The organism is Streptomyces sp. NPDC044063, assembly GCF_056434285.1.
In genome coordinates this window covers 169602-284100 of record NZ_JBWKFM010000004.1, presented here as the reverse complement: position 1 = coordinate 284100, position 114499 = coordinate 169602, and the positions used below count along the sequence as shown (strand labels likewise).

Below are 114499 nucleotides of genomic sequence, written 5' to 3'. Positions count from 1 at the left end.
ACCCGCTGGGGAACCGACCCCTACGCGCTGGGCTCCTACTCCTTCCCCGCCGCCGGCACCCGGGGCGGGGACTGGGCGGCGCTCGCCGAGCCCGTCGGCGAGCGCCTCTACTTCGCGGGCGAGGCGACCGTCCGCGACCACAGCAGCACCGTCCACGGCGCCCTGATCTCCGGCCGGCTGGCGGCCCGCCGCATCCTCGCGGACGCCGCGCGTGGGGCGAAGATCACAGGTCAGGGCGGGTAGCGGCACGGGACCCGCTGAGTACGGTGTCCGGGTGCCGACTCAGCAGAACCTGTTCTCGTCCCTCGCCTCCTGGCGGCGCCGTGCCGTCTCCCGGGCCGTGCACCGCGGCACGCGCTGGGTCCGGGAGGCCGGAGCCGTGAGCGCCGAGCGCCCCGGCCCGTACCGCTTCCGCGCCCTGGGCACCGGCACCCGGCTGGCGTTCCCGCAGGGCACGATCTTCGGCGAGCAGTGGATCGAACTGGGTGATCACTGCATCATCGGGCAGGGTGTCACCCTCACCGCCGGCATGATGCCCGACCTCGACCTCGGGCAGGACACCGTCGTACGGCTGGGCAACGGTGTGGTCCTCGGCCGCGGCAGCCACGTCGTCGCCGAGGCGCCGCTGACCATCGGCGACGACTGCTTCTTCGGCCCCGGTGTGTACGTGACCACCACCAACCACAGCTACGACGACCCCCACGTGCCCATCGGCAAGCAGTGGCCCCGCCAGGCCCCCGTGGAGATCGGCCCCGGCAGCTGGATCGGCACCGCCGCGGTCGTCCTCCCGGGCGCCCGCCTGGGCCGCAACGTCGTCGTCGCGGCCGGCGCCGTGGTCCGCGGCGAGGTTCCCGACCACGCCGTGGTCGCCGGCGCCCCGGCCCGGATCGTCCGCACCTGGGACAGCGAGGCCGGCTGGCAGCCGCCCCTGCGCACCCCCGCTCCGGCCCCGGTCCCGGAGGGCCTGACGGCCGAGCAGCTCAAGGGCCTGGCCGACCTGGAGGCGGCGCTCGAACAGGAGTGACCTCCGCCGGTCCGCTCGGCTTCGCCGGACCGCTGCCCCTGCCGGTCCGCCGTCACCTCCCGCCCCCGCCGGTCACCCGAAGGACCGGATTTGCCGGTGGCACCTCCCGGGGCGGCCGTGCGCGGGCACGCCGAGGGACAGACTGCGACGGGACTGGATAAATCGGGATCGTTCGCACAGAAGGGCCTCCGGCATGCCCCCACGCGGAGACGACAGCGACAACGGCGGCGGCGCGGCCGCTCCACCCGTCGAGCCCGGTGAGCACCTGCGCCGCCTGCGGCAGGAGCGCGGGCTGTCGCTGGCCGACCTCTCCCAGAAGGTGCACTACACCAAGAGCTATCTCAGCCGGGTCGAGACCGGCAAGAAGCTCATGACCGCGGCGGTCGCCCGCAGCTGCGAGGAGGCCCTGGAGGCGGGCGACGAGCTGACCCGGCTGGTGGACCGGGCGGCGGCGGGCCGGCGCGGGACGCCACTGGAGGTGTGCCCGTACCGGGGCCTCGCCGCCTTCGGGGCCGACGACGCCGACTGGTTCTTCGGGCGCGAGCGGGCCACGGCGGCCCTGGTGCGGCTGCTCACCGAGCGGCTGGACGGCTCCGGGCCCGTCGCCGTGGTGGCCGCCTCGGGCACCGGCAAGTCGTCGCTGCTCCAGGCCGGCCTGGTGCCCGAGCTGCGCCGGGGCGTCCTGCCCGTACGCGGGTCGAGCCGCTGGCCCGTGGTCACCCTCCAGCCGGGCGAGCACCCGCTGGAGGAGCTCACCTCCAGCGTGGTGGCCGCCACCGGCGGCGACTCGGACCGGCTGCGGCGGGCGCTGGCGGACACGGGCCCGGCCGGCTTCGCCCGGGCCGTACGGGAGGCGCTCGACGCCGTCCGGGGCCCGGCTCGCGATCCCCTGCGGCTGGTGCTGGTCGCCGACCAGTTCGAGGAGGTGTTCACCCTCTGCCCGGACCCCGGCGAGCGGGCGGATTTCGTCCGCGCCGTGCACGCGCTGGCCACCGGCCCCGCCCCCGGCCCCGGCGGTCCGGCGTCGGCGGCGCTGGTGGTGCTCGGGCTGCGCGCCGACTTCTACGGTCGCTGCCTCGCCTTCCCCGAGCTGGCCGGGGCCCTGCGGGACGGCCAACTGCCCCTCGAACCCCTGCGGGCCGGGGAACTGCGCGACGCCGTGGTGCGGCCCGCCCTCGCCGTGGGCCTCGCGCCGGAGCCGGGGCTGGTGGAGATCGTCCTGCGCGACCTGGGCGCCGAGGGCGGCGGGGACGGGCGGGAGCGGGGGCATGAGCCGGGCGCCCTGCCCCTGCTGTCCCACGCGCTGCTGGCCACCTGGCAGCGGCGCCGGGACCGCACCCTGACGGTGGAGGGCTACCAGCAGGCCGGAGGCATCGCGGGCGCGGTCGCGGCGACGGCGGAACGGGTCTGGGCCCGGCTGCCCCCGGACCGTCAGGAGGCCGCCCGGTCCGCGCTGCTGCGGCTGGTACGGGTCGACGCGGACGGCCGGGCCGCGCGCCGCAGGGTCCCCCGCGAGCTGCTGGACCCCGGGGCCGTGGAGGAGTTCACCCGGGCGCGGCTGCTCACCGTCGACGCGGACCGGATCGCCCTGGCGCACGACACCGTGCCGCACGCGTGGCCCCGGCTGCGCGAGTGGATCGAGGACCACGCGGCCCTGCTGCACGACCGGCAGCGGCTCGGCGCCGCCGCCGAGCAGTGGGACGCGGAGGGGCGTGACCCCGCGCTGCTGCCGCGCGGCGAACGGCTCGCCGCCGCCCGCGAACTGGCCGCCCACCCCGTCACCACCCCCACCCGCGTCGAACAGGCCTACCTCGACGCCGCCGTCGCGCACGCCGCCGCCGAACGGGAGACCGAACGCCGCCGCACCCGGCGGCTGCAGCGGCTGCTGGCCTGCCTGGCCGTCCTGCTGGTGCTGACGCTGACCGGCGGCGCGGTGGCGGTGCACCAGGGCCTGCGCGCCATGGCCGAGCGCGCCGCGGCCCGCTCGGACGAACTGGCCTTCCGGGCCGCGTCCCTGAGCACCTCCCGGCCCGAGGTGTCGATGCTGCTGGCGACCGCCGCCTGGGGCCGGGCGCACACCCCGGCCGCCGCCAGCGCCGTGCTCAGCTCCCAGGCGCAGCCGTACGCGGGCCGCCTGACGGGGCACCACGGCGCCGTCCTGGCCGTGGCCTGGCAGCCGGGCGGGCGGCGTGCCGGCCGGCTCCTGTCGGCCGGCGCCGACGGGACCGTACGGGCCTGGGACCCGGTCGCCGGCCGGGCGGGCCGTGTCGTCGCGAGCGGTCGTCCCGCCGTGAACGCGCTGGCCGCGGCGCGCGAGGGCGGCCTGACCGCGTGGGGCGACGACACGGGCACGGTGACGGCGTGGGACGCCGGCACCGGCCGGCGGGTGCCGGTGGCGGCCGGCGCCGGGCACCGCGGGCCCGTACGGGCCGTGGCGCTGTCCGGCGACGGCCGGCTGCTGGTGACGGCTGGCCGGGACGGCACGGTCCGCCTCTCCCGCCCCGGCGACCGCGCCGCGGGCGCCACGGTCAGCTGGCCGGGGCTGGGGCCGCTGTCCGCCGTGGCCGTCACCGCCGACGGCACCCGGGCGGCCGCGGCCGGGCTGGACGGCCGGGTGTGGCTGTACGACGTGCGGACCCGGCACGGCAGGGTGATCGGCGACCGCGACCACGGGCAGATCCGGTCCCTGGCCTTCTCGCCCGACGGCCGCCGCCTGGCCACCGGCGAATGGCACGACGCCGTCGGCCTGTGGAACACCGCGACCGGGCAGCGGGAGGCGTCCCTCGACGGCGCCCAGGACTCCGTGTTCGCCGTCGCGTTCTCCCCGGACGGCACCCGGCTGGCCGCCGCCAGCCAGGACGACACCGCCGCCGTCTGGGACGTCGCCGGGCGCCGCCGCGTCGCCGTGCTGGCCAGCCACCTCGGCCCGGTGCACGGCGTCGCGTTCTCGCCCGACGGCCGGACGCTGGCCACGGCCGGGGAGGACGGCACCGTCCGGCTGTGGTCCCCGCAGACCTCGGTGAGCACCCCACCGCCCGGGACGGCCTGGCTGGACGCGGCCCTCAGCCCCGACCGGTCGCTGCTGGCGGCCGCCGGACGCGACGGCACGGTACGCCTGTGGCGCACGCGGGAGCCGGGGCACCGCGTGCTCCGTACGCTGCGGGTCGCGCCGAAGGCCGTACGGGCCGTGGCGTTCAGCCACGACGGCGCGCTGCTCGCGGCCGGCGACGAGCGGGGCGACGTCACGCTCTGGCGCACGGACGCCCTCCGGGGCGCGGACGACGGCGCGAGCCGGCCGGTGCGTGCCTGGCGGGCCCACGGCCGTGCCGTCACCTCCCTCGCCTTCCGGCCCGGCGACGCGGACACCCTCGCCACCGGCGGCGAGGACCACACCGCCAAGGTGTGGCGCACCACCGGCACCTCCGCGTCGGCGCCGCGCCCGGACCGCGTCCTGACCGGCCACGACGACGCCGTCTACCGGGTCCTCTTCCTCGACGGCGGCACGCTCGCCACCGGCAGCCTGGACAACACCGCCCGGATCTGGCGGGTGTCCGACGGCCGCGAGCTGCACCGGCTGACCGGCCACGCCGACACCGTCCTGGGCCTGGCCGTGAGCCCGTCCGGAGTCCTGGCCACCGCCAGCCGCGACTACACCGTCCGGCTCTGGGACCCGCGCGACGGGCGGAGCCTGCGCACGCTGGCCGGTCACACGGGGCCGGTCGCCTCGGTCGCCTTCAGCCCCACCGGCGACCGGCTGGTGACCGCCGGCCGGGACGGCACCGTACGCGTGTGGGACGCGCGCGAGGGGCGCCTGCTGCTCACCCTGACCGGGCACACCGACCGGGTGCGGGCCGCCGCCTTCCTGGCCGGGGACGGACCGGTGGTGTCCGCCTCGGAGGACGGGTCGGTGCGCTGGTGGAGCCTCGATGTCCCGGGCGTCCTGGCCGCCACCTGCCGGGCGGTCGGCCGGATCGACGGTCCGGCCTGGGGCCGGCTCCTGCCCGACGTGCCCTACGGACCCGGCTGCCCCTGACCGAAACCCGCAGCTCGGGAGGGGTTTCCCGGTACTCGGTGACTCTGGGCAACGGGTAACCCCTGTGCTCGTGCCCCCTCACCTACCGAAACTCGGGGTGTCGGACAAAGCGGCACGTACCGCCGCGGAGCCGTAGTCAGCCGCAGAGCCGTAGTCACCCGAAGGAGCCCGGACATGCAGCACAGCCCGTACATGGCCCCCGTCCCCCTCCCGCCCGCCGCCCCGTACCCGCCCGCGGCCCTGTCCCCGGAGGACCGCGACGAGGTCTACGCCTTCACCGTCACCATGGCCGCCTGTCTCGCCCTCGCCCTGGCCGGCCGCGCCTCCCCGGTCCCGCTCACCGACTACGCCGCGGCACTGACGGGCGTCTACGCCGCCTGGCACAACCGGCCGCGGAAGTGACGGCGGTGCGCGGGGCCGCCGTGCACGGCCCCGCGCCGGATGGCAGGCTGGATCCATGGCCCGGCCCAACGAGGAGGTCGAGGCGCTGCTGCGGGAGTACGCCGACCTGATCGCGATCACGGGCGGCGACGCCTTCAAGGCACGCGCCTACGAGAAGGCCGCCCGTGCCGTCGGCGGATATCCCGAGGACGTCTCCACGCTCGACGTGAAAAGCCTGCGCGACATTCCCAACGTGGGGAAGTCGATCGCGGAGAAGGTCGTGGAATTCCTGCGGACCGGCCACGTCTCGGACGTCGAGGACGTACGGGCGTCCGTACCGGCCGGGGTCCGGGAGCTCATCACCATTCCCACGCTCGGCCCGAAGAAGGCCATGACCCTCTACGAGGAACTGCGCGTCTCCTCCGTCGAGGAACTCCTCGACGCGATCCACGAGGAACGGCTGCGCGACCTCAAGGGATTCGGACAGAAGACCGAGGAGAACATCCTCCACGGCATCGCGCTCATGCAGAAGGCCGGCGGGCGCATCCTCCTCCACAGCGCCATGGACGTCGCCGAGCAGGTCGTCGCCGAGCTGTCCCGGGTGGAGGGCTGCGAGGGGTGCGCGTACGCCGGATCGCTGCGGCGCATGCGGGAGACCATCGGCGACATCGACATCCTGGTCGCCGCCGAGCGGTCGGCGGAGTTCATGGAGGCCATCAGCGGCCTGGCGTACACCGCCGAGGTCATCGCCCACGGCGAGAAGAAGACCTCGATCCGCACCACGAAAGGCCTTCAAGTGGACCTCCGGGTCCTGCCACCGGACTCCTGGGGCGCCGGCCTCCTGTATTTCACGGGCTCGAAGGCGCACAACATCCGGGTGCGCGAGATCGCCGTACGGCAGAAGCTCAAGCTGTCGGAGTACGGCCTCTTCCACGCCAAGAGCGGCAGGAAAGTGGTCTCCCGGACCGAGGAGGAGATCTACGCGAAGCTGGGCCTCCCGTGGATTCCGCCCACGCTGCGCGAGGACAGGGGCGAGATCGCCGCCGGGCTGCGCGACGAACTCCCCGACCTGGTCGAGGAGAGCGACATCCGGGGAGATCTGCACACCCATACGGACCTCACCGACGGGCTCGCCTCCCTGGAGGACATGGTCGCGGCGGCCGCGCGGCGCGGATACTCCTATTACGCGATCACCGACCACGCCCCGAATCTGTACATGCAGCGCATGACCGACGCCAAGATGCTCGCCCAGCGCGAGAAGGTGCGGGAACTGGACGGCAAACACGGCAGGATGCGGCTGCTGCACGGCACGGAGCTCAACATCGGGCCGGAGGGAGAAGTGGACTGGCCCGACGCATTCCTCGCCGGATTCGACCTGTGCGTGGCCTCGGTCCACTCCCACTTCAACCAGAGCCGCGAGGAGCTGACCCGGCGCCTCGTACGTGCCTGCGAGAACCCGCATGTGGCCGTCATCGGCCACCCGACGACCCGGATGCTCGGCAAACGCCCCGGCATCGACGCCGACTTCGACGCGGTCTTCGAGGCGTGCGCGCGCACGGGCACGGCACTGGAGATCAACGCCCACCCCGAACGCCTGGACCTGGGCGACGAGGACATCCTGCGCGCGAAACGGTACGGCGTGAAGTTCGCGGTGAACACGGACGCGCACGCCACGACGCACCTGCCGTACATGCGCTACGGCGTGGGCACGGCCCAGCGTGGCTGGCTGACGAAGGACGACGTCATCAACACGTGGCCGCTGCAGAAGCTGCGCCGCTTTCTGCGGCCAGGGGGCCGCTGAATCAGCGGTCCCCCTTCCTCGGCCTTACGACCCCGCCTTACAGCGCGCGAAGCCTCTCGGCCAGATCGGTGACGGGCTCGGCCCGGCGGGCCATGAGGTAGACGCGCGTGTGCGTGCGCTGAACATCGTGGACGAGTTCGAAGCCCTGGGTCGCGTTGTAGGTGACCAGCCCGGGGAAGTTGCAGCCGCGCCGAACCCAGGTCCTTCCCTCAGCGGCGGCTCGGTCCACGGCCCACAGGGCCATCATGGTTCCGGGCTTGCGGTGGCGGTACGCGGGGTCGGTGACGCTGGAGTAGAGGTAGTGCGCGGGCTCAGCCAGCTCTTCGTCCGTCCAGCCCCACGGCGGAGTCCGGTCCTGCACGGTGATGAACCCGATGATCCGGCCGGCATCGTCGTCGGCGAGAAGCCAGACATCGCCGTCGGGGTTCTCGGCCTGCCCGGCGAGGTCGGCGGCACTCTCCCGCCAGCTGGGCAGGCCCCGGTCCTCCAGCCAGGCCGAACGGGCGAGGATCATGGTTTCGACAGCGGGGATGTCGTCGGCCGTGGCCGGGCGCATGGCGAACATGTCTCTCCTGTTTCGTGGCGTCATGAGAGAAAGGCTTGGGCGGCGAAGTGCAGGTCCAGCACTTCGAGAAGCTGGGCGTCGCCATCTTCCCGGTACGGCCCCTCGGACAGCCGGCGAACGGCCTTACGCAGTCCGTCCGGGTCCACCACCTGTTCCTCGAAGAGGGGCGAGCCGTCGTGGAGCATGCGGGCGAAGAGGGGTCGGGCGTGGGTGGTGAGCGTGTGCTGGACGACCTCGGCGAAGGACTCGCGCTCACGGGACTCGGTGACATCCGGGCTCAGCCCGAGCGCGGCGAGTCGCCGACGCTGGAGTTGCTTGAGTTCGCGCCAGTGCATCGGCAGCCACTCGCCGAGCTGGACCATGCCGGGGTCGGCGAAGGGGTGGACGGGCCAGATACCGGCTCGCATCAGCACGGGCGCCGTGGTCTCCAGGGACAGCAGCGTCATGCTGTTGACGGCGGCGGGCGGGGCGATGTTGTCGTCCGCGTACTCCAGCGCGGCCCGCGCCCGAGGCCCGATCCACGGCAGTTCGTCGCTGATCTCGCCCATGGACTTGTGCGGGTACTCGTCCTGGGACAAGGCCACCATTTCGTCGCCGCCCAGACCCGTGACGACCACGCGTGCCCCGTGCTCGGCCAGGGTCTGGGTCAAGCGGGTGAAGGGACGGTGCAAGGGCTCCTCGTACGGGCTGACGCGCTCGCCCCGCACCCGGACGCACTCCGGGTTGAGCGGGGCGTGTTCCATCGCGTCGACCAGGTGGTCCGGCTCGGCGAAGGGGAGCGTTTTCAGGATCTCGGCGCGCCGCCGAATCTGGTGGGCGCGTCCGGGGCCTGCGATGAGGAGGGCGGCGGTCGAGAACCGGCCGGGGTGGCGCTCGGCGAGGCGGGTTCCGACGGTGCCGGAGTCGAAGCCCCCGGTGAGGTGCAGCACGGTGTCGGCCTCATCCAGCGGGCGCAAATCCAGGGCGTCGTCCATGGCGCCGACGAAGGCTGCGAGAACATCGGCGTCGGGGGTGAGTTCGCGGGGGCCGCTGTGCAGAACGGGTTCGGGATAGTGCAGGTGCAGGTGGCCTCCGTAGATGGCGGTCGTGCGCTCGGTGACGCGGTGGATGCCACGGAAGGCCGTCTCCGTGCTGTAGCGCGGCCGGTAGATGAGCAGGCGCGCGACCTCGCGGGGCGAGAGGGCGGCGGCGTGGTCGGCGAGGTCGGCCATGTCCCACGAGCCGTAGAGGCTCGCGGTGTCGCTCGCGACGTAGAGCGGTGCGATTCCTCCCGGGCCCGCCGTCACCCGGCACGGCAGGCCCGGGGTCGTCTCGATCAGAACGTAGTCGGTGGGCCACTGCTGGGCCATCTCGGCCGCCTTGTCGAAGTCGCCCGGGGTGACGTCGACGGGGTCGGGCTGGGCCGGCGGGCGGCCTGCGACCCGTTCACGCACGACGATGAGTGTGCGGGTGCCGTCGGTCACGGCGGCCTGTTCCACCAGCGGGTGGTCGAACGGGGCGATCTCGCTCGTACCGTCGGTCGTCGCGTACCGGCGTCCGTCCCACGTCCATGTCGTGCTTGCGTACGGGGTGAGGCGCAACTTGATCACGGGTGCTCTCCCTTCGAAGGCCCGAGGGGCGCGGCGAGCCGGCCCCTCGGGTGGTGGAGACGATCTGTGGATCAGGTGGCGGTGGTGTCGTACGTCTTCGCGCCGTCGGAGGAACCCGCAGTCTTCTTGTACTCGTGGGTCTCCGCCGGCGTCTGGACCCGGCGGTGTGCCTTGGTGGTGAACAGCCTCTCGAAACTTCGCGCGCGCCTGAGCGGCGGGGTGAACTCGTGCACGGTCTCACTCCTGGTGCTCTTCCAACGCGGGGTCCGTCCCCGTGTGGTGGTGCTCTTGCGGACCCGCCCCGGCGGAATGGACCTCAACCAATAGCCGGGGCGGGAGTCGAAGGGGCAGTTCCTCACGGATCGTGAGGGTGCCGGTGGTGGTGCTCGTGCGGCCGGTAGGCGGTTCAACGCGGCGGGCTGCGATACCGAGCGCGGCACCGGCGAGTGCCCGGTAGTCCGTGAAGGCTCGGACCCCGCAGCGGCAGCGCATGACGCCGCTTTCGGCGATGCGAGCCTGCGGTGGGTGGGTGCAACGCACTGCCCGGCAGGCTTGAGGCCCCGCGCCGGCCGGGCCTCCCGAGGGGGAGGGGAAGTTCTCGGGGTCTTCCGGCGAGCGCGGGGAGTCGGTGGTCACAGCGCTGCCACCGCCCGGGGGTAGGAAGGCTCTACAGCCCGGGGATACAGCGGCGCGGCCGTCAGGAAGGCGAACGGGGCGACGACCAGTGCGTACGCCTCCCCGTGGCGTAACTCGGCCATGGCCTGCTCGTGCGCCCGGACATCGCATTCCCACGTCCGCAGGATCTGGGTCGGGTCCGGCCTCGACACCGGGTAGCCGGCTCGGAGGAGCCCGAGGTGCTGCGGGTCTTCCGGGGCGGGGTCGAGCCGGCTGGCCGCGTGCAGGGCGTGCCACCGTAACCAGCGGACCGCCAGGCGGGGAGTCCTCGTAGGCTCTCCCGCCAGGGCGAGAAGCCGGGAGCCGTCCCGCGCCAAGCCGTGCAGTTCGCACCAGAACCGGTACGACGGGCGGTTCACCGTGTCACCTTCGAGGGCGGCTCGCGCTGCTCCACGTCGGCGTACGGGTTGTCGCGACAGGGCTCGGTCCGCCAGAACGTCTCGGCGTGCAACTTGAAGACCCGGCACTCGGGGCTGCGGCCGGTGTGGTTAAGCGTCCATTCCTGGGCCGGGCCGGCGTCGTTGTCCGTGGCCGCCGACTCAGCGCCGCAAGCCACGCATTCCATGGAATAGATGGCGTCAGGTACACCATCACCTGTCAGGAGTCGCAGTGCCCAGTTGGCGATGATCAGGTGCAGTCGAGGAGTCACCGGCGGCCGCCTCCGTCCCGGCTGGCCCGGTTCTTCTCCGCCAGCCGAGCACCGAGTTGTACAGACGTCGGGGCCGGCTCGATGTCGGACGGGGCTGCTTCCCATTCCTTCCCGCCACCGGGCGGGCGCAACTGGTAGCGCGGACCGCACCGGTCCATGACGAACCCCACCCTGTGGTCACGCTTGTCGCGTACGACGTCGTGCCGTTCGAAAGTCCTCTGCTGTGAGTCCTCGGGTCTCACCGGAACCCCTCGTGCTCGGCGGTTGGTGTGTGCGCTCCAGCGTCGGGGATTACGGCTGACATCTCGATGCCGCGGACTGGTCATCTGCATCGCCTTCGAGTGACCTCGCGGAGGCCACAGGTCACGGCGACGCCTTCTTGCCGCCATCTTCACGGCCGAGGTCCGTTTCCGGCTCGCCGGTGGTATCCCGGTGAGTAGGTGTGCTCACTCGACGATTGGAGAGCCCGGGGTGGACAGCGCTCCCGAGACCCTGTTGAGGCGCTTGGCGCGTGCACGCGGCATCGAGCCGTATGCCGCGTTCCGCCCGGAGTACGAACGCGCAGCTCGCGAGTTGAGCACTCAGGACAACGACCCCGAAATCCGCCAGGCCACGCTGAGCCAGCGGCAGTACTCCCGATGGCTGGCCGGGGACGTCAAGGAAGCCCCCTACCCCGTGGCCTGCCGCATCTTGCGGCACATGTTCCACCACTCGGCCGGTGACCTCCTCACCTTGGCACCGCCGACCGAGCTCCGCCCGCAGATCACTTGTGCTGTACCGGCACCGCCGACCATCACGGAAGACGAGCTACTCATGTCTGCACACGATGCCGCCTCCCACGCTGGCGACGCCGCTTCCCAAGCGCTTTCCCCCGCAACCCTTGACCTCCTCCACAACGAGGTCGTGACCCTCGCGCAGAAGTACCACCTGAAGCGTCCCGACGACGTTTTCCGGGCCGCACGTGCCGTCCGCGAGAAGGTCGAACGGCACATGCCGCTCACCCACCGACCCGACCAAGAAACCGACCTGTACGTCATTGCGGGGCAGGCATGTGCCCTGATGGCCTCAGCCGCTTTCGACCTCGGTTCCCAAGAAGCAGCGCGCACCTTGACCTACGCCGCACTCGGATACGCCCGGCCGATCGACCATCATCCCCTCATGGCCTGGAGCAGCGGCAATCTCGGGCTCCTGGCCTACTGGGGCAACCGACCGGCTGAAGCCGTCGGGCACGTCCGGGCCGCACAGGAGATAGCAACGTCGGGAACCTGCCAGGCCCGCCTGCACAGCATCGCCGCCCGCGCATACGCCTACCTCGGCGACGCACGGTCCGTCGAGCGCGAACTCCATGACGCCGAAGAAGCGGACCGGAGCCACCAGGACGAGCTCCACGACGGCGTCGGTGGAGAGTTCGCCTTCCCCCTGGAGCGAGCCGCCATGTCGGCCGGTACGTCGTGGGTCCTCCTGGGCAACGGCCATCAGGCCGTGCATGCCTCAACCAAGGCGATCACGATCCTGCAAGGGGTGCCGGCCGATCAACGCTCCACAAAGGTCGGTGCCGAAGCCGCTGCCGATCTGGCGCTCGCCCATCTGCTGAACCAGGACCTGGAGGCTGCCGCCTACACCCTGGAGGCGGTGTTCCGCCTCAACCCCGACCAGCGCGTAGACGGCCTCATGTTGCGCATGGCCGGGGTCCGCTCTCAGCTGCTGACGGCACCTTTCCGGCAGGCTCGAATCGCCTCGGAACTGGGCGAGCGCATCGAAGAGTTCAGTCTGAACTCCGCAAGGACATTGCTACCTCTGCCGGCCCCCCGAGCGCTCACCTAGATTCACCCGCGGGCGGCTCGCCATTCCGCCAGGAGCGCCGCTTCTTTTCCGGCATCGAGGCCCATGGCAGCCGCCCGTTCATGCTCGACGGCACTGTTTCCACCGGACAGCCATTCCCAGGTGTCCGTCACCGTCTCGATAAGAGAACGACACGCGAGACCCGCTTCCTGGGCACGCTTCCCCGATACCTGCCACGTCCCGGGATAGGTCCGCCACAACGGGATCTCCGTCCATTGCCTCGCCCCACGGGAGACGAGGAAGTCGGCGTCCACCCACTCCAATTCGACGTCGGATCGGCCAGTGACTTCGATGCAGGCGTTCAGGAATTCCCCCATGGTCGAGTGCCCGATGGGAGCGACGGCGTTGAAGACGGCGTTGCCGCCGGCCTGACCGAGCTGGTCACAGGTGAACTTCGCGAGGTCTCGCACGTCCACGGGCTGAAGGGGCTGCTCCGGCCGTCCGGGGGCAAGTACCACGCCACCTTGGGCAATGCGCCGCAACCACCACGGCAGCCGCCCGACGTACTCGTGCGGCCCGAGGATGACGCCGGGCCTCAGGATCGTCAGGGCGTCGGGGACGTTGGCCTTCGCGGCCTCCTCGCACTGTGCCTTGTCCTGGCCGTAGGGCACGTTGACGTCCGCCGGCATCCCTTCCGTCGGCTCGGCCTCTGCGAGGGTGGGCATGTCCTCGAACAGAGGCAGCAACGGCCATCCTGCGTACACCGAGACCGTCGACAGGTAGACGTACCGGCTCATGACCGGTCCTAGGATCCGCGTAGCGGCATCAACGGTGTCGGCCGCCATCCCCGACGTGTCCACCACCGCGTCCCACGGGCCACGCGATGCGAGCTTCTTCAGGTCGTCTTCACTGGTCCTGTCCCCCTTCAGCGCGACAACGCCTTCTGGATTGACGCCAGTGCGCCCCCGGTTGAAGACGGAAACCTGCCAGCCTCTCCGTAGACCCTCCTCCGCGATGCAGCGTCCGAGGAAATGCGATCCGCCCATGATCAGAACGTCCATGCCGAAGATCCTGCCCCCTGGCGAGGGCCTTGCGCCACCACCCGGCGCGTCGACTCCGGGGTGCGCCCCCTATGCCGCTGGGGGCGATGACGTGCCGAGCGGAGACCGCGCGAGAACGACCGGGTGGGCTGGTTGGTCGACCGCTTAGCGTGACAGCGCGGCCTCCGCCCCGGTCGCAGCCGGGCTGCTCAGCGGGCGGCGCCCGGGAGGTGCCGGATCCGGGCCCTTACGTCGTGGGGCGCAGCACCCGCAACAGGGTCTCGTCCCAGCCGTACCCCCGGAGGCGGCGGGTTATCCACGGCCGTCAGAGTCAGCGCCACGCCCGGCTGACCGGCACGTTGCGTCACCGCGTCGGCACGCCCCGCGTTTTTGCGTCAAGCACCTTTTACGCCAGGAAATCTGACGCTGAATCGGGCTGTGCGACGAAGGATCGGCCGCGTAGAACAAGATCGTCGACCGACATCGCACGACCCGTGCGCCCACCGTGCCCCACAAGGGAGAGTCCATGAAGCGCCTCGGTGCCGCCGTCACCACGGCAGCCGCCGCCCTCGTCCTCGCCGTGCCGTCCACCGCCCTCGCGGCCGGACCCGGCGCGCCGGCGTGGCCGGCTCCGTCCTGCGCCCGGGTGACGGGGGACGGCGGGGTCACCTTCACCACCGACGACGGGGCGAGCCTCGCGCCCACCACCGGCACCCTGAGGACGACCAGCTACACCCACGGACTGGTGGCGCTGGACACCCCGGGCACCCTGCTGGCCACGCGCGACGGCGAGTTGCAGCGCTCCACGGACGCCGGCTGCACCTGGACCCGGGTGGCCGCGCTCGGCAGCGGTTCGACCCGGCTGACGGCCGCCAAGGGCGGCCGGGCCTTCGCCTGGGAGATGAGCGGGCGCTTCCTGGCCCGCACCGACGGGCGGACCGTCACCCTGCTGACGTCGCCCACCGCGGACATCGTGGGCCTGGGCACCGACCGGGCGCGCCCGGACCACGTACGGATCGCCGGGCGCGACGGCCGGCTCTACGACTCGGCGGACGCCGGCGCCACCTGGCGCGCCGTCGGCACGGCCGCATTCGGCGGCGGGACGAGCGTGTACGCCGTGTCATTCGACCCGTCCGACCTCGACCACGCCGTCGCGGGCGGCATGGTGCGCGGCGGCGAGGTGACCACGGACGGCGGCGCCACCTGGAAGCCGTCCACCGGGCTGTCCACCGGCTCGGCGAACCTCTTCTCCGCCGTCGTCTCCCCCGCCGACTCCTCGGTCGTCCACGGCCTGGGCGTCGACCTGGTCGAGGCCGCGCCGGGCTCCGGCAAGGAGGGCCGCCACCTGTACCGCTCGACGGACGGTGGGCGGACGTTCGCCAAGGTCGTCGACGACACGGCGGAGACCAAGCTGACCAACAGCACCCTGCTGGCCGCGAGCCCCGTCGACCGGGACGTCCTGTACTTCGAGTACGGCACGTACTACGCGGGCTACGGAACGGACCTCTTCCGCCTGAACGCCGCCACGGGCAGGGTCACCAAGACCCACAACGCCCATGACGGCATCTCGGCCATCGCCTTCCACCCCGCGCGGCCGAACGTGATGTACCTGGGCCTGGAGGAGGTCCGGGTCGACTGACCCACGGCCGCGGCCCGTCAGGTGGCCGAGGATCAGCCGCGCGGCTGGACCTCGGCCATCGCCGACCAGTCGCTGCCCGGCACCTCGACGTTGATGATCTTCGGCGTCTCGGCGACGGCGTCGGGCATCCACGCCATGGCGTCCTTGAAGTGCTGGGAGTTCACGTGCGCCTCGCCCGCCGCGCCGTCCGCGAAGGCCTCCAGCAGCACGTACTCGTGCTCGTTGTCCACGCTCTTCGACCACTCGTAGAAGAGGTTGCCCGGCTCCTCGCGCGTGGCGCGGGTGAACTCGGCGACGTCCTCGAGCCACCGCTCGCTGCGCTCGGGGCGGATGGTGAATTTCACGGCGATGAAGATCATGCGGTGCTCCAGCGGTCGTCGTTCTGGCGTTCCCGGTGTTCCCGGTGTTCCGGGCGGAACCGCACCCATCGTGCCGTCCGGGCGCCGGGGCGGCGAACGGCGGCGCGCGCATTCCGGCCCTGCCGGAAAACCGGCCGGATCGGCCACCGCATCGACCGCCGGATCGGCCACCGCATCGACCGCCGGACCGACCGCCGGACCGGCGGCTCCCGCCCTCAGGTCGTGAGCACCGCCGCCTGGGCCCGCAGCGCGTCCAGGGCGAGCCGCAGCAGGGGGTGGCTCTCGCTGCCCCGGCGCACCGCCGTGAAGACCCTGCGGGTGGGGCCCGGGCCCCGGACCGGCAGGACGGCCGGGGTGAGGGCCGGGCGGATGCCGTGCAGCGCCGAGCGGGGCACGAGGGCGACGCCCGCGCCCACGGCCACCAGGGCACAGACGGCGGAGAAGTCGTCCGACAGGCACTCCACGCGGGGCTGGAAGCGTGCCTCCTCGCAGGCGCGTACGACGGCCTCGTGGACGGGGTTGCCGGGCCACGGGGTGATCCACAGGTCGTCGCGCAGCTCGGCGAGGTCGACCTCGGCCGCCCCCGCGAGCCGGTGACCGGGCGGGAGCACCGCGTCGAAGGGTTCCGCGTAGAGGGGGGTGCGCAGCAGCTGTCCGTCCATGGCGCCGAGCGAGTCACGGTGCTCGACGGCGACGGCGATGTCGACCTCGCCGTCCATGAGCAGCCGGGCGCTGGTGTGCCCCTCGGCGTCCTTGACGCGCACCCGTACCTGGGGCGCGCGCTCGCGCAGGGTGGCGACGGCGGGGGCGACGACCTCGGTGATGGAGGTGGCGAACGCCGCGACGGCCACCTCGCCGGCCAGTCCGGTCGAGCAGCGGGCGAGGTCGGCCTCGGCCCGTTCGAGCTGGGCGGCGATCTCCGTGGCGTGCCGGGCGAGGACGCTGCCGGCGGCGGTGAGCCGGACGGTGCGGCCGCGCCGCTCCAGCAGGGTGTGCCCGGTCTCGGTCTCCAGGGCCGCCAGCTGCTGGGAGACCGCGGAGGGCGAGAGGTAGAGGGCGTGGGCCGCGGCGGTGACGGTGCCGTGCTCGGCGAGGGCGCGCAGCACCCGCAGGCGGCGGGGGTCGATCATGTGTCCAGTGTCCCAGATCATGAAGCACGACTTCACAGGCAGCCTCGTAAAACGTTGATGGACTTCACAGTCCCCAGGCGTCACAGTGATCCCTCATGAGGGCATTGGTGAAGACGACCGCCGCACCCGGTCTCGAACTGACCGAGGTACCGACGCCGCGGGCAGGCGCCGGACAGGTGCTGATCAAGGTGCTGCGCACCGGCATCTGCGGTACCGACCTGCACATCGACGCGTGGGACGAGTGGGCGGCCCGCGTGGTCCGCGCCCCGCTCGTGCTCGGCCACGAGTTCGCCGGCGAGGTCGTGGAGACCGGCCCCGGCGTGACCGGCGTGAAGACCGGCGACATCGTCAGCGGCGAGGGCCACCTCGTCTGCGGCACCTGCCGCAACTGCATGGCCGGCCGCCGCCACCTGTGCATCCGCACCGTCGGCCTGGGCGTGAACACCGACGGCGCCTTCGCCGAGTACGTGGTGCTGCCGGAGTCGAACGTCTGGGTCCACCGCCACGAGATCGACATCGACGTCGCCGCGATCTTCGACCCGTTCGGCAACGCCGTGCACACGGCCCTCTCCTTCCCCGTCCTCAACGAGGATGTGCTGATCACCGGCGCCGGCCCCATCGGCATGATGGCCGCGGCCGTGGCCAACCACGCCGGAGCCCGCTCCACCGTCATCACCGACGTCAGCCCCTACCGGCTCGCGCTCGCCGAGAAGATGGGCGCCACCGTCGCCCTCGACGTCTCCGCCCGCCGCATCGCCGACGTCATGCCGGAGCTCAGCATGACCGAGGGCTTCGACGTCGGCATGGAGATGTCCGGCCGCGCCGACGCCCTCCAGGACATGATCGCCACCATGTCGCCGGGCGGCCGCATCGCCGCCCTCGGCCTGCCCGCCGGCGACGTGAGCATCGACATGGCCACCGTCGTCACCCGCATGCTCACCCTGCGCGGCATCTACGGCCGCGAGATGTTCGAGACCTGGTACGCGATGTCGGTCCTGCTGCGCAGCGGCCTCGACATCTCCCCGGTGATAACGCACCGCTTCGGTTTCGAGCAGCACGCGGAGGCGTTCGCCACCGCCCGCTCCGGCCAGTGCGGGAAGGTCGTCATCGACTGGACCCGGCCGACCCTCCCCTGACGCAGCCCCGACCACACGACGAGGAGTCCCCCGTGTACAGCATGCGCGAGCACCTGCGCACCGAGCTGCAGGGCATCCGCGACGCCGGCCTCTACAAGTCCGAGCGCGTGATCACCAGCCCGCAGTCCGCCGCCATCAGCGTCGCCGACGGCCGGGTCGTCAACTTCTGCTCCAACAACTACCTCGACCTCGCCGACCACCCCGACGTCATCGCCGCCGCCAAGCGCGCGCTCGACGAGTGGGGCTTCGGCATGGCCTCCGTGCGCTTCATCTGCGGCACCCAGTCGCCGCACAAGGAGCTGGAGCGGCGCATCTCGGAGTTCCTGGGCACCGAGGACACCATCCTCTACAGCTCCTGCTTCGACGCCAACGGCGGTGTCTTCGAGACGCTGCTCGGCGCCGAGGACGCGGTGATCTCCGACGAGCTCAACCACGCCAGCATCATCGACGGCATCCGCCTGTCGAAGGCGGCCCGCTTCCGCTACCGCAACCGTGACATGGCCGACCTGGAGCGCTGCCTCAAGGAGGCGTCCGGCGCCCGCCACAAGCTGATCGTCACCGACGGCGTGTTCTCCATGGACGGCTACATCGCGCCGCTGGACGAGATCTGCGACCTCGCCGAGCGCTACGGCGCCCTGGTCATGGTCGACGACTCGCACGCGGTCGGCTTCGTCGGTGAGGAGGGCCGGGGCACCCCGGAGCTGTTCGGCGTGACCGAGCGGGTCGACATCATCACCGGCACCCTCGGCAAGGCGCTCGGCGGCGCCAGCGGCGGCTACGTGGCCGCCCGCGCCGAGATCGTGGAGATCCTGCGGCAGCGCTCGCGCCCGTACCTCTTCTCGAACTCCCTGGCCCCCTCCATCGTCGGCGCCTCGCTGCGGGTCCTGGAGCTGCTGACCGAGTCCGGCGACCGCCGGGCCCGGCTGCGGGAGAACACCGCGCTGTTCCGCAAGGAGATGACCGCCGCGGGCTTCGACGTCCTGCCCGGCGAGCACGCGATCAGCCCGGTGATGGTCGGCGACGCCGCGCTGGCCGCCCGGATGGCCGCGGCGCTGCTGGAGAAGGGCATCTACGTGATCGCCTTCTCCTACCCCGTCGTGCCCAAGGACAAGGCCCGCATCCGCGTCCAGCTCTCCGCGGCCCACTCGCGCGAGGACGTGCTGCGCACGGTCGCGGCGTTCCGCGAGGTCCGCGACGAGCTCGCGGTCTGACGGAGATCCGGTACGAGGAAGGGCCCCCGCACGGTGTGTGCGGGGGCCCTTCCTCGTACACCCGGGTCACCAGGTGATGTTGTGCGCCATCCCGTTGAGGATCAGGACGATCAGTACGGCCAGCACGGTGATGGCCGCCTTCTGCCGGCCGGTGGCGGCGGACTGCCTCATGCCGTGGCCCCCTTCCCCGCGAGCGCGACCGCGACCGTTGCCGCGGGCGCCCCGCTGATCTTGTGGTCGCCGCCGCCGCCCTCGCCCCCGTCGGAGGCGAAGAGGGCGAACCCGCCGACGGCTAGGGCCACGAGCACCGCGAGGATCACGGTCAGTACGGTGAGGACCGTCTTGGCGGTCATGGTCATGCGGCCTCCCTCGTTCGAGGTCAGATGTTCTTCAGGTACCCGCCCCGGTAGCCGTACTCATTGGCCAGACCTCCTGGCGCTTGTCGATCTGTATGCCGAAGCCCTTGTAGATGATGCTGCCTTCCCAGTTGACCGAACCGTGGGCGTACGAGCCGTCCTGCCACGCCTTGGGCACACTCATGGAGATGGAGACGGCGGCGTTGAAGTTGGCTCTGACCGCGTCTCCGTGAAGTCAGTGGTGGGTGAGGACTCGGGTGCGGAGGAGCTTGAATGTAGCCCTTCCGTACATGGCCCTTTTGAGGGTTTTGATGCGGTTTACATGACCTTCGACGACGCCGGAACTCCACGGCAGGGTGAGGCCGGCGGTGACGGCGTCGAAGTCCTGGAGGAGGGAGTTGGCGAAGCCCCGCATCGGCTTGGGGGAATCCTGGACGGCCTGGTGGATCCACTCCATCAGGACGGTGCCGCGTCGGTTTCGGGTGATGTCCAGGAAAGCCCAGGTGAGGTCGCATGCCCGGGTGATGTCCGGGCATGCGAGCCGGACGCGGAGCAGTTGGGCCTCCTCCTCGTCGGTGAGGGTCTCGCGGAGCCGGGTGACCCAGGCGGCGATCGTGCTGGGGCTGGGCATGGGGGCGTGGACGGTTTCGGCCTCGCCGATGGAGAAGCGTGCGAGGTATCGCTCGACGGTCCTCACGTGGCCGCGGAAGCCGCGTTCGCAGAGTTCGCGGTGAAGCTGTGCGCCGACCGCCTTGCTGCCGAGCTGCAGCAGACGCAGATGGAGGTAGGGCTTGAACGGCGAGATGCCGGTGCTCGGCCGGCGGTTGGCTGCCGAGGCGAGCAGGTCCTCGAGCGGCGTCTTCTTGTACTTGTGCACCGTCCTGGGGTCCAGCTCCAGACGGCGGGCGACGGCGTTGACCGCCATGCCCTCGTCCAGGAGCCGGTGGATGTCCTCGTAGCGGTGGCGGGTCCGTTCGACCATCGCGGTCCGGGGCAGCTCCTGCAGTGGCTCGATCGTCGGCGGGGAGGGCCTTGCTTCGTTCTCCGCGTGTTTCCGCAGGCAGCTGCGGTGCTGGTGGCATGTCTTCTCCAGTGCGTTCGAGAGGTTCTGGAGCAGGTGCCATCGGTCGGCGACTTCCAGGGCGTGGGGTGCGGCCTTCCGGATGGCCTTGGTGTAGGCGCTGGCCCGGTCCCGGCAGATGATCTCGGCACCGGGGTGCTGGGCCAGCCAGTCGGCGAGAGTCTCCGCCGTGCGGTCAGGCAGTACGTCCACCACCCGGCTGGCTTCCACGTCGATGAGCACAGTTGCGTACCGGATCCGGCGCCGCAGAGCAAAGTCATCAACCCCGAGAACTCTCGGTGCCCGTGCGGGCACCGGCGGGGCCTGCAACAACCCCAGCAGCAGGGTCCGCCCGGCCTTCAGCTGCACCTTCCCGCACAGACGGGCGCCAGGGCGCCCGCCGAGCTCGACGGCCACCGCGTGCAACCGCTGCTTCAGCCCCACAGAGATCCGTCGGTGCCGCTCGGTGAAGCCGGCGACCTGCTCGGCGAAGGTCCGGCGCGGACAGGACTTCCGGTCGCAGAAGAACCTGCGGACCTTGAGCCGGACCACGACCTGCCGCGGCCCCAAGGGCCGTTCGGCAAGCCGACGGTGGTACGAGCTGTGCACTCGCCTCGCGCTGGCCCGGCAGTCCGGGCAACGGCCCGGCCGACCGACGGCCACCGCTTCCACCACGAGCCCTCCGGAGGACTCCACCACGCTCCCCACCCGCACACCGATCCCGGGGAACAGCACATCCTCGATCGTCTTGGTCGTCACGGAGCAGAACACCCCGGTGAAACGATCTTGCGTTCCCCATGCCGACCTGCGGATTCACGGAGACGCGGTCAGAGCCTTGAAGTTGCGCTTGGCGCCGTCGGCGAAGTTGACCCGCTGGATCCGGTTGCCGTCGGTGTAGTAGTTCACCCACACCTTCAGCTTGGTCACGGTGACGCCGAGGATCTTCTGGGACACCTCGTACCAGGACTCCCAGGTGCCACGGGAGAGCTTGCCGCCGGCCCGCAGGTCGTTCACGGCGCCGGGGGCGAAGGCGGCCTGGTGCTTGGTCTCCAGCACGATGTCGCCCTTGTACAGCGACGTCGAACGCTCGGCGGCGCCGGCCCGCGTCGTCTCCTGCAGCAACGCCCGCAGCACCTTCGGGTCGTCGAGGTAGCCGAGGTACTTCCGCTGCCGGTCGGGCGACAGCTTCTTGAACTCCTTCAGGGCCTGCCCCGCGCCCTCCTCCCGCGAGGAGGCGAGGTACTTCGCGTAGGCGGCGGGCGTGGCGGTCGGCGCGGTGCGCGCGGCGCCGGACGCGGCGCCGGTGGCCGCGGTGGCGGTGGTGACGGTGCCGCCCGCGAGGACGGCGGCGGTACCCAGGGTGGCGATGGCTCTGATGGCGCTGCGACGGTTCACGTCTTCCTCCCCGTCCCCCAACGAGTCACGATGCGCGGGCTGTTGGGGGTCCCCGGCCCGCGAGGTCGATCCTGCGGGCGCGCCGGGAGGTGGGACAAGTGATTTGAGAGAGTTCTGAGTAACACGCGACCCACCTCCGGTTCCTCTTTCCCCCGGCGCCCCAGGCGTCGAGCACCGTACGGGCGTTCCGCCGTGCCCGCGGCCCGCGGCGGGTCTCAGGTGCGCAGCAGCCGCTTCTGGAACAGCTCCAGCGGACCGGTGGGGAAGCGGCGCAGCCACAGCCGCGATCCCGCCATGAGCAGCAGGCAGACCGCCGCCCACAGTCCGACGACCCACCACGGGCCGGTGCCCTCCAGGCGGGCCGCCAGTCCCAGGCCGATGCCGTAACAGGCCAGCATGCACAGCAGGTTCTGGGCGACGTAGCAGGACAGGGCGGTCCGGCCGACCGAGGCGAGGCCCCGCGCGACCGGCCCCTGCCGGACCGGCCGGTCGGTCAGCAGGCCGATGACGCCGATGCAGCCGACGGCCACCAGGGGGGCGGCGACGTAGCGGCCGACGAGGAAGAAGTCGGGGCCGGCCAGGGAGGCGGCGAGGTTGAGCGGGAGCCCCAGGCCGAGGCCCCAGCGGAGCATACGGGCCCGCAGGCTCCGTCCGGTGGCGTCGGAGCCGAAGGCACCGGCGCGGTACAGCCGTACGCCGAGGAGGAAGAGGAAGACCAGCAGGCCGAAGGAGAGCACCGGTTCCATGCGCAGCACGCCGGCGTTCCGCAGGCGGAAGAGGACCTGGTCGAGGTAGCCGCCGTGGGCATAGAGGTCCACCACCGTCGCGCTGGGCCCGTCGGCGGAGGATCCGGACGAGCCGGAGGAGCCCGAGGAGCCGGACGAGGACGACGAGGCGAAGGTGGCCAGGGTGAGCAGGGACATGAGGGCGACGTGGAGGCCCGCCGCCGTCCACATCACCGCGTTCCGTACCCGGTCGCTCCGGTTGAGCAGCCGGGCCACGAGGAGCGCGGTGACCGCGTAGCCCATGAGGACGTCCCAGGCGAAGACGAGGGCGAAGTGGAACGTGCCCTCGGCGAGGAGGAAGAGCGCGCGGCGCCGGTAGCGACCGGGCCAGGGGCGGCCGTGCCGGGTGGCGGAGGCGTGCTGGATGGCCAGTCCCACGCCGAAGAGGAGGGTGAGCATGGCCAGGGACTTGCCGTCGGCGAGGAAGCGGAGGACGCCCTCGACGGCGTGGGGCAGGCTCGGTTCGGTGAACAGGCGGCGCAGCGAGGGACCCTCCGTGGAGCTGGAGGCGGAGAGTATGCCCCACTCGGCCCCGGGCCCGGCGAAGATCCAGACGTTGGTCATGAGCGTGCCGAGGATGGCCGTGCCGCGCAGCACGTCGAGGAGCGGCAGCCGCCCCGGCGGGCCGGCGGCGGTCCCCGGCCCGGCTCCGGGGACGGCTCCGGGCCCGGCTCCGGGGACAGTTCCGGCCGGGGTCCCGGACGGGCTTCCGGCCGGGGTGCCGGGGGTCGTCCGCGCGATGTCCGACATGGAATCCTCCGAAGCGATCGTTTGCGGTCGTTTCCCTTCATCCTCGGGCGCGCACAGTGCGACAGACCTCGTAAGCGGAGATGAAACGGGTCTACATCCTTCGATGTAGGAGCAGCGGAATTCGGCCATCCAGCGGCCGCCCTGACCTGCGCGAACCCCCCACATGTGCCCGGAGAAAATGCCAAACCCTCACCGGACACCGCCGTTTTCGAATACCTTCCGTCGCAGGCGACACGCCGGCGGTGATCGAGACACCCGTACGGAGTCGCGGCGTCGCCCTGCCGCCGCGCGCTACTGGAGAGGACCGTGTGACCGGTATCGACGGGTGCCTGACCGAGGCCATGACCATTCCCGGTGCCCGGGGCGTGAGCCTCGTGGACTGGACCAGCGGGCTCACCCTGGGGGCGGTGGGCGAGGGGCCGGAGGGCGACCACGAGACGGCGGCGGCGGACGCCGCCGAACTGGCGCGACTCGCCTTCGAGAACGGCGCGTTCACCCGGGCCGCCCGGCCCGGCCCGGTGGAGGACCTGGTCGTCACGGCCCGGGGCAGCTACCACCTGATGCGGTTCGTGGAGACGGCGTTCGACAGCAGCGTCTTCCTCTACGTATGGCTGGACCGCGCCGAGGCCAATCTCGCGGTGGCGCTGTTCCGGCTCAAGGACCTGACGGCCCGGCTGGTGCTGTCATGAGCGCCGTCACCCCGGCCGCCACCGGCGCGGACCCCGGGACCGCCGCACTCGCCCGGCTGGCCGCCGCCGGGGCGACGGGCGCGCTGCACGGCGGCACCGGCGCGCTCTACCTCGCCGACGGCGCCGTGGCGCACGCCGAGAGCCCCGTGGTCCCCGACGTCGGCCGGCGGCTGACGGCGGGCGGCCGGCTGACGGCCGAGGAGTGGGCGGAGGCCGTCGCGGACGGCGGCCCCGGATACCGGGCCGGCCGGCTGCTGGTCGAGCGCGGCCGGCTCACCCGCGGCGAGCTGGAGCTGTGCCATCTGAGCACCCTCTTCGACGCGGCGTACTTCGTGCTGCCCCCGCCGGAGGGACCCCAGCGCGCGCCGCACCGCTTCCTCGCGGAGGCCCGGCACTGGCTGGGCCCGGTCCGCCCGGTGCCCGTACCGCTGCTCCAGCGGGAGGTGCGCCGGCGCCGCGAGCTGCTGCGCCGGGCCTGGCCGTGGCCCGAGGTGGACACGGCGCCGGTGGTGCCGGTGCCCGGGGCCCTGCCGGCGGGCCGGGGCGCGGCCGGGCCGACGGGCGGCCGGCGCGCGGTCCTCCAGGCGGCCGACGGGGTCCGCACCCCGGTGCAGATCGCGGGCGCGCTGGGCCGCTCGGCCTTCGCCACGCTCCTCGACGTCCGGCGGCTGGCCGCCGCGGGCCTGGTCCGCACCCCGCCGCGGGACGCCCCGCGCGGCGGGCCCCCACCACGGGCCACCGTGGCGGCCTGCGCTCCGGAGATCTCGCTCCTGTACCGGATCCGCGACGCCCTGGAGGCCCTGTGACCCCGATCCGTCCCGCGACCGCACCGTGCCCCGGCCGGGTCCACCCGATCTCATGATGAGGCGCGCCTTGAGGCAGCTCACCGGAAGGAGACAGTCGATGACCGCCGCACCCGAGGTGCTCGCCGAGCTCCAGGGGTTACGTGTCCGGGTACCGCACCTGACGGGTGCGCTGGTGGCGAGCACGGACGGGCTGGTGATCGCGCATGTCGTGACCGACATGGAACCCGACGGCGTGGCCGCCCTCACCGCGGCCGCGCTGGGCGTGGGCGCCCGGCTGGCGGACGCGGTGGGGCACGGCGGCTTCCGCGAACTGATCGTCAGCGGCGAGCGCGGCTACGTCGCCACCTACGCGGCCGGCGGCTCGTGCGTGCTGACCCTGCTGGCCTCGGCCGATGCCAACGTGGGCCGGCTGAACCTGGAGGCGCGCCGGGCCGGGACGCGCATCGCCGCGCTGGCCGGGGCCGCCCTGGAGCGCCAGCGGCAACCGTGAGCCGGCGGGCCCCTCCCCTCCCCCTATCCCTTCCCCACCATCCGATCCACGACATCCACCCCAACCGACATCCATCCGATCCCGACACCCATCCACGAGGAAGCGACACACACTCATGGCGAACACCGAAACGGCCCTCAAGGACGCGATGAGCTCGATCGACGGAGCTCTCGGCGTGGCCCTCGTCGACTACGGCAGCGGCATGGCGCTCGGCACCCTGGGCGGGTCCCAGTCGCTCGACCTGAACGTCGCGGCCGCGGGCAACACCGACGTCGTACGGGCCAAGCTGCGGGCCATGGAGATGCTGAACATCCAGGACAGCATCGAGGACATCCTCATCACCCTCAGCGGCCAGTACCACCTGATCCGGCTGCTGACCGGGCGCGGCGGCCAGGGCCTCTTCCTCTACCTCGTCCTGGACGGCAAACGGGCCAACCTCGCGATGGCGCGCCACCAACTGCGGCGCATCGAGGGCGACCTGGAGGTCTGACGACGCCCGGTGGGCGGGGCCCGGTCCGGCCCCGCCCACCGGATTGATTTGTCGACAAACCGCTGTACTGACCGGCGTTCGGCTGACGTTCGGCTGACCCTGTGTCACCTGGTGCCCAGTCAGACTCCTCCGGATTGCGGGGTCACCTCGCCCGCCGCAGGGTGATCGTGAAGATCCCCCCGCTCGAAGGAGTAGGTCCCATGAGTACCTCCCGAAGATCCGGTCTCCTCGCCTCCGGGCTCGCCTGCGGCGCGCTCGTCCTGGGGCTGACCGGACCCGTCGTCGCGGCCGGCGCGGTCTCCCCCGCGCCCGGCCCGGCGAGCGCCCGCGTCGCCGAGCGCCCACCCACGGCCGCCGCGGTGCGCGAGGCCTCCGCCAAGGGCGTCAAGGCCATCGACGAGAACCTCATCACCCGGCAGGCGAACTCGACCGCGGCGGCCTGCCGGGCCGAGACGGCCCCCGACGCGCGGCGGCGGAGCTACTGCGCGACCGTCGGCGGCCACCTGGAGGACCTCGGCCGGGCCCGCGCCGGCCTGTCCCGGCAGGCCGGCGCCGAGCGGCCTGACCTCGACGCCGTCTCCACCTCGACGCTCGACGCGGTCGGGGCCATGGCCCGCCTCGCCAAGGACCGCGCGGACCACGACGACGACCACGGCCGGGAGCACGGCCGCGGCCACGGGCACGACTACGGTCACGGTCACGACTACGGTCACGACCACGAGCACGGTCACGACCACGAGCACGGCCACGGCCACGAGGGCGGCTGGCACGACCACGACGGCCGGGGCCACGAGCACCACGAGCACCACAACGGCGCCGGCGGACTGCTCGGTTCCGTGACAAACCTGCTCGGCGGACTCGTCAACACCGTCGGCAGCGTGGTCGGAGGCCTCGGCAACCTGGTGGGCGACCTGCTCGGATCGCTGCTGGGCTGACCGCGCGCCACGAGCGGCCGGGCGTTCGGCCGGCCGCCCCGCCCGCGTCGCGCGCCGGCCGCGGACGGCGGATCGTGGCCCCATGAGGCCGGCATGAGGTTCGCATGAGATCGGCACCCCTCGCTCCCGGCCCGGCGGCCGGCCGGGAGCGCGGCACGGTGGCCGGCCGGGGCGCGGGCGCGGCGGCGGCAGCCCTGCCCTGGCCGGCCGTCGTCGCCGTCGCGTTCACCCTCGCCCAGCTGGTCCTCGTCGTGCCCGGCGTCGGCCTCGGCTGGGACGAGACCGTGTACGTCAGCCAGGTCTCGCGGCAGGCCCCGGCCGCCTTCTTCAGCGCGCCCCGGGCCCGGGGCATCACTCTGCTCGTGGCCCCCGTCACCGTGCTGACCGGCTCGGTCACCGCCCTGCGGATCTGGCTCGCCGTGCTGTCGGGCCTGGGGCTCCTGCTCTCCCTGCGCGTCTGGCGCACGCTGTTCGGGCCGCCGGTGCTCGCGACCGCCGGCGCGCTCTTCGGCGGACTGTGGATCACCCTCTTCTACGGTCCCCTGGCCATGCCCAACCTCTGGGTGGCCTTCGGCGCCCTGACGGCCACGGGCTGCTTCCTGCGGGCCGTGCGCGACCCCGGCGACCGCCACGCCCCGGCCGGCCTGGCGGTCGCGGTCGCGTTCACCGCCCTCATGCGCCCGGCCGACGCGGTCGCCCTGGTCGTGGCGCTGACCGCGACGGCCGTGTGCGTACGGTCCTGGCGGCGGCCCGTCGTGTTCGCCGCCCTGGCCGCCGGCCTGGCGGCGGGCGGCTGCGGGTGGGCGATCGAGGCGTACGCGCGCTACGGCGGCCTCGCGGCCCGGCTGCACCGGGCGGCCGAGATCCAGGGCGGCATGGGCGCCCACCTCGCCCTGGACGACCACGTCCGCGCCCTGGAGGGCCGCTCCCTGTGCCGGCCCTGCGACGTGCCGTGGCGTCATCCCGTCACGGCCGCCTGGTGGTTCGCGCTGCCGGTCCTGGCGGCCGGCGGGCTGGTGGCGGCGGCCCGCGCCCGCCGGCTCGGCCTCGTGCTGGTGCCCGCGCTCGCCGGGCCGGTCACGGCGGTCCCGTACCAGCTGATCGACTACGCGGCGCCCCGGTTCCTGCTCCCCGCCTACGCGCTGCTGTCGCTGCCCGTGGCGGTGTGCCTGGCCGCGCTGGTCACGGCCCCGCGCCGGCCGTGGCCGCGCGCGGCGGTCGCGGCGGCGCTCGCGGGCGGGCTGCTCGCGCACTCCGCGATCCAGTACCGGGTCCTGGAGCGGGCCGTCGCCCGCAGCGGTGCCGCCCACGCCGCCCTCGACCGCGTCGCCGCCGCGCTGCGCCGGCAGGGGGTGCGGCCGCCGTGCGTCGTCACCGGGACCGAGGCGGTGCGCGTCGCCTTCCGGGCGGGCTGCTCGTCGCGGCAGACGAGCGGGCACGACGGCAGCATCACCGTGCCGGAGCTCGTCCGGACCGCCCGGAGCCGGCCGGTGGCGGTGCTGGTCGAGGACGGCCGGGCCGTGCCCGGATACGCCCGCGGCTGGCGGGCGGCGACGCTGCCGCCGCTGCCGGGCACGGGCGGCGGGCTGCGGGTCCTCCTCTCGCCGGCGCCCGGGGAAGCAGCCCACTGGCCGGCGCCCGGGGAAGCAGCCCACTGACTGCCCACCGCATCCCCGCCGGGTCCCCGCGGAGGGGCGGCCGGGCGGGGCGTGGGGGCGTACGGCACGGGCGGCCGAATGCACCGGGTACGCCTGTTCGCCCCGGAGTGCGCCTCCCGGCGGCGCGCCGTCGTGGTGTCCAGTAGAGGTGGTACCGGGGCGAAAGCGGAAATCCACCATCAAGTCAGAGAAAGCGAACAGTGGCATGGAGATCCCCCGGAAGGAACAGAGCCTCCCCCACGCCCGCCGCCGGCACGCCGTCCCCTGGTGGAAGCCGGCCCGGGCCGGCCGGGCCGATGTGCTCCTCGGCGACGCGGGCGACCTCTACCACCACCACTACGGCCTCGGCCCCTACGACCCGTCCGTGCTCGACGGCCCGCCCGGGACCCGCGACGACCGCGTCCTCGACGAACTCCACCGGCTGGAGACCGCCCAGGCCACGGCCCTGCTCGACCGGATCGGCGACGTCGGGCCCGAGGACCGGCTGCTGGACGTCGGCCCGGGGCGCGGCTGCACGGCCTTCCTGGCCCACGAGCGGTTCGGCTGCCGCGTCGACGGGGTGTCGCTCTCCGACCGCTGGGTCGACGTCGCCAACCACCGGGCACGGGAGCGGGGTTGCCGGTCCCAGGTGTGCTTCCACCACCGCAACATGCTGGACACCGGCTTCCCCGACGGCCGCTACCGGGCCGTGTGGACCAACGAGACCACCATGTACGTCGACCTCGCCGCGCTCTTCCGGGAGTTCACCCGTCTGCTGCCGCTCGGCGGGCGCTATGTGTGCGTCACCGGCTGCGCCAACGACGCCCTCGGCCGGCGCTCGCCGGCCGTGGCCCGTATCGACCGGCACTACCTCTGCGGCGTCCACGCGCGCGGCGACTACTTCCGGGCGCTGGCGGCCCACGGGCTCGCGCCCGTGGAGGTCGCCGACCTGACGGCCGCGGCGATGCCCTACTGGGAGCTGCGCGCCCGCTCGCCCCTGCGCACCGGGATCGAGGAGGCGTTCCTCGCCGCGTACGCCGAGGGCGGCCTCCAGTACCTGCTCATCGCCGCGGACCGGGTGTGAGGCGGCCCCCGCTCACCAGGGGCCGAAGGGGATCAGGTCGGGGCCGACGGCGTGCCAGTCGTCGCCGCCCTCCGCGACGCGGTGGAAGAGGTGGCCGCAGTACCAGACGACGAGGTCCTGGCCGTTGACGTCCTCCCCGCCGAGGTACGCGCCCAGGCCGTCGTCGCCGGCGGTGCCCTGCCGGCCGTAGCGGTCCTCGGTGCCGCGGTAGCGCAGCAGCCACAGATCGGAGGCGGAGAAGGCGTCGGCCGTACCGTCGCCCGCGCCCGGCAGGAGGTGGTAGCCGCGGCCGCTGTCCACGTCGAGCACGGCCCAGCTGCGCCGGGAGGGCGGGTTCTTCACCCGGTTGGTCTCGGTGCCGAACGGGTGCCAGCCGGCGCCCCAGCCCTCGTCGCCGGTGTACGTGTTGTACTCCAGCAGCAGATCGCGGCGGGAGCCGTCGATGTCGAAGTCGAGCCGCCAGTAGGAGTGGTGGCGGTGGTCGTAGGGGCACTGGATGCCGGCGCTGAAGAGCCGCGGCATCACCACGCCGTTCTCCCAGAAGACCCAGCGGTGCGTCAGCCGGTAGGCGCTGATGACGTGGTACGACTCCACACTCACCGCCCGCAGTCCGCCGCTGGTGTAGGAGTAGACGCACACGCGGCTGTTCGGACAGCGGCTGGTGGGGCGGGAGTTGTCGTAGTTGAGGGGGTCCTTGTACGGGCCGCACGGGCCGCTGTACTGCACCCGCAGCGACGGCAGACTGGCCTTGGCGAAGACCTGATGGCCCCGGTAGGCGGCGCCCAGGATGACGATGCCCTCCTCGTCGGGGGCGTCCGCGAGCCGCCAGTCGAAGGTCCACAGCGGCGCGTCGGCCGGCCAGGAGACCCGCCCGGACTCACTCATCGCGCTTCCCCTCTCCGCCCAGGACCCGCTCCTCGCCGAGGTCGACGACCATCCGCACCACGGGCATCCGGCTGCCGGGCGGGCCGAGGCCCACATAGGCCCGGCGGCGGCCGTGGTGCTCGTCGCCCTCACGGACGTCGCTGGTGAGCAGCACCATCGGCACCCAGTCGGCCGGCGCTTCCCGGGCGGCCGGGTGGTGCGCCCGGGCGATCGCGACGGCCCGCTCGGCCTCGGCCGCGGACAGCGGGGGCCCGCCCTGGCTCTCCGCCACGTCCGTGACGCGCGGCTCGGGGCCGTCCTCGACGGTGACCTCCAGCGCGCGCCCGGTGGTGCGGTCGTGGACGAGGACCAGCAGCGCGGGCGTCGTCCGGTCCCTGTCGTCGGCGAGGCGGCTCGCGCCGAGGAGATCGCAGGGGTGGCCGTCGAGCACGGCCCGGACCCGCTCGTCGGCGAGCACGACGGGGGCCGCGCGCTCCAGCAGCTCCCGGCCGGAGGGGACGGGCACGGGCTCCCAGGGCACGGCGTGCGCGGGGCCGGGCGGGGCGGGGGGCCCGGGGATGTCGTTGATCGGGGGTTCGACGACGGCGGGGAACTCGCCGAGTCCGGGGCGTTCCGGCGGCGGTCCGAGGCGGATGTCCGGCAAGGTGCCCCCTCATCTCTCCTGGCGCGTGGGGCGCGCCCCGGATGGCTTCCCGCCGCCCGTGGGACCTGCACCCGCCGCGCCCGCCGGCCGGAAGCACGGCGGCCGGGGCACGCTCCGGCGCGTGTCCCCCGCGCGCGGGCGGCCTGCCATGAGCGTCGCGCCGACGCGTTTCCGGTCGGCGGGAGCCGGTGGGAAACGCAGGGGAAAGGGGCCGGGGAATTACGGCGACACCCGGCGATGGGCCGAACGGAGTAAGGGCGAACCGTCCGGCTTCTCCGGCTGGTTACACTCGCGGCGTCGCCTGCCTACGAGGAGTGCCCGTCATGGCCGAGGTAAAGCTGAGCGCCAGTAAGCGTACGGACTTCGGCAAGGGTGCCGCCCGGCGCACCCGCCGCGAGAACAGGGTTCCCGCCGTCATCTACGGCCACGGCGCCGACCCGAAGCACGTGGCGCTGGACGGGCACGCCCTGATGATGGCGCTCAAGACGCCGAACGTCCTCATTCGCCTGGACATCGAAGGAAAAGGCGAACTGGTCCTTCCCAAAGCGGTCCAGCGGGACCCGCTCAAGGGATTTCTCGTCCATGTGGATTTCCTCGCCGTGAAACGGGGCGAGAAAGTCACCGTGGACGTCCCCGTGCACACCGAGGGCGAACTCGCGCCGGGCGGAAACCTCCTGGAGCACATGCTCGACGCGCTGCCCGTGGAGGCGGAGGCGACCCACATCCCGGAGGGGTTCACCGTCTCCATCGAGGGTCTGGAGGCCGGCCACTGTGTCCGCGCCGAGGACGTGGAGCTGCCGCGCGGCTGCACCCTGGCGGTCGACGGCAGCACGGCCCTCCTCCAGGTGGTCGCCGCGCAGACCGAGCCGGTGGCGGAGGAAGAGGTCGAGGAGGCGGAGGAGGGCGCCGCGGCGCCTCCCGCCGAGGGCGAGGCCGAGGCCACCGGCGAGGCGGCGCCCGCCGAGGAGGGCGCCGGGGGCTGAGCCGCCCCCGGTCCGCTCAGTCCTCCCGGCGCTCCGTGCCCGAGTGCCTGCGGTGCCGTCCCGTCCCGGGGTCCGGGGCGGGACGGTCCCATTCCGCCGGCCGCTCGCCGGAGGCACCTGACGGGCCGATGATCTCCCTGGCGGCGGCCAGATCGTCCACGACCGCCACCGGCCGCCACGCGTAGCCGTCCCAGCGCACGATCAGGCGCGGCGCGTCCGGGCGCACATGGGCGCCGCGGTGGGGGCCCGGGCCCAGCGTGATGGCCCGCAGCCGGCCCACCTTGCGCTCCCGGTCCGCCTCGCGCCGGCGCGCCCAGTGCTCCAGGGATTCATCGTTCATCACGCCAGCATGGACCAGCGTTCCCCGCCCTCGCCAGCATCGGCCAAGGCTGTGCGGGAGGGCGGGGGTTGTGGTAGAGGCGGTTGTGGTGGGAGGGCGGTGCCGTCAGCCGGTCGTGCCGGGCAGCAGCCGGGCCGCGCCGATCCGGTGGAGGTGGATCAGGATGTCGTACGACGGGGCGAGCGCGGTCCGGTACAGCGGCACGGGGTAGGCGGTGCCGATGTTGCGGGTGGGCCGGGCGACGTTCAGCCAGGCACGGGCCTCGGCGGGGGCGGTGCGCATGTCGAGCATGTAGTCGCGGTAGGGCACCCGGTCGAGGGTGTGCTCGTTGCTGCCGGGTTCGGCGGGGCCGACCGTGCAGACCTCCACCTTCGACTCCTCCGGGTCGGTCGTCGCGTTGAACGAGCCCGCGCCGAACGTCGTCCGGACGCTGACGTAGCCCTTGCCGAGCCGGTCCCGCAGGAAGGCGCCCTGCATCCGGGGGTACTGGGCGGGGCTGTCGCTCGTGTACGCCACGTGCGCGTTGTGCGCGGAGAGCAGGATCTTGCCGCCCGTGTGCCGCTGCCACCAGGCGACGTTGGCGGCCATCTGCTCGTCGCGGTAGCGCATCGCCCGCGCGATGTCGGCGTCGTCGTTCAGGTCGAACGCGTACTCGGTGGCGACCTGGGCGATGTTCCGGGCGTGCTGCACGACGAGGTCGTACTCCGCCCGGTCCCCGTCCGGCCGCCGCGCGCCGAGCAGGTCGAGCGCCCGGCGGGCCCGGTCGGCCATGTCCTTCCGCTCGGCCAGGGGCTTGGCGAGGTAGCGGCGCATGTGCTCCCCGACGCCGGTGCCGTCCGCCGGGCGCTGGCCGCGGTAGAGCGCGGCGAAGCGGTCGCGGAGGTCGGGGTGGTGCCGGTCCACGTAGCGGGTGACGGCGTCGAAGGGCTGGGGCCCGGCGTAGCCGATGTCGTCGCCCACGAACTGGACCTTCCGCGCGTGGCGCGTGTTGTACTCCCGCATCCAGGCGATGAGGTCGCGGTACTCGGCGGTGTTCCAGAAGCCGTAGTCGCGCTGGAACTCCTCCTTCATGATCTGCCCGAGGTCGCCCTCGCCGTGCAGGACGTAGTCGTTGAGCCGGACTCCGGTGCTCCACGGCGCCTCCAGCGCGAAGGCGGTGAACCCCTTCTCCTCGACGAGGTAGCGCAGCACGCGGTGCTTGGTGGTGAAGAACTCGTGCGAGCTGTGGGTCGCCTCGCCCAGCCCGACGACCACGGCGTCCCCGACCATGCGGCCCAGCGGCCGCAGGTCCCGCCGGTCGCCCACGGGTTCGGTGGTACGCAGGGGGTGGGCGGCGCGGGTGAGGGCCGGTACGGGGTCGCCGCCGGCGGTCCCGCCGCCGGCCGGGAGCGCCGCGGCGGGCTGTGCGACGGCGGCCGCGGACGTCCCCGCGCACAGCAGCAGGGCGATCAGCGGGGCCGCCGCCCGGCGGCCCCGGGTGCGCCGGGGTGTCCTGGTCCGTTCGGTGAGTGCCATGCCGTTCATGCTTCCGGCCGGGCGGCCGGGACCGCCATCCGGCGGTCCTCAGTCCGGGGGTGGGGCGGGCCCCACCCCCGGACACCGGCGTGTTCGGCGGCTGCCGCCGAGCCCTTTCGGTCACAGTGGGGACAGGAGTACGCGGGAGCGCGGCCGGCCGGGACGGCCCCGTCCCGGGAACGGCCGAGGAGGTACGGGCGGATGCCGCTGCACCGGGGCGAACACGAACGGGCGGGCGGGCGCGGCTACGCCCTCAACCCCTTCTACGGCGAGGCCGACCCCGTGGCCGACATGACGGCCGAGCCGCCGCGCCACTGCCTGCCGGACGGACCGATGCCGCCGCACGCCGCCTACCAGTTCGTCCACGACGAGCTGATGCTGGACGGCAACTCCCGGCTCAACCTGGCCACGTTCGTCACCACCTGGATGGAGCCCCAGGCGGACGTGCTGCTGGCCGAGTGCCGCGACAAGAACATGATCGACAAGGACGAGTACCCGCGCACGGCCGAGCTGGAGCAGCGCTGCGTGGCGATGCTCGCCGACCTGTGGCACGCCCCCGACCCGGCCGCCGCCGTCGGCTGCTCCACCACCGGTTCGAGCGAGGCGTGCATGCTCGCCGGGCTCGCCCTCAAGCGCCGCTGGGCCCTCGCCAACGCCGACCGCTACCCGTCGGCCGGCGCCCGCCCCAACCTGGTGATGGGCAGCAACGTCCAGGTCTGCTGGGACAAATTCTGCAACTTCTGGGAGGTCGAGGCGCGCCAGGTCCCCATGGAGGGCGACCGCTACCACCTCGACCCGCGGGCGGCCGCCGAACAGTGCGACGCCGACACCATCGGCGTCGTCGGCGTCCTCGGCTCCACCTTCGACGGCTCCTACGAGCCGGTGGCCGAACTCTGCGCGGCCCTCGACGACCTCCAGGAGCGCACGGGCCTGGACGTCCCCGTCCATGTGGACGGCGCGTCCGGGGCGCTGGTCGCGCCCTTCCTGGACGAGGACCTGGTGTGGGACTTCCGGCTCCCGCGCGTGGCCTCCATCAACACCTCCGGGCACAAGTACGGCCTGGTCTACCCCGGGGTGGGCTGGGCGCTCTGGCGGGACCGGGCGGCGCTGCCGGAGGAGCTCGTCTTCCGTGTCAACTACCTGGGCGGCGACATGCCGACGTTCGCCCTGAACTTCTCGCGCCCCGGCGCCCAGGTCGCCGCGCAGTACTACACCTTCCTGCGCCTGGGCCGCGACGGCTTCCGCGCCGTGCAGCGCAACGCCCGCGAGGTGGCCCGCTCGCTCGCCCGCCGCATCGGCGACCTGCCGGAGTTCCGCCTCCTGACGCGGGGGGACGAGCTGCCGGTGTTCGCCTTCACCACGGCGGAGGACGTGACGGACTTCGACGTGTTCGACGTCTCCCGGCACCTGCGCGAGCGCGGCTGGCTCGTACCGGCCTACACGTTCCCGCCGAACCGTCAGGACCTGTCGGTCCTGCGGATCGTCTGCCGCAACGGTTTCTCCCACGACCTGGCCGACCTGCTGATGGACGACCTCGTGGCCGTCCTTCCGGAACTCCACGCCCAGCCGGCCCCGCTGTCCCGCCCGGAACGCCTGACGACGGCGTTCCACCACTAGGGTTCGATACCGGTCATATATCAACCTGTGCATCAGCTGTCACACGAATACAGCAAGATGACACCCCGTGATCGATCCTCAGCACCACCAGGCTCCACAGCAGCCATATCCGCCGCAACAGCCGTACGCGCCCCAGCAGCCGTACGCTCCGCAGCACCCTTACCAGCAGCAGCCGTATCAGCAGCCCTACCAGCAGCAGGGAGACCCGTACCAGCAGCAGCACCCGTACGCCCACCCCCACCCCCAGCAGCCCTTCCCGCCGGCTCCCCACGTCCCCCGCGAGGTCGGGGACATGCGCCGTTGGCTCTCCTCCTTCATCGACGGCATGATCACCTTCTTCGGCGGGTTCGGCATCGCCGTACGGCTCTCGGAGGGCCAGAGCACCGGCACCTACTGGACCTGGGCCGCCATCGGGTTCTTCGGCATCTCCTTCGTCCACCACGTGCTGGGAGCCGTGCTGTTCCGCACCACGGTGGGCAAGTTCCTGTGCATGATCCGCGTGGTGCGCGCCGACGACGCGGGCCGCCCGCGCTTCTGGCGGGCCGTGCAGCGCTGGCTCCTGGGCCTGACATGGCTCCCGATGCAGCCGATCCTGTCCATCTTCGGCGACGACGGCGACCCGTACGAGGACGGCTGCGGGCTGCGCTACGTCCACAGCGGGGACCTGCGGCGCTGAGGCCCGTCCGGCGTCAGTCGTGCGGCACCACCGCGACCGGGCACGGGGCGTGGTGGACGCAGGCCTGGGCGACCCCGTTCAGCCGGGGCGTGAGGGCCGGGCGGTCCCGGCGCCGGCCGACGACGAGCAGGTCGGCGCCCCGCGCCGCGCGGACGACGGCCTTCGCCGGGCTCTCCAGCGCGACGACGTCGATCACGGTCACGTCCGGGCGCCGCTCGCGCCAGGGGCGCAGGGCCTCCCTGACCTCCAGCTCCACGTGTTCCGTGATCTCCTGGGCGACGTCCGGGTCGACGCCCCAGGGCGCGTACGCCTGGACGGGCAGCGGGCGGCCGTGCAGCACGCGCAGCGGCACCCCGCGCGCCGCCGCGGCGGTGAAGGCGAAGTCCAGGAGGTCGTGCGCCGGGCGGTGCGTCCCCAGGCCCAGCACGACCTCGCCCTCGCCCTCGTCGTGGGCGGGGCCGGGGCCGGGCGCGGGGGCCTCGGGGGACATCCCGGCCCGTACGAGCACCACCGGGCACGCGGCCCGGCCGGCGACATGGAGGGCCACGTCGCCCAGGAAGAAGCTCTCCAGGCGGTCCAGGCCGCGCGAGCCCAGCACCACCTCCGCCGATTCCGACGCCGCCGTCAGCAGGGCGGCGGCGGGTTCGTCGGCGACGATGTCCTCGGTGACGGACAGGCCGGGGAAGCGCGCGCCGACCGCGTCGTGCGCGGCGCGCACGACGCGTTTCGCCCAGTAGTCGCGGTCCCGCTCCGGCGGGACGTCCGCGGGCTCGGGGGCGTGGAGGATCCAGGCGTGGAGCAGCCGCAGGCGCAGCCCGCGCCGGGCCGCGTCCGCCGCCGCCCACTCGGCGGCTGCCAGGCTCTCGGGTGATCCGTCGAGTCCTGCGGTGATGGGTGCGGGCTCCATCGCGACCGCCTCCGTCGCCCGTGCCGGTCCTGTTCCGGGCCGGTCCTGTCTCCAGTGTCCCGCCGGGCCGCCGGGGCGGGGTCGGCGTTCCGGATCCGGCGGCCCCGGCGGGAGCCCGGCGCGGGGGACGGGCGCGGGACGGATGTCCGACCGGGCTGTGCCCAGTCTCGCCGCGCGGCGGCGGCCCGCGCGGGGGCCGGACGGGGCCGCGCACGGGGACACGCGGCCCCTTTCCGGTGGCCCGGAGCGCCCCGGTCCGCCCGGTCCGCCCGGTCCGCATGGTGTACCCGGTGTACGCGGCGTGTCCCGCCGTGCGCCGTTCCCGCACGTCCCGGGCGTACCGGCCGGCTCCCCCGCCCCGCGCGTTGCCGGGCCCGCGTCCCCGGCGCACGGTGGAGGGAGCGGAGGTGAGCGCGATGACCACGCACGAGGCGGGACGGGCCTGGGTGGTCGACCATCCGGCTCCGGCCGCGGAGCGTCCGCTGCGCCGGGTGCGCCGCGCCCCGCCCGACCCGGGCCCGGCCGAGCTGCTGCTCGAGGTGGGCGCCTGCGGGGTGTGCCGGACGGATCTGCACCTCGCGGAGGGCGACCTGCCACCGCACCTGCCCGGGTGCACGCCGGGGCACGAGATCGTGGGCCGGGTGCTGGCCGCCGGGCCGGAGGTCCGGGGCTTCGCGCCCGGTGACCGGGCCGGCGCCGCCTGGCTCGCGGGCACCTGCGGTACCTGCCGCTTCTGCCTGGCCGGCCGGGAGAACCTCTGCCCCGCCTCCCGCTACACCGGCTGGGACCTCCACGGTGGCTACGCCGACCACGCCGTCGTCGACGCCCGCTTCGCCTATCGCCTCCCGGAGGGGCCTCCCGACGAGGAGCTGGCTCCCCTGCTGTGCGCGGGCATCATCGGCTACCGCGCGCTGGAGCGGGCCGCACTGCCGCCCGGCGGCCGGCTCGGCCTCTACGGCTTCGGCGCCTCCGCCCATCTGACCGCCCAGCTGGCGAGGGCCCGCGGCGCCACGGTCCATGTGCTGACGCGCGGCGAGCGTGCCCGGCGCCTCGCCCTCGAACTCGGCGCGGCCTCGGCGGGCGACGCGCGCGACCCGCCGCCCGAACCCCTCGACGCGGCCATCCTCTTCGCCCCGGCCGGCGACCTCGTACCGGTGGCCCTCGCGGCGCTCGACCGCGGCGGCACGCTCGCCGTGGCCGGGATCCACCTCAGCGACATCCCGGCCCTGGAGTACGGGCGGCACCTGTTCCAGGAACGCACGCTGCGCAGCGTCACCGCCAACACGCGGGCGGACGGCCGCGCCTATCTCGCCGAGACGGCGCGCCACCCGCCGGTCGTGCGCGTCCGCCCGTACCGGATGAGCCGGGCCGACGAGGCCCTCGCGGATCTGGCGGCGGGCCGGGTCACGGGCGTGGCGGTGCTGGTGGCGGACCACTGAAGGGCCGTCGCGGGCCGGGCGGCCGGCCACCGGGGAAGGAGGTACCGGATGCGCCAGGACGGGCCCGCCATCGAGATCGTCGCGCTGACCAAGCGCTACGGCCGCACGGTGGGCGTACAGGGGCTCGGCCTCACGGTGGACGCCGGGGAGGTCTTCGGCTTCCTGGGGCCGAACGGGGCGGGCAAGACCACGACGCTGCGCTGCCTGGTGGGGCTGCTGAGGCCCACCGAGGGACGGGTGCGCCTGCTGGGGCTCGACCCGGTCGCCGACCACCGCGCGCTCGCCCCCGCGCTGGGCTATCTGCCGGGCGAGCTCCGGCTGTACCCCGAGCTCACCGGCGCCCGCACGCTGGACCTGCTGGCCCGGCTGGGCCGCGCCCCCACCCCGCGCCGGGCGGAACTCTGCGCCCGTCTGGGCCTGTCGGACGGCGACCTCGGCCGGACGGTGGCGGAGTACTCGCACGGCACGAAGCAGAAGCTCGGCCTGGTCCAGGCGCTGCAGCACGACCCGGAGCTGGTGGTGCTGGACGAGCCGACCGAGGGCCTGGACCCTCTGGTGCAGGAGACGTTCTACGAGCTGCTGGCCGAGGCGGCCGCGGCCGGGCGCACCGTGCTGCTCTCCAGTCACGTCCTGCCCGAGGTCCAGCGCAGCTGCGGGCGGGTGGCCATCGTGCGCGAGGGGCGGCTGGTGACCGTACGGTCGGTGGCGGCGCTGCGCGAGGCCCGGGCACGCACGGTGCGGCTGTCGTTCGCCGACGGCCGGGGGGCGCGGCCGCTGCCCGGGGCCGGGCGCTGGGCCGCGCGCTGGGAGGGCGACCGGGTGGAGCTGGTGATCCCGCCGGACGAGCTGGTGGTGGCGCTGCGGGCCCTGCTGGCCCTGCCGGTGGCGGACCTGACGGTCGAGGAGGCGGGGCTGGACGCGGCGTTCCTGGAGCTGTACCGGGCGGCGCCGGACGGGGAGGTGCCGCGGTGAACGGGGACCCCGGGGCCGTGCTCCCGCTGTTCCGGCTGGCGCTGGTGCGGCGGAGGCGGATGCTGGTGTCCCTGCTGCTCGGCATCGTCGTCTTCGAGGCCCTCATCGTCGTCATCGCGAACACGGTGTCGCCCACGACGCTCCTCGTGATCGACGGGCGGCAGCCGCCGGCGGTCTTCCGGGCGTTCAGCGGCACCAGCGGGGACGTGCCGATCGCCAGCTATCCCGGCCTGCTGGGGGCGGGCCTGATCCATCCGTTCTGGATCGCGCTCCAGCTCACCGCGATCGGTTCGCTGGCCGCGGCGGCGGTGGCCGCCGACGTCGAGTCGGGCACGATCGAGCTGCTGATGGTCCGTCCGCTGTCGCGGGCCAGGCTGCTGGCCGAGCGGACGGCGGCGCTGCTCGTGGTGTCGGTGCTGCTGAACGTCGCGGCGACGCTGACGGTGGCCACCGGGGTGGTGCTCGCGCCACGGCTGCGCGAGGCGGTGCCGCTGGGCGGGGTGTTCGCCGCCGGGCTGCTGGGCTGGGCGTTCGCGCTGTGCGTGACGGGGCCGGCGCTGGCCGTCTCCGCGGCGGTGCGGCGCCGGTCCCGGGTCGTGGGGGCGACGATCGGGATCGGGGCGGTGGGGTTCGCGGTGAACTTCGTCGCCCTGGCCTGGTCCCGGGCCGCTCCGCTGCGCTACGCCAGCCCGTTCCACTACTACGCGCCGGGGGACGCCCTGGCGCACGGCGCGGTCCCGTGGGGGGCGTTCGCCGTGCTGACCGGGGTCGGGGTGCTGGGCATCGCCCTGGCGTTCGCGCTGCTGGCGCGCCGGGACCTGGCGCCGTGAGGGCGGCACGGCCCGGGAACCGGGACATCGGGGCCGTTCGGCCCATGGCGCGCGCCGCCCTTCCGGTCCATGATCGAATCAGCGTGGCAAGGCGTGCGCGCGGACCGACGGCAGGGAGCGGGTAGTGGAGCAGTCAAGGACGTTCTCCCAGGAACGGCCGATCCGGGTGTTCCTGCTGGACGACCACGAGGTCGTACGGCGGGGCGTCCACGACCTGCTGGACGGCGAGGAGGACATCACCGTCGTCGGTGAGGCCGGGAACATCGTCCACGCCCTGGTCCGGGGCCCCGCCCTGCGGCCCGACGTGGCCGTGCTGGACGTCCGGCTGCCCGACGGCGACGGCATCACGGTCTGCCGGGAGCTGCGCTCGCGGATGCCGGGCCTGGCGTGCCTGATGCTCACGTCCTTCGACGACGACGACGCCCTGCTGGACGCCATCATGGCGGGCGCGGCCGGGTACGTCCTCAAGCAGATCAAGGGCTCGGACCTGGTGGCCGCGATCCGTACGGTCGCCGCCAGCCAGTCGATGCTCGACCCGGCGACCACCACACGCCTGATGAACAGCCTGCGCGGCGGCGAGACCGCGGAGGAGGAGGCGTCCGGGCCGGAGGACGAGCGGCTGGCCGGGCTCTCCCCGCGCGAGCGCGACGTGCTCGCCCTCATCGGGGACGGGCTCACCAACCGTCAGATCGCCCAGCGGCTGTTCCTGTCCGAGAAGACGGTCAAGAACCACATCTCGCGGCTGCTCGCGAAGCTCGGCGTCGAGCGACGCATCCAGGCGGCCGTGCTGGCCACCCACGCGGGTGGTCAGCGGCCGTCGTCCGGCGCGTAGCCGGCGTTGTAGCGCAGGAGGTAGCCGGCGAAGCGGGCGAGGTCGTCCTCGTCCCAGCCGGCGAGACGCTCCCGGAAGGCCGCCAGGCGGCTGGCGGCCACCTGGGCGAGGGTGTCGGCACCGGCGTCGGTGAGGTGCAGCACCTGTACGCGCTGGTCGTCGGGGTCGACGCGGCGCTCGACGAGCCCGAGCCGCTCCAGGGTGGCGATCTGCCGGCTCACCGTCGACTTGTCGAGCAGGTAGTGCGCCGCGAGGTCCGTCGCGCGGCAGCCCCGCCGGTCCTCCAGGTGGGCGAGCAGGGTGAACGAGACGAGCGAGAGCTCGGGGTGGAGGCGCGCGGCCGCCGCCCGCGCACGGCGGGCGAAGGCGGTCAGCTCGCGCTGGATGGTCCGCACTGAGGCGTCACGGGACGGCACGGGGTTTCCTTTCGGCCATGTAGTTGTATATTACAACCTGAAGCATGAGTTGTATTTACCAACTATCTGGAACGATCCCGACGCGACCGATCGCGAAGCAACCGATCCCGAAGCGTCCGATCCCGAAGCGTCCGATCCCGAAGCATCCGAGGAAGCCGCCCATGAGACCCACCCCCGGTGGCGCACTGCGACACGTCCTGACCCATCTGCTCACCCCCCTGCTGATGTGCGTCGGGATGGGCCTCGCCTACCTGGGCGCCTTCGCCCACCCCTCCCCGCACGAGCTGCCGGTCGCGGTCGTCGGGGAGAGCGCCGGGGCGAGGGTGCTGGCGCAGACCATCGACGACAAGGCCGACGGCCGCCTCGCCGTACGGACCGTCGCCGACCGCGCCGAGGCCGTCCGCCGCCTCCGCGACCAGGACGTCTTCGGCGCGTACGTCCCCGACCGGCACCACCCCGAGCTGCTCGTCGCCTCGGCCGGCTCCGACACCACCGCCGTGGCCGTGCAGAAGGCCTTCGCGCCCGTCGCCGCCCGGCAGGGGGCGCCCCTGAAGGTCACCGACGTCGTCCCGCCCGCCGAGGGCGACCCGACGGGGCAGGGCGTCTTCTTCCTGCTGGTCGCGCTCAGCATCGGCTCGTACGCGTCGGTGGCCGTCATCGGCGGCGCGGGCGGGGCCCTGCCGATGCGGCTGCGCGCCGCGCTCGCCGCGGGCACCTCGCTGGTGGTCGCCGCCATCGGCACCGTCCTCGCCGGACCCGTCTTCCACCTCGTGGACCACGGCCTGTGGGGCGTGGCGGGCCTGGCCTGGCTGTACTCGGCGGGCATCCTGCTCGCCGGCGTCGGCCTCCACACCTTCCTGAAGCGCTGGACCACGCTCGGGATGATGGTGCTGTTCGTCATGCTGAACTTCACCAGCGCGGGCGGCGTCTACCGGCCCGAGCTCCAGAACGGCTTCTTCGCCGCGCTGCACTCCTTCTGGAACGGCGCCGGATTCGTCGAGGGCGTCCGCTCCCTCGTCTACTTCGGGCATACGGGGCTGGGCGGCCATGTGGCCACCCTCGCGATGTGGCTGACCGCCGGCGCGGCCCTCGTAGCGGCCGCGTGGGCCTCCGAACGGCGCTCCGCGCCCCCGGCCCCGGACCCGGCCGAGGAGGAGATGGAGGAGGCCGTCGGGGTCTGATCCGGCCGCGTCCGGGCCGCCGCCTCCCCTCCTCATGGCGGCGGCCCGGACACCGGACCACTGGACGGGCGAGGCGGACCGCTCCGCACACCGCGCCCGGGCATCCCCCCGGATCAGGCCCGGACGAGCTGATCACCCGTCTCCCTCACTGTCCACGGGAGCGCCGCCGCCCGGTAGTGGCATCCCTAGTGGCATTCGGCGGGCGATTTCCGGGAGAAGATGGTCTGTGTGGCAATTGGTGACGTCGTCAGGGAGCTGCGGAGCGCGCGTGGGTGGAGCCAGGGCCGACTGGCATCCGAGATCAACGAAGCGTTCGCGACCAGCCTGACCCGGGAGTACGTGAGCGGCTGGGAGCGCGGCAAGGTCCGCCCCGGACCGTTCTATCTGCGCTGCCTGGCGGCGGTGCTGGACGTGCCCGAGGCGGTGCTGGAAGGGGAGAACGCCCCCCGCGACCCGGCGGGCCCCGGCCTGCCCAGCGGTGTCGCCGCCGCGTCCGTCGCCCCGCAGCTGGCGGCGGACCTGCTCGGCGTGGGCTTCGCCACCCGCCTGCGGGGCGGCCCGTCGCGCGACGAGTGGGAGGAGAAGCTGGCCTCCTACGGCGCCGACTACATGTCCCTGGGCGCGGCCGAGCTCCAGCGGCGCGTGGCGCGCGACCTGATGGTCGTCCAGCAGCAGCTCGACGACGACCGCATGTGGTCGGTGGCGGCCCGGCTGATGACGCTGTACGCCACCACCTTCACCTGGCCCGACCAGGCCAAGTCCGTCGCCTGGTTCCGCATGGCCGCCGAGGCCGCGGACCGCTCGGACGACCTCCGCACCCGCGTATGGGTCCGCGGCCGGGCCGCCCTGACGCTCGGCTACGGCGGCAAGTCCCTGGGCTACGCCGACGTCCTGGCCGACCAGGCCATGGCCCTCAGCGACAAACCGACCGCCGGCCTGCTCAACGCCACCCTCGGCAAGGCCTACGCCCTCGCCCTGCGCGGCGACAAGGCCACCGCCCTCGACCTCGCCGACCGCGCCCGCCAGGTCTTCGACGCCTCCGGCCCCAGCACCCAGCTCAGCGACTACGCGGTGACCCACTGGCGGCTGAACGGCTTCCTCTCCCTGCTCTCCGCCCGCCTCGGCGACGAGGCCCAGGCCATACGCTCCCAGGAGGAGGCCCGCAGCGAACTCCCCGCGAGCCTCCCCCGCTTCGCGACCCACCTCGACATGCACACGGCCCTGATGCTCACCCGCTCCGGCGACAAGGCCGCCGGCCACGCCCACGCCCGAGCCACCCTGGCCGCCCTCCCCACCGAGAAGCACTGCGGGACACTGCGGATGCTCCTGGACGAGATAGAGGGCTGAGGCGCATAGCGAAGACGTTCAGGAGCTCATGCCCTTCTTCGGAATGCAGGGATTTCAATCTCTTCAGGATCGAGGCAATCCTCGTCCTCCTCCCCTTCGAGGACGAAGCCAAAAAAGCTTCTGAGCGCCTCATTCCCAAGGTCAATCGGGTGGAAAGGTAGAGCATACATGGGCTCATGCACGACCGATCTCTCTCCCTCCCAGAAGGGAGCTTCGAAGGAAAGACGCTCACCCACGTCTTCAAGCACGCCGCAATCCGGTCTCACGCTCAGCGATCGAACCAGCTCACCCTTCGACCACACAGCCAGTGCAGCCCAGTCTTCGGCGCTGTCCATAAAGACTCCGCAAGCCATGCCGTCAATCGCCAACCGAGAAATGAGCTCGGTCAAATCACTTGGGCGATCTTGCGCAAGCTCACGAGAACACAGGATATCGACACCAGCGAGGTGTGCCGCACACACTGCACCCACTTCTGGATAGATCGCCTGATCCAGAGCCAGTGTTCCCACCTCATGCACTGGAGCCCCAAGCAACTCTTCAGCAAGGACCTGAGACTTGGATCGCTCGATCTTCAGATCTCCACGCAACGCGCTTCGTGGCCACGCATGAGAAATCGTCAGAATAGCCGACTTAGACCCCAATTAAAAGCACCTCCAAGTCATTTGACTGAGCGAACCTCGGATCCTACGGATTACAAGCAGGGCAACGCCATAGATCCACTTCCACCTTCATGGTGACCGTTGAACCCTTCTGGAGGCCAGGAACCCTGCTCGTATTCAGAACTGCACCACCATGACCGAGTTCGGAATACCCCAAACTTTGATTATCAGTCAAGGATGCACCCTTCCCAGTCTTCACTTCAACCGCAACCCAGTTCCCTGAGGGGTCTCGCGCAACGAAATCCGCGCGAAACACTTTACCCTTGCTGTTCTTGAACCTCACCTCACTCGTAATATCGCGGTATCCTCCCTTTTGAAGTCTCTGAAGCGTAGCCGCCTCACCTAGAGCACCGTGCGGCAGGCCATCAACCGGGCAATTACCGGCATTGTGAACAAGGACCGGATCAGTCCCCGCCAGCACATGGTATGTATGGACCCCACTGACCGTCAGGTCATGCGTGCGCTGCTGCTTGGCGAAGTGGCGGACCGACTTCACCAGCCGGGGTTCGCCATCCGGGCCGCGCAAATGGGCGCCCGGGCGCAGCTTCCCCGCGTCTACCCACTTTTCCCCGTCGGTCTCCCAGAACGGATGGGTGTCCGTGGCGATGATGCTCGCCACGCCGCGGTCCGTCTCGACCGTCAGGTCGGTGAAGTTCTTGTCGTGCTCCGTGTCGAAGGTGGCGACGACCTCTCGTGCGGTCGTCTCCCCCGTCTCGGGGTCCGTCGCCAGGACCTTGTCACCCGTCCCGACATCCTCGATCGGCTTGCTGCTGCCGTCCTCCAACAGGACTTCCGTGCCGGGTATGAAGCTGTGGCACGCGCCGCTTCCACCGCGGCCTCCTGACCGCCCCCCGCCGCCGCGGGCACCGCGGAGGCCGGCGTGGCCGCCGCCCATCCCGTTCTCGAGTTGCATCACCGCCGCGGCCGCGAAGGCCTCCATGGGCGTGCTCACGCTGTCCGGGCAGTCGACGTCCCGGCAGGCGATGTAGGCGAAGAACTTCAACCGGTTCAGCGCCGATCGCGCCTGGCTCTCGTAGCCGGAGTAGATCACATCGCTCAGGCAGTTGATCGACTCGCCGTGGCAGAAGGAGGCCACTTCCCGGTAGAAGGCCTTTTCGAACTGCTCCTTTTCCTCCCAGTGGGCCGGCACCTCGATGCCCGCGTAGATGACCTCGTTGCCGCGGCTGGCCGCGTCCTCCCAGTAGTTGTAGACCGGGCCTTCGTAGTCGTCGTAGTCGTAGTCGTCGTACTCCGCCTCGCCCCAGAGCACGTTGGCCGTGGAACCGCAGCCGTACGGGCAGCCTCCTGTACTGGGCGAGTATCCGTAGCACTTGCCGAGCGTTCCGCAGCCCTCGGGGATCAGGCCGGTCGGGTCGGACAGGGTGGCCGGGTTGTTGTTGGCATAGGTGTAGCCGTGGTTCTGCTGGGGGTCCGCCAGGTCCAGCAGCGGGTCGACGCTGATGAACCGGCCGATCGACGGGTCGTATTCACGGGCCCCGAGGTGCGTCAGGCCCGTCGTCGCGTCGTTCGTTCCGCCGACAAAACCCTTCGTGCCGGGCCAGTTCTTCGGTTGCTCCCCTCGTGGGGTGCCGAAGGGAGTGGTACGACGATGCGTCGCTGTCGCCGACTTCGAGTCGACGGCCAGCTGGCCCGTACCGACCTGGTCCGCGATGACGAAGGACGCGTTGCCGTCGTCGCTCTGGACCGCCTGGACCCCGCTGCCGAGGTCGATGTAGCGGGTGGCCTTCGGGGTGGTGGACCCCTTGGCGAGGGTGATCTCGGTGGGGCCGAGGTAGAGGGTGGTCTCGGTGCCGGTCCGGCCGATCAGCCGCTGGCCCTCGGCGTCGTACAGGTAGGACGTCGTCCCGGCGGGCTTGTCGTCCTTCATCTGGGTCACCTTGGCCAGATGGCCTTCGGCGTCCCACTCGAGCGCCTGCGTGTCCCCGCCCAGGACGCGGGTGGCCGTGTTGCCGACCGGGTCGTAGGCGTAGGAGTCCTTGGCCGTGCCCGTCGGACCGCTGGTGTTCACGGCGGACAGGGCGTGCGGCTGGGAACCACCCGCCGCCGGGTAGGTGTAGGTGCGCTTGACGTCCTTGCCGCTGTCACCGCCGGAGTCGTGCCGGGTCTCGGTGAGGCGGTTGCCCGTCTTGTCGTAGGTGTAGGAGTTCCAGTACGGGGCGGGGCCGCCGGTCAGGTTCGCCGCCGGCGTCGCGGCGCACGTCGGCGTGGACTGCGTCCACTCGTCCGTGACGCGGCGCAGATAGTCGTAGGTGAAGCACTGGGTGTCGGTGCCGCCTGCCGCGGCATCGGATATCGCCCGGATGTTGCCCGTCTCGTCGTAGGTGTACGTCGCGGCCTTGTCGACGGCAGGGGCGTTCTCACGGTCGACCCGTGTGCCGGACAGGCGCTGGGTTCCCCATTCGTAACCGTTGGTGATCTGTGTGAACCTGCCGTCGCCCGTCAGCTTCGCCTGGAGAGGCTTCCCGGTGAGGCCGTAGCTGGTGATCGCCGCCTTCAGGCCGCCCGTTCCCGAGATTTCCGTGGGGCGCAGGAGGGCGTCGTAGGTGTAGAGGACGCCACCGCCGGCAAGTGCGCCCGCCTTCGGCAGGAATGTGCTCTGGACGCTGCCCGACGGGTTGTAGTTGGTTCCGAACCGGTACGTGCCGGCCAGCGCGCCTTCGTTCCCGGGGATGACGACGGCCGAACGCGTGGCCCGGTAGAGCGCGTCGTACTCGTCCACGCGGCTGACGTAGGCATTGCCGTCGACGTAGCGCGTGGCGGAGGCCAGCTGGCCCTTGCCACCCGCCACCGTGTCGTAGGTCCACTCGGCGAGCTTGGTCCCGCTGGGGGAACCTTCGCGGAGTTCCGTCCTGCGGCCGACGTTGTCGTACGAGTAGGCGAGCGTATTCCTGGTCTTTCGCGCGTCGGTGACGCTGATGAGCTGGCCGCGGTCGTCGTAGGTGCTGGTGCTGGTGCCCCTGTCCGGGTCGTCCGCGGAGATCTGGTGGCCGAACTGGTCGTAGGTGTACGACCAGCTGTTGCCCGCCGGGTCCGTGTACCGGGAGAGCTTGCCCTGCGGGCTGTACGCGTAGCGGGCGACGTCGGCATCGGCGTCCGGGCGTCGTTCGTGCAGTTGGCGAAGCTCGGTGGTCCTGCCGCGTGCGTCGACGACCGTGGTCGTCGCGGTGGATCCCACGGGTGGGATCACCGTCGTCCGGTCTCCGCCGTACAGGGTGCGGGTGACGGCGAGGGGCTTGCCCGCGTCGCTGTTCCCGGCGACCTGCCTGGTCTCCGTGACGCGACCGAGCCCGTCGTAGGTGTTCCAGGTCTGGGACTCCACCTTCAGGGCGTTGTCCGGGCCGAAGAGGCCGATACCGGGTGCACCCAAGGCGTAGTACGGGGCGAAGGACTTCGCGACGAGGCCACGCTCGTCGTAGAAGGTGTCGGTGATCAGCCGTCCACGGTCGGGGCCCGGTGCCTGGATCTGACGGGGGCGCTGGAATCCGTCGTAGAGCGTGTACGAGGTCAGCTGGCCGTAGCTGTCGTTCAGCTTCCGGGTGGCGACCGCGACAGGTTTCCCGTCCGTGATGGAGTAGGCGAACTCCAGGCTCGGCGGGCCGAAGGAGGACTGCGGCCTGTTCGGCAGCCACACCTTGATGGAGCGGCCGAGTGCGTCGTAGGCGATGTCGGTGCGCCGGTTGTTGGCGTCCGTCTTTCTGAGGACCTGGCCGCGCAGCGGGTCGAAAGCGGTCGTGCTGGTCCAGGCTGTCGACGCGTCACCGGCCTTGACGGGAGGTGTTGTGGTGGTGACGGTGGTGGCGAATCCTGTGGCAGGCGCGTAGGCGGTCCTCGTGGTACGCCCGTCGGTGCGCCTGGTCGTGGACGCCTGTCGTCCCGAGCTGTCGAAGACGACCTCGGCGGTGAGGTCGGTGCTGGTCAGCTCGCGCGCGTAGTCGTCGTAGGTCTTGCCGGACTCGAGGTAGGTCGCCCGGCTGTTGTCGTCCTTCTTGAGTGTGGCGACGCCGGTGGCATCGCCCTTGGTGGGCCGATCCCCGTAGCCGCCGCCGTCATAGGCGGTGCGGACGTCGGACACGACGTCCTTGGTCCGGTCGACGGAGGAGGTGGCACAGGAAGTCGCCGTCGTCACCACACGCGAACGCAAGGTGAGGATGTTGGCATCGGTGTTGTCGTTGTACGTGGTCCGGGTGCACTGGTCATCGGCAGGAGTGGAAAGGTCACCGAAGTCGTCGGCCTCGACGGGCCGCCCGGCAACGGTGTCGTACTTCGTGGCCGCGGACGTCTGGCGCCACTTCTTCCCGCCCCCGTCGTCGAGGGAGGTGAAGGTCCGTGCCGATTCGATGCCGGTGAGGTTCGCGGTGACGTCTCCCCAGGAGCGTTCGCTCTTGGCGGTCTCGTGGTGCCAGGGCCGGCTGACGGACTTGGCGAGCAGCTTGCCGCCGGGGCCGGAGTAGCTCTCGGTCCTGTAGGTGAATCCCGCCGCCGACGGGTGATCGGTGATCGCGTCGCCCTCGTCCTTGCCCAGAGCGACGCTCACCTCCTTCTTGCCGCCGTCGGAACCCTTCCTGTCACCGTCCATGCCTCGCAGGAAGTACGTGTCCTGCTGGCTCTTCATGCCGTCCGCGCCCTGACCGCCCGTGCGGACGCGCACGTGACCATAGCCACGCCACTGCGACCAGGACTTGAACTTCTCCTTGGTCAGCCCGTTGTCGTCGTCGTAGTGCCAGGCAGCATCGTCCAGATAGTCGTAGCGGGTCACCTGATCCGGGGCCCCGCCCGTGCGGTCGGTCGCCGTCACGGCGTCCACGACGTACTTGTTGAACCACTGCTGGGTCGGGTCGTCGCTGCTGCTCCCGCCCACGAACTGCGGGAAGCAGCGCGTCGTGTTGCTCTCCGGCTTCGGCGGTTTCGCCCAGTCGCAGGTGGGCTGGGAGTAGGTGACGTCGGTCTGGCCGCCGGTCTCGTCGGTGACGGTGGACAGGCGCTCCTTGATGAAGGGGGCCTTGCCGTCACCGGTCTTGTCCAGGCGGTTGGCGCGCTGCGTATAGACGAACGTGGTCGGCGGAAGGGTGATGGCGGGGCTGGCGGTGTGCCCGGTGTGCTGGATGGAGTCCAGCAACAGCTGGTAGTCGGTGTCGGCCATGCCCCAGCGGTGGCCCAGCTTCCAGGAGTCGACGGGCGCGTAGCCGCCGTCGGCCCGCAGGACGCTGGTGGTGATGTCCGTCAGGCGCTTGCGGGTCCAGAACGAGGGCGACAGGCGTCCCTTGTCGCACTCCGTCCCGGCCTTGCAGTTCATGTCCCAGGGCGTGTCGTACCAGTACTGCTTCTTGTCGTCGATCGTGTCCTCGGCGCAGGTGACCTTGTCCTTGTCCTGCGGAAGGCATCGCTCGGCGTTGCCGAAGTCGACCTTGGCCAGCGGCTTGGCGTACAGGTCCGTGGACCGGAGGCCGTACTCGATGCGCTTGAGGTAGCCGCCTCGCACATACGGCGTGTCGTCCTTGGACTCCAGGTCACGGCCGTAGGAGTTGGTCTCCTTGCCGTAGTAGTAGCCGACGGCGTTGCCGTGCCGGTCGACGGCGTAGTCGAGGTTCCACCGCCAGGCCTGCTGGCACCACGAGTCCTTGAATCCGTCCTTGTGGCAGGGCTCGCCGGAGTTGTTGCCGTAGACGGGGACGGTCCACGTCGAGTCGGTGGTGTCCTTGCCCTTCGCCCAGCCGCCGAGCTTGTGGTAGCCGAAGTAGTACTGCGTACCCTCCGGGGTGGTCACGCGCCAGTACTCGTTGTCGTTGTCGCCGTTGTCGCGTTCGGTCCCCGTGAGGCGGGCGATCCTGGTGCCGTCGTCGTTCTTCAGCTTCCACTGGTCGCCGCCGGCCGGGACGAGCTCGCCGGCCTTGCCGTTGAACGAGATGGTGGCGTTGTCGTAGGCCCAGCACAGGTCGCCGGGCTTGTTGCCGTCGGCGTGCTTCTCGTCGTCCTCGGAGCAGGGTTTGTAGCGGCGTTCGATGAAGCCGGGCCACATCTCGAACCCGTCACCGACCCACGAGGACTGGTTGTTGGTGTTGCCGGTCCGGCCGTCGATCGAGGCGGAGGAGTACCCCAGGCCGACCTGGGGCTTGAGACCGCCGGGAACCTCGGGCACCGGAATGTCGTACGACCAGGTGAAGGCGCCGCTGTTCAGATCGGTCTTCCACGTCGATGACGGGGACAGCGGTGTCGCCTTGTAGTCCCCCGTCTCTCCCCCGGCCTCGGGAGCCGCGGCCAGGACCGTTCTCGCGCCCACTCGCAGGCCCACTCGCTCGGCGGTGAGGGTCCGCTTCTCCGTGTCGTTGACGGTGGCGAGCGGTCTGGCCGTCCGGCAGCCGGTCCTGTCCGGAGTCGTGAGGGCGCACTCGGGGAGTTCCATCAGGCGCAGCCGGGACGCGTAGCCGCCCCCGTACGCCTGGGCGAAGCCGGAGTAGTCGAGGCGGACACCGGTGGAGGCGGGTGCCTGGGCCTTGAGGCCTGCCTTGGGCGCTCGGGACGTCTCGACGACGATCAGCGGGCCGCGCACTCCCGCCCGTTCGCTCGCCCTGCGGTCGGCGATCCGCACCTCGGCCTTTCCCGTGGCCGGAGCGGCCGCCAGCCCCTTCGCGTTCTTGTCGCGGGAGCCGGGCAGGAAACTCAGCGGCAGGTCACCGGCCTTCACGGCTCCTCCGCCGCCCTTGGCCGTCCCGGACAGGTCGACCACGGTCTTCCCGTCCTTGGGCCATGCCGCCCTCGGCTTTCCCCGTGGCACCCTGGGGGCGGGGTCGGTCTTGCGCGGCTTGCCCCAGGCCACCTTGCCGGCCACGGGCTTCCCCGGAGACGGTGCCCCGGGCAGGGCGTGGCCCTTGGCCATGGCCGGCAGGGCCACGCCCTGCAACAGCGACGCCACCAGAGCCGTGGGCACGGCCAGTGCCAGGCTCCTGCGCCACCGAGCCCTGTGGGCATGGGTTGTGCGCTTCATTCCTCGTCATCCCTCGCTGAATAGCTGAGTCGGCACGGCGCGACGCGCGACCTGTGCGCGGCGGCGTGCGGCGGAATCCTGCGACCTGCTGGGTGCTCGGCCGGTTCAGTCGCCCGGGACCTCGGTGGGGAGGTCGTGGTAGCCGGCGGCGAGTCGCTGCACCTGCTTCCCGGACAGCGCTCCCTGGAAGGCCCACACGTCGTCGATCTGTCCCGACCAGTGCTCGCCGGCCGTGCCCGCCACCGCGGAACGGCCGAGTTGGAGGTTCCTGCCCGCGCCGGACGACATGGCGTTGCCGGTCCTGGAGGAGCGGTCCGCGCAGGCGGCCTCCCCGGAGGTCGTCCCGGTGTCCGCGCGGCAGGAGAACTCCTCCAGGACGCCGTTCACGTACAGCCGGAGTTCATGGGCGAACCCGTCGTAGACGAGGGCCAGATGGTTCCAGGCGCCCGCGTCCTGGAAGGCCCGGTTCTCCACCGTCGTGAGGGTCACGCCCTTGTCCGCGTCCTTGTCGGCCAGGGCAACCTGCCAGCGCCCCTGCCCCTCGGAACCGCCGCCCTCGGGGGTCACCGCACCCGGTACATAGCGAACCGTGAAGGCGTCGCGGGACGTTCCGTCCGCGCTCATCACCGTCATCGCTCGTCCCGGCTTGTCCGCCACCCGCTGGGCCCAGGCTGTCATCGTGAAGCTGCCGCTGGTGTCGACGGGCATCCCCTTGGTGGAGGCCGCGTCGTCGGAGCCGTCGAGCAGCAGACCTCCGTTGTCGACGTGTCCGGTTCCGATGGTGGCCCCGCCCGTCAGGGTCAGGTCGTGGCGCGGCGCCTTGTCGTCCGTGAGGTCGTCCGGGGACACGGGAGGAGTTCCCGTCGCCTTGTCCAGCTTCCAGCGTCCCTTGACCAGCAGACGCTGCTGGAACAGCTGCTTGATCTCCCCGGCCGACACCGGGCGGTCGTAGAGACGTACGTCGTCGATATCACCGGCGAGGAAGTTGTCGGGCTTCCCCGCGTAGGAGCCCGCGCCGATCTGCAGTTGACGGTCCGCGTACCACGGCGCGGACACGGGGGCCGAACCGGCCTCCACCCCGTTGACGTACAGGGTCAGGGTCTTCGCCACGATGTCGTGGACTCCGGCGAGGTACGTCCATTCACCGCCCCGGGGAGGTGCCCCGGCACTCTGGACGACCTTGTTCTGCCCGGCATCGGCGGTGTCGGCGGAGTGCTGGTTGAGCACCCACCGGTCGTAGGTGGGCGAATAGTAGAGCTCTGCTCCGCTCGCGTTCGCGCCCGCCTGGGTCACCACCACGGCGGTGTGCGACGGCTTGTCCTTCGGCAGGCGCACCCACGCGGAGATCGCGAAGGCGCCCATGGTGTTGAAGTGCGGGGCGTCCACGGTCGCGTAGTCGTGTGCGCCGTCCAGGGACAGCGCCTTGCCGTCGACACCGGCCGTACCCGGCCGGGGGCCGCCGTGGAGGACGGCGGGCATGACGTCCGCGCGTCCGGTCACCTCCCGCGCACCCGCCGGCTCGTCCAGCGGGAAGATCGCCCGTGCCGGGCGGCCCGGACCGCGGACGTGCTCCTTGGCGTACAGCCGGGAGATCTCGTCGGCGGACGCGGGCTTGTTGAAGATTTCCACATCGTCGATCTGCCCGGGGAAGAAGGCGGTCGGCTTGCCGTTCGCCGACGACGCGCCGATCAGCAGCCCACGTCGCGCGTCCCAGGGTGTCGTGTACGGGACGGCTGCCTCCTGGCGGCCGTTGACGAAGAGCCGCAGTTGGCCGGCGCCGCCGTCGTACACGCCCACCAGGTGCGTCCACTCCCCCGTTCGGACCCCACCGGGCTTCTGCTGCATCACGCGCACCGGCAGTGCGCCATCGGTGTCCGAGGCGAACTGGCTGAACGCCCAGCGGTCGTAGTCCTTGGAGTAGTACAGCCCGAAGCCCGGCGAGTGGTTGCCGGCCTGGGCCGCCACGGCGGCCGGCTCCGAGGGCATGGCCGAGAGCTTCGCCCAGGCGGACACGGTGAAGCTGCCCGAGGTGTCCACGACCGGGGTGTCGCTCTCGGCGTATCCGTCCTTGCCGTCGAGGGTCAGGGCCGCGCCCGTCACGCCCTCGGCCCCGGTGTCCGCTCCTCCGTGCAACCGGGCGGTGCGCGGAGGAGCCGACCCCTGAGCCTCCTTGGCGTCCGGGCCGTCGTCCATCGACCACACGGCGCGTTCCGGCTGCCCCGCGCGCACCTTGTAGCGGTAGGTGTACGGCTCGCTGACGTTTCCGGCGGCGTCCGCGGCCTGGACGGTCAGGAAGTTCAGCCCGGGCTCACCGGGCAGGGCCCTGATGGTCCTGGCCGCGCCGTCCGTCGTGGTCAGCGTGTTCTTCTCCGAGGCATCGCCGTTGACACCGTAGAGGTAGGTGGTGATGCCCTTCTGCGCCGGGCCCACCGTGAAGCTGCCGTAGCGACCGACACCGTCGAACCACGGGTCGTCCCCGTCGCCGGAGGGCCCCGGCTTCGACTCGGGGTAGTCCCCCGATGTGACCTTGGGGGCGGGAAGGACCTTGGGATCGACGACGAAGTAGCAGCCGCTGGGCGAGCCGGCGTAGGACCAGGGGGAGTACCCGTGGCGGTCGTAGGACCGCACGTACCAGTTCACGGGAGTGCCCACCCTGACGTCGGCCGGCAGGGAGACGGCGAAGTCCGAGCCCGATTTCTTGAACGGGGTGAGCCCCGGCTTCCATCGGGCGACGTTGCCCTTGCCGTCGCCGGCGTCCCACTCGGCCTGGAACTCGACCGCGACGTCGTCGCCGTCGGGGTCCGTGACGTTGTTGGCGTAGACCTTTCCCAGGCTGCGCACGTGCACCGCCTTCTCGGGGATCCGGCACTGGCCTCCGTACTCCATCGACAGCTGAGCCATGGTGATCTGCGGCGGCGTCTGGTTGTACTGCACGCGCAGGTAGGCCCGGTCGGAGAAGCGCTTCCAGGCATAGGTGTCGGACTCGTCCGAGGCGCGCAGCCCGAACGTCATGGAGGACCAGCCCTTGGCAGCCGCCTCCTTCACCGCGTCCAGGACCGGGAATTCGGCATCGGCGGAGGCGCATCCCTCGAACCCGTGGGCGAAGGACTCCTCACCCAGCTTCTTGATCCAGAAACCGGAGGCCTTCTGGGAATTCCACGTGGTGGACGAGTCGATGCCCTTCGTCCGCCAGAGCTGCACCCCCTTCTTCTCACACGAGGCCGACCAGGTCTCCCGGACGACGAACTCCGCCGACAGGACGGTCTTGCCCGCGAACCTCGAGGTGCCCATGTCGTAGAACAGTCGCTTGGTGTCCTCCGGCTGGCAGTGCATCCAGTCGCAGTAGCCCATGCCGGCGTCGCTCTTGCCGTTGAACTTCCACTGCGGCTCGTCGGCGAAATAGCTGGTCGCCATGGTCCAGGTGGAGGCCTGCGGCGTGTACCACTGGGGGTCGATGAAGACCGGGTACACGGTGCCGGGCCCGCTCAGCACGGCCTTGTCGGGCGTCAGCACCAGCTCGCGACCGCCGCCGGTCACGTCCACACCGACGCGGGCCTGCTTGCCGGACTCCCCGGGCCCCGGCTCGTCGGCGCCACTGCCGCCGGATCCGGTGAGCCCGCGCGCGGCGGGCCGGACCGCTTTCGCCTTGCCCGCGGGGGCCGGGCCCGGGCTGGAGTCCCACATCATGGGTGCGGGCGCCTCGAAAACCGTGCCTCCGGCGCCCTGGTCGACGGCCGTCAGCCCGCCTTGCGCGGTCTGCCGCACGGCCAGGGACTCCGCGTTGATCTTCAGACGCAACCGGCCCAGTTCGGGATTCGCCGCCGCCTTCGCGGACTTCACGACCAGGAGCTGGGTGAAGCCGTCCGCCTGCGCCGCCAGGCGCAGGTCGACGTCCGGGAGGACGTCCGGGTAGGTGGCGGTGTCGCCGTCCAGGCGGGGTGCCGGTAGCTTGGACGGCCAGCCCAGGGCCAGCTTGCGCCCGGCCTTGTCCAGTCGTACGAGCGGACCGTCACCACCGCCGGAGAACGTCACCCCGACGGTCGCCGCACGCGGTGCGACACCGTCGGGCGCCTTCGCCAGAGTGGTGTCGACCGGCTTCCACTCGCCGTCGACCCGCGCCCGGACCGGGCGCAGGTATTCCCTGGCCTCCAGGGACCCGTCGGGCCTGGCGATCACGTCCGCGGTCTCGGCACGCCGGGACGCCACTTCCACGTTCCGGCCGGAGCGCTTGGCCAGGGCCAGCGCCTCGGCCTCCGACGGAGCCGACGCGTCGCCGGCCGGATCGGTCACGGCCGACGACGTCCCGCCGGCCTCGATCCGGCCCGCCGCCGTCGCCACCACCTGATCCGGCAGTGCCCCGGCCAGCAGTGCCAGCCCGAGCCCCCACGCTGCCGCACCGCCCAACGCGCGCACGCGCGCATGACGAAACATCCCCCCAGCCCTCCCCAGAGCCTGACATCCAGTCGCGGGATGTGACAGTAGGGGCACACGGTGTGTGTGGTCTACGTCAGAAAAATCAGCAAGATCTGGGAGAGATCATCTCAAGGGCGGCATTCGACCGTTGTGTCCTGTCTCACAAAGAATGCCTATGCGCCATCACGGCAGCGGTATCCGCCACGTCAGTGCCGTCCCCCCGTCCGGTGGTGACGTCAGGTGGAGTTCGCCGCCGTGGTGGGTCGCGCGTTCGGCGAGGTTGCGGAGGCCGCTGCGGCGGGGGTGGCCCGTGCGGGGGAGGCCCGTGCCGTTGTCGGTGACCGTCAGGACGAGGTGGTGGCCGTCGTTGACCACCGCCACGTCCGTGGACGTGGCGCCGGCGTGGCGGGCCACGTTGGCCAGGGCCTCGCCCAGGACGGCCACGACGTCGTCGACGGCCGCGCGGGGCACCTGGGTGTCCAGCAGGCCCTCCATGCGCAGGCTGGGGGCGTAGCCCAGGAGGGTGCCGGCTTCGCCGACGGTCTGGACGACGCGGGTGCGCAGGCCGTGCTGGGGCGCGGTCTCGCGGGAGCGGAGGCCGAAGATGGTCGACCTGATGATCTTTATGGTCTCGTCCAGGTCGTCGACCGCCCGGTGGACGCGCTCGGCGGCCTCGGGGTGGTCGATGAAGCGGTCGGCGCTCTGCAGCGTCATGCCGGTGGCGAACAGCCGCTGGATGGCCAGATCGTGGAGGTCGCGGGCGATGCGGTCGCGGTCCTCCAGGAGCGCGATCTGCTCCGCGTCGGCGCGGCGCTCCGCCAGTTCCATGGCCAGGGCGGCCTGCCCGGCGAAGGCCGCCAGGTGCTCGGTCTCCTCGCGGGTGAACTCCGCCTCGCCCCGGTCGCGGGCCAGCAGCAGCACGCCCCGTACGGCCTCGCCCGACCGCACCGGCACGGCCACCGCGGGGCCGGGCAGGACCGGGAGCGTGCCGGCCGTGGTGGTCCGTACCTCGTGGCCGTGCACCGGGCCGCCGGAGGCGTACGCGGCGCCGGTCAGGGTGCCGTCCAGCGGCAGTACCCGGCCGCGGATCTCCCCGGCCCGCTCGCCGACGGCGACCTCGACGGACAGCGCGGTGCCCTCGGCCAGCGGCAGCGCCACGGTGGCCAGCCGGGCCCGGGTGATGCGCTGGGCGTGCTCGGCTATCAGGCCGACGACCTCGCCCGGCGGGCTGCCGGACATCAGGCGGTTGGTCACGTCGGCGCCGGCCCGCAGCCACTGCTCGCGGCGCGTGGACTCCTCGTACAGCCGGGCGTTGTCGATGGCGACGCCCGCGGCGACCGCGAGGGTGGCCAGTACGACCTCGTCGTCGTCCTCGAAGCCGCCGCCGCCCCGCTTCTCCGTCAGGTAGAGGTTCCCGAACACCTGGTCGCGGACGCGGATCGGCACGCCCACGAAGCTGTGCATCGGCGGGTGGTCCGCCGGGAAGCCGTACGAGGCGGGGTGGTCGCCGATCCTGGGCAGCAGCAGCGGCACCGGGTGCCGGATGAGCTCGCCCAGGATCCCGTGGCCGGACGGGTGGGGTCCGATGGCCGCGATGCGTTCCTCGCTCAGCCCGACGGTGAGGAACTGGGAGAGCGTCCGGCCGTCGGGGCCGATCACCCCCAGCGCACCGTACTCGGCGTCCACGAGCACCACCGCCGCCTCGACGATGCGGCGCAGCACGTGCTCGAGGTCGAGCCCCCGCCCCACCGACAGCACGGCCTCCAGCAGGCTGTGCACCCGGTCGCGGGTGCCGCGCGCGGCGTCCAGCCGGGACTGGAGCTCCTCCAGCAGCTCGTCGAGTCGAAGGTGCGGTAAACGCATCGATCCGTCGCCGGTGTTCTCCACGGTTCCTCTCCTCAGCAGACGCCCGGCCCCGAATCTATCTTGATCATCGGGGTCCCGGCGCCCCCTCAGGTGCCGGGCTTGCGCCCGTAGACGAAGACGTCGTCCCCGTCGCGCAGCAGCGACCAGTACGTCTTGGCGTCGCCGCGCCGCATGTTGACGCAGCCGTGGGAGCCGGGCGGGGACCAGACGCTGCCGTCGATGGAGTGGAAGGCCTGGCCGCCGTCGAAGAACTGGCTGTAGGGCATGCGGACCTTGTAGATCGTCGACCAGTGGTCGACGCTGCGCCAGTAGACGCGCTTCAGGCCGGTGCGCGTCTCGTAGCCGTCACGGCCCGAGCGGATGGGGACCGGGCCGAACTTCAGCTTCGCGCCGTCCTGGATCCAGCTGAGCTGGCGGGTGAGGTCCACGCAGGCTATGCGGCCCTTGTTCACCGGGCACGCGCCGTCGGCGTTGGGGCGGGACCCGGCGGCCTTCTGCCGGGTCATGAGATCCATCACGCCCCAGGTGACGGACCCGGCGTAGCCCGCGGCGGGGCTGATGCCGTGGTTCAGCTGGAACTCGCGGATCGCCCGGCAGTCGGCGACGGACTGCCGGCCGTCGGCCGTTCTGCCGAGGAAGCGCTCCACCTTCGCCTGGTACGGGCCGGTGCCGGCGGTGCAGGCGGAGCCGGCCGCCTGGGCGGTGCCGGCGCCCAGGGCCACGGTGAGGGGCGCGGTCAGGCCGACCGCGCCGAGAACGACGCCGATCCGGCGTCCTACGATCCTCTTTGATGAACGTGTCATGAACCGTAGGACAAGCCGGCCCATCCCTTGGTTGCGCTCCCTCCCGGCCATCGCGCACGACGCCCGGAGATGTTGAGATGTTTCGCCGCGGCCTCCCGGGGATACCCGTCGCCTCCGAGCGCACCGCGCCGTCCCGGAGGACCCACCGCCATGACCGAGTACGGCTACTTCCTCTCCTGCGAGGAGCACTCCCCCAAGGACCTGGTCGAGCAGGCGCGGATGGCGGAGCAGGCGGGGTTCACCTCACTGTGGATCTCCGACCACTTCCATCCCTGGACCGGCGAGCAGGGGCAGAGCCCCCTGGTGTGGTCGGTGATCGGGGCGGTCTCTCAAGCCACCTCGCTGCCCGTGGAGACGGCCGTCACCTGCCCGACCATGCGGCTGAACCCGGTGGTCACGGCGCAGGCGGCGGCCACCAGCGCGGTGCTGCTCGGTGGCCGGTTCCGGCTCGGGGTGGGCAGCGGGGAGGCGCTCAACGAGCACATCCTGGGCGACGCCTGGCCCGCGGCGGCGGTGCGGCTGGAGATGCTGGAGGAGGCCGTCCAGGTGATGCGGCAGCTCTTCGGGGGCGGCCAGGTCAGCCACCACGGCAAGCACTACACCGTGGAGAACGCCCGGCTCTACACGCTGCCGGAGGAGCCGGTGCCCATCGACGTGTCGGCGTTCGGCCCGGCGGCCACGGAGGTCGCGGGGCGGATCGGCGACGGACTGGTGACGATGGTGCCGGACGCGGACGCGGTGGCCCGCTTCCGCCGCGCCGGCGGCGGCCAGAAGCCGGTGCAGGGCGGGCTGAAGGTGTGCTGGGGCCCGGACCGCGAGGAGGCGCTGGCCACCGCGTACCGGCTGTGGGCGGTGGAACAGCTGCCGGGCGAGCTCAACCAGGTGCTGCCCACGCCCGCCCACTTCGAGCAGGCCGTCGAGCTGGTGCCGCGCGAGCGCGTGGCCGCCAACGTGACCTGCGGGGCCGACGTCGACGAGCACGTGGCCGCGCTGCGCGCGTACGCCGAGGCCGGCTTCGACCGGGTGCACGTGGGCCAGATCGGGCCGTTGCAGCAGGGCTTCTTCGACTTCTACCGCACCGAGGTGCTGCCGCGGCTCGCCGTGTGAGCCACTCGGGCTCCCGGTTCAGGGCTCCCCGGCTCAGGGCTCCCGGCCGAGGCGGGCCAGGAGGCGCTGCCAGGCGTCGGCCCCGGGGGGCGCCTCCACCGGCTTCCCGAACAGCCCGGAGCCCGAGAGGCCGTCGGCGTACGGCTCGACCTCGTGCCGGGTGAAGTCGGCCAGCGCCCTGGAGGGGTGTTCCTCGGCGCCGATGGCGCGGGAGAGGTCCCAGGCGTGCACCACCAGATCGGCGACCATCTGCGCGCAGTAGGCGTGGGCCGGGGTGCTCCCGTAGGACAGGTGCACGGCCCGGCCCATCGCGCCGCGGGCGTGGAAGGCCTCCCGGGCCGCCTCGGCCGCCCGTTCCCAGGCGGCGACGGGGTCGTCGCCCAGCTGGTCGCCGTCGAAGGCGTCGCCCACCTCGGCGATGGTCCGGCCCTCCAGCATGGGCGGCACCCACAGCTGTTCGACGGTCAGGTGGTTGACCAGGTCGCGCACCGTCCACTCGGTGCACGGCGTGGCCGCGTCCCACTGCCCGGGGCGGATCGCGCGCACCCGGTCGGTGAAGAGGTCCAGGGCCTCGCCGTGCCGGGCCAGCACGGTGCGCCGGCGGGAATCGGTCGGGGTCGTGTCACCACTCGTCGTGCCACTACTCGTCGTGTCACCGCTCATGGCGTCCATGGTCCACGCGCATCCGCGCGGCGGCCAGCGCGGCCGCGGCGACCGCGGCACCCGAGGCCAGGGCGCCGCGGTGCTCGGAGAGCCAGAGCTGCGGCCCGTGCACCCGCGCGCCCATGCCGAACTCGCCGTGGGCGCCGCGGTCGTGGCCGCCGTCGCCGTCGACGGGGTGCCACAGGTTCACGTCCGGCAGGTCGGGCGCTGGCTCCGGGCGCTGCTGGGCGTCGTAGGCCGTACGGGCCAGGTGGCGGTCCAGCAGGCCGGGGGCGACGGCGTTGGCGACGAGGGTGGCCACGGTGGCGGCGCCGACCCAGTACTCGCGGCGCTTGGGGTGGGCGGCGGCGTGCACGATGGCGCGGGCGGCGAGCTCGGGCTCGTAGACGGGTGGCAGGGGCCGGGGGCGGCGCGGCATCCGGTTGAGGATCCAGCCGAACTGCGGGGTGTTCAGGGAGGGCAGTTGCACCATGGTCGTGCGGACCTTGCTGCGCTGGTGGAGCAGTTCGCACCGCAGGGCCTCGTGCCAGCCCTGGATGGCGTGCTCGGCCCCGCTGCACGCGGACCGCAGGGGCAGGCCGCGGTAGGCCAGGGCCGAGCCGACCTGGACGATGGTGCCGTGGTCCCGGGGCAGCATGCGCGACAGCGCGGCGTGCGTGCCGTACACGTAGCCCAGGTAGGTGACCTCGGTGACGCGGCGGAACTCGTCGGGCTCGATCTCGACGAACGGGGCGACGACGCCGGCGCAGGCGTTGTTGACCCAGACGTCGACCGGGCCGAACACCTCCTCGACCCGGTTCGCCGCGTCGGTGACCTGCCGGTGGTCGGCCATGTCCGTGGGCACCACCAGCGCCTGCCCGCCGCGCTCCCGCACCTCGGCGGCGGCGGCCTCCAGCCCCTTGTGGCCGCGGGCCAGCAGCGCGACGCGGGCACCCTGCCGGGCGAAGGCCCGGACGGTCGCCCGGCCCACGCCACCGCTGGCGCCGGTGACGACCACGACGGACGGCTTCGTTCTCTTCATCATCGGCGCCGGGTACCCGGCGCCGATCACGGCAAACGGCTCGTTCACCCGTTCCGGCGATTGCGAGCGGTACCCGGCATTGCGGACCCTGGGACGGGGGGTTCGCGCACCCCTGTCGTCGCCGCGGTGCCGCCGGCACCGGGAAGTCACCGAGGGGGATCCCGTCCATGCCGACCGCCGCCGCCGTCCGCCCTCTTCCCGCCGTGGTCCGCCCGCTTCCGGCCGCCGTCCGTCCGCTCCCGGCCGCCGGGCCCCGCCCCGCCGGGAAGGCCGCGGACCCCGGGCGGCTGCCCTGGGTGCCGCCGGACTTCACCGAGGTCGAGCTCCCCGCCGAGATCACCGCGTACGCCGGCCGGTGGTGACCGAGGCCGGCCCGGAGACGGACGCCGGGCCCGGAGGACGTCTGAGCCGTTCGGCCTTCACCACCGCGTTGCACGCGCACGCCGACCAGTACTGGTCCCGGCACCCGGTGCACCTGCGGCTGCACCAGGGCGGCCTGACGCGCCGGGAGCTCCAGCGGTGGATCGCCAACCGCTGGTACTACCAGAAGCTGCTCCCCCAGAAGGACGCGGCCATCGTCGCCAACTGCCCCGTCCCGGAGGTGCGCCGCCGCTGGACCCAGCGCATCACCTACCAGGACGGCACGGCCGAGGGGCGCGGCGGCAACGCCCAGTGGCTCGCGCTCGCCGAGGCCGCGGGGCTGACCCGCGCCGAGGTGCTGGACGAGCGCCACGTCCTGCCCGGCGTCCGCTTCGCCGCGGACGCCTATGTGACCTTCTGCCGTACCCGGCCCTGGATCGAGGCCGTCGCCGCCTGTCTGACCGAGCTGTTCTCGCCCGGTCTGATGCGCGACCGGCTCGCGGCGCTGCGGGCCCACTACCCCTGGGTCGACGCCTCCGGCCACGACTACTTCACCACCCGGCCCGCCGCGGCCACCGGCGACGCCCAGCACGCCCTGGGGCTCGTCCTGTCGTACTGCACCACGCGGCAGCTGCAGGACGCCGCGCTCGCCGCGCTGACCTTCAAGTGCGACGTGCTGTGGAGCATGCTCGACGCCCTGGACCACGCGAGCAGGACGGACTGACGCCGTGTCCGGCACCGACGGGCCGGGCACGCGGTGGCGGCTGCGCCACGGCGTCCGGCTGGGCCACGACCCGGTGCGCGACGCCGGTGTGCTGCTCCACCCGGAGGGCGTCCTGCTGCTCAACCCCACGGGCACGGCCGTCCTCGCCCTGTGCGACGGCCGGCACGACGTCCCCGGCATCGTCGGGGCCCTGTCCGGGCGGTACGACCCGGTGGCGGAGGAGGACGTCCGCGCCTTCCTCTCCCGCCTCGCCGAACGACGGCTGATAGAACCCGCCGGCCCGCCCCCGGAGCCCCCGGAGCTCCCGGAGCCCCCGCGGTCCCAGGAGCCCCCGGAGCCCCCCGGTGGATAGGCCGCTGGGGCTGCTCGCCGAGCTGACGTACCGCTGCCCGCTGCGCTGCGCGTACTGCTCCAACCCCCTGGATCTCGCCGCCCACGCCGAGGAGCTCACGCTCGCCGAGTGGTGCCGGGTCCTCGACGAGGCCCGCGCCCTCGGGGTGCTCCAGGCGCACCTGTCGGGCGGGGAGCCGCTGCTCCGCCCGGATCTGGACCGGATCGTCGCCCATGCCCACGGTCTGGGCCTGTACACCGGTCTCGTCACGGGCGGTCAGGCGCTCACCCCGGAGCGGCTGGCCGCCCTGACCGCCGCCGGCCTGGACCACGTACAGATCAGCGTGCAGGACGCGGAGGCCGCCGGAGCCGACGCGCTGGCGGGCGGCCGCGTCCACCAGCGCAAGCTGGCGGCCGCCGCCCGGGTCAAGGAGGCGGGCCTGCCGCTGACGCTGAACGTGGTGCTGCACCGCGCCACCATCGACCGCACGGCGGCGCTGATCGGCCTCGCCGAGGAGCTGCGGGCGGACCGGCTGGAGCTCGCCAACGCCCAGTACTACGGCTGGGCGCTGCTCAACCGGCGGGCGCTGCTGCCCACGCGGGCACAGCTGGCGGCCGCCGAGGAGGTGGTGCGGGAGGCGCGCGGGCGGCTGGCCGGCCGGCTGGAGATCGTCTACGTCTTCTCCGACCACCACACGGGCGTGCCCAAGCCCTGTACGCACGGCTGGGGCGCCCGCCAGCTGACCGTCACGCCCCGCGGCGACGTCCTGCCCTGCCCGGCCGCCGGCGTCATCCCGGACCTGGGCGTGGTGAACGTCCGCGCGGCCTCCCTGGCCGCCATCTGGTCCGGGTCCCGGGCGTTCCAACGGTTCCGGGGCACGGCGTGGATGGCGGAGCCGTGCCGGAGCTGCCCGCGCAAGGAGATCGACCACGGCGGCTGCCGCTGCCAGGCGTTCCAGCTCACCGGCGACCCGGCCGCCACGGATCCCGCGTGCCGGCTCTCCCCGCACCACGCCCTGGTGAGCGCGGCGGTCGACGAGGCCGAGGAGGCGCCCGGCGCCCCGCGGCCCCGCACCTGGAACGGAGCCCGGGACCGAGGAGGCGAGGACGGTGGCGAGGACGGTGGAGAGGACGACGGCGGCTGAGCCGGGGCCCGAGGGGCCCGTGTCCGTCACGACGCAGCACAACGACAACCGGCGCACCGGCGCCCAGCTCCGCGAGACGGTCCTGCGTCCGTCGACGGTGCGCCCCGAGACCTTCGGGAAGCTGTTCAGCCGGCCGGTCGACGGCCAGATCCACTCCCAGCCGCTCTACGTGGGCGGCCGCCGGCCCGTCGTGTACGTCGCCACCATGCACAACAGCGTGTACGCGTTCGACGCCGCCGACCCCGCCGCGGTGGACCCCCTGTGGCACGTCTCCCTGGGGCCCGCCTGCCCGCTGCCCGATCCGGAGATCGGACCCCGGGGCTACCGCGACATCGAGGTCGAGGTGGGCGTCGTCAGTACGCCGGTCATCGACCCGGAGCGGCGCGTGCTCTACGTGCTGGCCTTCACCAAGGAGGGCGGGGAGTACCACCACACGCTGCACGCCCTGGACCTGGACACCGGGCGCGGCACGCTCGGCGGGCCGGTGCGGGTCGCCGCCACGGTGCCCGGGGACGGCGAGGGCTCGGTGGGCGGCCGGATCGCGTTCACGAGCAGGCGGCAGATCCAGCGCGCCGCGCTGACCCTGGCGAACGGTCAGGTGTACGCGGCGTTCGCCGCCTACGGCGACCGGCGCCCGTACCACGGCTGGGTGTTCGCCTTCGACGCGGCCACGCTGCGCCGGACGGCGGTGTTCGTCACCACCCCGCACACGGGCCTGGGCGGGATCTGGCAGGCCGGCCAGGGCTTGGGGGTGGACGAGGAGGGCTTCCTGTACTGCCTGACGGGCAACGGCGGCTTCCGCCCCGACGGCTCGGACCTGGGCGACTGCGTGGTCAGGCTGAGCCCCGGCCTCGGCCTCGCGGACTGGTTCTCGCCGTTCGACAACGCCGACCTGGACGCCGACGACATCGACCTGGGCTCGTCGGGGCCGCTGCTCGTGCCGGGGACGCGGCGGCTGCTGGGCGGCGGCAAGGCGGGGAAGTTCTATCTGCTGGACATGGACGACCTGGGCCGCTTCCACGAGGGGTCCGACAGCCAGATCCCGCAGAGCTTCCCGGTCGTGCCGCCGGACGGAGCCCGCCACCACATCCACGGCGGCGCGGTGCACTGGGACTTCGGGGCCGGGGCGTGGGTGTACGTCTGGCCGGAGAACGCCTTCCTGCGCGCCTACCGCTTCTCCGGCGGCCTGCTGGGGACGGCCCCGGTGTCGGTGAGCACCACGGTGGACCCCACGGGGGTGCCCGGCGGGTCGCCGGGCATGCCGGGCGGCTTCCTGTCCGTCTCGGCGGACGGCGCCGATCCCGCCTCCGGGCTGCTGTGGGCCTCCCACCCGTACCGCGCGGACGCCAACCAGGCGGTGGTCGACGGCGTGCTGCGGGTCTACCGGGCGACGGACCTGACGGACGAGGTGTGGAACAGCCGGATGAACGCGGCCCGCGACGACACGGGGCTGTTCGCGAAGTTCGTGCCGCCGACCGTCGCCGACGGCAGGGTCTACCTGGCCACGTTCTCCGGGGCCCTGCACGTCTACGGGCCGCTCGGCGCCTGACCGTCCCGTGCCGTACGCGGGCCGAGGGCGAGGGCGAGGGTCAGCAGCACGAACCACGTGCCGACCAGCACCAGATGGGCCCGCTGGGGGACCCCGTGCCAGCCCGGACGGCCGAACAGCGGTCCGACCGTGGCCAGCGCCGACACCAGGGCGGTGGCCAGGACCCAGGGCCCCAGGCGGCGGATCAGGGGCCGAGGCCGGGGTGCGGCGGGCCCGGAGGCCAGGATCAGCAGGGCCATGGAGGCGAACAGCGCGGCGTGGACGAGGGCGCTGGTGGTGGTGTGCCAGGGGTTGACGGCCTCGCAGCCGCTCTCCACGGAGGGCGCGCAGCGCATCGGGACGACGACGTCGGCCACCGAGAACGCCCCGAAGGCCACCAGCGACCACCAGCCCGCCGCCGCGAGGGCGCCGGCGGCGCGGTCGCGCGCCAGGAGGGCCCCCGTCACCACCAGGACGGCGGCGACGATCTCGATGCCGCCGAAGAGGAGGTGGAAGCGCTGGTCGGCGGCGTACAGCTCGCTGACGTAGGAGTGCCGGGCGTCCAGGCCTGTGGGCAGGAGGAACTCCAGCAGCCAGTCGTTGTAGACCACGGCCGCCACGGCCAGCAGCAGGGGCGCCGGCCCGCCGCGCGGGGCCGCCGCCGTCCCCCGCCGGGGCCTGGTGGCGGCCCCGGGGAGGGTGGCGGACGACTCGGGCATGGGGGTCCTCGTCTCGCTGTTCGTCGTCTCGGTGCGGGTCGTGTCGATGGCCGTCGTCCGTCAGCCGTGCGGCCGTGCGGGCGGGGGCCCGTAGGCCGGCGGGGGCGGGGGCTGCGGCGGGGACGCCGGCTGTGTCGTCGGCGGGGCGGTGGTGGGGGCGGTGGTGTGCGGGGTGGTGGGCTGCTGGGGCCGCGGCGGCTGCTGCGGACGCGGGGTCTGCTGCCCGCCGGGCGTGGCCGGGCGCGGCGGCGCCGCGGTGGGCATCCCGCCCTTGGGGGCGGAGATGGAACGATCCGCCTCGCCGTCGGTGCCGACCGGGCGCTCGAACCACTGTCCCGTCGCGGGGTCGTAGACCACGAAGACCTCCAGGACGGAATCGGCGGGTGAGACGACCACCACGTCCGACGGCCGGTAGGCCGGCCAGGTGTCGCCCTTGGCCTTGGGGGTGCCCTGCACGGCGACCGGCGGCTTGAGCGGGTTGCCGCACGCGCAACGTACCCTGGGCATCCCCCGGTCGTCGACGAGCACCGCCGTGCCGGCCTGCAGGACGGACTGGAAGCTGGTGACGGAGCCGTCCCGCCAGCCGTGGTTGGTGACGCGGGTGTCGGCGCGCAGCTGCAAGGGGGTCAGACCGCGCAGGTAGGAGGCGAGTCCGGAGGGCTCGATGCCGGCGGTGCCCGCGAAGGCGCGAGCCTTGTTCGCATCCTGGTTCAAATAGCCGATCTGGTGCTCGACGTCGCAGCTGGCCACGTTGCGGGTGCCTCCGTAGAGGCCGGGTGTGGAGCCGGAGACCGTACGGGTGCCGCCGCTCGTGCCCTGCGGGTAGGCGGGCGCGGCGGTCGCCGCGGCGCTCGTGCCCTTGGCGGACGAGCGGGTGAACGGGTCGCGGCCGTCGGAGTTCGCGGCCTGGAGGTAGACCTCACCGACGGCGGTGCCGCTCTGCCGGAGGAAGAAGACGGCGAGGGCCGCGGCGACGACCACCGCGGCGGCCGCGACCAGCACCACCTTCGACCGCCACCAGGGCCCCTTGCCGGGCGGCGGGCCGCCGGGCGTGCCGTGCTCCCCCGTGGGCGGCGCGGGCGGGCCGGAGGGACCCGAGGGGCCGGACGGACCGGACGGCCGGGCCGGCCAGTCCTGGCGGGTGGGTTCCTGTTCGCCGGGCGTGCGCGGCGGCTGGGGCTCCCGTCCCGACAGCGGGCCGGACGGGGGTCCGGTGGGACGGCTTCCTGACGGCGGCTCGGATGACACGCCTTCTCCTACGCTGGGGCCTTTATTCCTTTTCATCACCCCCGCGCACATTGTGTGTCCCGGACCGGGGCGCCCCGCAAGCGGGCGTGCGGGGTGCCGGTGGTGCGCGGCCCGGATTCCCCCGGGCGCCCGCGCGGACGGGTGGCCCCGCGGAGTCCGGCCTACGGTGGACGGTGTGAGCCCGCCGACGACGTCCAGCGCCCCGCGGGGTGCCGCGCGCGAGCTGCGCGCCTGGGGGCAGGCCCTGGCGGCGGTGGCCGCGGGAGTGGCCGCCATGGGGGTGGTGGCGGCCCTCGGGCTGTGGGCGGCGGGCGCCGACGACCTGCCGGGCGGGGCGTTCCCCGCCGTCGTCGCGGCGACGGTGGTCACCGCCGTCGGCGGCCGGGTCGAACTCTCCGGCGGCGCGGGGTTCGTGGCCCGTACCGGTGGCGGGCTGACGGTGGTGCCGCTGTCGGTGACGCTGGCCGGGGCGCTGGTGCTCGCGGCCCTCTTCCTGCGGCCGCTGCGGCACCACGCGGTGACGAGCGGGGGCGAGCTGCCGGCCCGGATCGCCCGGACGGCCGTGCTGTGGCTGATCGCGCTGCTGCTGATCGCACAGGCCGCCCGCCACACGTTCCGGATCCGGGTGGGCGAGGAGTTCCTCGACGAGCTGGGCGAGGCCCTGGGGGCCACGCCGGTCGTCGGCTTCCGCGCCGCCGTCGGCCCCACCCTGGGCTATGGCCTGCTGTGGCTGCTGGTGCTGCTGGCCGTGGCACTGGCCGCGTCCCGCAAGGCCCCGCTGCCCTCCCGGCTGCTGCGGTACCAGGACTCCGTCCGGCCGGCGGCCTTCGTCATGGTGACGGTGCTGCTGGCGTACGTGGCCCTGGGTCTGGTCGCCGGGGTGGTCGCGGCCCTCGCCCGGGGGCACCCGGCGCAGACGTTCGCCGTCGTGCTGCTGGGCCTGCCCAACCTCGCCTGGATGGCGTTCGGCATCGGCCTGGGCGGCGCCTGGGAGGGCCGGGTGCCGGGCGACATCGGGCTGCCCGTGCCCAAGCCGCTGGCGGCGGTGCTGCGGGAGACCGACGGCGGGACGGGCACGGTGGACCTCTCCTCGCTGTCCGCGTACGACGGGCGCGCGTGGCTGCTGGCACTGCTCGCGGGGCTGGCCCTGCTGGCGGCCGGGCTCGTGCTGGGCCTGCGCTCCCCCGCCGGGACCCCGCTCCGGCGGCTCGCCGTGCGGCTGGCCGTGGCGGTCGCGGTGACGCTGCTGTTCGTCGGTCTGCTCACCCGGGTCTCGGCGATCTTCGGCCTGTCGCTGCTGGGGCTGGGCGACCTCGGGGACTTCGGAGGCGAGGTGTCGCTGCACGCGCGGCTGCTGCGGCTGGTGGGGTTCGGGTTGCTGTGGGGGTTCCTGGCGGGCCTCGTGGGCGGGTTCGCGGCCGCCAGGCTGCGGGCCCGGCGGGAGAGCGCCGACGAGCCGCCCACGGCGTGAGTCCGGGGCCGTGCCGAACCGCCCCCGCCCCGTCAGCCCGGCCCCGGCCCGGGGAACACCGGTGCCGCCCATTCCGGCGGGTCGGGCGGCGGGGTCACCGAGGTCGCCAGCCGGGTGGGCGGGTGGTCCGGCGTCGCGGCCGTCGCCGCCACCGGGCGCTCCCGGCCCGCCAGCCGCAGGGCGGTGACGAACTCCAGGCAGCCCGCGTACCGGTCCTCCGGCGCCTTGGCCAGCGCCCGTTCGAGCACCTCGTCGACCCGCACGGGCAGCCCGCGCACCCGCTGCGACAGCAGCGGCGGCGGATCGTACTGGTGCGCCCACAGCAGCGCCATGTCGTCGTCGCGCTGGAACGGCGGCGCGCCCGTGAGGGTCTCGAACACCACGCACGCCAGGCTGTAGACGTCGCAGCGCCCGTCCACGGGCCGGCCGGAGATCTGCTCGGGCGCCACGTAGTCCAGCGTGCCGACGAACTGGCCCACCCGGGTGTAGCCGGTCAGCGACAGCGACTTCTTCGTCAGGCCGAAATCGGTGAGGTAGACGTGCTCGGGGTGGTCGCTGTCGGTGCCCTCGGCCACCAGGATGTTGCCCGGCTTGACGTCCCGGTGGACCAGGTCGTGGGCGTGCGCGGCGTCCAGCGCGGAGGCGACCTGGCCGGCGATGCGCGCGGTGGTGGTCAGCGGCAGCGGGCCCTCCCGGTCGAGCAGGGCGCGCAGGTCCAGCCCGGCCACGTAGCGCATGGCGATGTAGAGCACGCCCTCCACCTCGCCGGCCTCGAACACCGGCACGATGTGCGGGTGGTCGATGGCGGCGGCCACCCGGGACTCGTGCGCGAAGCGGTCGCGGAAGGTGTCGTTACGGGCGAGTTCGGGGGCCAGGAGCTTGAGCGCGACCGTGCGGCCCAGGCGCAGGTCCGTGGCGCGGTAGACGACGGCCATGCCGCCGCGCCCGATCTCGCTCTCCACGCGGTAGCCGGCGATCCGGCGGCCGATCAGCCCGGAGGGGCCGGGGGCCAGGGTGGCGTCCGGTCGGGCGCGGCGGTCGTCGCCGGCCGCCATCAGGCCTCACCGGGCCGGGCGGCCGGGGGTCCCGTGGCGGGGGTGTCGAGGCGGGTGGCCTCGGGCGGTACGGAGGCGGGGCGCGGGGCGCTCTCGCCGGTGGCGAAGGTCGCCGTGTCCGTGCCGTCGCAGTAGCACCAGCGGTCCTCCTCGGCGTCGTAGAGCCAGACGGACCCGCCGTCGACGACGGCGCCGACGCGCAGCCCGTGGGTGGTCCGGTGGAACGTCTCGCCGTCCGTCCGGCCGGCCGCCAGCTCCTCGACGGCGTGCCGGTAGCGGCCGAGGGTCTCCTCGGCCCGGGCCAGCAGGCGGCGGGCGTCGTCGGTGCGGGTCATGGGGGCGCCCGCCGGGGGCGGGCTCTCGGGGAGGGAGAGCAGCAGCCGGGCGTCGACCCACGCCGCCCAGCCGTTGGAGCACAGCACCTGTCCCCAGTCGCCGCGCCGGGTGAGGAGCTGGACGGGCAGCAGCGGGTCCAGGGGCTCGGTGGGCACGGCCGCGTCCGGGGCGGCCCAGGTCGGCAGCCCGCCCTTGGGCACCACGTGGGTGGGCAGGAAGGAGGCGGTGGTCATGGGCCCTCCCGGTCATTTCCGCATGACGGAGGGCTCGTGGCGGCGCAGGAGCCGGACCACGAGGAAGCCGTAGAGCACCGAGAGGACCACGAGCATGCCCATGTCGAGCAGCCAGATCGCGGGGGTGTGGTCGAAGAGCGGGTCGTGGGTGCCCGGGGCGAGGTGCTGGAGGTCGATGGTGGCGGCGAGGGCCGCGAAGGCCCAGCGCGAGGGCACCAGCCACGAGAGCTGCTCCAGCACGAGCCGGCCCTGGACGGCGAGGAGCGCGCCGCAGAAGACGACCTGGACGATGGCGAGGAGGACCAGCAGCGGCATGGTGACCTCCTCCTTGCGCACCAGTGCCGACACCAGCAGGCCCATCATCATGGCGGTGAAGGCGAGCAGCGCGACGGCCAGGGCCATCTCGGCCAGTGGTGGGAGGAACACCCCCCGGCCGTTCGGCGCGTTGGTCTTCACCCCGGCCAGCGCCACCAGCGTCAGCACGACGGCCTGGGCGATGGTGATCAGGCCGAGCACCACGATCTTCGAGGCCACGTAGGCGGATCTGGAGAGGCCGACGGCTCTCTCCCGTTGGTAGATGACGCGTTCCTTGACGAGCTCGCGCACCGCGTTGGCCGCTCCGGTGAGGACCGCGCCGACGCACAGGATGAGCAGCGCGGACGCCGCGGACTCCTTGAGCTGCCCGCCGGCCAGCGCGCGGGTCATCGCCCCCATGACGAAGGGCAGGGCGATCATGATGACCAGGAACGTCCGGTCGGAGGTCAGCGCGGAGACGTAGCGGCGCATGAGGGTCCACAGCTGGGCACCCCAGGCCTGGCCCTTGAGGGGCTTGGGGGCGGCCTTGGGCGGGGCCTCACGGCCGGCGAGCCAGGGCTGTTCGCTGGCGGCGGCGATGTAGAGGCCGTGCGCGGGGGAGGCACGGTACTGACCCGCCCAGTCGCGCTCCCTGTCGTTCTCGAACGCCTCGAAGGCCTCGGGCCACTGACCGAAGCCGAAGAACTCCAGGGAGTCGCGGGGCGGCCCGTAGAAGGCGACGCGCCCGCCGGGGGCCAGGACCAGCAGCCGGTCGCACACGTCGAGGCTGAGGACGCTGTGGGTGACGACGATGACGGTCCGGCCGTCGTCGGCCAGGCCGCGCAGCATGTTCATCACCGAGCGGTCCATGCCCGGGTCGAGGCCGGAGGTCGGCTCGTCGAGGAAGAGCAGGGACGGCCTGGTCAGCAGCTCCAGCGCCACGCTGACGCGCTTGCGCTGGCCGCCGGAGAGGCTGTGGATGGGCTGGTCGGCGCGCTGGTCCAGACCCAGTTCGCCGATGACCTCCTCGACGCGCGCGTCGCGCTCGTGCTTGGCGGTGTCGCCGGGGAAGCGCAGCTCGGCCGCGTAGCGCAGGGCGCGCCGCACGGTGAGCTGGGCGTGGAGGATGTCGTCCTGGGGGACGAGCCCGATGCGGGCGCGCAGCTCGGCGTAGTCGTGGTAGAGGTCGCGGCCGTCGTAGAGGACGGTGCCGTGGTCGGCGGGGCGCAGTCCGGTCAGCGCGTTGAGCAGGGTGGACTTGCCGGCGCCGCTGGGGCCGACGACGGCCAGCAGGCAGCGGGCGCCGACGGGGAAGGACACGTCGTCCAGGAGCGTCTTGCGGCCCTTGTCGACGTGGACCGACAGGTTCTGGACGTCGAGGGAGACCTCACCGGTGTCGACGAACTCCTGGAGCTCGTCGCCGACCAGGCGGAACGTGGAGTGACCGATGCCGACGATGTCGCCGGGGCCGACGAGGGCGCGCTGGACGCGGACGCCGTCGAGGTAGGTGCCGTTGTGGCTGCCGAGGTCGACGATCTCGTGGGCGCCGTCGGGGCGGGCGCGCAGCTCGGCGTGGTGCCGGGAGACGATGAGGTCGTCGACGACGAGGTCGTTGTCGAAGCCGCGGCCGATACGCACGGTCCGGGCGGGCAGCGGGCGCACCGAGGTGGGGCGCCGGAAGGTCCCGGTGGCGGCGGGGTGGGAAACGGGCGGGGGCTCGTCCGGGTGGTGGGGGCGGATGCCGGTGACAACGGCGGCGGGGCCGTCGGCGGGGTTGCCGAAGCGGACGACGCTGCCGGGCTCCACGTCCAGGGACTGGACGCGGTGGCCCTCGGTGAAGGTGCCGTTGGTGCTGCCGGTGTCCTCGAGGGTCCAGTGGCCCTCGACCGGGCGCAGGACGGCGTGGTGCCACGAGACGCGTGTGTCCCGCAGCACGATGTCGCTCGACGGGTCGCGCCCCACGTGGTAGATCCGGCTCGGACTCATCACCTGCGAGCCGCCATCGGCCTCGACGACGAGTTCGGGGGCGGATGGGGCGGAGGACACGACCGACCGCTCACCCATACTCCTGATGGTACGACCGGCGGACCGCGCCCGCCTTCCGGCGACGGCGGGGAAGGACACAGCGATGACCTGCGAGGATTCCCCGCGTCTGCCCTTCTTCGTCTACGGGACGCTGCGCCCCGGGCGGCACAACCACGACCGCTTCCTGCGCGGCCGGGTGGTGACGGAGGAGCCGGCGACGCTGCGGGGCGCGGTGCTGTACGAGGGGCCGGGCTACCCGTACGCGGTCGCCGGCCCGGGCGAGGTGCGGGGTGAGCTGATCACGGTGGCCCCGGCGGCGTACGACGAGGTGCTGGCGGCCCTCGACGCGCTGGAGGACCACCGGCCGGGCGACCCGCGCAACCTCTACGAGCGCGTCGTGCGCGAGGTGACGGTCCGGGGCGGGGGCGGGGCGCGCGGGTGGGCCTACCTCGCGGCGGAGCGGGTGGCCCGGCGGCTGCGGGTGGACGGCAGGCGGGTGCCGGGCGGCGACTGGGCGGGGTGACCTGTCTCCGGGCGGGGTGACCTGTCTCGGGGAGGGGTGACCTGTCTCGGGGCCGGGTGACCTGTCTCGGGGCCGGGTGACCTGTCTCGGGGCCGGGTGACCTGTCTCGGGGCCGGGTGACCTGTCTCGTGGAGGGGTGACCTGTCCCACAGAACGCGCCTTCCGATCTCACATACTGAGCAGTCGCATATCCGGGGCAACCTCGGGCCCGATCGGCCCGTCCTCATCGCCGGGTTGACGGGATGTCACCCGGCGGTTGCCGAACGTGGATCTTTTGTTAACTCCTGGTCAATTGTTCGACAGTCGGACTATTTTCGCTTTTCATGCGCATGCCAATGCGTGCAGAGTCATCGCGGACCACAGGTCCCCGTGGTGTCGCTGGTGACGGCGCCACGCGCACGCGAGCGGTCGGGCATGCCCGAACCGCCCTGATGACAAAGGGCGCTGAAAGTGCGTATATCCCCCACATCCTCCATATCGGCAGCACCCCGCAGACGGATCGTGACCGTCGCCGTGGCCGTGGCCGCCGCCGCGACGATGGCCGGCACGGCCGTCGCCATCCCCTCCGGCTCCTCCCGTGACGCCGCCGCGAGCTCCGCCCGGGGCGCGGCCGCCGCCGCCAAGCAGGCGGACGTCGTCAAGGCGGCCCGCGGCGCCGCGGCCGCCCACGCCAAGGAGACCGGCGTCGGCACGGACGACACGCTGAAGGTCAAGGACACCCTCGTCGACCCGGAGGGCAAGCGGCACGTCCGCTTCGAGCGGGTCCACCGCGGCGTCACGGTCATCGGCGCCGACATGGTCGTCCACCTCGACGCCAAGAACCAGTACACCGGCGTGACCCGCGCCAACGGCCGCAAGGTCTCCCTGCCGAGCGTCACGCCCAAGCTGAGCGCCCACGAGGCGGCCACCAAGGCCGCCAAGGCCGCCGGCGGCACCGCCGGCAAGGCCGAGCTCGTGGTCGACGCCCGCGGCAACGGCCCGGTCCTCGCCTACCAGGTGACCGTCAAGACCGACGACGCCGGCACCGGCGTCGCCAAGGCCGTCGTCGTCGACGCCGGCTCGGGCAAGGTCATCAGCAGCACCCCGCTCAGCGACGGCTTCATCTCGCCGCGCCTGAAGTCCACGCTGCGCAGCAAGGGCGAGAAGGCCACCCCGCGGGTCGCCGCCAAGCCCACCACGCCGAGCCCGGCCAAGCCCGCCGCCGGCGCCTTCCCGGCGCCCGCCAACGGCACCGGCGCCTCCATCTTCGTGGGCGGTGTGCCGCTGCTCACCACCCAGACGGCGAAGAGCTCCTTCACCCTCAAGGACCCCAGCCGCGGCGACGGCGAGACCCGTGACGCGGGCCGCAAGGAGCTGGAGACCTTCGGCAGCGGCAAGGCCTTCACCGACGCCGACAACAAGTGGGGCAACGGCACCGCCGCCGACCCGGCGAGCGCCGCGGTCGACGCCCAGTACGGCATCACCAGCACGTTCGACTACTACAAGAAGACGTTCGGCCGCGACGGCATCAAGAACGACGGTGTCGGCCCGCACGCCCTCGTGCACTTCGGCAACAAGATCGGCAACGCCTTCTGGTCCCCCGACTGCGCCTGCATGCTCTACGGCGACGGCGACGGCGTGACGTTCAAGCAGCCGCTGGTGGCCCTGGACGTCACCGGCCACGAGCTCAGCCACGGCGTGGTCGAGGCGACGGCCGACTTCCAGCCCACGCGCGTCGACAAGGACGGCAACCAGTTCGGCGAGGCGGGCTCGCTCAACGAGTCGCTCGCCGACATCTTCGGCGTGGGCGTGGAGTTCCGCACCAACAACCCCGCCAACAAGCCGAACTACCTGCTCGGCGAGAAGCTCGGCCTGGACCAGACGTTCCTGCGCCGCCTGGACAAGCCCTCCCTCGACACCCTCGAGGGCACGGTCGACTACTGGGACGAGGGCTCGTACGACCGCGAGGTCCACGCCGGCTCGGGCGTCTCCTCGCACGCCTTCTACCTGCTGGCCGAGGGCAGCGGCAAGAAGAACATCGGCGGCGTGCAGTACGACTCGCCGACCCACGACGGCTCGACCGTCACCGGCATCGGCCGGGACAAGGCCGAGCAGATCTTCTACCGCGCCCTGACCCGGTACATGGTCTCCACGACCGACTTCCACGAGGCCCGCGTCGCGACGCTGCAGGCCGCCGCGGACATGTACGGTCAGGACAGCACGGAGTACCGCACGGTGAACGCCGCCTGGTCCGCCGTGAACGTCACCGAGGCGAACACGCCGAAGGCGAAGGCCGCGGCCAAGCGCTGACGTCCGGCACGACGACATGACAAGGGCCCCCGGGCCGGTGGCTGATGCCACCGGCCCGGGGGCCCTCGCTCGTGCCCGGTCATGCTCGGTCGGGCCCGGTCGTGCCCTGCTCGTCAGGCGGGCTGGTCGGGCGGGAGGTTCTGCACCTTGCGGGCCTCGTCGACCATGGTCAGCAGCGCGTCCAGGGTCGCCGGCGACAGCCCGTCCGCGCGCAGCGCCAGATTGCGCACCCGGGTGTCGCGCAGGGCGATCGCCAGCGCCAGCTGGGCGTTGACCCGCTCGGCCACCTCGTCGCTGAGGAAGTACTCCGGCGGCACCCCGAAGAACTCCGCCAGGACGTCCAGCTGTTCCAGCGTGACGTTGCGCTTCTTGCCCGTGGCCAGCTCCCACAGGTACGTACCGGAGATGGTGCCCCCGGTCGTCTCCCGGATCTCCTTGGCCAGCCGGGCGTACCCGGGCCGCTTGCGCTCGTCGGGGTAGATGGCCGCGATGAGCTCGTTCAGCCGCTGGTCGAACCTGCGCAGCAGTGGCCGTTCGCCCTGGCGAGGTACTCGGTCACCGCTCGTCATCGGCCGCCCTTACCCGGAGGTGTACATGACGTGTGGACCCATCAAACCGCCCGTCCGCCACAGCTGACAAGCGGCCCTCCGGTCGAACAACCGTCCGTTCACTGCGCGGACTTGGCCGCCCGCACAGTGAACGGCAGCTCCTTCGAGAAGAAGGACGCGTCGCCGTTGGCCACCGCGACACCCGCGTCCGCGCTGGTCACGTCGCGCGGCGCGGAGGCCGCGACGCCGACGCTCAGCCGGTAGACGGCACTGGCACCGGGCGCGAGCGGGCCCTTGACGGCGGGGAGCAGCCGGGCGCTCATGCCCGGGTCGCAGCCGCCCGCGACCAGCGCGACGCGCTCCCAGCCGTGGCCGGGCCGGTACTGACGCAGCACCAGGTCCTTCGGCGTCAGGGCGTGACTGGTGCCCGCCCCGTAGGCGAAGTAGGACGCGCCGAGGGCCGGGTACGGGCGGTTGGTGGTGTTCCGGACCGTGACCGTGACCTCGTGGGAGGCGCCGCCGCGCTCCAGCGTCGTGCCGCGCTGCCAGCCGGAGACCGTGACCTCGGGGCGGGTGGCGGTGGCCGTACGGGCCGGGGCGCGGTAGGTGTGGCCGCGGCCGTCGGCGACGGAGGCGGTGACCGTCAGGGTGCCGGGCCGGTCGAGGTCCTGCATCCGCAGGGCCACGGAGTACGGGTGCCGGGGGCTCGCGTCCTTCGCCGTCACGGGGAAGGTGAAGACGCCGTGGGTGGGGGCGCTGCCGCCGCCGGGGCCGGTGTCCAGGTCGATCCAGCGCTTGGAGCGCGGGTCGAAGCGCTGGATCACGAGCGAGTCGGTGCTGAAGCCCTTGCTGGTGACGTCGAGCCGGACCTTGCCCTTGGTGACGGGGGTGCGCAGGGTGACGCCCGAGGCCGCCCAGAGGCCGATGGGCAGCTGGGAGTCCACCGTGTAGGAGACCTTCTGCGCGGCGGTGCCGATCGCCGCCGCCACCGGCGCCGCGGCCGACTCGTTCGCGGCCGTGCGCGCGGCGGTGGCGCTGCCCGCGCCCGCCGGCGCGTCACAGCCCGCCTCGGCGCGGGCGCCGGCGGCGGGGGCCGCCTGGACCGTCCCCGCCGCTCCCATCACCAGCGCCAGTCCGGCCGCCAGCGCCGCGGCGGTCCGCCCGGCGGCCTTCCGGGCCACCGACGACCGCTGCTGTCCGACATTTCGCGTCATTTACCGCCCCCGCATGTGGGTTGTTCCGTACGTCCGTACGCCTCTGGCCTCAGAGAGCGCCTTCCACAGCTGATGGTTCCCCACAGGGAACGGAAATCCCATCAATTTCGTCCGGCCCCCCGGTCCGGTGACGGACCGTCGTCTCCCGGGGCGGACCGTACCCACTTTTTTGTGGGTACTTGGCTGCGGATCACGGTCGGGAGAACCTGGTGGTGGGCGGCCGGAGGGGCCGCCCGGTGACGCGGGAGAGAGACGGAGGTGGCGTCGCGTCAGGAGGCCTCCTGGGCCTCGGCGAGCTGTTCCAGGCGGCGGTGTCCCCAGTCCGACAGGGGGGCCAGGGCCTCGGAGAGCTCGCGCCCGAAGGCGGTCAGCGAGTACACCGTCTTCAGCGGCAGCACATCGTGGACCTCCCGGTGCACCAGCCCGTCCGCCTCCATCTCGCGGAGCGCCTGGGTCAGGACCTTCTCACTGAGGCCCGGCACCTGCCGGCGCAGCTCGGCCGGGCGGATGGGGCCGGCCTCCAGCCGCCAGAGCAGGGCGGTCTTCCACTTGCCGTCGATCACGGCGATCGCGGCGGTCACCCCGCAGACATTCGTGTCCTGGGCACGACTGCGTGTCATCTCCACCCTCTTCATCACTCTTCATCCGGATAAGGACGCAGGTATTTCCATGAGCTTCGAACAGTCTGCCGTCACCGTGCTCGGGCTGGGACCGATGGGCCGGGCGCTGGCCGGCGCCTTCCTGGACGCCGGGGTGCGCACCACGGTCTGGAACCGGACGCCGGGCAGGGACGGCGAGCTTCTCGCCCGGGGCGCGATCGGCGCGGGGACGGCGGAGGAGGCCGTCGCCGCGAGCGATCTGATCGTGGTCTGCGTCGTCAACTACGACGCGTCGGACGCCGTCCTGCGGACCGACGCGGTCACCGCCGCGCTCAAGGGACGCACCCTCGTGAACCTCACCGCCGACACCCCGGACCGGGCGCGGGACACCGGCGCGTGGGCTGCCCGGCACGGCATCCGGTACCTGGACGGCGCCATCATGACGCCGACCCCCACCATCGGAACGCCCGCCGGGGTGTTCATCCTCTCCGGTCCGCGCGAGCTCCACGAGGAGCACCGTCCCGTGCTGGACGCGCTGGGCGGCACCCTCACCCATCTCGGCGAGGACATCGGCCGGGCCGCGGCGTACGACATCGCGCTGCTCGACATCTTCTGGACGGCGATGGCGGGCTGGGCCCACGCCCTGGCGGTGGCGAAGGCCGAGGGCATCACCGCGCGGGAGCTGGCGCCGTTCGCCCAGGGCATCGGGGCGATCCTCCCGCCGCTCTTCGAGGAGACCGCCGCCGAGGCGGACGAGGGCACCTTCTCCGGCGAGGGCAACCCGCTGACCTCGGCGGTGTCGTCCATGACCCACATCGTGCACGCGTCCGAGGCCCACGGCATCGACGCGGGGGTGATGCGCGCGGCCGAGGGCATGGCCCGCCGCGCCGTCGGGCTGGGGCACGGCGCGGACGGGTTCGTGCGGATCGCCCAGGTCCTGGGCCGCTGAGGGACTACGCCGCGGGGCTCCCGGCGGGGGCCCCGCGTCCCGGGCGCAGATACACGGCCCAGGTGACGACGAGGCACAGCACGTAGTAGGCGAGGAAGGCGGCGTACGCCGGCTCGCCCGTGCCGCTGTGCCCGAACGCCTCCCGGAAGGCGGTGTTGATCAGGACGCCGCCGAGGGCGCCGACGGCTCCGGCGACGCCCATCAGCGTGTTGGCCCGCAGGCGCGAGCGGTGCTCGGCGGCCTCGGGGTCCATGCCGGCCGCCGTCCAGCGGTGGGCGGCGGCCCGGTGGAGGGCGGGGATCATCTTGTAGGTCGAGCCGTTGCCGAGGCCGCTGAGGACGAAGAGCAGCACGAAGCCCGTCAGGAACAGCGGGAGCGAGCCCTCCTGGGAGGCCACCAGGACCAGTCCGGCGCCGCCCGCCAGGGCCGCGAAGGCCCAGAAGGTGACGCGGGCGCCGCCCCACCGGTCGGCGAGCGCCCCGCCCACCGGCCGGACGAGGGAGCCGAGCAGGGGGCCCAGGAAGGTCAGGGCCGCCGCCCGTACCGGCGTCGGGAAGTCGCCCGGGAACTGCACGAGGAGCACCTGCCCGAACGCGAAGCCGAAGCCGATGAACGAGCCGAACGTGCCGATGTAGAGCAGGCAGACGACCCAGGCGTGGGGGTCGCGGCCCACCTCGCGCAGTTGGAGCCCGGGTTTCCGGGTGCGCGGCAGGTCGTCCATGCGCAGGGCCGCCGCCAGCGCGGCCAGCACGATCAGGGGGAGGTAGACGAGCGGCACCAGCCGGGGGTGGGCGGCGCCCGCGGTGGCCAGGACCAGCAGGCCGAGGAGCTGTACGGCCGGCACGCCGAGGTTGCCGCCGCCCGCGTTGACGCCCAGGGCCCGGCCCTTGAGGCGCTGCGGGTAGAAGGCGTTGATGTTGGCCATCGAGGAGGCGAAGTTGCCGCCGCCGAGCCCCGCGACGGCCGCGACGGCCAGCAGGGTGGAGTAGGACACGCCGGGTTCGAGGATCCAGGCGGTCAGGCCGGTGGGGATCAGCAGGGCGAGCGCGCTGACGATCGTCCAGGCACGACCGCCGAAGACGGACACCGCGACGGTGTACGGCAGCCGCAGGGTGGCGCCGACCAGGGTCGGCACCGCGGTGAGTGTGAACTTGCCGGCCGCGTCGATGCCGTACTCCGGCCCCAGGAACAGCACCAGGACGGACCACAGGCTCCACACGGAGAAGCCGATGTGCTCGCAGAGCACGGAGTACACGAGGTTGCGGCGGGCCGTGCGGGCCCCGCCGGCCGCCCAGAAGGCCGGGTCCTCGGGACGCCAGTCGTCGATACGGCGGCGGGCCGGGCGGCCCATGGCGGGCGGCGGCCCGGTGGAGGGCGGGGGATCGACCGGTCGTGGCTCGGCCGTCGGCGCGTCGGTGTCCTGGTTGATGACGCGGACGCGCCACACGGGCAGGGCGGTGCCCGCGCCCTCCTCCCCCGACGTCCCCGGGTCGTCGAGGCAGGCTCCGGTCCGCAGGTCGAAGGCCTGCTTGTACATGGGCGAGAAGACCACGGGCACCTCCCCCCGGCTGCCCAGGATGCCGCGGGAGATGACGTGGGCACCGCTGAACGGGTCGCGGTTGCCCACCGCGTACACCGCGCCCGCGCGGTCGCGGAACACCGCCACCTGCCGGTCGCCGACGAGTACGGCCGCGCCGCGCCCGGGCAGCAGGTCGCCGTACGCGCACACGGGCGTCCAGCCGTCGGGCGTGTCGATCTCGACGAGCGGGCCGGTCGTGGTGCTCGCCATGGGGCCGGCCACGGGGCTGATCGTGGAGTCGGTCATCGCGCCGCCACCGCCTCGGCGAGGGCGGGCGCCGGGCGGATCTGGCCGCGCTCGGGCAGGAACCGCACGGTGGGGTCGGGGGTGCCGGGCGCGTTGGCGAAGGAGACGAAGCGGCGCAGCCGTTCGGGGTCCTCCAGGGTGGCCCGCCATTCGTCCTGGTAGGTCTCGGTGTGCCGGGCCATCAGCGCGTCGAGCTCGGCGCAGATGCCGAGGGAGTCGTCCACGAGGACGGCCCGCAGGTGGTCCAGGCCGCCTTCCATGCGCTCGATCCAGGGCGCGGTGCGCTCCAGCCGGTCGGCGGTGCGGATGTAGAACATCAGGAAGCGGTCGATGGTGCGGATGAGGGTGGCGTGGTCGGCGTCGGTGAGGAGGAGGTCGGCGTGGCGGGGGGTCATGCCGCCGTTGCCGCCGACGTAGAGGTTCCAGCCGGCGGAGGTGGCGATGACGCCGAAGTCCTTGCTCTGCGCCTCGGCGCATTCGCGGGCGCAGCCGCTCACCGCGGCCTTGATCTTGTGCGGGGAGCGCAGGCCCCGGTAGCGCAGTTCGAGCTCGATGGCGAGGGCGACGGAGTCCTGGACGCCGTAGCGGCACCAGGTCTGCCCCACGCAGGACTTCACGGTGCGCAGGGACTTGCCGTAGGCGTGGCCGGACTCGAAGCCGGCGTCGACGAGGCGGCGCCAGATCAGGGGCAGTTGGTCGACGGTCGCGCCGAACATGTCGATGCGCTGACCTCCGGTGATCTTGGTGTAGAGGCCGAAGTCACGGGCGATCTGGCCGATGACGATGAGGCCCTCGGGGGTGATCTCGCCGCCGGGTACGCGGGGCACGACGGAGTACGAGCCGTTGCGCTGGAGGTTGGCGAGGAAGTGGTCGTTGGTGTCCTGGAGGGCGGCCTGTTCGCCGTCGAGGATGTGGACGGAGTTGCCCAGGTCGGGATTGAGGGTGGCGAGGATGGAGCCCACGACGGGCTTGCAGATCTCGCAGCCCTCGCCGCCGTCACCGTGTTCGTCGATGAGGCGGGAGAAGGTGGTGATGTTCTTGACCCGGACGATCTCGAAGAGCTCGGCCCGGGTGTGCGTGAAGTGCTCGCACAGCCCCTTGGAGACCGTCACGCCCCGCGCGGTGAGCTCCTCGCCGACGATGGTGCCGATCATCTTGACGCAGGAGCCGCAGCCGGTGCCCGCCCGGGTGCACTTCTTGACCCCGGCCACGTCGGCGCAGCCGTCCTCGCTCACGGCGGCGCGGATGGCGGCCTTGGAGACGTTGTGGCAGGAGCAGACGACGGCCTCGTCGGGCAGTGCCACCGGTCCTGCGGGCCCGCCCTCGGGTGCGGGCAGGACGAGCTGCTCCGGGGGCGTGGTGAGCGGGGTTCCGGTGGCGGCGAGGGGGCGCAGCAGGTCGTAGGAGTCCGCGTCGCCGACGAGGACGCCGCCCAGCAGGCGGCCGTCGGGGCCGACGACCAGCTTCTTGTACACGCCGGCACGGCTGTTGGCGTAGAGGACCTCGAGCGCGCCCTCGCCGGTGCCGTGGGCGTCGCCGAAGCTGGCGACGTCGACGCCGAGGAGCTTGAGCTTGGTGGCGGGGTCGTGGCCGGTGAAGGAGCCGTGGCCGCCGGTGATCTCCTCGGCGGCGGCCTCGGCCATGGCGTAGGCGGGGGCGACCAGTCCGTGGACGCGGCCGTCGGGGGTCAGCGCGCATTCGCCGACGGCCCAGATGTGCGGGTCGGCGGTGCGGCAGCCGGCGTCGACGACGATGCCGCCGCGCTCGCCCACGGGCAGTCCGCAGGAGCGGGCGAGGTCGTCGCGGGGGCGGACCCCGGCGGCGAAGACCACCAGGCCGGGGGTGAGGGTCGTGCCGTCGGAGAGGGTGAGCGCGGCGACGCCCCCGTCGGGCCCGGCGCCGACTTCCTGGGCACCCACGCCGGTATGGACGACGACACCCAGCTCCTCGATCTTGCGGCGCAGCGCGGCGCCGCCGCCGTCGTCGATCTGGACGGCCATCAGCCGGGGCGCGAACTCGACGACGTGCGTCTCCAGTCCCATCTTCCGCAGGGCTCCGGCCGCCTCCAGGCCGAGCAGGCCGCCGCCCACGACGGCTCCGGTGCCGGTGTGCGCGGCGCGGTCCCGGATGGCCTCGAGGTCCTCGATCGTGCGGTAGACGAAGCAGCCGGGCGTGTCGTGGCCGGGGACGGGCGGCACGAACGGCCGGGAGCCGGTGGCCAGCACGAGCGCGTCGTAGCCGACGGTCCGTCCCGAGCGGGTGGTGACCGTCCGGGCGGCGCGGTCGACGGCGGTGGCGGGGTCGCCCAGGCGCAGGTCGACGCCGTGCTCGGCGGCGAACCCGGCGGGCCACAGGGAGAGTTCCTCCGCGGTGGTGCCGGAGAACCACGAGGTGAGCCTGACCCGGTCGTAGGCGGGGCGGGGTTCCTCGGCGAGGACGGTGATGTGCCAGGCGCCGGGGGCGCGTGCTGTGAGTTCCTCGAGGAGGCGCTGGCCGGCCATGCCGTGGCCGATCAGCACGAGACGACGTCGGGTGTCCGTCACGGACGGGCTCCTTCCGTGGTGAGCAGGTGCAGGGGGTCGCGCGGCAGGGGGTCGTGCCGCTGGAAGGCCTGGACGAGGTCCCCGGCCGTGGCGAGGTCGCCGACGAGGACCGCGCCGAGGAGTTCGTCGCCGCGCAGGAGCAGGCGCTTGTAGGAACCGCGGGTGGCGTCGGCGAGGCGGACGGTGTCGGTGGGCGGGCCGCCGTCCTCGGCGCGGTCGCCGATCGCGGCGATGTGGAGGCCGCCCGCGCTGAGCCGTACGTACGGCGGCGATCCGGTGTACCGGGCTTCGGGGCCGGCGCCCGAGAGCCGGGCGGCCAGCACGTCCGCCTGGGCCCAGGCGGCCTCCGCCCGGCCGTGCACGACGCCCCGGTGCTCGGCGCAGTCACCGATGGCGTACACGCCGGGCGCGGAGGCGGCGAGGGTGTCGTCGACGACGACGCCGGTGCGCACGGTGAGTCCGGCGGCGCGGGCGAGGCGGGTGCGGGGGCGTACGCCGTGGGCGAGGACGGCCAGGTCGGTGGCGTGCCGGCCGCCGTCGGCGAACTCCAGGCCGGTCAGCCGCGCGCCGCCGAGCAGTCCGGTGACCTCGTGGCCGGTCCGTACGGTGACGCCGGCCGCCTCCAGCGCGCGGCGCACGACGGCGGCGGCCTCCGCGTCGAGGTGGCGTTCCATCAGGTGCGGGGCGCGGTGCACCAGGTGGACGGCCAGCCCCCGGGCGGCCAGGACGCCGGCCGTGCCGACGCCCAGGACGCCGCCGCCGACGACGGTGGCCCGGCGGGCCCCGGCCAGGGATCCGGTCAGCCGGACGGCGTCGGCGAGGGAGCGCAGCACGTGGACGCCGCGGTGCGGCGGGCGGAGGCCGGGCTCCGCCGTCTCCCGCCGCCAGGGCGGGGGCGGGAGGGGCGCGGCGCCGGTGGCCAGTACGAGCGCGTCGTAGCGGACCGTCTCGCCGGTGGCCGTGCGCAGGGTCCGGGCGGCCGGGTCGAGGGCCGTGACCTCGGTGCCGGTGCGGAGGGCGGCCCCGCCCGTGGGCAGGGTCAGCGCGTCGGGCGCGTAATCACCGGCGAGGACGCCGGTGAGCAGGGCGCGGTTGTACGGGGCGTGCGGCTCGCGGCCGTGGAGGACGATCTCCGGCGCGTCCGGCCCGGCGAGGGCCAGCGTCCGGTGGGCGAGGCGGGCCGCGGCCATGCCCCCGCCGACGACGGCGATGCGACGGGGCCTCATGACGCCTCCTCCGGGGCCGTGGGGGCCGCCTTCTCGACCCGGACGGCGCACGCCTTGAACTCGGGCATGCCCGAGACGGGGTCGAGGGCGGGGTTGGTGAGGTTGTTGGCCCGGCCGCTGCCGGGCCAGTGGAAGGGCATGAACACGGTGTCGGGCCGGATGCCGGTCGTGACGCGGGCGGGCGCGGTGGCGTGCCCGCGCCGGCTGGTGACCGTCAGCGCGTCGCCGTCGGTGACGCCGAGCCGGTCGGCGAGCCGGGGGTGCAGCTCGACGAAGGGCTCGGGGGCGGCCCGGCGGAGGGCCGGGCTGCGGCGGGTCTGGGCGCCGCTCTGGTACTGGGACGCCACCCGGCCGGTGGTCAGGACGAGCGGATAGGCGGCGTCGGGTTCCTCGGCCGCCGGGCGGTGGGAGACGGCGGCGAACCGGGCCCGGCCGTCGGGGGTCGCGAAGCGCTCCAGGAACAGCCGGGGCGTTCCGGGATGGGCGGGCCGGCCGGGACCGGCGTCGGGGCAGGGCCAGAACACCCCGTCCTCGGCGGCGACGCGCTCGTAGGTGATGCCGGAGTAGTCGGCGGGGCCGCCCGCCGACGCCCGGCGCAGCTCGGCGAACGCCTCCTCGGCGGCGGCCGGGAACCCGTCCGGCACGCCGAGGCGGGCGGCGAGGCCGCGCAGGATCGCGAGGTCGGTGCGGACGGCCCCGGGCGGGGACACGGCGGCGCGGCGCAGGATCACCCGGCCCTCCAGGTTGGTCATGGTGCCGTCCTCCTCGGCCCACTGGGCCGACGGCAGCACGACGTCGGCGAGGGCGGCGGTCTCGGACAGGACGACGTCGCACACCACCAGGTGGTCCAGGGCACGCAGCCGTTCGGTGATGTGGGTGGCGTGGGGCGCGGAGACGACCGGGTTGGAGCCCATGAGCAGCAGGGCCCGCGCCCCGCCGTCCGTGCCGAGGCCGTCCAGCAGTTCGTACGCCGACCGGCCGGCGCCCGGCAGCGCCGCGGGGTCGACGCCCCAGACGCGGGCGACGTGGGCCCGCGCCGCCGGGTCGTCGATCGAGCGGTAGCCGGGCAGTTGGTCGGCCTTCTGCCCGTGCTCGCGGCCGCCCTGACCGTTGCCCTGCCCGGTCAGGCAGCCGTAGCCGCTGTACGGGCGGCCGGCGCGGCCGGTGGCGAGGCACAGGTCGATCCAGGCGCCGACCGTGTCGACGCCCTTGCTGTGCTGTTCGCCGCCGCGCGCGGTGAGCACCATGCCGGAGGGCGCGTCGCAGAACAGCTCCACCGCCCGGCGCATCTGTGCCACCGGCACCCCGGTGAGGGCCTCGACCCGCTCGGGCCAGTGCGCCATGGCGGCCGCGCGGGCCTCCTCGTAGCCGGTGGTGCGTTCCGCCACGAACGCCTCGTCGACGCGCCCCTCGGCGATCACCAGGTGCAGCAGGCCGAGGGCGAGCGCCAGGTCGGTGCCGGGGACGGGGCGCAGGTGGAGGTCGGCGAGTTCGGCGGTGCGGGTGCGCCGGGGATCGATCACGATCAGGTGCCCGCCGGCCTCCCGCTGTTCGCGCAGGTAGCGCACGGCCGGTGGCATGGTGTCGGCCGGATTGGCGCCGACCAGGACCAGGCAGCCGGTGCGGGCCACGTCGGCCAGCGGGAACGGCAGCCCCCGATCGACCCCGAAGGCCCGGCGCTGGGCCGCGGCCGCGGACGACATGCAGAAGCGGCCGTTGTAGTCGATGTGGGGCGTGCGCAGCACCACCCGTGCGAACTTGCCGAGCAGATAGGCCTTCTCGTTCGTCAGCCCACCGCCGCCGAACACGCCCACGGCGTCCCGCCCGTACCGGCGCGCGGTGTCCGCCAGCCCCGCCGCCGCGCGGTCGAGCGCCTCGTCCCAGCCCGCCTCGCGGAGGGCGCCGGTGCGGTGGTCGCGCACGAGCGGGCCGTGCAGGCGGGCCGCGGCGGCGAGGACGTCGGCGGCGTTGCCGCCCTTGCCGCACAACGCCCCCTGGTTGACGGGGAAGTCCGGGCGCTCCTCGACCGCCACGGCGGGCTCGCCCGCGGCGGGCTGTTCGAGGGGGCGCAGCCGCATCCCGCACTGGAGGGAGCAGTAGGGGCAGTGGGTGTCGGTGGTGAGGAGCGTCGCGTGGGGGGTGGTGGCGGGGGTGTCGGTGGAGGGGGCGGCCGGGGTCATGACCAGAAGCGTCGCCGTCGGGCGTTACACCGGTGCGACGCGTGTGTTGCCGGGCGCGCACATGGTCCGCACCCGTGGCCGGGGGCGATGTGCGCGGTACGACACACGCGCGTAGAGAACCCGGCTTCGCACTAACGTCCCCGTCACGCCGACGCAATGGGGGCTTAACGACGATCGGCCACCCTCGCCCCATGAGCACAGCGACACCCGGGGACTCGGCGCCCGGTGCGAGGACGACGCCCCCGGGCGTGACGCGCGGCGGGGCGAGGACGAGTGCGACGCCCGGCGGGGCCGGCCCGACGCGCGGTGGTCCACCGACGGCCGATGGCCCGCTCGTCGGGTTCACCGTGGGCGTCACCGCGGACCGGCGGCGCGACGAGCTCGCCGCGCTGCTGGAACGCCGGGGCGCCGCGGTCGTCGCCGCGCCCGCCCTGCGCATCGTGCCCGTGTCCGACGACACCCTGCTCCACACGGCGACCGAGGCGTGCCTGGCGGACGACCTGGACTACGTCGTGGCCACGACCGGGGTGGGCTGGCGGGGCTGGATGAGCGCGGCGGAGGGCTGGGGCGCCGGCGCCCGGCTGATCGCCGCCTGCCGGGGGGCGACGCTGGTCAGCCGGGGCCCGAAGGCGGCGGGCGCGCTGCGCGCCTGCGGGCTGCGCGAGGGCTACGCGCCGGAGTCGGAGGCCCTGGACGACGTGCTGGAGTGGCTGCTGGCCCGCGACCTGCGGGGGCGGCGGATCGCGGTGCAGGAACACGGGGCTCCGCTGCCGGAGTTCACCGCCGCCCTGCGGGCCGCCGGCGCGGTCGTCGTCACCGTGCCCGTCTACCGCTGGGGGCCGCCCGAGGACCCGGAGGCGCTGCGCAGGCTGGCCGAACAGACGGCCCGGCGGGAGGTCCACGCCCTGCCGTTCACCAGCGCGCCCGCCATCGAGGCGTTCCTGGCCGCCGCCGAGGAGGCCGGCCGCCGGCCGGAGGTCGTCGACGCCCTGCGCCACGACGTCCTGGCGGTGTGCATCGGCGCGATCTGCGCCCGGCCGCTGCTGACCGAGGGCGTGCCCTGCGTCTGGCCCGAACGCGGCCGGCTGGGCGCGCTCGTCCGTACGCTGGTGAGCGAACTGACGGCCCGTCGGCGCCGCGAGATACCCACCGCGGCCGGGCCCTTGGTGCTCCAGGGTGCGGCGGTGCTGGCCGGGGACCGGACGCTGTGGCTGCCGCCCCTGCCGGCGGCGGTGCTACGGGCCCTGGCGGAGCGCCCGGGCACGGTCCTCAGCCGCGCGGAACTCCTGCGCAGGGTCTGGCCGGGTCCGGCCGCCCGGCAGCCGGAGGAGCACGCCGTCGAAGCCGCCGTGGCCCGCCTGCGCACCGCCCTGGGACCGTACGGGCACGTGGTGGGCACGGTGACGAAGCGGGGCTACCGGCTGGCGGCGACGCCGTGACGGCCGGGCGGGGCGGGCCGGGGGCGGGGCCGTGGGTCCCGGCGGGAGTCGGGGCGGCCGGGCCGCCCTTGCTGGCGGTGGCGCACGGGACCCGGGACCCCGCGGGCATGGCCGTGCTCGACGCCCTGCTGGAGCGGGTGTCGGCGCTGCGGCCGGGGCTCACGGTCCGGCTGGGCTGCGTGGACGTGGCCCGGCCCTCCCTCGACGAGGCGCTGGCGGGGCTGACGGGCGAGGTGGTGGTCGTCCCGCTGCTGCTCGGGGAGGGCTACCACGTACACGTCGACATCCCCCGCGCCCTGGCCGCCGCGCCCCGGGTACGTGCCCGGGTGGGTCCGGCGCTGGGCCCCCACCCGCTGCTGGCCGAGGCCCTGGCGGCCCGCCTGGCGGAGGCGGAACCGGACGGCGGTGGGGCCGGTGGCGCGGGCGGCGGACCCGTGGTGCTGGCCGCCGCGGGCTCCTCGGACCCCGTGGCGAACGCCGCGACCCGGACCATGGCCGGCCTGCTCGCCGCCCGGCTGGGCCGCCCGGCGGTCGCCGCCTATCTGTGCGGCGGCACGCCCACGCCCGCCGCGGCGGTGGCCGCCCTGCGCGCGGCCGGCCACCGGCGGGTGACGGTCGCCCGCTACCTCCTCGGCCCGGGCCACTTCGCACGCCACGCGGCCCGCGCGGGCGGCTCGTTCATCTCCGAGCCGCTGGGCGCGCACGAGGCGGTGGCGCGGCTGGTGCTGCGGCGCTACGACCGGGCGGCGGCCCGGCCGTGGTCCTCAGTGGCCGCGTAGCTGCTCCATCTCGCGCCGGTCGCGCTTGGTCGGCCGGCCCGCGCCCCGGTCGCGCAGACCAGCCGGGGCCACGGCCTCGCGGGGCGGGGGCGGCGGGGAGTTGTCCACGAAGCACTCGGCGGCCACCGGGGGCCCGACCCGCTTGCGCACGAGCTTCCTGACGACCACGATCCGCTCGTGCCCGGCGTGCCGCAGGCGCACCTCGTCCCCGGGCTTGACCATCTGCGCGGGCTTGGCCCGCTCGCCGTTGAGGCGGACATGGCCGGCCCTGCAGGCCGTGGCGGCCAGGGAGCGGGTCTTGGTGAGCCGTACGGACCAGATCCAGGCGTCGATCCGTACCGGCGTCCCCTCGTCGGTATCCATACCCGCACCCTATGCCAGACCCGTACCGCTCCCGCCCGGAATATCGCGTGGCCACGCCCGCCCGCCGCCGGCGCGTGCGGGGCCGGTGGTGTCGCGGTGACGACGTGTGTTGACTTCTTCGACCCCCCGTGCAACTGATGTCGTGTCCACATCAGACCCCCACCCCCTCGCATCCGGCCCCGCCGCCCCGGCGGCCGAGGTCCGGACGGAAGGGAGCACGGCGATGAACACCACGGACACCACCACTCCCTCGACCCTCTCCCGGCCCCTCCCCTCACCCACCCCCTCCGCCACCCGCCCGTTCCTCCGACGCCGCCGGCGCGGACTGGCGGCCGTCGCCGTCGTCACGGCGCTGGCCGGAGCGGGCGCCGGACTGGGCGCGCCCTCGGCCGTGGCCTCCACCGCGGCCGATCCCGTGACCGTCGGCTACACCTGCACCGGCCCCGGCGCCCCCGGCGGCGTCCAGTCCCTCCAGGTCTCCATGACCGCGCCGGCGAGCGTCCCGCGAGGCGGCACCGCCGAGCTCTCACTGGAGGTCACCACCGAGCTGAGAGTGCCCCTCAACGTCCCCGCCCGCAGCGTGACGGGGGACATGGCCATCGAGCTGGGCGGCGCCGCCTCCGGCAGCGTGACCGCCACCGGCTTCTCCAACCCCGCCTCCATACCCAGCGGTTCCACGGTCACGCTCACCGGCGGCACCGCCTCCGTCCAGCTCGACACCCCGGGCACCGCCACCTTCACCCCCGGCAACGCCGCCGTCCACGTCTTCGGCCTGACCGTCGACTGCGTGGTCTCCGGCACCGCCCCCGTCGCCGCGACGACGGAGGTCACCGAGGCGTCACCGCACGCCTGACGACGAACGACGTAGGACGAACGACGAACGACGAACGACGAACGACGATGCACGAGGACGCGCGACGACGGGCTCACGTACGGCTCAGCGCGGCCGCCCCGAAGGAGACGTCGAAGCGGTCGCACCAGATGCTCACGCTCGTGTAGCGGTTGAGGTCGAGGCCGGCCGGCAGCGTGTAGTTCTGGTCGCCCTTGTTGCCCTTGAGCTTCCCGAGGCTGACGTGAGCACCGTCGTCGAAGACGTACCAGCCGGCCCGGCCCTCCTTGACCGGCGCGTCCGATATCAGGACCCGGAGGTCCGGGCCGTTGCTGGTGTCGAGGTTCTCCAGCCGCACCGTGCGTGCCCCGTCCGGCAGTTGCAGGACGCGCACCGTGCCGCTCGTCGTGTGCTCGTGGCTGATCAGGCGACCGGTCGCCAGGGTCCGCACCCCTCCCGCGCCGCCCCCGCCCCGCGCGTCGGCGGCGGGCCCGCCGGCGGCCGTGGGCGCGGACTCCCGCACCGTCTCGTCCACCCACAGCTTCCACGGCTGGAACCAGTACACCCCCAGCCCCACCGCCAGGGTGACCACGGCCAGCGCCCCTATCACGATGGGCCTGGTCAGCAGCCGTCGTACGCGTCCCATGTCCGCCTCCCGCATCCGTTGTGCTCTCACCCTTAAGAACACCGCCGAGGCCGAAACGGATCCACGGACCGGATGACGAAAGTCTTACGGCAGCGTGAGGACGCGCGGCCCCTCGTCGGTGATCGCGACCGTGTGCTCGAAGTGGGCGGCGCGGCTGCCGTCGGTCGTGCGCAGCGTCCAGCCGTCGGCGGCCGTGCGGTAGTCGTCGCGGCCGCCCGCGATCAGCATGGGCTCGATCGCCAGGACCAGGCCGTGCCGCAGCGGGAAACCGCGGCGGGGGCGGCCGCGGTTGGGGACGTTCGGCTCCTCGTGCATCCGGCGGCCGATGCCGTGACCGCCGAAGTCGGCCGGTGTCCCGTAGCCGCCCCGGCGCACGACCGCGCCGATGGCGTGGGAGATGTCGCCGACGCGGTTGCCGGTCACGGCCGCCGCGATCCCCGCGTCGAGAGCGCGCCGCGTGGCCTCGATCAGGTCGAGGTCGGCGGGGCGGGCGGTGCCGACGGTGAAGCTGACGGCCGCGTCGCCGGCCCAGCCGTCGAGCACGGCTCCGCAGTCGACGCTGAGCAGGTCGCCGTCACGCAGCCGGTACGCGCCGGGTATCCCGTGCACGACGGCGTCGTTGACGGAGGCGCAGATCACCGCCGGGAACGGGGTGGGTGCGAAGCCCGGGTGGTAGCCCAGGAACGGGGATTCGGCCCCGGCCTTCTCCAGGACGTCGCGGGCCACCCCGTCCAGCTCGCCCAGGCCGACGCCGACGGCCGCCGCCTCCTGTACGGCCGCCAGCGCGTGTGCCACGACGCGCCCCGCCTCCCGCATGGCCTCCAGTGCCGCGTCCGTCTTGATCTCCACCATGTCGCGTCCTCCCCGACCGCACACCGCGCCGGCCGGTACGCAGACCGGCGCGGCGACGGCACCCAATTCTTATACCGGTATTAGTATCACGGTCATGGTGAGAACTCCCCTGACCCCCTGGGAACGACAGCGCGGCGAACAGCTGGGCGCACTGCTGCGGGAAGCGCGCGGCGGGCGCAGCATGGTCGAGGTCGCCGCCGGGGCGGGACTGTCGGCCGAGACCCTGCGCAAGATCGAGACGGGCCGGGCGCCGACCCCCGCCTTCTTCACGATCTCGGCGCTCGCGGCCACGCTCGGCCTGTCCCTGGACGTCCTGGCCCACGCCTGCGTCGAGGGCCTCGACGAGGCGGGCCCGGACACGGCGATGTCGGCGTAGCCGGACAGGGGGTGTGCGGCGGGCGGCGGGGGACGTCGGCCCGGATCGTCCGATCGGCCGAGGCATTCACCCCGCCCACGTCCCTACCGTGGCGGGCATGTACCAGTACCGAGCACGCGACGACGGCTACCAGCACCCCCTGTACGCGTACGCGCCGGACTGCAACGACGTCCGCGCGTCCGCCATGACCTGGGCCGACCGGCTCGCCGCGCACAGCGGCATGAGCGTCAGCCTGGCCGTACCCCACCCGGACGGCGCGCAGGTCATCCACCACGTCTTCCGCCCCGACAACACCCCGCAGCACCTGCGGACCGGCGAGGTCCGCCCGTTCGGCAGCGCCACCGCCCAGGCCTTGGCGGCGCCGTACGACAACCGCTGCGTGTTCGCGCCGGAGGAACCGGGCGCGGGCGGCGCGGTCGCCTCGCTCGCCATCGCCCTCCCCTGCCCGGGCCCCGAGCCGGCCGCCGCCGCGATCGTGGTGACGGGCCCCGCCCACCGGCTCGATCCGGCGGGTCCGGAGGCGGGACGGTACGAGGCGCTGCTGCGGGAGACGGCCGAGGCCCTCGCGGCGACCCTGTGAAGGCGAACCGTGAAGGGCGACCCCGCGAAGAGCGACCCGCGAAGAATGCGCCTCAGCGCACCACGCGGGACGCGATCGACGCCCCCGGGCTGCTCAGCGCGAGCGCGTCCGTCAAGGCCTCCCCCGCCGCGTCCAGCGCGGCGTCGTCCATCGGGCCGAGCGCGTCGAGGATGAAGACCGCCCGTGTGGTGGCGAGCGTCAGACGGGTGCGCGTGCACTGGCGCCAGTTCCAGCGGCGGCAGGTGACGCCCGCGTCGTCGCTCCAGACGACCTCGCCGGGCGGGCAGTGCTCGATCACCGTCTCCCCGCCCGCGGTGGTCTCGAAGGGCTCCTCACCGGTGGCCCGGATCAGCCGCGCGGGGCCGCGGTAGTGATCGAGGTCCTCGCCGCCCAGCGGCAGGACGTGGGCGACGGAGATCGCGTTGTAGATGTCGGTGAGCCGGTCCACACGCGGCAGGCCCGCCGGGGCGCGGCGCAGCAGCGCCTCGGCGCTGGGGCGGGTGCGCTGGGGCTTGGCGCCGAAGGCCCGGAAGGCATCGCGCCAGGCGGCCAGGTGCGGGTGATCCTCGGGGGCGGTGCCGGCGAACCGGGCGCGGGCGGTCTCCTCGGCCGAGGCGAGCAGCTTCTCGCTCGCCTCGTCGCTCGGGCCGGGGCGCAGGCCCTCGGCGACGACGATCAGGGCGCGGTAGTCGGGCCGCAGCGCGCGTACGGCGGGATCGACGGTCACCGTGTCGAGCCAGGCCGCGGCGTCGATGGTGTCGGTTGCCATACCTCTCCTCACAGGTCAGTACGATGAACTTAACAGTTCTCTCGACTGTACCAACCCGCTCGACCTTCCCTCCCGCCCCGCCGCCTCGCCCTCGCCGCCTCACCCCCGCCGGAAGCGGTCCCGGTACGCGGCCGGCGAGACCCCCGTCTCGCGGACGAACGCGCGCCGCATGGTCTCCACCGTCCCGAAGCCGCACCGCCCGGCGATCGCGTCGACGCCCTCGGCCGAGCTCTCCAGCAGGGCGCGCGCGGCGGCGACCCGGGCCCGCTCCACGTACGCGCCGGGGCTGGTGCCGACATGCTGGGTGAACAGCCGGCTGAAGTGCCGCCGGCTCATCCCCATGAGCGCGGCCAGCGCGGGGACCGAGCGGTCGCCGGCCGGGTCGGAGTCGATGTCGTCGACGAGGTCGCTCAGGGCGCCGTGCGACGGCCCGTTCCTCGACCAGGTCCTGAACTGCGCCTGCCCGCCCGGCCGCTGCATGAACACGACCTGGTACTTCGCCACCGCCCGGGCCAGTTCGGACCCGAAGTCCTCCTCCACCAGCGCGAGGGCGAGGTCGATGCCGGCGGTCACGCCCGCCGAGGTCACGACGGCGCCGTCGCGCACGTAGATGGCGTCGGGTTCCACGGAGACGGCCGGGTAGCCGGAGGAGAGCTCGGCGCAGGACGCCCAGTGCGTCGTGGCCCGCCGCCCGTCCAGCAGCCCCGCCTCGGCCAGGACGAACGCCCCCGTGCACACCGAGCCCGTACGCCGGGCGCCGACCGACAGCCGGCGTACGTGCCGGACCAGCTCGCGGTCACCGGCCGCGGCCGCGTATCCCCGGCCGCCGGCCACCATCAGGGTGTCCGGCGGCTTACGGATCCGGGCGAGGTCGGCCGACACCCCCAGCTGCGCCTCCGCCGAGGCCGCGACGGCCCGGCCGCCCACGGAGGCCAGGCGTACGCGATACCCGGCGCCCCCCTCGGCCGCGACCCGGTCGAAAACGTCCAAGGGCCCCGCGACGTCCAGCAGTTGCACACCGTCGTACACGACGATCACCACGTCGTGCGTCACCTTGCCGTTCACAGTGGCCATCATCGGCGACCGGCCGGGGCGGCACACCCGAATGGAACGGCGATCACCTTTATGGAGTAATGTCCTTTTTTTGCCGCATACGACCACTTATGCCATGCCGAGGGCGCGCAGGGGCCGGCTCGGACGATCCCACGAGTTGCGGCGCGGCACCCCGCCCCTAGGGTGGAAGACAACCATGAACCGCGACCGCGACCCGGCTCGCGACAGGCCGCTCGCGCCGCCGCCGCTGCCGAGCAGTGCCCGCGCGCTCGTCGTCACCGCCTACGCCCTGCTCGCCGTGGCCATCGCGATGGACCTGGCGACCAACCCCACGCTGACCTTCTCGCCGGTGCTCGCCACCGCACCCGTCCTGGCCAGCATCGGCGCCCGGCGTGCCCGCGTGCCCTTGATCGTCGGGCTGGTCGCGCTCGTCGTCGTCGCCCCGCTGGCCCTGGCCGACCGCGACGTCGCGCTGTCCGTGCACCTGACGTCGGCCGCCACCGTCCTGGCCATCACCTGCGTCAGCACCGCCAACGTCGTGCTCGTGGCGACCCGCGAACGCGAACTGCTCCAGTCCCGCTCGGTCGCCGAGGCCGCCCAGCGCACCCTCCTGCGCCCCCTCCCGGAGCGTGTCGACGGGCTGCGGCTGGCGGTCCGCTACCTGGCCGCGGCGGCGGACGCCCGGGTGGGCGGCGACCTGTACGAGGTGCTGTCCACCCCGTACGGGACCCGGCTGATCGTCGGCGACGTGCGGGGCAAGGGGCTCTCGGCCATCGAGACCGCCTCCGACGTCCTCGGCACCTTCCGGGAGGCCGCCCAGATCGAGCCGTCCCTGGGCACGGTGGCGCGCCGGCTGGACGCGGCGGTGGGCCGGCGGCAGGCGGGCGAGGAGTTCGTGACGGCCGTCCTGGTCGGCCTGCCCCTGTCCGGCGGGCCCGCGGAACTGGTCGACTGCGGCCACCTGCCGCCGCTCCTCTGGCAGGACGGGCACGTCACCGAGGTGATCGCACCCGTCCCCGATCCCCCGCTGGCCCTGCGCGCCCTGGTCCCCGGCCCGTACCGCCGCGAGCACTTCGCCTTCACCCCCGGCGCGTCGCTCCTCCTCTACACGGACGGCGTGACCGAGGCCCGCGACGCCACCGGCCGCTTCTACCCGCTGGCCGAGCGCCTGGCCACGTTCCCCGACCTGGCCCCCGAGGCGCTGCTCGACCGCCTGGTGGCCGATCTGCGCGCCTACACGGGCGGCGATCTGTCCGACGACGCCGCGCTGCTGGTCGTACGCCACGAGCGGTGACGGCGGGAGCCGCCGGGGGCCGGCCTCACGAGGTGGGCGGGCACTGTACGTCCCCCGCGGGCGACCGCCCTTCGAGCAGGAACTCCTCGACCGCCCGGTCCACACAGCCCGAACCGCTCGCGTACGCCGCGTGCCCCGTCCCCTCCCGGACGACGAGGGCGGCCGTGCCCAGGTTGTGCCGCACGGTACGGGCGTTGGCCAGCGGCGTCGCCGGGTCCACGGCGTACGAGACCAGCATCATGGCGGGCGCGCGGGGAGCCGTCAGCGGCTCCGCCCGGCCCGTCGCGGCGATCGGCCAGGCGGCGCACCGGTACATGGCGGCGGCGACGGTCGCCCCGAAGAGGGGCGAGGCCTTGTCGAACTCCCCCGTACGGGCCAGCAGTTCGCCCGAGGTGCGGGGGCCGGGCTTGTCCAGGCACTCGACCGCGTTACGGGCCATCGTGGGGTCGACGGCCGTCTCGGCCCGCTGGGCCCGCGCGCGTTCGACGGCGAGGCCGATCAGCGCGTCGGGCCGCCCGGCCAGCGCGTCCAGCAGCGCCTGCGTCAGGTCGGGCCAGCGTTCGGCCTGGTAGAGCGGTTCCCTGATGCCCTGCGCGGCGAGGCCGGTGGTCAGCCTGACGCCGTCGGCGCCGGGCAGGGGGTGCGCGTCGAGGCTCCGGACGAACTCGGTGGTGACGCCGACGATCTCCTCCGGCGTACGGCCCAGGGCGCACCGGTGGTCGACGCAGCCGCGGGCGTAGCTGGCGAAGCTGTCGCTGAGCGAGGTCACGTCGCTGCGGGCGGTCCCGGTCTGGTCGGTGCCCGGGTCGACGACGCCGTCCAGGACGAAGCGCCCGACGTGTTCGGGGAAGAGGCGCGCGTAGTGCTGGCCGATGTACGTGCCGTAGGAGATGCCCAGGTAGTCCATCTCGGGCTCGTCGAGCGCCGCACGCAGCAGCTCCAGGTCGCGGGCGACGCTCACCGTGTCCATGTGGGCCAGCAGCGCCCCCGTGACGTCGCGGCATCTGCGGCCCTGCTCGGCCGCGGCCCGGAACTCCGCCTCGGCCTGCTGGGCGGTGCGCGGGATGAGGTCGCCACCGCCGCCCTCGGGGCACCGGAGCGGCGCCGACCGGCCGGTCCCCCGCGGGTCGAAGCCCACCAGGTCGTAGCGCTCCATGACCCGCGTGGTCGCCTCGAACGCCCCGGCCGCCACAAGGCCGGCCCCCGCCTCGCCCGGCCCGCCGGGGTTGAACACCAGCGTCCCGGCCCGCGCCCCCGGCCCGGCGGACCGCACCCGCGCGAGGCGCAGCTCGATCGTCGCGCCGCCGGGCTCGGCGTAGTCGACGGGCACGGTCAGCCAGGCGCAGTCGGCGTCGGGCCGCAGGGTGGCGCTCTCCGGGCCGGCGTCCTCGGGCACGCACCCGTCCCATACGAGGCGCTGCCGCGCGAGGCGCTCGGGCACGGCGGGCAGGGCCCGCGCGGGCGCCGGCGGCGGCGAGGCGGCGGACCGCGCCCCACCCCCGGCGGACGCCGCCCCCGGCCGCCCCCCGCCGCCACCGTCGCACCCGCCCACGACGAGGGCCACCACGGCGACCCCCACGACGACCCACCCGGCCTGCCCACGCATCGGCGTCACCCCTTCCGCCCCTTCCGCCTCAGGACCCGGAGCCCAGTCCACTAGCGGACGGCCGGCCCCGCAGCCGGGGTGACCCATCGGGATGAGGAGGACCGCGCCCGCGGGGGCAGGGGTCACTCACGCTCTTCCAGGACCGTGTACTTGTCGGCACGGCCCCGGGCCAGGTGAACCGGGTACCGGCGGCGATTGGTCTCGATCTTGGCCCGCAGGGCTTCGGCGAGGTCGAGATCGAGGACGTCGGCCAGCCGCAGCAGGTACGCGAAGACGTCGGCCATCTCCTCACGCACCGCGCGCGCCCGGTCCGGGACGTGCATGACGGCGTCAGCCTCCTCGGGCGTCAGCCACTGGAAGATCTCCAGGAGCTCACCGGCCTCACCGGCCAGGGCCATGGTGAGGTTCTTGGGGCTGTGGAACTGTTCCCAGTCCCGTTCCCGAGCGAAGGCGGCCAGCTGGTCCTGAAGGCTTCGGATCGTCATGTCGGCCATACCTACCAGTCCTGTGCGACACATGGGCTGGATGTGACGTGGTGGGATTGATGTGAGCACTGATATAGCTCGTGTGTGCATGTTTACGGGGGGAAGGTCGCCGACGTCGCTGAGCGGATCAAGGATCCGGGCTTCTTCGACCTCTGCGCCGCACGGTTCTCGGCTCTTCACCGGAAGCCCGTGGGAGACGACGAGCGCAGGAGCTGGGAACGGAGCTGGCCCGCGCTGCTGAGGGCTCTCGAGGCGGCGGGCGCGCGGGATCTGCATCTGCTGCTCGAATACGCGTTGCCGGGAACCGGCGAGCGGGTCGACGCGCTGCTTCTGGGCCGCGGCGCGCGTTCCGAGCGGCTGACCGCGGTGGTGCTGGAGCTGAAACAGTGGACACGAGCCCGTCTCCACCCGGGCAGCACGGGCATGCTCCGGGTGGGCGGACGCGATGTCCTGCATCCGTGCCGCCAAGTGGGCGGCTACGTCCACTACCTCGGCTCCTGGCTCCCCGAAAGCCTGGAACTGTCGGTCCGCGGCGCCGCTGTCGTGCACGACGCCGAGACGGAGTTCGCGGCGACGCTGCGCGAAGCGGTGCGGAACCAGCCGAGCGGGGCGTTCCCACTGCTCGCCCGTGATGACCTGCTGCCGCGTCCGAGCACCCTGGCCCTCGCGGAGCGGATCGGCTGCGGCGACCTGCTCGAGCCGGAGCCCGGGCAGGTGGAGGTGTTCCTCGAAGCACCCCATCGGCCGTCGGACACACTGCTGAAACGCTTCTCCACCGCGATCTCGGGCCAGGGCGGATTCACCTTGCTCGGTGAGCAGGACCGGGCCCGGCAGGCCGTCCTCGCGGCGTTGGGCTCGCCGCCCGGTGGCGGGAGGGGCAGGCTGTTGGTGATCACGGGTGGCCCCGGGACAGGGAAGACGGCCATCGCAGCTCGCCTGCTGGGAGACCTGTGCCAGCGACCCGAGGCCAATCCCAGGCTGCTGTCTCCTTCCGGAACGCTGACCCGGCAGTTGCAGCGCGCTGTCGGGCCGGAGTCCAAGGGTCTGATCGCCACCTTGGACCGCCGCGCCCCGAGTGGGCTGACCGAGAAGAGCGTCGTCCTCTTGGACGAGGCGCACCGCGCCCGTACGGAGCGGCCGCGTGTCGACCCTTCCCGCTCATCGCTGCTGACCGCGCTGTTGCGAAAGACCGCCGCGCTGGTGATGTTCCTCGACCCGCGCCAGATCATCAGGCCTGGAGAGGGAGCGGAGGTCGAAGAGTTGCGGGAGCTGGCCGCTCGGAACGGCGCCGACTTCCAGCACATCGACCTTGTCACCCAGTTCCGCTGCGGCGGTTCCCAGGCGTACCAGCGCTGGGTCGACGCGCTGTTCTCCAAGGACGGCAGCCCGCTGCCCTGGGCAGGCGGGGACTACGGCCTGTCCCTCGCACCCCACCCGTGCGCCATGGGCTCATGGGTCGACGCCCGTATCGGGTCGGGAAGAAGCGCTCGGATCACGGCCGGCTTCTGCTGGCCGTGGACGGCGTCGTCCCGTCCGCCGCTACCGGCCGAGGTGTCGCTCCCGTGCGACCACACAGGGATGCCCCATGTGTGGGAGCGTCCGTGGAACTTCCGTGCGGACCGGACCCCGCCCGACGCGCCGCGCGTCCCCGGCCGTGTCTTCTGGGCGACCGATGACGGAGGTCACGAACAGGTCGGCTGCGTCTACACCGCTCAGGGCCTCGAGTACGAGTACGGGGCTGTGATCATCGGCCCCGATCTGATCCGCACCGCGTCCGGCTGGGAAGCCCACCCGGAGAAGAGCCACGACCCGACGATGAGGAACGTCAGCCCCGCCCACTACCTCACGTACGCGCTCAACACCTACCGCGTGCTGGCCACTCGGGGCACCCGCGGCACCTGCCTGTACTCCACCGACGCGACCACACAGCGCTACCTTCAGGGGCTCATGCCGGGTCAACAGGTGTGAGTGGCCGGCCCGTCTGTCAGTGGCGGGTGAGACGATGCGGCCTGTTGGACTCATCCGAGAACAGGGGGACACCGGCATGCCGCTCGTCGCGATCCAGCCTTCCTACGGAAATCCCGCCGCCAGGCGCCACTGGCGGGACACCCTCGACCAGGAGGTGCCCTTCGCCACGGATCCCCACGCCACAGCCCTCTCCCCTGCCCAGCGTGAGCAGTTGCTCGGCGCTCACCCGACGGGCAGTGCCCGCTTCTGGGGCGCCACCGCCGTGCAGGACAGGAACATGCGGCGCCTCCGGACCGGCGACGTGGTGCTGTTCACGGGCGGCAACCTCGTCCGCGGCATCGGCGAGATCGGGGTGACCTTCCAGAACGCGGCGTTCGCGGACACCATGTGGACGCCCGATCCCGTCAAGGGAAGCTGGCACAACGTCTACAGTCTGCTCTCGTTCGAGCCCACCGAGATCCCCTACGCCGAGATCTGGGCACTCCCCAGCTTCAACGAGAACGACAACTTCATGGGGCTGCGGGTCCTCGAGGGCGAGAAGGCCGAGGAAGTCCTCCTGGGGCTGGGCATCGGCACCTACACCGACACCCAGCGGAAGATCGCCCGGGACGTCGCCGTGGCGACCGCCATCTCCCAGGGAACTCAGGTCGTCCCCCTGGAGGGGGTCCACACCACCACGACCGCCTACCAGCGTGATGCCCGGCGGATAGTCGTGAGCCGGGCCGAGAACCTTCTCGTCCGCGAATACACCGACACTCTCGGCGGCATCGCGACAGAGCGCCTCCGCACCCCTGCCGGTATCACGGACATCCATGTGTCCGGTCCGGACGGGACGGAGATCATCGAGGCCAAGAGCAGCAGCGATCACATCTACGTCCGCGCCGCTCTGGCCCAGCTCCTCGACTACGCGCCCCACAGCCCCCGGCCGGCGGACCGCCTGGCCGGGCTGTTCCCCACGCGCCCCGCGGATGCCGACACGGCGTTGCTCCACCGCTACGGCATCGACTGTCTGTTCCGCGTATCGGCGGGTGTCTTCGAGCGGCTCGAGGCGCCCGCGGCGGCACGGCAGCACATGCGCGCGGTGTGGGCCGCGGAGGCCTAGCCGGTCGCCGGCGCCCCCCTCCTCGTCCTCAGCCCGCGAGCCGCCTCAGGACCCGCTCCTCCGTCTCCGGGTCCAGGCCCACCGGGTCGCGGTCCTCCCGCTGCGGGGGCGTGCCGCCCAGGGAGCGGAGCCAGGTCCAGGTGTCCTGGGCCGTTTGTTCCACCGGGCGGCAGCGGAGGCCGGTCGCCAGGGCCTTGTCGACGTTGCCGCCGTGGACGGCCTCCTGGAGCTCGCCCGGGGGGAGCCAGATCGGGAGGTCCTGCCAGGGGGTGATGCCCTCCGCGAGGATCGTCTCCGGAGGGGCCCAGCGCAGGTCCACCGTGCCGCCCGTGGCGCGGACGCAGGCGTCGAGGAGGCCGGCCGTCGTGGTGTGGCCAGGGGGGCTGACCAGGTTGTACGGGCCGCCGAGGCCGCCGGCGGCCGCGTCGAGGGTCCAGGCGGCCAGGTCGCGGACGTCGATGTACCGGAGGGGCAGGTCGCGCGGGCCGGGGGCCAGGAGCGGGCCGCCGCGGGCCGTGCGCAGCAGCCACCAGGGGAGACGGCCGATGTTCTCGCCGGGGCCGAGGATCAGGCCCGCGCGGACGAGCAGGGCGCGGTCGCCGAAGGCGGCGGTCGCGGCCAGTTCGCCGCCGCGCTTGTCCTCCGGGTACGCCACCTGACCGGCGTCGGGCGAGGCGTCGACCACCGGCGCGGTCTCGTCGAAGACGGGCGGGCGCGGTGAGGCGTAGACGGAGCGGGAGGAGATGTAGGTGTAGTGCCCGGCACGGCCGGCCAGCAGCCGGGCCGCGTCGCGGACGGCCGACGGGGCGCCGGACCAGGTGTCGACGACGAGGTCCCACTCCCCCGTCTCCAGGGCCGCGAGGCCGCCCTCGTGGGAGCGGTCCCCGTGGAGCGCGGTGACGCCGGGCGGCGCCTCGTGGCGTCCGCGGTGGAAGACGGTCACCTCCCAGCCGCGCTTCAGGGCGTCGTCCACGACGGCGCGTCCCACGAATTCCGTTCCACCCAGCACCAGGAGTCTCATGTGTCCCAACACTGCATCCACATCACGGATTTGGGAACATCGGCATGCTCTCAGCGAAATCGCCCAGGGCTTAACATCACTCCATGAAGCCCATGGTGCCCCGTGACGTGGTCATCGTCGGGGCCGGGTTCGCGGGCACCAGCGTCTTCCTGCATCTCGTGCGCGCGCTCGGCGACCCCGCCCGCCCCGCCCCCACCGTGCGGTCCGTCCGGCTCGTCGATCCCCGTCCCGTCGGCTGGGGACTGGCGTTCGGCGATCCCGATCCCCTCCTGCTGTGCAACAGCGCCGCCGAGATCAACTCCCTCCTCGCGGACGAGCCCGCCGACTTCGTCGACTACCTGCGGCGCCGTCACGACTGGACCGGCTCGCCCCGGGACTGCGTCCCCCGGGCCCGGATGGCGGAGTACTGCCGGGACCGGTACACCGAGGCCCTCAAGGAGGCCGCGGCGCTCGGCCTGGAGACGGAGCACGTCACCGCCACGGCGCGGTCCGTGCGCGCCGCGCCCGACGGCCGCCGTCTCGTGCGGCTCGACACGGGCCGGGACCTGACCTCCGACGCGGTCGTCGTCTGTGCCGGGGTCCACCGGCCCCGGGTCCCGGAGGGGTTCGCCGGCCTCACCGGGCACCCCCGCTACCTCGACAGCCCCTACCCCGCCGCACGCGTGCGCCGCGCCGTGCGGCCCGGCAGCCGGGTGCTGGTCCTGGGGACACGGCAATCGGCCGTCGACGCCGCGTTGTTGCTGTGCCGCGACGGCCACCGGCCCACCATGACCTCGCCGTCGGGTCTGCTGCCCGCCGTCCGCGTGTCGCTCGCCGCGCCCGTACGGCCCTTCCCGTCCATCGACGCCGTCGCGCGGCTCGATCCGGACGACCCGCTGCTGGAGGAGAAGGTGCTGCGGCGCGTGGTGGAGGCCGTCCGGTTGGTGAGCGACCGCCCCCTGCGCCTCCAGACGTCGGCGGCACCGGACCCCGTCCGGCGCCTGCGCGAGAACATCGCCCTCGTGGACGCGGGGGTGTGCGCGTGGCCCGGCGTCGTCGTGGCCGCGCTCGAAGCGGTCATCGAGCTCAGCGCCGGGCTCTCCGCCGAGCGGCGGGCGGCGCTGCTGCGGCGTTTCTCCTGGTTCACCAGCCGTTACGCCACCGCGATGACCGTCGTCAACGCGCGCCGGCTGCTGGCCCTGTGCGACACCGGCACCCTCCGCATCGCCCCCTCCTATCCCCGCGCCGTGGCGTTCCGCGACGGCGCCTGGCACGTCGAGTGGCCGGAGGCGACCGGCGCCGAGGCCTTCGACCACGTCGTCAACGCCACCGGCTTCGAGCAGCCCGGGATCCACCACTCCCCCGACGGCCACGAGCTGTTCCTGTCCGCCGGCACCGGCGACGGCCCGCCGCCCGCCGGCCCGGTCCCCCTCGGCCACCTGGAGGCCGACCTCCGTGTGCGCCCGGGCCCCGGCGCCCCGCCCGAACCCGTCTGGCTGGCCGGCGTCGGCACGCACCTCCGCGTCCCGTTCTCCAACCACCTGCGCAACGTGACCCGGCAGGCCCGTCAGGTCGCACAGGCGCTGGCGAGCGGGACGGTCGCCGTGTGACGCCGGGGCACGTCGTCGGGCAGAGCGTGGTGGCGGCCTCCGCGGTGGCGCGAACCGGACCTTGCCGGGGCCGGGGCCCGGCGCTGCAATCGGCTCATGACGACGACCCGAGAGAGCACCGGCAGGAACGGCGGCAGCGGGACGGGACCGGGCGGCACGCTCCGCCATCCGCGCATGGCCACCGGATGGGAGCAGGTCGCGCACGCGCTGCGCGCCAGAAGACCCCGGCGCCCGGCGGGGCTGCCCGGGGAGCCCCGCTGGCGCGGCGAGTTCGTGCGTCCGGAGGTCGAGGGGCCGCGTGTCGGCCTGCGGGAGTTCGGCTACGCCGGCCACGAGCTGAACCGCGGCCACGGCATGGTGGACGACACCGCGCTCGCCGGTCCGGTGCGCATCCTGACCCCGGAGGGCCTGGAGTGCCTCACCGAGGTGTGCGACCGGCTGGAGAGCTCCGCCGCCACCGCCCGGTTCATCACCACCCGGCGGGTGCGCGGGGCCGATCTGGTCTCGGCGTTCATCAGCAATATGATCCGCGACCGGGGGTTCCTGCTGGCCGTCTCCCGGCTGGCCGGGGTGCCGCTGGTGCCGCACCCGCTGCGGCTGCCCACCGTGCAGGTCAACTACTTCGAGGCCGACGGCCGCTCGGACATCGTCAAGTGGCACCACGACGGCATGGACTACGTCCTGACCCTCCAGCTGAACGGCTACGAGGACTACGACGGCGGTCGCTTCAGCTACTTCCAGGGCCGCCTGGACGAGTTCACCGGCGCCCGGGAGGGCGATCCCCGGATCAAGGAGGCGCCGTGCGGGGAGCGCGGTGCGGCGCTGTTCCTCCACGGCAGCAGGATCTTCCACGCCGTCTCCCCGGTGACCCGGGGGCGGCGGGTGACGGTGGTGGTCTCCTTCCTCTGCCCGTACTTCGCCCGGCGGGACTCCAACACCTTCTGGCACCTGGCGGCGGACGACGGCATCCCGGCGACGGTGCCGAACTGGCTGCGACTGAAGTGGCCGGTGCGCGAGCCCGCGCTGGACTACGCGCTACGGGCCGGCAGCCCCGTCGTCACCTGGGAGGACCTCCGGGACGGGCCCGTCAGCCCAGGCCGCGCGGGGCGTGCCGGAGGTAGGCGAGGACCGCGCTGACGCGGCGGTGGAGCAGGGGTTCCTCGGCCAGGCCGAGCTTGGCGAAGGTGGAGTTGACGTGCTTCTCGATGGTCGATTCGGAGAGCACGAGCGCCTGGGCGATGGCCCGGTTCGTCTTGCCCTCCGCCATGTGCCGCAGGACGTCCAGCTCCCGGCGCGTCAGCGCCGCGAGCGGGGCGTCGGCGGCCCGGGTGTGGCTGCCCATCAGCACCTCCACGATGCGGGGGTCGACCACCGAGCGCCCGGCGGCGACCTCGCGCAGCGCCCGCAGCAGCTCGTCCAGTTCGCCGATGCGCTCCTTGAGCAGGTAGGCCAGGCCGTCGGTGCCGCGCTGGAAGAGGTCGAAGGCGTAGTTCTCGTCGGCGTGCTGGGAGAGCATGACCACGCCGATGCCGGGGTGCCCGGCGCGGATGGCGTGGGCGGCGGCGATGCCCTCGGTGTGGTGGCCGGGCGGCATCCGGATGTCGGCGATGACGACCTCGGGCCGTAGTTCCTCGACGGCGTCGAGCAGTTCCTCGGCGTCGCCGACGGCCGAGACGACGGCGACGTCGCCGGTGTCCTCCAGCAGCCGCCGGGTGCCCTCACGCACCAGATAGTGGTCCTCGGCGATGACGACGCGCATGGGTCGCTCAGTCACGGATCTCCTCCCGCACCCGCTCGGCCAGCCTGGATCGGACAGTGGTGCCGCCGCCGGAGCGGCTGGTGATCCACAGGTCGCCTCCCACGGCCTCGATCCTGTCCCGCATGCCGGTCAGGCCCACGCCCCGGGTGGTGTCCGTGGCGAAGCCGACCCCGTCGTCGCTGACCTCCACCACCAGCCAGCCGTCGGCGCGCGTTATCCGGATCGTCACATGGGTGGCCCCGGCGTGCTTGAGGATGTTGGTCAGCGCCTCGGAGACGAGGTAGAACGCCGACTCCTCGATGTCGAGCGCGAAGCGCACCCGTTCCAGGGAGTCCTCGATCCGTACGGTGACGGGGATCGGCATCCGGCGCGCGCGGGAGGTGACGGCGGCCACCAGGCCCTGGTCGGTGAGGACGGGCGGGTGGATGCCGTGGGCGACCTCGCGGAGTTCGTCGATCACGCGGTAGGCGTCGTCCTGCACCTCGGTGAGCACGCCGTCGACGTCGCCGCCCCGGCCCAGCCGGTTGCGGGCCAGGCACAGCTTGGCGACCAGCGCCACGAGATCCTGCTGGATGCCGTCGTGCAGCCGGCGCTCGATGCGCCGCCGCTCGCTGTCCTGGGCCTGCACGATCCTGGCCCGGGAGGCGTCGAGCTCGCCGGCCTGGCGCTGCACCTCGTCGACCCGGGTGGACAGCTCGGCGGCGAGCCGGACGTTGTGCACGGCCAGGGCCGCCTGCCGTGCGAGCGTCTCGACCACGTGGTGGTCCTCGGGCGTGAACCGGCCCCCGGTCTTGGGCCCGTACTCGATCAGGCCGAGGACGTCGTCGCCGAACCGTACGGGGATCCCGCCGGCCGGCGGCCGGTCGCGCCCCGCGGCGGGCCGCTCGCCGGCCGTGCCCAGGTGGACGGGCATCCCGGCGTCCCCGCCGAGCCGCACCCGGGCCCAGGTCAGGCCGAGTCCGCCCTGGAGCCCGGCGGCCAGCTGGGGGGCGAGCCGGCTCAGGTCGTAGGCGTGCTCCAGGGCACTGCCGAGCTGGACGAGCAGCTCGAAGGCGCTCAGGCGTTCGCCGAACACGCGGCGTTCGGCGAGCTGGTTGAGGCGGGCGCGCAGCGGCTGGAAGAGGGCGGTCGCGGTGACGGCGACGAGCACGGAGAGGCCGATGGGGAAGTACTGGCCGGCGGTCAGGCCGAGGGTCATCGCCATGCCCAGGTACCAGCCGCTGATGATGAGCCACAGGGTGCCGTAGACGACCGAGCGCCGGATGACGATGTCGACGCCGAGGAGGCGGTAGCGGAACGCCGCGTAGACGATGGAGAGGGAGATCAGTACGTAGGGCAGGGCCCCGAGCAGCGCGCCGACGAGATAGAGGACGCCGGTCTCGCCGTGCCAGGGGCGGAACAGCCGGGAGGTGGCGCGGCCCAGGAAGAGCACCGACGCCGCGACGGCGACGGGCAGCGGGGCGGCGATGTCGCGGCGCCCGGCCGCGCGGGCGCGCAGGCAGCGGACGACGAGCAGCGCGGCGCCGATCCCGGGCAGCCAGGCCTCGGGGTAGTAGAAGACGGCGTACTCGACGCCGCGCGTGGGCACTCCGGCCAGCGGCAGGGCGACCGGCAGGACCAGCAGCCCCCACAGGGAGCGCAGGACGAGGCGTTCGTGGCGCAGGTGGTAGCGCCCGTCGGGCAGCAGGGCGAGGAGGTGGGCGACGAGGATGCTCACCGTGAGGTTGACCCACTCGGTGGGCAGGACCACCAGGGAGGCCTGCGGGGAGGGCAGGCCGTTCTCCGGGGCGGTCAGGTCCCAGCCGAGGCAGGCGGTGAGCAGCGCCGAGGTGTAGCGGATGCCGATGCTGACGGACAGGGCGGTGCCGATCAGCAGCAGGCGGCGGGCGACATGGCTGGCCGGGGCGTGCCACCAGGCGAAGAGCCCGGCGCAGTAACAGGGCAGGACCGAGCCGAGGATCCAGGGCAGGGTGACGGTGTTGTTCCGCAGCAGAAACGCTCCGGTGGCGGCAGCCCAGAGCAGGCAGAGCCCGCCGAAGAGCGCGGCGATCCGTATCGGCCGCCCCCTACCCCACACGCGTACCCCTCACGCGCGACATTATCGGGGGTCGCTCGGCCGGCGGTCCAGACGATGTCCCACAAACCGCGTATAGCGGAAAACCTCTATCAAGACCGGAGGATTCCAGGCTGGGCACGGTGGGAGCGGGAGGGACAGACTCGGTTCGATGGGGCGGTCCGAGGAATGCCGAAAGGGAACCATGAGCGTGTCTTCCGGTCCCGAGGTGGTCGTGTGGGACACCACCTATGCCTGCCCGCTGCGCTGCTCGCACTGCTATTCGGAATCCGGCCGGCGGGCGCCGAGGCAATTGAGCCACGAGGACATGCTGAGGGTCGCCGACGCGCTGATCTCCCTCCGCCCGCGGGTGGTCGCGCTCTCCGGCGGGGAACCGCTCGTGATCAAAGGCATCTTCGAGGTGGCGGGACGGCTGTCGCGGGCCGGGGTGAAGACCGCCGTCTACACCAGCGGCTGGATCATGGAACCGTGGATGGCGACCGAACTCGCCCGGGTGTTCGACGAGGTGGTGGTGAGCCTCGACGGGGCGACGGCCCAGGTCCACGACCGGATCCGGGGCCGCCGCGGCGCCTTCGACCGGGCGCTGAGCGCCCTGACCCTGCTCGACGGCGTCGCCAAGGAGCGGCGCCGGCTGCGGCGTACGCCCCTGTGGTTCGGCATCGACTGCGTGGTGGTGCGCAGCAATTTCCCGCAACTGGAGGAATTCTGCACGGCGATCGCCCCGAGGTTCCCGGAATTGCGCTGCCTGACCTTCAACGCGGCCGTTCCCGAGGGGCTGGCGAGCCGGCCGGAGTTCTGCCGCCACGAGCTCCTCGACGACGCGCAGGTGGCCCGGCTGACGAGCGAGGAACAGCGGGCCCGGCTGCAGGAACTCGCCCCGCCGGGAGTCCGCGTCTACACCACCGACAACCAGAATCTCGTCATGCGCCCGGACCGCTTCGCCAGCGGCGTCGACACTCTCGTGATGCAGATCGAACCGGACGGCGCGGTCCGGGCCTTGCCGGTCTACGAGGGGACGGTGGGGAACATCCTGGAGGAATCGCCGCTCGACCTGTGGTACCGGGGCGTGTCCCGGCTGAGCGACCCCTTCGTGGTGGAGACCCTTTCGGCGGTGCGGACCATGCAGGACTGGGCGGCGGCCGTGCGGCGCATGGATTACCACTTCGGTTCCGACGAGGTGCGCTCCCGCATCGACCGCCGGTCCGTGCGCACGAATCCGCCGGAATTCAGCGCCCTCGCCCGCTAGCCCGCGCGCCGTGCTGACGCCCAGGGACTACGACCGCTTCTGCCTCGCCGACCCCGACGTCCACGAGGTGCCCGAGCGCTACCCCGACGACCACGACCTGCTGGCCGCGGCGCGCCGCCCGGCACCCCCCGGCTGGGAGCGCGACGCGTGGGGCTGGTGGGTCTCACTGCGGCCGCGCGGGGCCGCGCCCGCCCGGCGCGGCTGGCGGATCCACGTCTCGGTCGCGCTGCCGGAGCTGGAACGCGCCGCGGAGATCGTCCGGGGCCACTGCACCGCCCGCGGGCTGCCCTTCGACCTCGTCCGCAGCCTCGCCACCGCGCGCGAACTGGGCGACGACCGGGCCGACCGGATGACCGCCGGGCGCCTGATCACCGTGCACCCCGCCGACGAGGCGGCACTGGAACGGGCGCTCGGCGAACTCGGCGTGCTGCTCGACGGCCTCCCCGGGGCGTACGTCCTCGGCGCCCTGCGGCACCGCTCCGGCCCCCTGTACGTCCGCCACGGCACCCACGGCCCGGACACCTCGTGGCCCGGCGGCGACGACCGGGAGGAGCGCCGGGCCGTGTTCGCCCCGCCCGCCGGCATCCCCCTGCCCGCGGTGCTGCGCCCCGACCTCGCCGCCCTCCAGGCCCCGCCGGCCGGCGGCTTCCCGTACCGGGTGGAGCGCGCGCTGAGCCTGCGCACCGGCGGTGGCACCTACCTGGCCGAGGACCGGCGCACCGGCGAGCGCCTGGTGCTGCGCGAGGCCCGCCCGTACGCCGGGCTGGACCGGCGGGGCGAGGACGCGGTCACCCGGCTCGGCCGGGAGCGGGACCTGCGGCTCCGGCTGGCGCGCCTGGACGTCCTCCCCCGCCTCCTGGACCACCGGGTCCACGGCGAACACCACTTCCTGGCCGAGGAGTTCGTCGAGGGCACCGCCCTCGACCGGGCGGCGGCCGGCGCCTTCCCGCTGACGTCCACGGCCCGGGCCGCCGCCGAGGCCGGCCCGTACACCGCCTGGGCCCTGGGCGTCGTGGACCGGGTCGCGGACGCGCTGCGCGCCCTCGCCGGCGCGGGGTGCCCGCCGGCCGAACTGCGGCCGCGCCACGTGCTCCTGCGGCCCTGCGGGCGCGTCGCGCTGACCGGCCTGGCGTCGCTCACCGGCCTCGCGGACCGGCGTCCGCCGGCCGCCGGCGACCCCCTCTTCCGCGCGCCCGAAGACCTCACCCCTGACGCGGCCGTCCGGTACCTGCTGGACAGCCTGCGGCTGTGGCTGTTCCTCCCCCTGCCGCACCGCGCGCCGGAGAAGCTGCGCACCCTCACCGCCGCCGTGCAGCGGCACTATCCGGTGCCGCCCGGCTTCGGCTCCCGGCTGCTGGCCGGACTGTGGCCGGCGGGCCGTCCGGAAGCGGAGGACCGGGCGGCCGCCCTGCTGGCGGCCGAACGGCCCGACTGGCCGGCCATCAGGGACTCGCTGGTGCGCGGCCTCCACGCCGTCGCCACCCCGGACCGCCCGGACCGGCTCTTCCCCGCCACCCCCACCGGCCCCTCGGCCCTCGGCGGCCACTCCCTCGGCCACGGCGCGGCCGGTGTGCTCCACGCCCTGCGGCGCGTGGGCGCCGAGGTGCCCGCCGCGTACACCGACTGGCTCGTCCGGTCCGCCGAACGCGACCCTCGGCCCCGGCCCGGCCTCCTCGACGGCCTCCACGGCGTCGCGCTGACCCTCGGGGACCTCGGCCGCCCCGACGCGGCCCTGGCCCTCCTCGACCGCTGCCGCCCCCTGGAGACCGCCGCCCACCGCGCGGACCTCGCCGGCGGCGACGCGGGCATCGCCCTCACCCTGCTCCACTTCGCCGCCCTGACCGGGGACGACGCGCTGCGCGGGCGGGCCCTGGCCGCGGCCGCGCGCGCCGCCCGCGCCGTGGCCGGCGGACCGCCGCCGGGCGCCCCCGGCGGGCCCGCGCCGTACGGTCTGCTGCACGGCGCCACCGGGGTCGCCGTGCTCCACCTGCGGCTGTACGAGGAGACAGGCGACCCCGCCCGCCTCGACGCGGCGCGCCGGGCGCTGCGCCACGACACCGCCCGGCTGCGCACCCTGCCCGACGGGACCGTCACCCTCCTCGACGGCGCAGCGGGCCTGCCGTACCTCCAGGGCGGCAGCGCGGGCCTCGCCTTCGCCGTCCGCGACTACCTCGCCCACCGGCCGGAGGCGGCGGCCGATCCGGACCTGGCCGGCCTGCCGGAGGCACTGCGGCGCACCTGCGACCCGCTCCACGTCCACAACTCCGGGCTGCTGCGCGGCCGGGCCGGCTCGCTCGCCTGTCTGACGGCGCTGGGCGAGGGCCCGGACAGCCCCGCCGTGCTCCGCCAGGTGCGCCGGCTGGCCTGGCACGCCCAGTGGCACCGGGGGCACCTGGCGTTCCCCGGCTTTCGTCTGCTGCGCCTGTCCGCGGACCTGGCGACCGGCGCGGCGGGGGTGCTGCTCGCGCTCGGCGCCGTGTTCGACGGGTCCGGCCCCGTCCTGCCCTTCCTCGACCCCCGGTCCTCGCCCCGCCCGCGCCGGGAGGGAGGTGAACGACGTGTCGGAGATCCTGGAACTGCAGGAACTGGAGGAGGAGACGCCCGCCCAGTGGCCGTGTAGCAACAGCTACCACAGCACCCTCGGACAGGTCTGAGCCGCTCCGAGGGAGGCGCGCGCCGGCCCCCGCCGCACCGGACGGCGGGGGCCGGCGCGCCGCCGCACACCGCCCACCCGCACCCCGGAGAACCGGAAGGAGAGCGACGTGCTCACCCAGGGCCACCTCGTCGCGGACCCCCTCTTCGCGGACGCGCTCGACCGCGTCGAGGACACCACGAGCCGCTTCGCCCGCACCGCCCACCCGGCGCCCGCGGGCTGGCGGCGGGCCGAGCGCGGCGGCTGGGTGGTGCTGCGGCGCGGGGACACCCGGCTGCCGGAACAGGGCTGGAAGATCCACGCCTCGGCCACGGCGGAGGAGGCGCCCCGGGTGGTCGACGCGGTGTGGGAGTACTGCGTCGAACACGGCATCAGCTTCAAGTTCCTGCGCAGCCGCAGGCTGCTGGCCCTCGTCAACAGCAAACGGGCCCCCCGGTCGGCGGGCGGGAAGCTCATCACCATCTACCCGCGCTGCGAGGAGCTGCTGGAACGCACCCTGCGGGAGCTGTCGGCGCTGCTGGCCGGGGTCAAGGGGCCGTACATCCTCAGCGATCTGCGCTGGGACGAGGGGCCGTTGTACGTGCGCTACGGCGGGTTCGCCCCGCGCTACTGCTTCTCGCGCGAGGGCGAGTACGTGCCCGCGGTGGTGCGCCCCGACGGCGAGGCGGTGCCCGATGTCCGCGGGGCGGCCTTCAAGGTGCCCTCCTGGGCGCGGGTCCCGCCCTTCGTCGAGGCCCGCATCCGGGCCGTCCGCGCCACGTCCCCCGGCGGCCTGCCCTACCGCGTCGAGAAGGCGCTGCGGTTCTCCAACGGCGGCGGGGTCTACCGGGCCGTCGACCCGCGCACCGGCCGGCGGGTGGTGCTGCGCGAGGCCCGCCCGTACGCCGGTGTGGACGACAACGGCATGGACGCGGTGGCCCGTCTGGACCGGGAGCACACCGTGCTGCGCCGGCTGGAGGGGCTCGACTGCGTACCGCGCGTGCTCGCGCGGACCCGGCACTGGGAACACCATTTCCTCGTCGAGGAGTTCGTCGAGGGAGAGCGCCTCCACGAGGCGATGGGCCGCCGTCATCCGCTGCTGCGCCCGGGACCCGCCGCCGCGCCGGAGGAGCGCGCCGCGTACGCGCGCTGGGCCGGCGCCGTCCTCGGCCGGGTCGAGGAGGCCCTGGCGGCGCTCCACCGGCGCGGTGTGGTCTTCGGCGACCTCCAGCCGGGCAACGTCCTGGTGCGGCCGGACGGCGGGGTATGCCTCGTGGACTTCGAGACGGCCTTCGACCGGGCGGAGGCGTTCACGCCGGTGCTGGGCACGGCGGGGTTCACGGCGCCCTGGGCGCGGTCGGGCCTCGCGGTCGACACGTACGCGCTGGACTGCCTGCGGCTGGCGCTGTTCTGCCCGCTCACGGAGCTGATGCGTTTCGACGCGGGCAAGTACGAGGAGCTGATCGAGCTGGCCGGGGACCGCTTCCCGCTGCCGCCCGGCTTCGCCGAGGGGCTGCGGGAGCGGCTCGCCCCGCCGCCGGACCCCGCGCCGAGGGTCGCGGAATGGCCTGACGGCCGGGAGGCCGGCGGGGACTGGGTGGCGGCGCTGGCCTCGATGCGGGAGGCGATCCTGCGCAGCGCCACCCCGGACCGCGAGGACCGGCTGTTCCCGGGCGACGTCCGGCAGTTCGACGGCCAGGCGGCGGGGCTCGCGTTCGGCGCGGCCGGGGTGCTGCTGGCCCTGCACCGCACGGCGGACGACGGCGGGGCGTGCCCGGCCGCGCACGTGGACTGGCTGGCCCGCGCCGCCGAGCGGGCCCGCTGGCCGCGGCCCGGGCTGTACGACGGGCTCGCCGGGGTGGCGTACGCCCTCGACGCGCTGGGTCGCCCGGGGCGGGCCCGGGAGGTGCTGGACCGGCTGGCCGGCATCGACCTCAAGGGCTGCGGCGCGGGCCTGTTCGGCGGGCTTGCCGGGATCGCCCTGACGTTCCTGCGGTTCGGCGACCCGGAGCGGGCCGAACGGCTCGCCGGCCGGCTCGCGGCGGCGCTCGACGGCGACGGCGACGGCCCGGACGGCCGCGCGGGCGTGGGCCTGATGCGGGGCTGGTCGGGGCCCGCGCTGCTGTTCACCCATCTGTACGACGCCACCGGCGACGAGTGGTGGCTGTCCCGCGCCGCCGTCGCGCTGGGCCGGGACCTCGGCCACTGCGCGGTGACCGGCGACCGCCATGTGCTGGTGCGCGACGGCGAACGGCTCGTGGGCGGCCTCGGCTCCGGCGGCGCGGGCATCGGTGTCGTCCTCCACGAGTATCTGCGCCGGCGCGAGGACGCCCACTTCGCGCTGCTGCGCGACCGCGTCCGCGACACCCCGGGCGGCGAACTCCAGCTGTCCTCCGGCCTGCTCGACGGCCACGCGGGCCGCCTCTACGCCCTGGCGCACACGGGCGGCCCGGCGGCCGCCCGGGCGGCGGAGCTGCGCGGGCTGGGCCTCCACGCGGTGCGGTTCCAGGGGCGGCTGGCGTTCCCGATGGACGGCCGGCTGCGGCTGTCGATGGACCTCGCGACGGGCACGGCGGGCGTGCTCCTGGCCGTCCACCGGACCGTGCGCCCCGGCTCGGCGGCGGCGTTGCCGTTCCTCGGCCCGTCCTGAGCCGGCGGTGATCCCCACGCCGGGGGACGCGCCCCTGCCCAGGGCGAGGCGCGGGTGATCCTCCAGCCCTGATCCCCCCGAAGGCGGTGGTCAGTGGCCGCCCGTCACCTTGAAGCCGCGCGGGACCATGAACACGGTCAGCAGGGTCACCGCCACGACGATGCCCGCCGAGACGTACGCCGTGGTCGTCAGCGCGGAGTCGAAGGCCGCGCGGGCGGCCGCGAGGACGCGCCGGCCGGTCTCGCCGCCCACCGCTACGGCGACCGCCTCCGCGCCGCCCACCGACTCGCGGGCCGTCGCGAGGTCCGCCCCGGCCAGCGGCAGCCCGGTCATGCGGCGGGTGAAGACGGCGCCGTGGATGCTGCCGAGAAGCGCCACGCCGAGGCCGACGCCCAGTTCGTAGCAGGTCTCGGA

97 protein-coding genes and 1 pseudogene (2 of these 98 only partly in view) are annotated in these 114499 nt (G+C 73.5%); 48 read left to right on the top strand and 50 right to left on the bottom strand.

The genetic code is table 11. From position 1 onward, the window contains the following. From AC07BS_RS08065 to polX, 5 genes are all read left to right on the top strand, one after another. On the top strand, nucleotides 1–243 hold the final stretch of the coding sequence (locus AC07BS_RS08065; protein ID WP_478930934.1) for a flavin monoamine oxidase family protein. It extends 1152 nt beyond the left edge of the window; the window shows 243 of its 1395 coding nt (coding positions 1153–1395); the start codon falls outside the window, past its left edge; its stop codon occupies nucleotides 241–243. A 31-nt stretch (nucleotides 244–274) separates the two neighbouring features. Then, on the top strand, nucleotides 275–1024 hold the full coding sequence (locus AC07BS_RS08060; protein ID WP_478930932.1) for an acyltransferase: 750 nt from the start codon (nucleotides 275–277) through the stop codon (nucleotides 1022–1024). Between the two features lie 193 nt (nucleotides 1025–1217). Then, the gene (locus AC07BS_RS08055; RefSeq protein ID WP_478930930.1) at nucleotides 1218–5057 is read left to right on the top strand and encodes an nSTAND1 domain-containing NTPase; all 3840 of its coding nucleotides are present in this window, start codon (nucleotides 1218–1220) and stop codon (nucleotides 5055–5057) included. 174 nt (nucleotides 5058–5231) lie between these two features. Beyond that, on the top strand, nucleotides 5232–5459 hold the full coding sequence (locus AC07BS_RS08050; RefSeq protein WP_478644001.1) for a hypothetical protein: 228 nt from the start codon (nucleotides 5232–5234) through the stop codon (nucleotides 5457–5459). A gap of 55 nt (nucleotides 5460–5514) precedes the next feature. After that, entirely contained in the window at nucleotides 5515–7239 is a 1725-nt protein-coding gene (polX, locus tag AC07BS_RS08045; RefSeq protein ID WP_478930928.1) for a DNA polymerase/3'-5' exonuclease PolX, read from the top strand. A 37-nt stretch (nucleotides 7240–7276) separates the two neighbouring features. Here polX and AC07BS_RS08040 read toward each other — a convergent pair whose 3' ends face one another. The 5 genes from AC07BS_RS08040 to AC07BS_RS08020 form a co-directional block, all read right to left on the bottom strand. Further along, nucleotides 7277–7804 carry a GNAT family N-acetyltransferase gene (locus tag AC07BS_RS08040; protein ID WP_478644006.1) on the bottom strand — a complete coding sequence of 176 codons (528 nt, stop codon included), beginning with the start codon at nucleotides 7802–7804 and terminating at the stop codon, nucleotides 7277–7279. A gap of 20 nt (nucleotides 7805–7824) precedes the next feature. Continuing rightward, entirely contained in the window at nucleotides 7825–9393 is a 1569-nt protein-coding gene (locus tag AC07BS_RS08035) for an asparagine synthase-related protein (protein WP_478644008.1), read from the bottom strand. Nucleotides 9394–9464: 71 nt separating this feature from the next. Then, nucleotides 9465–9626, bottom strand: a complete 162-nt coding sequence (locus tag AC07BS_RS08030) for a hypothetical protein (protein WP_478644011.1) — start codon at nucleotides 9624–9626, stop codon at nucleotides 9465–9467. A 399-nt stretch (nucleotides 9627–10025) separates the two neighbouring features. Then, complete coding sequence (locus AC07BS_RS08025) at nucleotides 10026–10427, bottom strand: hypothetical protein (protein ID WP_478930925.1); 402 nt, start codon at nucleotides 10425–10427, stop codon at nucleotides 10026–10028. Then, nucleotides 10424–10822 (bottom strand): DUF7848 domain-containing protein, encoded by a 399-nt coding sequence (locus tag AC07BS_RS08020; RefSeq protein WP_478644013.1) that lies wholly within the window; start codon nucleotides 10820–10822, stop codon nucleotides 10424–10426. The genes AC07BS_RS08025 and AC07BS_RS08020 overlap by 4 nt, the downstream gene beginning before the upstream one ends. A 366-nt stretch (nucleotides 10823–11188) precedes the next feature. On the opposite strand from AC07BS_RS08020, the gene AC07BS_RS08015 reads away from it, so the two are divergent. Beyond that, the gene (locus AC07BS_RS08015) at nucleotides 11189–12541 is read left to right on the top strand and encodes a hypothetical protein (protein WP_478644015.1); all 1353 of its coding nucleotides are present in this window, start codon (nucleotides 11189–11191) and stop codon (nucleotides 12539–12541) included. A gap of 2 nt (nucleotides 12542–12543) precedes the next feature. Here the strand turns inward: AC07BS_RS08015 and AC07BS_RS08010 are convergent, their stop codons facing one another. Further along, nucleotides 12544–13560, bottom strand: a complete 1017-nt coding sequence (locus tag AC07BS_RS08010; protein ID WP_478644018.1) for an NAD-dependent epimerase/dehydratase family protein — start codon at nucleotides 13558–13560, stop codon at nucleotides 12544–12546. A gap of 505 nt (nucleotides 13561–14065) precedes the next feature. Here AC07BS_RS08010 and AC07BS_RS08005 point away from each other — a divergent pair. Then, complete coding sequence (locus AC07BS_RS08005; protein WP_478930922.1) at nucleotides 14066–15178, top strand: WD40/YVTN/BNR-like repeat-containing protein; 1113 nt, start codon at nucleotides 14066–14068, stop codon at nucleotides 15176–15178. 32 nt (nucleotides 15179–15210) lie between these two features. Here the strand turns inward: AC07BS_RS08005 and AC07BS_RS08000 are convergent, their stop codons facing one another. Continuing rightward, a complete protein-coding gene (locus tag AC07BS_RS08000; protein ID WP_478644022.1) occupies nucleotides 15211–15537 on the bottom strand; it encodes a putative quinol monooxygenase in 327 nt (108 codons plus the stop codon). Nucleotides 15538–15752: 215 nt separating this feature from the next. Beyond that, a complete protein-coding gene (locus AC07BS_RS07995) occupies nucleotides 15753–16667 on the bottom strand; it encodes a LysR family transcriptional regulator (protein WP_478930920.1) in 915 nt (304 codons plus the stop codon). Nucleotides 16668–16762: 95 nt separating this feature from the next. Here AC07BS_RS07995 and tdh point away from each other — a divergent pair, with 95 nt between their 5' ends. Together tdh and AC07BS_RS07985 are read left to right on the top strand one after the other, a co-directional pair. Continuing rightward, nucleotides 16763–17803 carry an L-threonine 3-dehydrogenase gene (gene tdh / locus AC07BS_RS07990; protein ID WP_478644027.1) on the top strand — a complete coding sequence of 347 codons (1041 nt, stop codon included), beginning with the start codon at nucleotides 16763–16765 and terminating at the stop codon, nucleotides 17801–17803. 41 nt (nucleotides 17804–17844) lie between these two features. Next, nucleotides 17845–19014: a glycine C-acetyltransferase gene (locus AC07BS_RS07985; RefSeq protein WP_478644193.1), complete on the top strand. Its 1170-nt coding sequence runs from the start codon at nucleotides 17845–17847 to the stop codon at nucleotides 19012–19014. Between the two features lie 167 nt (nucleotides 19015–19181). Here AC07BS_RS07985 and AC07BS_RS07980 read toward each other — a convergent pair whose 3' ends face one another. The 5 genes from AC07BS_RS07980 to AC07BS_RS07960 form a co-directional block, all read right to left on the bottom strand. Beyond that, nucleotides 19182–19373: a hypothetical protein gene (locus AC07BS_RS07980; RefSeq protein ID WP_478644028.1), complete on the bottom strand. Its 192-nt coding sequence runs from the start codon at nucleotides 19371–19373 to the stop codon at nucleotides 19182–19184. A gap of 31 nt (nucleotides 19374–19404) precedes the next feature. Then, on the bottom strand, nucleotides 19405–19554 hold the full coding sequence (locus tag AC07BS_RS07975; protein ID WP_478930917.1) for a hypothetical protein: 150 nt from the start codon (nucleotides 19552–19554) through the stop codon (nucleotides 19405–19407). Between the two features lie 51 nt (nucleotides 19555–19605). Then, nucleotides 19606–21093, bottom strand: coding sequence for an ISL3 family transposase (locus AC07BS_RS07970; protein WP_478931000.1), 1488 nt, complete (start codon nucleotides 21091–21093; stop codon nucleotides 19606–19608). Between the two features lie 150 nt (nucleotides 21094–21243). Further along, nucleotides 21244–21825 carry a hypothetical protein gene (locus AC07BS_RS07965; protein ID WP_478930915.1) on the bottom strand — a complete coding sequence of 194 codons (582 nt, stop codon included), beginning with the start codon at nucleotides 21823–21825 and terminating at the stop codon, nucleotides 21244–21246. A 215-nt stretch (nucleotides 21826–22040) separates the two neighbouring features. Continuing rightward, nucleotides 22041–23360 (bottom strand): DUF418 domain-containing protein, encoded by a 1320-nt coding sequence (locus tag AC07BS_RS07960; protein ID WP_478930913.1) that lies wholly within the window; start codon nucleotides 23358–23360, stop codon nucleotides 22041–22043. Between the two features lie 308 nt (nucleotides 23361–23668). Between AC07BS_RS07960 and AC07BS_RS07955 the strand changes: the two genes are divergently transcribed. The 7 genes from AC07BS_RS07955 (at nucleotide 23669) to AC07BS_RS07925 (ending at nucleotide 29491) form a co-directional block, all read left to right on the top strand. Further along, entirely contained in the window at nucleotides 23669–24049 is a 381-nt protein-coding gene (locus AC07BS_RS07955; RefSeq protein WP_478644033.1) for a hypothetical protein, read from the top strand. After that, entirely contained in the window at nucleotides 24046–24855 is an 810-nt protein-coding gene (locus tag AC07BS_RS07950) for a transcriptional regulator (protein ID WP_478930911.1), read from the top strand. The genes AC07BS_RS07955 and AC07BS_RS07950 overlap by 4 nt, the downstream gene beginning before the upstream one ends. 97 nt (nucleotides 24856–24952) lie before the next feature. Next, complete coding sequence (locus AC07BS_RS07945) at nucleotides 24953–25345, top strand: roadblock/LC7 domain-containing protein (RefSeq protein WP_478930909.1); 393 nt, start codon at nucleotides 24953–24955, stop codon at nucleotides 25343–25345. 115 nt (nucleotides 25346–25460) lie between these two features. Further along, nucleotides 25461–25835: a hypothetical protein gene (locus tag AC07BS_RS07940; RefSeq protein WP_478644036.1), complete on the top strand. Its 375-nt coding sequence runs from the start codon at nucleotides 25461–25463 to the stop codon at nucleotides 25833–25835. 200 nt (nucleotides 25836–26035) lie between these two features. After that, a complete protein-coding gene (locus tag AC07BS_RS07935) occupies nucleotides 26036–26770 on the top strand; it encodes a hypothetical protein (protein ID WP_478930907.1) in 735 nt (244 codons plus the stop codon). 104 nt (nucleotides 26771–26874) lie between these two features. Continuing rightward, a complete protein-coding gene (locus AC07BS_RS07930) occupies nucleotides 26875–28428 on the top strand; it encodes a hypothetical protein (protein ID WP_478930905.1) in 1554 nt (517 codons plus the stop codon). 205 nt (nucleotides 28429–28633) lie between these two features. Continuing rightward, nucleotides 28634–29491 carry an SAM-dependent methyltransferase gene (locus tag AC07BS_RS07925; RefSeq protein ID WP_478930903.1) on the top strand — a complete coding sequence of 286 codons (858 nt, stop codon included), beginning with the start codon at nucleotides 28634–28636 and terminating at the stop codon, nucleotides 29489–29491. A 12-nt stretch (nucleotides 29492–29503) separates the two neighbouring features. Here AC07BS_RS07925 and AC07BS_RS07920 read toward each other — a convergent pair whose 3' ends face one another. Then, on the bottom strand, nucleotides 29504–30376 hold the full coding sequence (locus AC07BS_RS07920) for a hypothetical protein (RefSeq protein WP_478644043.1): 873 nt from the start codon (nucleotides 30374–30376) through the stop codon (nucleotides 29504–29506). Continuing rightward, the gene (locus AC07BS_RS07915) at nucleotides 30369–31019 is read right to left on the bottom strand and encodes a hypothetical protein (protein WP_478644044.1); all 651 of its coding nucleotides are present in this window, start codon (nucleotides 31017–31019) and stop codon (nucleotides 30369–30371) included. Before AC07BS_RS07915 ends, AC07BS_RS07920 begins: the two co-directional genes overlap by 8 nt. Before the next feature lie 323 nt (nucleotides 31020–31342). Here AC07BS_RS07915 and AC07BS_RS07910 point away from each other — a divergent pair, with 323 nt between their 5' ends. Further along, the gene (locus AC07BS_RS07910; protein WP_478930901.1) at nucleotides 31343–32002 is read left to right on the top strand and encodes a 50S ribosomal protein L25/general stress protein Ctc; all 660 of its coding nucleotides are present in this window, start codon (nucleotides 31343–31345) and stop codon (nucleotides 32000–32002) included. 16 nt (nucleotides 32003–32018) lie between these two features. On the opposite strand, the gene AC07BS_RS07905 is transcribed toward AC07BS_RS07910, so the two are convergent. Further along, nucleotides 32019–32342 carry a DUF6087 family protein gene (locus AC07BS_RS07905; RefSeq protein WP_478644047.1) on the bottom strand — a complete coding sequence of 108 codons (324 nt, stop codon included), beginning with the start codon at nucleotides 32340–32342 and terminating at the stop codon, nucleotides 32019–32021. A 105-nt stretch (nucleotides 32343–32447) separates the two neighbouring features. Beyond that, the gene (locus AC07BS_RS07900) at nucleotides 32448–33857 is read right to left on the bottom strand and encodes an erythromycin esterase family protein (RefSeq protein ID WP_478930898.1); all 1410 of its coding nucleotides are present in this window, start codon (nucleotides 33855–33857) and stop codon (nucleotides 32448–32450) included. 201 nt (nucleotides 33858–34058) lie between these two features. On the opposite strand from AC07BS_RS07900, the gene gad reads away from it, so the two are divergent. Both gad and AC07BS_RS07890 read left to right on the top strand, forming a co-directional pair. Then, nucleotides 34059–35474: a glutamate decarboxylase gene (gad, locus tag AC07BS_RS07895; protein WP_478930896.1), complete on the top strand. Its 1416-nt coding sequence runs from the start codon at nucleotides 34059–34061 to the stop codon at nucleotides 35472–35474. A gap of 67 nt (nucleotides 35475–35541) precedes the next feature. Then, complete coding sequence (locus tag AC07BS_RS07890; RefSeq protein WP_478930894.1) at nucleotides 35542–36150, top strand: RDD family protein; 609 nt, start codon at nucleotides 35542–35544, stop codon at nucleotides 36148–36150. Between the two features lie 13 nt (nucleotides 36151–36163). Here AC07BS_RS07890 and AC07BS_RS07885 read toward each other — a convergent pair whose 3' ends face one another. Next, nucleotides 36164–37057 carry a universal stress protein gene (locus tag AC07BS_RS07885; protein WP_478930892.1) on the bottom strand — a complete coding sequence of 298 codons (894 nt, stop codon included), beginning with the start codon at nucleotides 37055–37057 and terminating at the stop codon, nucleotides 36164–36166. A gap of 416 nt (nucleotides 37058–37473) precedes the next feature. On the opposite strand from AC07BS_RS07885, the gene AC07BS_RS07880 reads away from it, so the two are divergent. The 4 genes from AC07BS_RS07880 to AC07BS_RS07865 all read left to right on the top strand — a co-directional run bounded on the left by AC07BS_RS07880 (nucleotide 37474) and on the right by AC07BS_RS07865 (nucleotide 41130). After that, nucleotides 37474–38496 (top strand): zinc-dependent alcohol dehydrogenase family protein, encoded by a 1023-nt coding sequence (locus tag AC07BS_RS07880; protein ID WP_478644056.1) that lies wholly within the window; start codon nucleotides 37474–37476, stop codon nucleotides 38494–38496. A gap of 48 nt (nucleotides 38497–38544) precedes the next feature. Then, nucleotides 38545–39468, top strand: a complete 924-nt coding sequence (locus AC07BS_RS07875) for an ABC transporter ATP-binding protein (protein WP_478644058.1) — start codon at nucleotides 38545–38547, stop codon at nucleotides 39466–39468. Beyond that, on the top strand, nucleotides 39465–40298 hold the full coding sequence (locus AC07BS_RS07870; protein WP_478644059.1) for an ABC transporter permease subunit: 834 nt from the start codon (nucleotides 39465–39467) through the stop codon (nucleotides 40296–40298). Before AC07BS_RS07875 ends, AC07BS_RS07870 begins: the two co-directional genes overlap by 4 nt. Nucleotides 40299–40422: 124 nt before the next feature. Next, nucleotides 40423–41130, top strand: a complete 708-nt coding sequence (locus AC07BS_RS07865; RefSeq protein WP_478930889.1) for a response regulator — start codon at nucleotides 40423–40425, stop codon at nucleotides 41128–41130. Here AC07BS_RS07865 and AC07BS_RS07860 read toward each other — a convergent pair. After that, complete coding sequence (locus AC07BS_RS07860; RefSeq protein WP_478644064.1) at nucleotides 41106–41546, bottom strand: MarR family winged helix-turn-helix transcriptional regulator; 441 nt, start codon at nucleotides 41544–41546, stop codon at nucleotides 41106–41108. The genes AC07BS_RS07865 and AC07BS_RS07860 overlap by 25 nt on opposite strands. A 161-nt stretch (nucleotides 41547–41707) precedes the next feature. Between AC07BS_RS07860 and AC07BS_RS07855 the strand changes: the two genes are divergently transcribed. Together AC07BS_RS07855 and AC07BS_RS07850 are read left to right on the top strand one after the other, a co-directional pair. Next, nucleotides 41708–42727, top strand: coding sequence for a YhgE/Pip domain-containing protein (locus tag AC07BS_RS07855; protein WP_478930887.1), 1020 nt, complete (start codon nucleotides 41708–41710; stop codon nucleotides 42725–42727). Between the two features lie 228 nt (nucleotides 42728–42955). Beyond that, nucleotides 42956–44074 (top strand): helix-turn-helix domain-containing protein, encoded by a 1119-nt coding sequence (locus AC07BS_RS07850; protein WP_478644068.1) that lies wholly within the window; start codon nucleotides 42956–42958, stop codon nucleotides 44072–44074. 26 nt (nucleotides 44075–44100) lie between these two features. Here AC07BS_RS07850 and AC07BS_RS07845 read toward each other — a convergent pair whose 3' ends face one another. The 5 genes from AC07BS_RS07845 to AC07BS_RS07825 form a co-directional block, all read right to left on the bottom strand. Beyond that, the gene (locus tag AC07BS_RS07845; protein WP_478930885.1) at nucleotides 44101–44715 is read right to left on the bottom strand and encodes a DUF6928 family protein; all 615 of its coding nucleotides are present in this window, start codon (nucleotides 44713–44715) and stop codon (nucleotides 44101–44103) included. A 43-nt stretch (nucleotides 44716–44758) separates the two neighbouring features. Next, nucleotides 44759–51736, bottom strand: a complete 6978-nt coding sequence (locus tag AC07BS_RS07840; RefSeq protein ID WP_478930883.1) for a polymorphic toxin-type HINT domain-containing protein — start codon at nucleotides 51734–51736, stop codon at nucleotides 44759–44761. 105 nt (nucleotides 51737–51841) lie between these two features. Further along, entirely contained in the window at nucleotides 51842–56167 is a 4326-nt protein-coding gene (locus AC07BS_RS07835) for a LamG domain-containing protein (protein WP_478930881.1), read from the bottom strand. A 165-nt stretch (nucleotides 56168–56332) separates the two neighbouring features. Then, complete coding sequence (locus tag AC07BS_RS07830) at nucleotides 56333–58012, bottom strand: sensor histidine kinase (RefSeq protein WP_478930998.1); 1680 nt, start codon at nucleotides 58010–58012, stop codon at nucleotides 56333–56335. A gap of 89 nt (nucleotides 58013–58101) precedes the next feature. Continuing rightward, entirely contained in the window at nucleotides 58102–58818 is a 717-nt protein-coding gene (locus AC07BS_RS07825; RefSeq protein WP_478930879.1) for a L,D-transpeptidase, read from the bottom strand. Nucleotides 58819–58968: 150 nt separating this feature from the next. Here AC07BS_RS07825 and AC07BS_RS07820 point away from each other — a divergent pair, with 150 nt between their 5' ends. Continuing rightward, nucleotides 58969–59925, top strand: coding sequence for an LLM class F420-dependent oxidoreductase (locus AC07BS_RS07820; protein WP_478930878.1), 957 nt, complete (start codon nucleotides 58969–58971; stop codon nucleotides 59923–59925). A 33-nt stretch (nucleotides 59926–59958) separates the two neighbouring features. Here AC07BS_RS07820 and AC07BS_RS07815 read toward each other — a convergent pair whose 3' ends face one another. Together AC07BS_RS07815 and AC07BS_RS07810 are read right to left on the bottom strand one after the other, a co-directional pair. Beyond that, nucleotides 59959–60588, bottom strand: coding sequence for a TIGR03086 family metal-binding protein (locus AC07BS_RS07815; protein WP_478930876.1), 630 nt, complete (start codon nucleotides 60586–60588; stop codon nucleotides 59959–59961). Beyond that, nucleotides 60578–61609: an SDR family oxidoreductase gene (locus AC07BS_RS07810; protein WP_478930996.1), complete on the bottom strand. Its 1032-nt coding sequence runs from the start codon at nucleotides 61607–61609 to the stop codon at nucleotides 60578–60580. The genes AC07BS_RS07815 and AC07BS_RS07810 overlap by 11 nt, the downstream gene beginning before the upstream one ends. A gap of 167 nt (nucleotides 61610–61776) precedes the next feature. Between AC07BS_RS07810 and pqqA the strand changes: the two genes are divergently transcribed. From pqqA to AC07BS_RS07785, 5 genes are read left to right on the top strand one after another with little or no spacing between them, the layout of a single operon-like run. After that, nucleotides 61777–61971 carry a pyrroloquinoline quinone precursor peptide PqqA gene (gene pqqA / locus AC07BS_RS07805; protein WP_478644081.1) on the top strand — a complete coding sequence of 65 codons (195 nt, stop codon included), beginning with the start codon at nucleotides 61777–61779 and terminating at the stop codon, nucleotides 61969–61971. Beyond that, on the top strand, nucleotides 61968–62693 hold the full coding sequence (pqqC, locus tag AC07BS_RS07800) for a pyrroloquinoline-quinone synthase PqqC (protein ID WP_478930874.1): 726 nt from the start codon (nucleotides 61968–61970) through the stop codon (nucleotides 62691–62693). The genes pqqA and pqqC overlap by 4 nt, the downstream gene beginning before the upstream one ends. Before the next feature lie 4 nt (nucleotides 62694–62697). Beyond that, nucleotides 62698–63045, top strand: coding sequence for a pyrroloquinoline quinone biosynthesis peptide chaperone PqqD (pqqD, locus tag AC07BS_RS07795; protein WP_478930872.1), 348 nt, complete (start codon nucleotides 62698–62700; stop codon nucleotides 63043–63045). Then, a complete protein-coding gene (gene pqqE / locus AC07BS_RS07790) occupies nucleotides 63038–64168 on the top strand; it encodes a pyrroloquinoline quinone biosynthesis protein PqqE (RefSeq protein WP_478930870.1) in 1131 nt (376 codons plus the stop codon). Before pqqD ends, pqqE begins: the two co-directional genes overlap by 8 nt. Nucleotides 64169–64187: 19 nt before the next feature. Continuing rightward, nucleotides 64188–65717: a PQQ-binding-like beta-propeller repeat protein gene (locus AC07BS_RS07785; RefSeq protein ID WP_478930869.1), complete on the top strand. Its 1530-nt coding sequence runs from the start codon at nucleotides 64188–64190 to the stop codon at nucleotides 65715–65717. Here the strand turns inward: AC07BS_RS07785 and AC07BS_RS07780 are convergent. Beyond that, nucleotides 65696–66415: a DUF998 domain-containing protein gene (locus AC07BS_RS07780; protein ID WP_478644091.1), complete on the bottom strand. Its 720-nt coding sequence runs from the start codon at nucleotides 66413–66415 to the stop codon at nucleotides 65696–65698. The two genes, AC07BS_RS07785 and AC07BS_RS07780, sit on opposite strands and share 22 nt — an antisense overlap. Nucleotides 66416–66475: 60 nt before the next feature. After that, on the bottom strand, nucleotides 66476–67663 hold the full coding sequence (locus AC07BS_RS07775) for a DUF6777 domain-containing protein (RefSeq protein ID WP_478644092.1): 1188 nt from the start codon (nucleotides 67661–67663) through the stop codon (nucleotides 66476–66478). 175 nt (nucleotides 67664–67838) lie between these two features. Between AC07BS_RS07775 and AC07BS_RS07770 the strand changes: the two genes are divergently transcribed. Next, nucleotides 67839–69134 (top strand): streptophobe family protein, encoded by a 1296-nt coding sequence (locus tag AC07BS_RS07770; RefSeq protein WP_478644095.1) that lies wholly within the window; start codon nucleotides 67839–67841, stop codon nucleotides 69132–69134. Nucleotides 69135–69166: 32 nt separating this feature from the next. Here AC07BS_RS07770 and AC07BS_RS07765 read toward each other — a convergent pair whose 3' ends face one another. From AC07BS_RS07765 to AC07BS_RS07755, 3 genes are read right to left on the bottom strand one after another with little or no spacing between them, the layout of a single operon-like run. Further along, complete coding sequence (locus tag AC07BS_RS07765; RefSeq protein WP_478930866.1) at nucleotides 69167–70189, bottom strand: serine/threonine-protein kinase; 1023 nt, start codon at nucleotides 70187–70189, stop codon at nucleotides 69167–69169. Continuing rightward, entirely contained in the window at nucleotides 70189–70758 is a 570-nt protein-coding gene (locus AC07BS_RS07760; RefSeq protein WP_478644099.1) for a hypothetical protein, read from the bottom strand. The genes AC07BS_RS07765 and AC07BS_RS07760 overlap by 1 nt, the downstream gene beginning before the upstream one ends. Nucleotides 70759–70770: 12 nt before the next feature. Continuing rightward, nucleotides 70771–73116 (bottom strand): ABC transporter ATP-binding protein/permease, encoded by a 2346-nt coding sequence (locus AC07BS_RS07755; RefSeq protein ID WP_478644102.1) that lies wholly within the window; start codon nucleotides 73114–73116, stop codon nucleotides 70771–70773. 64 nt (nucleotides 73117–73180) lie between these two features. Between AC07BS_RS07755 and AC07BS_RS07750 the strand changes: the two genes are divergently transcribed. Together AC07BS_RS07750 and AC07BS_RS07745 are read left to right on the top strand one after the other, a co-directional pair. Then, nucleotides 73181–73600 (top strand): gamma-glutamylcyclotransferase family protein, encoded by a 420-nt coding sequence (locus AC07BS_RS07750; RefSeq protein ID WP_478644103.1) that lies wholly within the window; start codon nucleotides 73181–73183, stop codon nucleotides 73598–73600. A gap of 537 nt (nucleotides 73601–74137) precedes the next feature. Continuing rightward, nucleotides 74138–75889, top strand: a complete 1752-nt coding sequence (locus AC07BS_RS07745) for a M4 family metallopeptidase (protein WP_478644200.1) — start codon at nucleotides 74138–74140, stop codon at nucleotides 75887–75889. A 113-nt stretch (nucleotides 75890–76002) separates the two neighbouring features. Here AC07BS_RS07745 and AC07BS_RS07740 read toward each other — a convergent pair whose 3' ends face one another. The 3 genes from AC07BS_RS07740 to AC07BS_RS07730 form a co-directional block, all read right to left on the bottom strand. Further along, nucleotides 76003–76458 (bottom strand): hypothetical protein, encoded by a 456-nt coding sequence (locus AC07BS_RS07740; protein ID WP_478644105.1) that lies wholly within the window; start codon nucleotides 76456–76458, stop codon nucleotides 76003–76005. Nucleotides 76459–76556: 98 nt separating this feature from the next. Beyond that, nucleotides 76557–77651: a hypothetical protein gene (locus AC07BS_RS07735; protein ID WP_478644106.1), complete on the bottom strand. Its 1095-nt coding sequence runs from the start codon at nucleotides 77649–77651 to the stop codon at nucleotides 76557–76559. 269 nt (nucleotides 77652–77920) lie between these two features. Then, complete coding sequence (locus AC07BS_RS07730; RefSeq protein WP_478644108.1) at nucleotides 77921–78271, bottom strand: winged helix-turn-helix transcriptional regulator; 351 nt, start codon at nucleotides 78269–78271, stop codon at nucleotides 77921–77923. A 43-nt stretch (nucleotides 78272–78314) separates the two neighbouring features. Here AC07BS_RS07730 and AC07BS_RS07725 point away from each other — a divergent pair, with 43 nt between their 5' ends. Continuing rightward, on the top strand, nucleotides 78315–79199 hold the full coding sequence (locus AC07BS_RS07725) for an NAD(P)-dependent oxidoreductase (protein WP_478644202.1): 885 nt from the start codon (nucleotides 78315–78317) through the stop codon (nucleotides 79197–79199). 4 nt (nucleotides 79200–79203) lie between these two features. Here AC07BS_RS07725 and AC07BS_RS07720 read toward each other — a convergent pair whose 3' ends face one another. From AC07BS_RS07720 to AC07BS_RS07700, 5 genes and pseudogenes are all read right to left on the bottom strand, one after another. Further along, entirely contained in the window at nucleotides 79204–80550 is a 1347-nt protein-coding gene (locus AC07BS_RS07720) for a nitrate/nitrite transporter (RefSeq protein WP_478930993.1), read from the bottom strand. An 84-nt stretch (nucleotides 80551–80634) separates the two neighbouring features. Further along, a pseudogene (gene nirD / locus AC07BS_RS07715) lies at nucleotides 80635–80988 on the bottom strand (nitrite reductase small subunit NirD); the annotation flags it as partial. 32 nt (nucleotides 80989–81020) lie between these two features. Then, nucleotides 81021–83525 carry a nitrite reductase large subunit NirB gene (nirB, locus tag AC07BS_RS07710; RefSeq protein ID WP_478930991.1) on the bottom strand — a complete coding sequence of 835 codons (2505 nt, stop codon included), beginning with the start codon at nucleotides 83523–83525 and terminating at the stop codon, nucleotides 81021–81023. Nucleotides 83526–83563: 38 nt separating this feature from the next. Next, nucleotides 83564–84793, bottom strand: coding sequence for an NAD(P)/FAD-dependent oxidoreductase (locus tag AC07BS_RS07705; RefSeq protein WP_478930862.1), 1230 nt, complete (start codon nucleotides 84791–84793; stop codon nucleotides 83564–83566). Then, nucleotides 84790–86973 (bottom strand): molybdopterin oxidoreductase family protein, encoded by a 2184-nt coding sequence (locus tag AC07BS_RS07700; RefSeq protein ID WP_478930860.1) that lies wholly within the window; start codon nucleotides 86971–86973, stop codon nucleotides 84790–84792. Before AC07BS_RS07700 ends, AC07BS_RS07705 begins: the two co-directional genes overlap by 4 nt. Before the next feature lie 191 nt (nucleotides 86974–87164). Here AC07BS_RS07700 and AC07BS_RS07695 point away from each other — a divergent pair, with 191 nt between their 5' ends. Both AC07BS_RS07695 and AC07BS_RS07690 read left to right on the top strand, forming a co-directional pair. Further along, a complete protein-coding gene (locus AC07BS_RS07695) occupies nucleotides 87165–88412 on the top strand; it encodes a uroporphyrinogen-III synthase (RefSeq protein ID WP_478930858.1) in 1248 nt (415 codons plus the stop codon). After that, complete coding sequence (locus AC07BS_RS07690; RefSeq protein ID WP_478930856.1) at nucleotides 88409–89191, top strand: sirohydrochlorin chelatase; 783 nt, start codon at nucleotides 88409–88411, stop codon at nucleotides 89189–89191. Before AC07BS_RS07695 ends, AC07BS_RS07690 begins: the two co-directional genes overlap by 4 nt. Here AC07BS_RS07690 and AC07BS_RS07685 read toward each other — a convergent pair. After that, nucleotides 89177–89554, bottom strand: a complete 378-nt coding sequence (locus tag AC07BS_RS07685) for an RNA-binding S4 domain-containing protein (protein WP_478644117.1) — start codon at nucleotides 89552–89554, stop codon at nucleotides 89177–89179. The two genes, AC07BS_RS07690 and AC07BS_RS07685, sit on opposite strands and share 15 nt — an antisense overlap. A 223-nt stretch (nucleotides 89555–89777) precedes the next feature. On the opposite strand from AC07BS_RS07685, the gene AC07BS_RS07680 reads away from it, so the two are divergent. After that, complete coding sequence (locus tag AC07BS_RS07680; protein ID WP_478930854.1) at nucleotides 89778–90407, top strand: hypothetical protein; 630 nt, start codon at nucleotides 89778–89780, stop codon at nucleotides 90405–90407. Between the two features lie 73 nt (nucleotides 90408–90480). On the opposite strand, the gene AC07BS_RS07675 is transcribed toward AC07BS_RS07680, so the two are convergent. Next, a complete protein-coding gene (locus tag AC07BS_RS07675; protein WP_478644122.1) occupies nucleotides 90481–91029 on the bottom strand; it encodes a DM13 domain-containing protein in 549 nt (182 codons plus the stop codon). Between the two features lie 84 nt (nucleotides 91030–91113). Next, complete coding sequence (gene map / locus AC07BS_RS07670) at nucleotides 91114–91881, bottom strand: type I methionyl aminopeptidase (RefSeq protein ID WP_478644124.1); 768 nt, start codon at nucleotides 91879–91881, stop codon at nucleotides 91114–91116. 94 nt (nucleotides 91882–91975) lie between these two features. Between map and AC07BS_RS07665 the strand changes: the two genes are divergently transcribed. Together AC07BS_RS07665 and AC07BS_RS07660 are read left to right on the top strand one after the other, a co-directional pair. After that, entirely contained in the window at nucleotides 91976–92257 is a 282-nt protein-coding gene (locus AC07BS_RS07665) for a helix-turn-helix domain-containing protein (protein WP_478644127.1), read from the top strand. A 97-nt stretch (nucleotides 92258–92354) separates the two neighbouring features. Continuing rightward, nucleotides 92355–92837, top strand: a complete 483-nt coding sequence (locus AC07BS_RS07660) for an IclR family transcriptional regulator (protein ID WP_478930851.1) — start codon at nucleotides 92355–92357, stop codon at nucleotides 92835–92837. 52 nt (nucleotides 92838–92889) lie between these two features. Here the strand turns inward: AC07BS_RS07660 and AC07BS_RS07655 are convergent, their stop codons facing one another. Both AC07BS_RS07655 and AC07BS_RS07650 read right to left on the bottom strand, forming a co-directional pair. After that, a complete protein-coding gene (locus tag AC07BS_RS07655) occupies nucleotides 92890–93606 on the bottom strand; it encodes a B3/B4 domain-containing protein (RefSeq protein WP_478930849.1) in 717 nt (238 codons plus the stop codon). A gap of 99 nt (nucleotides 93607–93705) precedes the next feature. Next, a complete protein-coding gene (locus AC07BS_RS07650; RefSeq protein WP_478644133.1) occupies nucleotides 93706–94671 on the bottom strand; it encodes a GlxA family transcriptional regulator in 966 nt (321 codons plus the stop codon). Between the two features lie 184 nt (nucleotides 94672–94855). Between AC07BS_RS07650 and AC07BS_RS07645 the strand changes: the two genes are divergently transcribed. Continuing rightward, entirely contained in the window at nucleotides 94856–95953 is a 1098-nt protein-coding gene (locus AC07BS_RS07645) for a PP2C family protein-serine/threonine phosphatase (protein ID WP_478644135.1), read from the top strand. A 25-nt stretch (nucleotides 95954–95978) separates the two neighbouring features. Here AC07BS_RS07645 and AC07BS_RS07640 read toward each other — a convergent pair whose 3' ends face one another. After that, complete coding sequence (locus AC07BS_RS07640) at nucleotides 95979–97559, bottom strand: alpha/beta hydrolase (RefSeq protein ID WP_478930989.1); 1581 nt, start codon at nucleotides 97557–97559, stop codon at nucleotides 95979–95981. Nucleotides 97560–97681: 122 nt separating this feature from the next. Further along, nucleotides 97682–98044, bottom strand: a complete 363-nt coding sequence (locus tag AC07BS_RS07635; RefSeq protein ID WP_478644137.1) for a nucleotide pyrophosphohydrolase — start codon at nucleotides 98042–98044, stop codon at nucleotides 97682–97684. An 84-nt stretch (nucleotides 98045–98128) separates the two neighbouring features. On the opposite strand from AC07BS_RS07635, the gene AC07BS_RS07630 reads away from it, so the two are divergent. After that, the gene (locus tag AC07BS_RS07630) at nucleotides 98129–100012 is read left to right on the top strand and encodes a DNA/RNA helicase domain-containing protein (protein ID WP_478930846.1); all 1884 of its coding nucleotides are present in this window, start codon (nucleotides 98129–98131) and stop codon (nucleotides 100010–100012) included. A gap of 76 nt (nucleotides 100013–100088) precedes the next feature. Further along, entirely contained in the window at nucleotides 100089–101114 is a 1026-nt protein-coding gene (locus AC07BS_RS07625; RefSeq protein ID WP_478644139.1) for a hypothetical protein, read from the top strand. Between the two features lie 28 nt (nucleotides 101115–101142). Here AC07BS_RS07625 and AC07BS_RS07620 read toward each other — a convergent pair whose 3' ends face one another. Continuing rightward, nucleotides 101143–102135 carry a Rossmann-fold NAD(P)-binding domain-containing protein gene (locus tag AC07BS_RS07620; RefSeq protein WP_478644141.1) on the bottom strand — a complete coding sequence of 331 codons (993 nt, stop codon included), beginning with the start codon at nucleotides 102133–102135 and terminating at the stop codon, nucleotides 101143–101145. A gap of 83 nt (nucleotides 102136–102218) precedes the next feature. Between AC07BS_RS07620 and AC07BS_RS07615 the strand changes: the two genes are divergently transcribed. Together AC07BS_RS07615 and AC07BS_RS07610 are read left to right on the top strand one after the other, a co-directional pair. Then, a complete protein-coding gene (locus AC07BS_RS07615) occupies nucleotides 102219–103724 on the top strand; it encodes an FAD/NAD(P)-binding protein (protein ID WP_478930844.1) in 1506 nt (501 codons plus the stop codon). A 96-nt stretch (nucleotides 103725–103820) separates the two neighbouring features. Next, the gene (locus AC07BS_RS07610; protein ID WP_478930842.1) at nucleotides 103821–104861 is read left to right on the top strand and encodes a hypothetical protein; all 1041 of its coding nucleotides are present in this window, start codon (nucleotides 103821–103823) and stop codon (nucleotides 104859–104861) included. Here AC07BS_RS07610 and AC07BS_RS07605 read toward each other — a convergent pair. Beyond that, nucleotides 104812–105483, bottom strand: coding sequence for a response regulator transcription factor (locus AC07BS_RS07605; protein WP_478644213.1), 672 nt, complete (start codon nucleotides 105481–105483; stop codon nucleotides 104812–104814). The genes AC07BS_RS07610 and AC07BS_RS07605 overlap by 50 nt on opposite strands. A 7-nt stretch (nucleotides 105484–105490) precedes the next feature. Further along, on the bottom strand, nucleotides 105491–107560 hold the full coding sequence (locus tag AC07BS_RS07600; RefSeq protein WP_478644147.1) for a sensor histidine kinase: 2070 nt from the start codon (nucleotides 107558–107560) through the stop codon (nucleotides 105491–105493). Between the two features lie 181 nt (nucleotides 107561–107741). Between AC07BS_RS07600 and AC07BS_RS07595 the strand changes: the two genes are divergently transcribed. The 3 genes from AC07BS_RS07595 (at nucleotide 107742) to lanKC (AC07BS_RS07585) (ending at nucleotide 114085) form a co-directional block, all read left to right on the top strand. Further along, the gene (locus AC07BS_RS07595) at nucleotides 107742–108803 is read left to right on the top strand and encodes a radical SAM protein (protein WP_478644150.1); all 1062 of its coding nucleotides are present in this window, start codon (nucleotides 107742–107744) and stop codon (nucleotides 108801–108803) included. 10 nt (nucleotides 108804–108813) lie between these two features. Then, the gene (gene lanKC / locus AC07BS_RS07590) at nucleotides 108814–111423 is read left to right on the top strand and encodes a class III lanthionine synthetase LanKC (RefSeq protein WP_478644151.1); all 2610 of its coding nucleotides are present in this window, start codon (nucleotides 108814–108816) and stop codon (nucleotides 111421–111423) included. Nucleotides 111424–111565: 142 nt separating this feature from the next. Continuing rightward, complete coding sequence (lanKC, locus tag AC07BS_RS07585; protein WP_478930839.1) at nucleotides 111566–114085, top strand: class III lanthionine synthetase LanKC; 2520 nt, start codon at nucleotides 111566–111568, stop codon at nucleotides 114083–114085. A gap of 90 nt (nucleotides 114086–114175) precedes the next feature. Here lanKC (AC07BS_RS07585) and AC07BS_RS07580 read toward each other — a convergent pair whose 3' ends face one another. Then, a protein-coding gene (locus AC07BS_RS07580; protein WP_478644156.1) for an MFS transporter crosses the window boundary here: on the bottom strand, nucleotides 114176–114499 show its final stretch. 1239 nt of this gene lie beyond the right edge of the window; the window shows 324 of its 1563 coding nt (coding positions 1240–1563); the start codon falls outside the window, past its right edge; its stop codon occupies nucleotides 114176–114178.

Coding starts and splice junctions, on each gene's coding strand:
- AC07BS_RS08055 (WP_478930930.1), top strand. CDS start 1,218: ATGCCCCCACGCGGAGACGACAGCGACAACGGCGGCGGCGCGGCCGCT.
- AC07BS_RS08050 (WP_478644001.1), top strand. CDS start 5,232: ATGCAGCACAGCCCGTACATGGCCCCCGTCCCCCTCCCGCCCGCCGCC.
- polX (WP_478930928.1), top strand. CDS start 5,515: ATGGCCCGGCCCAACGAGGAGGTCGAGGCGCTGCTGCGGGAGTACGCC.
- AC07BS_RS08040 (WP_478644006.1), bottom strand. CDS start 7,804: ATGTTCGCCATGCGCCCGGCCACGGCCGACGACATCCCCGCTGTCGAA.
- AC07BS_RS08020 (WP_478644013.1), bottom strand. CDS start 10,822: ATGGGAAGCAGCCCCGTCCGACATCGAGCCGGCCCCGACGTCTGTACA.
- AC07BS_RS08010 (WP_478644018.1), bottom strand. CDS start 13,560: ATGGACGTTCTGATCATGGGCGGATCGCATTTCCTCGGACGCTGCATC.
- AC07BS_RS08005 (WP_478930922.1), top strand. CDS start 14,066: ATGAAGCGCCTCGGTGCCGCCGTCACCACGGCAGCCGCCGCCCTCGTC.
- AC07BS_RS08000 (WP_478644022.1), bottom strand. CDS start 15,537: ATGATCTTCATCGCCGTGAAATTCACCATCCGCCCCGAGCGCAGCGAG.
- AC07BS_RS07995 (WP_478930920.1), bottom strand. CDS start 16,667: ATGATCGACCCCCGCCGCCTGCGGGTGCTGCGCGCCCTCGCCGAGCAC.
- tdh (WP_478644027.1), top strand. CDS start 16,763: ATGAGGGCATTGGTGAAGACGACCGCCGCACCCGGTCTCGAACTGACC.
- AC07BS_RS07985 (WP_478644193.1), top strand. CDS start 17,845: ATGCGCGAGCACCTGCGCACCGAGCTGCAGGGCATCCGCGACGCCGGC.
- AC07BS_RS07980 (WP_478644028.1), bottom strand. CDS start 19,373: ATGACCATGACCGCCAAGACGGTCCTCACCGTACTGACCGTGATCCTC.
- AC07BS_RS07975 (WP_478930917.1), bottom strand. CDS start 19,554: ATGAGTGTGCCCAAGGCGTGGCAGGACGGCTCGTACGCCCACGGTTCG.
- AC07BS_RS07960 (WP_478930913.1), bottom strand. CDS start 23,360: ATGTCGGACATCGCGCGGACGACCCCCGGCACCCCGGCCGGAAGCCCG.
- AC07BS_RS07950 (WP_478930911.1), top strand. CDS start 24,046: ATGAGCGCCGTCACCCCGGCCGCCACCGGCGCGGACCCCGGGACCGCC.
- AC07BS_RS07945 (WP_478930909.1), top strand. CDS start 24,953: ATGACCGCCGCACCCGAGGTGCTCGCCGAGCTCCAGGGGTTACGTGTC.
- AC07BS_RS07940 (WP_478644036.1), top strand. CDS start 25,461: ATGGCGAACACCGAAACGGCCCTCAAGGACGCGATGAGCTCGATCGAC.
- AC07BS_RS07935 (WP_478930907.1), top strand. CDS start 26,036: ATGAGTACCTCCCGAAGATCCGGTCTCCTCGCCTCCGGGCTCGCCTGC.
- AC07BS_RS07930 (WP_478930905.1), top strand. CDS start 26,875: ATGAGATCGGCACCCCTCGCTCCCGGCCCGGCGGCCGGCCGGGAGCGC.
- AC07BS_RS07925 (WP_478930903.1), top strand. CDS start 28,634: ATGGAGATCCCCCGGAAGGAACAGAGCCTCCCCCACGCCCGCCGCCGG.
- AC07BS_RS07920 (WP_478644043.1), bottom strand. CDS start 30,376: ATGAGTGAGTCCGGGCGGGTCTCCTGGCCGGCCGACGCGCCGCTGTGG.
- AC07BS_RS07910 (WP_478930901.1), top strand. CDS start 31,343: ATGGCCGAGGTAAAGCTGAGCGCCAGTAAGCGTACGGACTTCGGCAAG.
- AC07BS_RS07905 (WP_478644047.1), bottom strand. CDS start 32,342: ATGAACGATGAATCCCTGGAGCACTGGGCGCGCCGGCGCGAGGCGGAC.
- AC07BS_RS07900 (WP_478930898.1), bottom strand. CDS start 33,857: ATGGCACTCACCGAACGGACCAGGACACCCCGGCGCACCCGGGGCCGC.
- gad (WP_478930896.1), top strand. CDS start 34,059: ATGCCGCTGCACCGGGGCGAACACGAACGGGCGGGCGGGCGCGGCTAC.
- AC07BS_RS07885 (WP_478930892.1), bottom strand. CDS start 37,057: ATGGAGCCCGCACCCATCACCGCAGGACTCGACGGATCACCCGAGAGC.
- AC07BS_RS07880 (WP_478644056.1), top strand. CDS start 37,474: ATGACCACGCACGAGGCGGGACGGGCCTGGGTGGTCGACCATCCGGCT.
- AC07BS_RS07875 (WP_478644058.1), top strand. CDS start 38,545: ATGCGCCAGGACGGGCCCGCCATCGAGATCGTCGCGCTGACCAAGCGC.
- AC07BS_RS07855 (WP_478930887.1), top strand. CDS start 41,708: ATGAGACCCACCCCCGGTGGCGCACTGCGACACGTCCTGACCCATCTG.
- AC07BS_RS07840 (WP_478930883.1), bottom strand. CDS start 51,736: ATGAAGCGCACAACCCATGCCCACAGGGCTCGGTGGCGCAGGAGCCTG.
- AC07BS_RS07835 (WP_478930881.1), bottom strand. CDS start 56,167: ATGTTTCGTCATGCGCGCGTGCGCGCGTTGGGCGGTGCGGCAGCGTGG.
- AC07BS_RS07830 (WP_478930998.1), bottom strand. CDS start 58,012: ATGCGTTTACCGCACCTTCGACTCGACGAGCTGCTGGAGGAGCTCCAG.
- AC07BS_RS07825 (WP_478930879.1), bottom strand. CDS start 58,818: ATGACACGTTCATCAAAGAGGATCGTAGGACGCCGGATCGGCGTCGTT.
- AC07BS_RS07820 (WP_478930878.1), top strand. CDS start 58,969: ATGACCGAGTACGGCTACTTCCTCTCCTGCGAGGAGCACTCCCCCAAG.
- AC07BS_RS07815 (WP_478930876.1), bottom strand. CDS start 60,588: ATGAGCGGTGACACGACGAGTAGTGGCACGACGAGTGGTGACACGACC.
- AC07BS_RS07810 (WP_478930996.1), bottom strand. CDS start 61,609: ATGAAGAGAACGAAGCCGTCCGTCGTGGTCGTCACCGGCGCCAGCGGT.
- pqqA (WP_478644081.1), top strand. CDS start 61,777: ATGCCGACCGCCGCCGCCGTCCGCCCTCTTCCCGCCGTGGTCCGCCCG.
- AC07BS_RS07780 (WP_478644091.1), bottom strand. CDS start 66,415: ATGCCCGAGTCGTCCGCCACCCTCCCCGGGGCCGCCACCAGGCCCCGG.
- AC07BS_RS07765 (WP_478930866.1), bottom strand. CDS start 70,189: ATGGCGGCCGGCGACGACCGCCGCGCCCGACCGGACGCCACCCTGGCC.
- AC07BS_RS07760 (WP_478644099.1), bottom strand. CDS start 70,758: ATGACCACCGCCTCCTTCCTGCCCACCCACGTGGTGCCCAAGGGCGGG.
- AC07BS_RS07755 (WP_478644102.1), bottom strand. CDS start 73,116: ATGGGTGAGCGGTCGGTCGTGTCCTCCGCCCCATCCGCCCCCGAACTC.
- AC07BS_RS07750 (WP_478644103.1), top strand. CDS start 73,181: ATGACCTGCGAGGATTCCCCGCGTCTGCCCTTCTTCGTCTACGGGACG.
- AC07BS_RS07745 (WP_478644200.1), top strand. CDS start 74,138: ATGGCCGGCACGGCCGTCGCCATCCCCTCCGGCTCCTCCCGTGACGCC.
- AC07BS_RS07740 (WP_478644105.1), bottom strand. CDS start 76,458: ATGACGAGCGGTGACCGAGTACCTCGCCAGGGCGAACGGCCACTGCTG.
- AC07BS_RS07735 (WP_478644106.1), bottom strand. CDS start 77,651: ATGACGCGAAATGTCGGACAGCAGCGGTCGTCGGTGGCCCGGAAGGCC.
- AC07BS_RS07730 (WP_478644108.1), bottom strand. CDS start 78,271: ATGACACGCAGTCGTGCCCAGGACACGAATGTCTGCGGGGTGACCGCC.
- AC07BS_RS07720 (WP_478930993.1), bottom strand. CDS start 80,550: ATGGGCCGCCCGGCCCGCCGCCGTATCGACGACTGGCGTCCCGAGGAC.
- nirB (WP_478930991.1), bottom strand. CDS start 83,525: ATGGCCGGCCAGCGCCTCCTCGAGGAACTCACAGCACGCGCCCCCGGC.
- AC07BS_RS07705 (WP_478930862.1), bottom strand. CDS start 84,793: ATGAGGCCCCGTCGCATCGCCGTCGTCGGCGGGGGCATGGCCGCGGCC.
- AC07BS_RS07700 (WP_478930860.1), bottom strand. CDS start 86,973: ATGACCCCGGCCGCCCCCTCCACCGACACCCCCGCCACCACCCCCCAC.
- AC07BS_RS07695 (WP_478930858.1), top strand. CDS start 87,165: ATGAGCACAGCGACACCCGGGGACTCGGCGCCCGGTGCGAGGACGACG.
- AC07BS_RS07685 (WP_478644117.1), bottom strand. CDS start 89,554: ATGGATACCGACGAGGGGACGCCGGTACGGATCGACGCCTGGATCTGG.
- AC07BS_RS07680 (WP_478930854.1), top strand. CDS start 89,778: ATGAACACCACGGACACCACCACTCCCTCGACCCTCTCCCGGCCCCTC.
- AC07BS_RS07675 (WP_478644122.1), bottom strand. CDS start 91,029: ATGGGACGCGTACGACGGCTGCTGACCAGGCCCATCGTGATAGGGGCG.
- map (WP_478644124.1), bottom strand. CDS start 91,881: ATGGTGGAGATCAAGACGGACGCGGCACTGGAGGCCATGCGGGAGGCG.
- AC07BS_RS07665 (WP_478644127.1), top strand. CDS start 91,976: ATGGTGAGAACTCCCCTGACCCCCTGGGAACGACAGCGCGGCGAACAG.
- AC07BS_RS07660 (WP_478930851.1), top strand. CDS start 92,355: ATGTACCAGTACCGAGCACGCGACGACGGCTACCAGCACCCCCTGTAC.
- AC07BS_RS07655 (WP_478930849.1), bottom strand. CDS start 93,606: ATGGCAACCGACACCATCGACGCCGCGGCCTGGCTCGACACGGTGACC.
- AC07BS_RS07645 (WP_478644135.1), top strand. CDS start 94,856: ATGAACCGCGACCGCGACCCGGCTCGCGACAGGCCGCTCGCGCCGCCG.
- AC07BS_RS07640 (WP_478930989.1), bottom strand. CDS start 97,559: ATGCGTGGGCAGGCCGGGTGGGTCGTCGTGGGGGTCGCCGTGGTGGCC.
- AC07BS_RS07635 (WP_478644137.1), bottom strand. CDS start 98,044: ATGACGATCCGAAGCCTTCAGGACCAGCTGGCCGCCTTCGCTCGGGAA.
- AC07BS_RS07625 (WP_478644139.1), top strand. CDS start 100,089: ATGCCGCTCGTCGCGATCCAGCCTTCCTACGGAAATCCCGCCGCCAGG.
- AC07BS_RS07620 (WP_478644141.1), bottom strand. CDS start 102,135: ATGAGACTCCTGGTGCTGGGTGGAACGGAATTCGTGGGACGCGCCGTC.
- AC07BS_RS07615 (WP_478930844.1), top strand. CDS start 102,219: ATGAAGCCCATGGTGCCCCGTGACGTGGTCATCGTCGGGGCCGGGTTC.
- AC07BS_RS07610 (WP_478930842.1), top strand. CDS start 103,821: ATGACGACGACCCGAGAGAGCACCGGCAGGAACGGCGGCAGCGGGACG.
- AC07BS_RS07605 (WP_478644213.1), bottom strand. CDS start 105,483: ATGCGCGTCGTCATCGCCGAGGACCACTATCTGGTGCGTGAGGGCACC.
- AC07BS_RS07595 (WP_478644150.1), top strand. CDS start 107,742: ATGAGCGTGTCTTCCGGTCCCGAGGTGGTCGTGTGGGACACCACCTAT.